The organism is Rhodoferax sp. OV413 (assembly GCF_900104385.1).
Classification (GTDB): Bacteria; Pseudomonadota; Gammaproteobacteria; order Burkholderiales; family Burkholderiaceae_C; genus Rhodoferax_B.
Genome location: NZ_FNJA01000008.1, coordinates 115,344 through 228,650 on the forward strand (window position 1 = coordinate 115,344; position 113,307 = coordinate 228,650).

A 113,307-nucleotide genomic window follows, 5' to 3' on the forward strand; every position below is an offset into this window, starting at 1 on the left:
AGCAGGGCCATCAGCATGGCCATGGCGTCGCGGCCCAGGCCCACGGTGTCGGTGCGCACGGTGGTCAGCGCTGGACTGGCAAATTCGGCCATCGGGATGTCGTCGTAGCCGACCAGGGCCACGTCCTGCGGCACGCGCAGCCCGGCTTCGTTCAATGCGCGGATGGCGCCGAAGGCGATGGTGTCGTTGCCCGCAAACAGCGCAGTGAACGGCACTTTGCGTGCCAGCAGCTCCTGCGTGGCGCGGTAGCCGCTGGCGGCGCTGATGTCGGCATAGGCCACCCAGGCCGGGTCTATGGCAAAACCGTGCTCGGCCATGGCTTCACGCCAACCACGCTCGCGCTCGTTCACCGCCAGGTATTCGGGCTGGGCAAAGTTGACGAAGGCAATGCGGGAGTGGCCCAGGCCGATCAGATGGTTGACCGCCATCTTGGAGGACAAAGAGGTGTCGTTGCCGGTGGTGTGGAAGCGGTCCATATCGGGCAGGCCCGCACCAAATACCACCATGGGAATACCGGCCTCCAGTACCCGCTCCAGGTACTCGCGTCCCGGCATGCTGGGGTTGACCACGATCAGGCCGTCGATGCGGCGGCTGCGCACCAGGTCGACAAAGCCACCGGGCTCACGGCCCTCGTCGTCGCTGGATTCGATCAGCATCTTCAGGCCGTAGCGGTGGCATTCCTGGTTGATGCTGGCCACCAGCTGGGCCAGGAACACGTCCACATACAGGTGCTCGGCCTTGGGAATGACCAGGGCCACGGTGCCGGTGGTGCCGCCGGCCAGGGTGCGCGCGGCGGCGTTGGGCTCGTAGCCGATCTCGCGGGCCGCGGTCAGCACTTTTTCGCGTGTGGCTTCGCTGATGCCCTGGTCGCGCACATTGTTCAGCACAAAGGACACGGTGGTGCGCGACACGCCGGCGCGGCGCGCGACCTCGCTGCTGGTGGGGGGAGATTTCAAAGAACTGGGCATGTCGCCCTATCGTAGCCGAAACCTGCAATCTCGCGTTTTCCCTAGTACTAACGCGCGTTAATTAACTTAGCATCCGCCAACTAACTCGCGTTAGCAATAAAAAGGAGACACGATGCAAGCCAAATTTCCGCACGCACTCAGCGCCACGCGGCGCGCCGAAACCCTGACCGCTTGGGTGTTGGTGCTGCCGGCCTTTATCGGTTTCGCGGTGTTCTATGCCTGGCCCACGCTGCGCGCCATCGAAATCAGCCTGACCGACTGGAACATGCTGCGCAGCCCGAAGTTCGTCGGCCTGGCCAACTACGCCGCCATGCTGCAAGACGGCAAGTTCTGGCAGGGCATGAAGCTGTCGGCCATCTATGTGGTGCTGAACATCCCGCTGCAAATCGTGCTGGGCCTGTTCCTGGCCGTGGCGATGGACCGGCTGACCAAGTCGCTGTTCGTCAAGTCGCTGGTGCTGCTGCCCTACCTGCTGTCCAACGTGCTGGTGGCGATGATGTGGCTGTGGATGCTGGACCCGTTGCTCGGCCTGGTGAACTCCATGATCGACGGCCTGGGTTTTGACCGCCAACCCTTCTTTGGCGGCGCAGACCAGGCGCTGCTGACGGTGGCGGCCGTGAACATCTGGCGCCACATGGGGCTGGTGTCCATGCTGTTTTTGGCCGGTCTGCAAAACATCCCGCGCCACCTGTACGAAGCCGCGTCGCTGGAGGGTGCGAGCGAATGGCAGATGTTCTGGCGCGTCACCCTGCCGCTGCTGCGCCCGGTGATGGTATTTGTGCTGGTGACCAGCGTCACCGGCTCGTTCCAGATCTTCGACACCATCGCCGTGACCACCAACGGCGGCCCGCTGGATTCCACCCGCGTCATCGTTCACTACATCGTGCAGAACGCCTTCAGCTTCTACAAGATGGGCTACGCCTCGGCCATGTCGATGGCGCTGTGCGTGGTGATGGTGCTCTACACCGTGTTCCAGATGCGGGTGATGAACGCCTCGCAAAACGACTTGGCTTGAAGGAGCCCCACCATGACCACCCACCGTTTGTTTTCCCCCGGCCGCATCCTGGCCTGGGCCGCGCTGCTCACCATGCTGGCCATCACCCTCGCCCCACTGTGGATGGTGGTGAAAACCGCGCTGATGCAGCCAACCAACGTCTACACCGAATCCACACAACTGCTGCCCAGCGACCCGACGCTGGGCAACTTCCAACGGGTGCTGGGCTTTATGACGCAAGCGGAAAGCGAGGCCATGGGCGGCTCGGGGGCCGACATCAACTTCATGCGGGCCCTGGGCAATTCGCTGGTGTTTACCGCCACCATCGTGGTGCTGCAGGTGACTTGCGCGTCGATGGCGGCGTATGCGTTTGCCCGGCTGCGCTTTCCAGGGCGCAACACATTGTTTGCACTGTTTGTGGGCTCGATGATGGTGCCCAGCGTGGTGACCTTCATTCCCAACTTCATCCTCATCAAGGACCTGGGCCTACTCAACACCATGACCGGCATGGTCGCGCCGTTCTGCCTGATGCAGGGGTTCTCGGTGTTCTTCTTGCGCCAGTTCTTTCTGTCGATTCCACGCGATCTGGAAGAGGCCGCATTGCTGGACGGCGCCTCGTTTCTGTACATCTTTGCCCGCGTGGTGATGCCGCTGAGCATCACGCCGCTGGCCACGATTGCCATGCTCACCGGCATCAATATGTGGAACGAATTCTTCTGGCCCTTCCTGGTGGCCAAGGACGAAATGCGGCAAGTCTTGCCGGTGGCACTGCAATCTTTCAAATCCCAGACACCCCAAGGCCAGCCCGACTGGACCGGACTGATGGCGGCCACGGCCATCACGGTGATGCCAACCATTTTGCTGCTGGTGGTCTTTGGCCGCCGGGTAGTCGAGTCGGTGCAGTTCAGTGGCGGCAAGTAAGTTTTTCCAACCAACCATAACGGAGACAAGCATGAAATTCCCATTCACCACCCTGGCCGCTGCAGCACTCGCCTGCGTCGGCACCGCCCACGCGGCAGAAGTCAAATACCTGCTGTGGGACGCGATGCAACTGCCTGCCTACAAGCAGTGCGCCGCCGATTTCGAGAAAAAGAACCCGGGCACCACCATCAAGATCAGCCAGTCCGGCTGGGACGACTACTGGGCCACCGTCTCCACCGGTTTTGTCTCGGGCACGGCACCCGATGTGTTCACCAACCACCTGGCCAAGTACCCTGAATTTGCCAAGAACGGCCAGCTCGTGGACCTGACCCCGCTGATCCAGCGCGACAAGGTGGACACTGCGGCTTACGCCCCCGGCCTGTTCGAGATTTGGGGTCGCGACGGCAAGCAGTACGGCCTGCCCAAGGACTGGGACACCATCGGCTTCGTGGTCAACATGGAGATGGCCAAGAAAGCCGGTGTGACGCTTGCCGACCTGCAGAGCATGACCTGGAACCCCAAGGACGGCGGCAGCTTTGAGCAGATCGTGCGCAAGCTCAGCGTGGATGCGGCCGGCAACAACGCCACCAGCCCAAGCTTCGACAAAAAGAAAGTCAGCGTCTACGGCTACCAAACCCCACGCGGCGCGCCCGGCATGATGGGCCAGACCGAGTGGAGCCACTTTGCACAATCCAATGGCTTCAAGTTCCAGGACAAGCCCTGGGACGCCAAGTTCTACTACGACGACCCCAAGCTGGTCGAGACCATTGCCTACATCGCCGGCCTGCCGGGCAAGGGCTTGTCGGCCAGCTTTGAAAACGCCAAGTCGCTGGGTTCGGACGCGATGTTCGTCGGCAAGAAGGTTGCCATGGTGCCGCAGGGCTCGTGGATGATCACCTACTTCAAGAGCAACGCCAAGTTCGAGAACGCCTGGGTACCGCTGCCCACCGGCCCTACCGGCACGCGCGCCACCATGTTCAACGGCCTGGCCGATTCAATCTGGGCCGGCTCCAAGGTCAAGGACGACGCCTGGAAGTGGGTCAAGTACCTGGGCTCGGCCGACTGCCAGAGCGTGGTGGCCAACACCGGCGTGGTGTTCCCTGCCATCAAGGGCCAGGCGGAACGGGCCATGGAAGTCCAAAAAACCAAGGGCATCGATTCCAGCGCCTTCCTCACCATGGCCAAGTCTAAGACCTTCCTGATGCCGATTGCCGATGGCGGCTCCGAGATCGACGAAGTCATGAAATCCGCGCTGGAAGGCGTGCTGATGGGCAAGACCGATGCGGCCACCGCATTGAAAGCCGCAAATATCAAAGTCAATGAATTAGCCAAGAAGTAAAAGGTCCACCACCATGCAAAGCCGTATCAAGATCACCCTCATCGGGGCGGGCAGCATCGTCTTCACCCGCAATCTGCTGGGCGATATTTTTTCCTACCCGGAACTCGCAGGCTGCGAAATCGCGCTGCACGACATCGACGAGCACCGCCTGCGCCTAGCCGAAATGGTGGCGCAGCGTCTGGCCGGCACGCTGGGCGTGTCGCCGACCATCACCGCCAGCTCCGACCGGCGCCGCGCGCTGGCCGATGCCCGCTTTGTCATCAGCACCATCCAGGTCGGCGGCTACAAGCCAGCCACCGTGACCGACTTCGAAATCCCGAAGAAGTTTGGCCTGGAGCAAACCATAGGCGACACCCTGGGCATAGGCGGCATCATGCGCGGCCTGCGCACGATTCCCGTGCAGCTGGCGATGCTGAAAGACATGGAAGATGTCTGCGCACCCGGCGCCATCCACCTGAACTACGTGAACCCGATGGCCATGATCACCTGGGCGCTGAACCAGGCCAGCACGCGCATCCCCACCGTCGGCCTGTGCCACAGCGTGCAGCACACTGCGCACGAGCTGGCGCACGACCTGGGTATTCCGGTGGAAGAGATCGACTACCACTGCGCCGGCATCAACCACATGGCGTTCTATACCAAGTTCGAGCACCAGGGTGTCGACCTGTACCCGCGCCTGCGCCAGATCTACGCCGAAGGCAAAGCCCCGGGCTGGAACAAGGTGCGCTACGAAATGCTGCACCAGCTGGGCCACTTCCCTACCGAGTCCAGCGAACACTTTGCCGAGTACGTGCCCTGGTTCATCAAGAAAGGCCGTGAGGATTTGCTGGCGAAGTACAACATCCCGCTCGACGAATACCCGGGCCGCTGCCAGATATTCGAGCACGCCTGGCCGTACATCGAGCGCGAACTGCAAGCCCCGGGCACGCAGGATGCGCAGGCACTGCTGGCCGAACTACAGGCCGCCGACATCCATGTGCTGCCGCGCGAAATCGGCGCGGCCGCGCGCCTGCTCGAAGGCCTGAACACGGTGACCCGCTCGGTCGAATACGGCGGGCAGATCATCCACTCCATGGTCAGCGGTACACCGCGCGTGGTCTACGGCAATGTGCTCAACCACCAGCTGATCGACAACCTGCCCCAGAGCTGCGCCGTCGAAGTGCCGTGTCTGGTGGATGCCAACGGCGTGCAGCCCACGCGGGTTGGCAAGCTGCCGATCCAGCTGGCTGCGCTGATGCGTACCAACGTGAACGTGCAAGAGCTGGTGGTCGCTGCGATCACCCAGCAGAAGCGCGAGCACGTCTACCACGCCGCCATGCTGGACCCGCACACCGCCGCCGTACTCGACCTGGAGCAGATCCGCGCCATGGTCGACGAGCTGCTGCTGGCCCACCGCGCCTTCCTGCCCGAATACCTGCACGCCTGAAAGAGAGCACCACCATGGCCAGCATCGAACTCCGCTCCGTCCACAAAACCTATATGGACGACGTGGCGGTCATCCGCGACGTGGACCTGCACGTCAAACAAGGCGAGTTTTGCGTCTTCGTCGGGCCTTCGGGCTGCGGCAAGTCCACGCTGCTGCGCATGGTGGCCGGGCTGGAAGACATCAGCAGCGGCGAGCTGCTGATCGACGGCCAGCGCATGAACGACACCCAGCCCGCCAAACGCGGCGTGGCCATGGTGTTCCAAAGCTATGCACTGTTTCCGCACATCAGCGTCTACGACAACCTGGCCTTCGGCATGACCCTGGCCAAGATGGACAAGGCGCTGATACGCAAGAAGGTCACCGCGGCGGCCCAGGTGCTGCAGCTTGAGCACCTGCTGGACCGCAAACCCAAGGCCTTGTCCGGCGGCCAGCGCCAGCGCGTGGCAATTGGCCGCGCCATCGTGCGCGAGCCCGGCGTGTTCTTGTTCGACGAACCGCTGTCGAACCTGGACGCATCCCTGCGCGTGCAGACCCGCTTCGAGATCGCCAAGATCCACCGCGACTTCGGCAAGGCCAGCACCATTTACGTGACGCACGACCAGGTCGAAGCCATGACCCTGGCCGACCGCATCCTGCTGCTGAATTCCGGCCCTGCGGTGCTCAAGGAAGGCAGCGTGGCCCAGTGCGGCTCGCCGCTGGAGCTGTACCACCGGCCGCGCAACCTGTTCGTGGCCGGCTTCATCGGCTCGCCGAAAATGAACTTCCTGTCCGCCCTGCTGCTGGAGGGCCATGCCGACCACGCCCGGGTGCAGCTGCCCAGCGGCGAGGTGCTGGACGCCCTGGTCGATGCCAGCGCGCTGCGCCCCGGCCAGCCCGTGACACTGGGCATACGCCCCGAACACGCGCTGCTCGGCACCGCCACCCAGCCCATCGTACGCGAGGTGCAGTGGCAAGAGCGCCTGGGCGAATCCACCTACCTGTTCCTGGCCAGCGGCGTGGCCAACCAGCCGCTGGTGGTCAAAGCCCCGGGCCAGGCCCATGCCGACACCGGCCAGCGCGTCGCCATCTCCCTGCCCACCGCCTCCTTGCATGTCTTCGACGAGAACGGCCACGCACTGGAGCGGCGCATTCCTATTGCCGACCTGCTAATCCCCCATGCCGCCTGATTACTCCATGTCCCCTGAATTTCTGATCCTGCACAGCCAGCACAGCACGCTGGTACTCGAATGCCCACCCGATGAAGCCCCGCTGTGGCGCTACTGGGGGCCGCGCCTGCCCGACGGCAGCACGCCCGGACCAGCCTTACGCGGCACCCGCCCCCTACCCTCGTTCATGCTCGACTTCGACCAGCCGCTGACGGTGCTTCCCACCTTCGGCGTCGGCTGGTTCGGCCAGAGCGCCTTACTCGCGCACCGGGTCGGCCTAGACTTCGCCCAGGCCATTACCGAGTGCCAGGTGGAATGGTCGGTGCCCGGCAGCGCCGTGGTGCTGCACCTGCTGGACGCCGTGGCCCAGCTGCGCTTCGATGTATCGCTGGCGCTGGACGTGGCCAGCGACGTGCTCACTATGCACACCCGTCTGACCAACCTGGGCGATGCCAGCATCGACGTGCAGTGGCTGGCCGCCGGCACCCTGCCCTTGCCCGGCGATGCGGCCACCGTGCGCTCCTATGCGGGCCAGCACAACCATGAATTCCTGCTGCAAACCGACACATTGAGTCGCAGCCAGTGGCGGCGCGAGAACCGGCGCGGCCGCACCTCGCACGACTGCTTCCCCGGCGCCGTGGTCACCACGCCCGGCAGCACAGCAGACAGCGGCCTGGTGTTCGGCGCGCACCTGGCCTGGTCGGGCAACCACCAGCAAACGATTGAGTGGCTGCACGACGGCCAGTACCAGTGGCAAATGGGCGAATGGCTGGCCCCCGGCGAAGGCCGGCTCGCACCCGGCGCCAGCCTGCAGACACCCGAGATCGTCGCCAGCTGCTCCACCCAGGGCCTGAACGGCCTGGCGGCCAACTTCCACGCAGCCCTGCGCGCACGCATGGCCTGGCCCGGTGGCAGCATGCGGCCGCGCCCGGTGCACCTGAACACCTGGGAGGCCTTCTACTTCGACCTGGTGCCGGCCGATGTGATGGCGCTGGCCGATGCCGCCGCCAGCGTGGGCGTGGAGCGCTTTGTGCTCGACGACGGCTGGTTCCACCGCCGCCACCACGACCGCGCCGGCCTCGGCGACTGGTGGCCCGACAGCGACAAATTTCCCCAGGGCCTGGGCCCGCTGGTGCAGCACGTCAATAGCCTGGGCATGGAATTCGGCCTCTGGGTCGAGCCCGAGATGCTCAACCCCGACAGCGATCTGCACCGCCAACACCCCGACTGGGCACTGCAGATCGCCGGCCGCCCGTTGATCACCGCGCGCAACCAGCTGGTGCTGGATATTTCGCGCCCCGAGGCCGCCGACTACCTGTTCGAGAAGATCGATGCGCTGCTGGCCGCCCATCCCATCCGCTACCTGAAGTGGGACCTGAACCGCGACCTGACCACCGCCGCCCTGGCCGGCGGTCTGGGCAGTGCCGGCTACCGCGCGCAGGTGCTGGCGATCTACGCTTTGCTGGCGCGGCTGCGTGCAGCCCATCCCGAGGTAGAGATCGAAAGTTGCTCGGGCGGCGGCGGCCGCATCGACTTCGGCGTGCTGCGCCACACCCACCGCGTCTGGGCCAGCGACTGCATCGACGCCTTGTCGCGGGTGCAGATACAGCAGGGCTTCGGCCAGTTCTTCCCGCCGGAAATCCTGGGTTCGCACATAGGCACCGCACCCGCCCACACCACCGGCCGCAGCCAGTCGTTGGCCTTCCGCGCAGCGGTGGCGATGACCGGCCATCTGGGCGTCGAGCTGGACGTACGGCATCTAGACGAATCGACCCGTAGCGCGCTGACTGCCTGGATCTCCCGCTATAAAAACTGGAGAAATCAGCTGCACCACGGCCGCGTCTGGCGCGGCGAGGCGGCCGACGGCCTGGTCTGGCAGGCACATGGCGATAGCGATGATCTGCTGCTCTTCGTCTACCGCTGCCAACCCACCAGCCACCGCTACACGCCGCCGCTGCGTTTGCCGATGCTGGACCCGCAGGCCCGCTACCAGGTGGAGCAGTTGGTGCCCATCGCAGCAGACGGCGCCGTGCAGTCCCCTGCACCCTTCTTCGACCAGCTGCAGGCCGGCGGCGTGGAGCTGCACGGTGCCTGGCTGGCCCAGGCCGGCCTGCCGATGCCGCGTGCTACAGCGGAGACCTGTTTTATTGTGCGGCTGCTGCGGGTGGGGTGATGGTCGGCTTGCTATTCAAATAGTAGCTGCTGGCGCATGTTCTTTGTGCGCTAGCAGTCGATTTGGCTTTAACCGCTTGAAGAAAGCGGATCTTCTCCAGCGACAGGCCCAACTCCACCGGTGCGGCAGTACTGGCCGCCCGGGCCTGGCGCTGCAGGGTCAGCATCTTGTCCTTTGGGCTGGGACCACGCCTCAATCCTGGAGACGCACACCCAAGGCATCCAGCTTCTTTGCGTACGAGTCCCTGCGTTTTGCCGCCTTTGCAGCTGCGTCAACGGCTGCTTGGATGGCCTTGGGCCCCTTTTTCGCAGCAGCTTTGATCAATTCGAACTTGTGAGCGGCATCTGACTCCGCCCGCTTGAAAGTGGCGATGATTTCGACATGGGCAACAGATGGCTTCACAGGTGCCCTTAAAGCTTTATGTTGGTGCGAAGCAACGCTGTTCTCAATTCGCGGTTAGCTGGTTTTGAAACATCTACGCCTTGAACCGCCAGGTCGAACTGTGAACCCGGCCTGATGCTGGTTGGGAGTATTTTTTTTACGGGATTCGTGGTGGGGTACTTGCCATCGGCAGGACACATGCGAACGGAAAACCCGAATTCGTCGAGTACACCTTTCGCGTACAACTCCGCCAAATGCTGAAACGACACGAATGTCGAGCATTTCACTTCTTTAACCCCTGGCTCGCGGATGCTGCGAACGATCTCAAATTTACCAAGGGTATCTCGTTGTGTATTCGTAAAGGGATGTACAAAAAACGTCCCACGCAGTCCTCCCTTTGGAGACGCCAGCGTGTGCTCGACGGCGATATCAGTTAACAGCATGTTGTTTTCCTTGTGATTCAATAAGCCACAGCGGGTCCAGCCACATTGGCCTCCATCACACCCCAAAGTTACCGCTAGCGATTCTCAAACCAGGCCGCAGGAGAGTCGATGCCTCTTGAGATACGAAGCGTTCGACATTGGCAACGCTCACCTTACCGGACGGGACCGTATGGTTCGCATACTAGGAATTGTGGCAACGAAACGAAGGGCTGCTTGTGGCCGGTAGCCGCCCCTCATTGAAAGAAGCGCCCCTCCGCCTCACCCCTCGATCCGCAACCCCTTTGGCAGCGGAAACTTGACCGTCTCCTCGATCCCATCCATCTTGCGCACCGACACCGCGCCCAGCGCGCGGATGCGGTCGATGACTTGCTGCACCAACAGCTCAGGCGCCGAGGCACCGGCGGTCAGGCCGACGCGGGACTTGCCTTCGAACCAGGCGGGGTTCAGCTCTTCGGCGCTGTCGACCATATAGGCTTCGGTGCCCAGCTTCTCGGCCAGCTCGCGCAGGCGGTTGCTGTTGGAGCTGGTGGGGCTGCCGACCACGATCACGATGTCCACCTGCGGGCTCATGATCTTGATCGCGTCCTGGCGGTTCTGCGTGGCGTAGCAAATGTCTTGCTGCTTGGGCTCGCGGATCAGCGGGAAACGGGCCTTGACGGCGGCGGCAATCTCGGCGGCGTCGTCCACGCTCAGGGTGGTCTGCGTGACCACCGCCAACTTGGTGGTCTGGCTGGGCTGCACCGTGGCTACATCGGCCACGTCTTCCACCAGATGGATGCCGCTGTCGAGCTGGCCCATCGTGCCCTCGACCTCGGGGTGGCCCTTGTGGCCGATCATGATGAACTCATAGCCCTCTTTGTGCAGCTTGGCCACTTCGACGTGGACCTTGGTGACCAGCGGGCAGGTGGCGTCAAAGATCTGGAAACCGCGCGCCTCGGCTTCGCGCTGCACCGCCTGGCTCACGCCATGGGCCGAGAACACCAGGGTCGCGCCGGGCGGCACGTCGTCCAGCTCTTCGATGAAGATGGCTCCGCGCGATTTCAAATCATTCACCACATAGGTGTTGTGCACGATCTCGTGGCGCACATAAATCGGGCTGCCGAACTTCTTCAACGCGCGCTCGACGATCTCGATGGCCCGGTCCACACCGGCGCAGAAGCCGCGCGGTTCGGCCAGGATGATCTCTTGGGCGGCGCTCATAGCACGCCTATCAGTTGCACTTCAAAGGTCACCGGCTGGCCGGCCAGCGGGTGGTTGAAGTCGAACAGCACAGCGTCGGGGCTGTCGGCATTGCCGACCTGCTGTACCGCGCCGGCGTAATGCCCCAAGCCATCCGGCGTGGGGAACTGCACTACATCGCCCACGTGGTACTGCTCCAGCGGGTCGCCCATCTGGTTGAGCAGCTTGCGCGCTACCCATTGCTGCATATCGGCCTTGCGTTCGCCGAAAGCCTCGCCTGCGGGGATGCTGAAGGAGGTGCGCGTGCCCTCGGGCAGGCCCAGCAGCCGCTGCTCGACCGCGGGCGACAGCTGGCCGGTGCCCAGCGACAAGGTGGCAGGCTTGTCGTTGAAGGTATTGATGATGTCGCCCGTGGGGCCGCCCAGGCGGTAATGCAGGGTCAGGAAAGAACCCGGCTGCACCAGGGGAAGGGAATTAGATGGCATAGGAGTCTCGGTAAACTGGGCTCTATTGTAAAAGTCTGCCATGCCGCTCAAAGATCTACCCCCCGATGCCCGTCCGAGAGAGAAGCTTTTGGCACGCGGGCCGTCCGCCCTGAGCGACGCCGAGCTGCTGGCCCTGCTGCTGCGCACCGGCATCCAGGGCAAGGGGGTTTTGCAGATGGCGCACGAGCTGCTGCAGATCGTCCACCCGGATACCGACGGCTTTGGCGGGATTGCCGGCCTGCTCAACGCCACCGCCGACGACCTGAAGCGCGTCAAAGGCCTGGGTCCGGCCAAGCGCGCCGAAATCATCGCCGTGCTGGAGCTGGCGCGCCGCGCCATGGCCCAGCGGCTGCAGGAGCGGCCGGCGTTCAGCGACCCGGATGCGGTCAAGCACTATCTGCAGCTGCATTTGTCGGCCAAGCCGCACGAGGTGTTTGCCGTGCTGTTTCTGGACGCGCAAAACCGCCTGCTGGCCATGGAAGAGCTGTTCCGCGGCAGCCTGACCCAAACCAGCGTCTATCCGCGCGAAGTGGTGCTGCGCGCCCTGCACCACCAGGCTGCCGCCGTGGTGCTGGCGCACAACCACCCGAGCGGCTCGGTCGAGCCGTCGCGCGCCGACGAAGCCTTGACGCAAACCCTAAAAGCCGCTCTGGCCCTGGTCGACGTGCGGGTGCTGGACCACATCGTCGTGGCCGCGGGCCAGGCCTGCTCGATGGCCGAGAAAGGCCTGGTCTGAAGCATGAAAATCAATTCCCTGCAGGATCTGAAGAAGATCCAGAAAACCATTGCCGACGCCGCTGCGCTGAAGGCCGCGCAACAGGCGGCCGAGCTGGAAAAACAGCGCCGCCTGGCAGCCCAGAAGAACCTCTTCATCAATGCTGCAGGAGCCGTGCACCGCATACCGGATAAGCGTAAGGCGCTATTGAAAAAAGAGCAACCGGCGCCGATTGCGACCCAGCTGAAACTGGACGAACAGGCGGTGCTGGTGGAAGCCATCAGCGACGGCTTCGACGCCAGCAGCCTGCTGGAAACCGACGAAACCCTGAGCTACCGCCGCCCCGGCATCGGCATCGACGTGCTGCAGCGGCTGCGCAAGGGCGAATGGACCATCCAGCGCCAGCTGGACCTGCACGGCCTGCGCAGCGACGCGGCGCGCGACGCGCTGTCGGGCTTCATCCGCGAAGCCCACAAGCACGGCATACGCTGCGTGCGCGTGGTGCACGGCAAGGGCCTGAGCTCGCCCGGCAAGACCCCGGTGCTCAAGGCCAAGGTGCGCAACTGGCTGGTGCAGAAGAACGAGGTGCTGGCCTTTGTGCAGGCCCGGCCCATGGAAGGTGGCGCAGGCGCGCTGGTGGTACTGCTGCGGCCCAGCTGAAATTTAGTAACTGCTCACACCCCCAGGCTGCAGTGCTTCGCATCTTTCGCCACCCCCCTTGCAGGGGGCAACACCAGCAGCCTGGCTAAGCCAGTTCTGCGGTGTTTCTGGACGGCGTACGTTCCGTCTGCACGAGGGAATGAGTAGTTACGAATTTATAAAAATGTGCTGCTAGCGCTTATGTCATCTGCGCCAGCAGCTACTGAATGCATAGCAAACCAGCTCAGGCCGAGATACCCACCGTCAAGCTTGCCGCATAGCCGGCGCTGGTGCTGCCGGTCACCGTGGCCATCTCGGTGCTGGTGCCGTCGCTGAACACGTTATCGGTGGCAAACGTGATGGCGGCCAGATTCGCCACGCTGGCCGAGTAGCCGGTGGTCGCGTAGACCGCGCTGCACACATCGCGCGGCAAGGCGATTTGCGAGGTGCGCACCTGGTCGCCAGCCGGCGTGGTGGTGGCTGCGGTTTGGCTAGCGTACACCTCGAAATGGATGTGCGGCATGCGGCCGCTGTAGCAGCCGGGGAAGATGGTGGTGAAGGTCACGCTGCCGTTGCTGTCGGTGACCTGCACACCACGCAGGTAGTTCTCGCCGGTCACGCCGCTGGAGTACATGGAGTACAGGCCGTCGCGGGTGCAGTGCCACAGATACACCGCATAGCCCGACAGCGCGGCGCAGCTGGAATTGGTGTTGACCAGCGTCAGGGTCACCGTCAGCACCACGCCGGCCGCGGTAGTGGTGGAGCTGACGATGCTGGAGCGGATGTCGCTGCGCACGATGCCGCTGAGGGTCAGGGCATTGACGGTGCTGCCATTCAGCGAGTTGGTGCCATCGGCCGGATACGGGCCATTGGTTTCGCTGGCGATGGTGGTGATGTTGCCGCAGCTGCCGGTGGTGGTGGTGGTGGACGTGCCGGTGCTGGAGGTATCGGTCGTCGTGGTGCTGCCCGTGGCCGTGCTGGTGCTGGTCGTGCTGGCCGAATCACCACCTCCGCAGGCCAGCAGGCCCAGCGGCGCCAGGCTGCCCACGCCCAGCCAGCGCAGGGCACGGCGGCGTTCGGCGACCATCTGGCCCAGGACTTCCAGGTCGTGGGCCAGACCGTGGTGGTGGTTGTCATCGTGCATGCTTTTCTCCATTGAAGTGAACGTCAAGAAATGGGTGGGTTTGCTAGGTAGCCGGGGAACACTGGACCCGCGTCGCGGTCACCGGCTGGCCGGGGGTCTGCACGCCGCCTTCTACCCGCACCGATATCTGGGCCGTCAGCGACACCGCTTTGCAGCTGTTGTCGATCACCGCGGCGGCAGCCTGCACCTGCACGCCGCGCAGGCTGAACTGCACGCTGCTGGTGTTCCAGTTGATGCCGCTGGTGTTGCCTATCAGCAGCGTCTTGCCGCCCAGGTCGTCATTGGGGGCCGAGCCGCTGCGCACATCGACGCTGCTGGCGACCAGCTTGTCGCCCACCCGCTGCACCTGCAGGCTGATGAATTCGCCACGCGCCAGCGCGGCCTCGTCTAGTACCAACCCGGCGGCCAGCTGCACCGTCATGCCCTGCACGACCACGGTGCGGGCGCTCGCATCGAACTGGCTGGCCAGCCCGCCCAGGCGCAGGGCCTGGCCGGTCGCCAGATCGGCCGCACTGGTTTCGGAACGCAGCACCAAGGTGGCCTGCAGCGGCACGCTGCTGGAAGCCGCGGCCCAGGCGCTTTGCGTGGCCCATACCTGTACCACCGCGCCATCGGCCAGATCGGTGGGCAAACTGCTGGCCTGCACCAGCGTGCCGTTGCTGGCGTTCAGGCGGAAGCTGGTACCCGACAAGCCCTGCACCACCCCACCCAGCTGCACCAGCGCCGGGGCAACGGCCAGGCGTTCCATGCGGGTGGCGACCAGTACCGTGGCCGATTTGCTGGCGTCCCAGACCCAGGAGCCGAACACCTCCATGGTGTCGCCGCTGGCGATGGCCGCCACGCCGCTGCAGCCATCCAGTACCGTGGGCGAGCTGCGCGTGGGGTCGCTGTTGTTGTTAACCACCCGCACCCACTGGCCCAGCACCTGCATCCAGCCGTTGTAGTCCGGCAGCGCCGTTACCGGGCCGACCAGCTGCGACAGCACCTCGATGCTTTGCGCGTTGTTGCTGCTGTCAAACACCAACCGGACCCGCTGGCCCAGCTTGACAGAACTGCTCTGCAGCGCGCCGGCGCCATCGGGCCTTTGCACCGAAGCGCGGGTGTCCGCATATTCCACGCCGTCGACGATCACGCTGCCAAAGCCGCTGACCGTGCCGCTGGCTGTGCCGGAGCCGCCACTGCCCACGCCGGCCACATCGCCGCCGCCGCAACCATCCAGAATCAGCGACAGGATGAGCACCAGCATGCCCATGGAAATGGCGGCCATCCAGCCGCGCCAGCCGCGGCGGCGCTCGTAGGCCCCTGGGCTAGCGTGTATTTTCTGCATGCGGGGCATCTCCATCTCCATCGGGTGGGTTGTTATCGGGTGCGCTGGGCTCCATCGGCGCGCTCAGGCAGAACATGCCCAGGCGGATGCGCTGGTTGCCGCCGGCGGGTTCGTCTTGTTCGCACAAGGGCACGGCGGCTTGCACCATGGCCGCCAGCACGTCGCGCCACAGGCTGTTGGCCAGCTGCTCCAGCTGCTGCACCGAGGCCGGGCTCAGGCCGTCGGCAAACACGCTTTGTTCCAGATAGGTTTTGCCGTCGCTGGCGCTCAGGTTGTGCACCCCGGCTTCAATGTGGTCGGCCACGCTGCCGGCCAGCAGGCGGCGCGACTCTTCCAGCGACGGGTTCGGCACAAAGGCCTGGCGGCACAGGCGCACCTGGCCGTCCTCTTCGATCACCACGCCCAGGCGCACCAGCTCCAGCAGCAGCGCGCGCGGATGCATGTCTTTGGACACCGCGCGGGCCAGTGCTTCAAACGAGCGTTCCAGGCCGGTGAACGGCAGGCTGTCCGGCCAGTCGGAGGCCAGCCAACGGGTCATCACCTGGCTGGCGGGTGTGGGTTTGCCCAGCTGGGCACGTACATCCACGGCGCGGGCGGTTTGGCCGAAAGCACGCACGTCTTTGCGGTGCACACCGGACAGCAGACTGACGGCCGAATCGGTCTGCTTGCCGCCGATGCGCGCCAGCTCGGCGCGCGCCGCCTCCAGGAACACAGGCTTCAGCGCCGCCGTCAGCTCGGTATAGCCGACACCCGAGCGCAGCAGCCAGACCACCAGGGGCTGCAGCATGGCCAGCACCTGGGCCAACACGGCCTGACCAGGAGACGGAGTGGGTGTTTGCATGGCGCGATTATATATGGGAATTTTTCCCATAAAAAGAAAAATACGCTATATTCGGCCCCATCGCAGCCGCGCCCCACCCCGTATTCCCAAGGAAATCCGATGACTCCCAGCGCCTCCGCTGCCGCCCTTCTGCCGCTGCGCCCGCCCGTGCACAGCCCACTCGCCAGTGCCGGCATGGACGAGGACAGCTGCGTGCTCAGCAGCATGGAGGTTGCCGGCCCAGCGCTGTTCAGCGTGGGCGGTGCGCCGCTACTGCGCCGCGACATCACCGAGGGCCGGCCCGGTATTCCGCTGAGCCTGACGCTGCAGCTGCGGGATTGCGATAACCAGGGCGAAGCCATCTGCGGGGCCGAGGTCTATGTATGGCATTGCGACGCCGAGGGCCGGTATTCGGGCGGCCACAGCGGCCCGGAGATCACCGCCATCGGCGAAACCTATCTGCGCGGCGTGCAGTTCAGCAACCAGGCGGGCAGCGTGGTGTTCCACACCATCCTGCCGGGCTGCCACCAGTGCCAGCTGGAGCACATCCATCTGCTGGTGCTGCTGCCCAGCACGGTGCCGTCTTCGCGCACCGTGTCCACCGCCAGTGCGCAGCTGCTTTTTCCGTATGCGGTAACCACTGCAGCCTATAGCTGCTCCACGCTGTACCGCCCCTCGCTGGACATGCAGCCGCCCGCCCACGCAGCCGAGCCGGCCGACAGCCCCAGCCAGCACACACTGCAGGTCAGCGGCAACGCCAGCACCGGCTATGCCGCCAGCCTGGTAATCGGCATCACCAGCGTCTAATAATCTGTTGTAAGCCACGCGCCCCGCCTGTAGGACGACGCCGCAAATTGCCTGGCCTCGGCGCCAGACCGCCTACGATGGAATATCTCCCAGGCCGCGGGCGCGGCCTTATTCCTATAACGAGACGAGGTGCCCTATGTTGATCCAAAAAACCACGCTTGCCGCGCTGACGGCCGGCGCATTGCTATTAGGCAGCGGAATACAGGTCGCCCACGCAGCAACCGGTACCAGCAGCACCGCGGCTGGCAAGCTGACCTCCAGCTACGCCAGCTTTGCCGGCTCTCCCGAAAATGCGCAGTCGCTGGTCGACGGTCTGCGCACCGGCAGCCTGATCACGCTGCAGCCCAACCCTCACGGCCCGTATGCGTCGGAGCCCGCAGCCAGCCTGGCACCCAGCACCGGCAAGCTGGGCTACGGCAATATCAACATCGCCCTTGGGCTAGCCAAAACCTCGCTGGCCCAGCAGGGCATCACCAACCCGACGCCCACCCAGCTCGCAGCCGCACTTGGCGGTGTGCTGGGGCAGCGCAGCGAGGGCATGGGCTGGGGCCAGATCGCCAAGAGCATGGGCGTCAGCCTGGGCTCGGTGGTCAGCGCTTCGCACACTGAAAAAAGTGGCAAGAAAACTGCACACACGAACCAGGTGGCCAGCCTGGCCAAAGCCGACAACGCCGCCGGCAAAAGCAATGCGGGTGGCAACAGCCGCAATGGCGGGGGCAAAGCTGGTGGGAACGGCGGCGGCAATGGTGGTGGCAATGGCGGCGGCAAGAAGTAAAGCCTGCTCCGCCTAGCCCCGCGCAACCAGCACCGTCAGCGCAGGTCGCCGGTTGGCACGAAGGCGGCTTGCTTCACGCTCTGCTCGCCCCGGCCCAGCAGGGCCATCACCTGGTAGACCTGCTGCGGCGTCACCGGTGCAGCCGTGGCCTTACCCTGCAGATAGTCCCGCAGACCGGCGTAGTACTGCAGGTAGTTGCCCGCCACATCGGGCGTGGCCTCGGTCACCGGCCCGGCGGCGGCGTGGTGCACCAGTTGGCCGGTCAAGGGGTCGGCACCCCAGTCGCCCAGCGCATCCAGCTGCGGACGGCCACCCGCCTTGAGCGCGTCTTCTTGCGTATCGAGCCCAAACTTGGTGAACGAGCCGCCCGTGCCATGCACTGCAAAGCGCGGTCCGGAGCTGGTTACGCAGGAGCTGGCGTGCAGCACCACGCGCAGGCCCGGATGGCTGGAGCCGTAGCGCAGCTGAGCGTGGAAATAGTCGTTGGTCTGGGTGTTCTCGCGCTGGCGGGCCACGTCCAGCGACAGGTCGTCGGGTACGCCAAACAGCTGCAAGGCCTGGTCGACCAGATGCGCGCCCAGGTCCAGCCAGAGGTCGGAGCCAGGAATGTCCTGCTCGCGCCACTTGCCGGGCACCACATGGCGGAAGCGGTCGAAGTGCGATTCAAAATGCGTGATGCGTCCGAGCTTGCCGCTGGCCAGTACCTGCTGCAGCAGCAGGAAGTCGCCATCAAATCGGCGGTTCTGGTAGACCGTCAACACGCGGTTCTGCTGCCGCGCCACGGCCAGCAGATCCTCGGTCTCGGCCAGGGTCACGGTGCAGGGCTTGTCCACCACCACATGCTTGCCCGCCAGCAGGGCCGCGCGCGCCAAGGCGTGGTGGCTGGCGTTGCTGGTAGCGATGACGACCAGGTCGATCGTCGGGTCGGCAAACGCCGCCTCGGGCGTGGGCACCACGCGCACCTGGGGCCAGTCCTTCTGCACCGCCTCGGGTTTGCTGGAGCAGATGCAGGCCAGCTCCAGGCCGGGCACGCCGGCCACCAGCGGCGCATGGAAGACCCGGCCGGCCAGGCCGTAGCCGATGACGGCTACGCGGATCGGGGCGGTGAAAGGGGTGAATTGGATGTGTGTCATGGTGTGGTTTCTCGTGTGGTCAAACGCCGTGGTTGCGCATCCAATCGGCGGTCTGGAAGAAGCTGTCGCGCAGGCGGGCGCGCAGGCCCTCGTCCACGCCGGTCTCGCCCATCGCCTGGTCCATGCAGGCCAGCCACTGGTCCCGCTCCAGGATGCCGATCTTGAACGGCATATGCCGCGCGCGCAGCCGCGGGTGGCCAAACTGCTCGGTGTAGTACTGCGGCCCGCCGAGCCAGCCGCACAAAAACATGAACAGGCGCTGGCGCGCGTTCTCCAGCCCCGGGCCGTGGGCGGCGCGCAGGGCGGCGTAGCCGGGCTCCAGGTCCATCAGGTCGTAGAAGCGGTCCACCAGCGCACGCACCGGCGCTTCGCCCCCTATCCATTCAAACGGGGTGGCGGCGGGTGGTTTTTCTTGGATCTGCATGGCAAAACGGTGAGGGAAGAAATTGATAAGAAATACGGCTCTGGCGCTTATTCAAGCTGCGGCGTCTGCTATCCAAATCGCAGCACACAGCCGACTTGGCTAGGAGGCAGTGTACGGTTTCATCGGTTATTCAGTAAAAACTATCAATGAAATAAATTCGATTGTCTTTACGCATGATTGGTGTTTCCCTACCATTTGCGCTGTAGTCAAACACTAACCTGGATTGGAGTGCAAAGCATGAAAGAACTGAGAACCACCGCCGGCCTGTTGATCAACGCATCGGGGCTGGTGATTCTGCTGTCCAACCTGGCGCAATGGCACGCGGGGTGAAGCCAGCTTGCCAGCCGCCACGGCCGATAAAAGCCCGCCTCTGAAAACCAGGGCGGGCTTTTTACTTTCAAGCCGAACCAGGCTGTAACGCTGTAGGGGGTTATCCCAGCAGCTATGAAAGCGATAGTCCTGAAGCTGCTTCAGACGGCCCAGGCTATCCAGCGGCCGCGCCACCAGGGTTATTTGTGTGCACCACCCTCTGATCCCAGCGGCCGGAGTGCCTTACTATGCCGCGGACATGGCGATTGCCGGCCCTCTGATCAGCCGGGGCGCCGGGTAGCGGCGCGACAACGAGACATCCATAACCCAAGGAATCGGCGATGACGGAATCCACCACGGTGCAGACAGGCCCAAGCACCCACGAACTGGAAAAATCGGCCGAATCCGGCCAGGCGCGTCGGGTGGTGCTGCACATGCCGGTGGATGTACGCAGCGTGTCCCTGGGGCTGCTGGCCGTGCTGGCCAGCATCTACACCCTGCGCTGGGCCGGTGCGGTGTTCATTCCGGTCATGGTGGGCATTCTTTCCAGCTATGCCTTGTCACCCGTGGTGGACTGGTTCCACGCGCGCAGGGTGCCACGGGCATTGAGCGCCGCCGTGCTGCTGATGGGCATCCTGGGCGGAGTGGGTGCCACGGCCTACTCGCTCAGTGACGACGCCAGCAAGCTGGTCGAACAGCTCCCCGCCGCCACCCAGAAGCTGCGCAGCGCGCTGCGCGTACTGCCCGGATCGCCGCGCAACACGCTGACCACGGTGCAGCAGGCGGCCTCGCAACTCGAGCAGGCCGCGGAAGAAACGGGCCGCTCCGTTCCCGCAGGCCCGGGCGTGCAACGGGTGCAGATCGTCAAGCCGCGGTTCGACATCCGCGACCATTTGTGGAACGGCAGCTTGGGCATTGTGGGCATGCTGGGCCAGATCGGCACGGTGGCGCTGATCACCTTCTTCCTGATGGCTTCAGGCGACAGCTTTCGGCGCAAAGTCGTGAAGTTGGCGGGCCCGACACTCAGCCGCAAAAAGATCACCTTGCAGGCGCTGAACCAGATCAACGACCAGATCCAACGCTACATGCTGGTGCAGCTGTTCACCAGCGCTTTGGTGGGCGTGGCAACCTGGTTGTGCTTTGTGGCGCTGGGCCTGGAGCATGCAGCGGTATGGGGGATTGCCGCCGGGGTGCTGAACCTGGTGCCCTACATTGGCAGCGTGGTGATTGCGGCGGGGTCTGCGCTGGTCGCCTTTCTGCAGTTCGGCTCGCTGGAAATGGTGCTGCTGGTGAGCGGCAGCTCCTTGCTCATCCACGCGGTCGCAGGATTTTTGTTGACGCCCTGGCTCACCAGCCGCGCCAACCAGATGAACCCCGTGGCCGTCTTCGTCAGCATGCTGGCCTGGGGCTGGCTCTGGGGTTTGTGGGGCCTGCTGTTGGGCGTGCCCATCATGGTTGCCATCAAGTCGGTGTGCGACCGCATCGACGACCTGAAACCGGTGGGGGAATTCCTGGGAACCTAGGTGCTGTCTGCCGCACACCAGCAGGCACAAAATAAATATAAAAAGTGCTTCTAGCGCATATTGGGTATGCGCTAGAAGCTATCAATAACGCAGCAACTTCACGGCAACTAGGCCGCAGCCCGGCGGAGCGTATCCACCACCGGTCTACGCAGCACATCGCGCAGGCCCCACCAGCCCGCCGCCAGCGCCAGCACCGCGCCGGCCAGGGCGCCCAGCACGGGCACCCACAGCGAGCCGTTCCAAGCGAACTCGAACACATAGCGGGTCAGCGCCCAGCCCACGGCCATGGCGACGATGCTGGCCAAAAAACCGGCCAGTAGGCCCACGCCGGCCAGCTCGGCGCGCTGCACCTGGCGCAGCAGGCTGCCGGGCGCGCCCAGGGCCCGCATGATGGCGAACTCGCGGGCCCGCTCTTCGCGGGTGGCGGTGATGGCGGCAAACAGCACTACCAGGCCGGCCGCCAGGGTGAAGCCGAACAAGAACTCGACCGCGCGGATCACCTGGTCCAGCACCCGCTGGATCTGGCCCAGGGTGATGCCCAGGTCCACCGCCGTGATGTTGGGAAACTGGCGCACCAGCTGGTTGTCAAAGCCCTTGGTGGCCGGCGCCTTGAACGCGCCCAGGTAGGTCACCGGCACATCGCCCATCTGGCTTACGGGATAGATGACGAAGAAATTGGCCCGCATCGAACCCCAGTCCACCTTGCGCAGCGAGGTGATCTTGGCCTCGCTCTGCTGGCCGCCGATGTCGAAGCGCAGGGTATCGCCCATGTGCAGGTTCAGGGTCTTGGCGATACCTTCCTCGACGCTGATCGCGCCCTTCTCTTCGGCCGTCCAGGTGCCGGCGACCAGCGGGTTGTGGCCCGGCCGCTCGGCGCTGTTGGACAGGTTGAACTCGCGGTCCAGCAGGCGCTTGGCGCGGTCGTCCGTGTAGTTCTCGGGCAGGGTGGGCTGGCCGTTGATGGCCACCAGGCGGCCGCGGAACATCGGGTACCAGTCGTAGTTCTTGACCCCGGCGTCGGCCAGGTTCTTCTGGAAATCGGCGGCCTGGTCGGGCATGACGTTGATGACAAAGCGGTTCGGCGCGTCCGGCGGCGTGGCCTGACGCCAGCTGTGGATCAGGTCGGTGCGCAGCAGCACCAGCAGGATCAAGGCCAGCAGGCCCACGGCCAATGCGCTGACCTGCACTACCGCGTACGCAGGCCGGGCCGACATCTGGCGCGTGGCCAGCACCAGCCAGCGCGGCGCGGTGGCCTCGTTGACGCTGCGGCGCAGCAGCTTCACCGCCACCCAGCCCAGGCCGGCAAACACCAGCACCGCGCCGGCAAAGCCGCCCACCGCAATCAGGCCCAGAGTGATGTCGCTGCTGGCCGCCAGCAGCAGTGCGGCAAAGCCCAGTACGCCCAGGCCCAGCACGCCGATGGAGGTGGGCTTGAGCCCGCCCACATCGCGGCGGATCACCCGCAGCGGCGGCACCGAGGCTAGCTGCAGCACCGGCGGCAGGCCGAAGGCGAACAGCAAAGTCATACCCATGCCCATGCCCAAGGCTGCCGGCCACCAGGTGGCGGCGGGCAGGCTGGAATCCACCAGGCCGGCCAGCAGCAGCACGAACAGGTAGTGCACGCCAAAGCCTATGGCCAGGCCCAGTGCGCTGGCGAAGATGCCGACCAGCGCGAACTCAAACGCGTAGCTCAGCGCAATCGTGCGCTGGCTCTGGCCCAGCACGCGCAGCATCGCGCAGTCGTCCAGATGGTTGGCCGCAAAGCCGCGCGCGGCCAGGGCCACGGCAACCGCGCTGAGCAGCGCCGACAGCAGCGCCACCAGGTTCAGGAACTTATTGGCGCGGTCCAAGGTTTGGCGCATCTCGGGGCGGCCGCTTTCCAGCGACTCGATGCGCACGCCGCGGCTGTCGGGCTTTTTGACCTCGGCATCGGCCCACTGCACATAGCGCTGCACCGCCAGGTCGGCCCCGGCCACGGCGAAACGGTAGGTCACGCGGCTGGCCGGCTGGATCAGCCCGGTGGCGGCCATATCGCTTTGGTTCACCATCGCGCGGGGCGAGAAATTCATGAAGCCGCCGCCGCGGTCGGGCTCGACGGCAATCGTCTTGCTGATGCGCAGGCGGCTGTCGCCCAGCAGCAGGCTGTCGCCCAGCTTCAGCTCCAGCGCCTCCAGCAGCGACGGGTCCACCCAGACCTCGCCGGGCGCGGGGATGTCGCGCGTGGCTTTGCCGGGCGCATCGGCGCTGTCCGACACCTGCAGATTGCCGCGCAGCGGGTAGCCGGGCACCACGGCCTTCAGCGCCACCAGTTTACTGGCGCCGCCCTGCGCATCCTCGGCCCGGCCCATGGTGGCCAGGGTTAGGGTGGTGACGGTCTGCAGGCCCTGGGCCTGGGCTTGCGCCAGAAAAGCCGGCGGCGTGGGGTTGTCGCTGGACACCACGGCGTCGCCACCCAACAGCTGGCGCGCATCGCGCTGCAGCCCGCCTTGCAGGCGGTCGGCAAAGAAGCCGACGGCGCTCAGCGCGGCCACCGCCAGGGTCACCGCGACCATCAGCAGGCGCAGCTCGCCCGAGCGCACATCGCGCCACAGCGTGCGCCAACCTAAGGCGATAAAAGGGGATTTCAATGCAAGCTCCTGGACAGTGCGCAAGCGGCGATTATTCCCCTAGGCCGCTACCCCACGCCAACCAAAGGACATGCATACTGCGCGCTTCGAATAAAAAGAGACTTCCATGTGGCAAGCCTGTGAACGTTACCCCGACCCGGCCATCACCGCGCTGGACCCGCGTTTCAACAAATACTGTCTGCACGCCGCCGCCGTGGAGCGCCTGGCCACCGGCATGCGCTGGGCCGAGGGGCCGGTGTGGTTTGGCGATGGCCGCTACCTGCTGTGGAGCGACATCCCGAACAACCGCACCATGAAGTGGGAGGAGCAAACCGGCGCAGTCAGCGTGTTCCGCCAGCCGTCCAACTTTGCCAACGGCCATACCCGCGACCGGCAAGGTCGCCTGGTGGGCTGCGAGCACGGCGGGCGCCGCGTGGCGCGCACCGAATACGACGGCAGCATTACCGTGCTGGTCGACCAATACAAGGGCAAGCCGCTGAATTCACCGAACGACGTGGTGGTCAAGTCGGACGGCACGGTCTGGTTCAGCGATCCGCCGTTCGGCATCCTCGGCCATTACGAAGGCCACCAGGCGACGCCCGAGCAGCCCACCTGCGTCTACCGCTTCGACCCGGCCAGCGGCGAGTGCACGGTGGTGACGGATGCGGTGAACCGGCCCAACGGCCTGTGCTTCTCGCCCGACGAACGCCTGCTGTATGTGGTCGAGTCCGGCACCCTGCCCCGGCGCATCCGGGTGTTCGAAGTAGATGGCAGCCATCTGCGCAACGACCAGGTGTTCCACACCTGTGCCGACGGCGTGCACCCCGACGGCTTTCGCTGCGATGTGGACGGCAACCTGTGGGCCGGCTGGGGCGGCGGCCCGGACCACCCCGAGCTGGACGGCGTGAGGGTGTTCGCCCCTGACGCCACACCCATAGGCCATATCGCCCTGCCCGAGCGCTGCGCCAACCTGTGCTTCGGCGGCCCGGCGCGGAACCGTTTGTTCATGGCGGCCAGCCAGTCGGTGTACGCGCTGTATGTGGATACCCAGGGCGTGGCCGGCGGGTAATTTATAGAAAACATGCCTGTAGCGCATGTAATACCTGCGCCAGCAGCTACTTTTTTAATAGCAAGCAGACACCAGCAGCCAGTTGACTTTCATCCGGGTCAACAGTGAAATGCGCTGCCGGCCCGGTTTGCCTGGTCACGCGCCGGCAGCGCAATGCTCAACCGCCAGGTGCTACTAGGAGATACCTCGATGGCCGCAACAGCCCCCACGCAGACGATCCAACCCAGCCTTGCATCCCTGTTCGACAACCGCAGCCAGTCCGACCTGGCGCTGATCGGCAGCGCCTACCTGGCGGGGCTGAAAACCGGGCTGGAGCAGGCCGCCAGCCGCACCGGCGATGACCGCAGCGAGCCGACCTCGCCCACCTGCATCCACAAGATTCCGCTTTTGCCGGTGGCCATAGACGGTAAACGCGCCGCGGTGGAATCGGTGAAAGATTTCGACGGCAAACCGCTGATCTACCTGCTGGACGAAGCCGCCCGCGACGGCGAGCTGCTGCGGGTGTTTTCGCAGGCCAGCAAAGCCCTGCGCCACCTGGAGGACAACCCCACCAGCCCCAAGTCGGCGAAGAAATCCAAAGCGCCGCCGGTGACGCTGGACACGTCATCGTCACCGCAGCAAATCGCCAATGCCATCGGCGGCTCGGTGTTCCTGTGGGAGAACAGCAACTTCTCGGGCTGGCTGTGGCGCTTTGGCGCCGGTACCACCAGCAGCTCCGGCGGGCGCCAGGCGGGCAACGGCAATATCAACGACTTTCGCACCGCGGTGTTTTTGCAGAACATCAACGACAAGGTGTCGTCGGTGTCGAACCAGAGCGAGGTCTGGGCCAATCTGCGGCCGCAGCGCTCGTTTGTGGTGCTGCACCAGCACATCAACTTCGCCGGCGCCCAGCTGTGGGTGCCCGAGCGGCAGGGCTTTAGCGACCTGCGCCAGTTCGGCTGGAACGACGTGGCCTCGTCGCTGTCGTACACGCTGACGCCGAACTGAAACCGTTCAGGCCGGCGCCAGCGTAATTTATAAGAATCAGGCCCCTAGCGCAGGTACTGCTTGCGCCAGCAGCTATTGATTACATAGCAACATCAATCTGACTCCAGTCCTCAGTGGTTATGCCCGTCGCCATGCGGGCTGCCCTTGACCACGGCGTGGCCGGTGGAACCGCGCGGACTCAGCACGTCACTGACGCTGAGCTTGCGGGCGCTGGCCTCCAGGGCGCTGCTGAAGCCATCCAGCGCCAGCACGATCCTCCCGCCCACCATGGTGAGCAAGACCTTGTTGCGGCCCAGCTCTTCTTCGGGAACGGTCAGAAAGTTCTTATCCAGCACGATCAGGTCGGCCAGTTTGCCGGCCTCCAGCGAGCCCACCGCCTTGTCCAGCCGCAGCTGGTAGGCCGCATCCAGGGTGATGGCGCGCAGCACCTCGGTGCGTGTCAGGCCCGGGTCGTTGTTGATCTTGCCCTGGTAGATCGGCGAGCTGCTGGCGGGGCTGTTGGGGTTAGTGGGATCGCCCGAGCGCGTCACGCCGACCTTCAGCGCCAGAAAGGTGTCAAACGGGTCGATCGGCCAGTCGCTGCCGTGCACCACGCGCGCGCCGGCATTGCGCAGGCTGCCAGAGGGCTCCATGCGCGCAAAGCGGTCCGGGCCCAGGTGGTTCTCGGTTTCACCGATCGAATAGTTCGCGCGTTGCGCCCACTGGAAGGACATGGTGGCCATCACATCCAGCGCGGCGAAGCGCGGGTAGTCGGCTACCGCCACGGTCTCGTCGTGCGCAATCGCCGGGCGGAAGTCGGCGTTGGCGCGCAGGCTGCGCAGGTTTTGCACGGCATCCAGGGTCTGGCGCACGGCGCGCTCGCCGGTGGCGTGCACATGTACATCCATGCCCGCATCGTTGGCGGCCAGCAGCAGCGGCTTGAGCACTTCCGGCGGGTAGTAGACCGAGCCCAGGTTCGTTCCGGGCTGCCAGTTGGGAGCGGCATCGGTGCCGGTGTTGGTGTAGTACGGCGTGAGCATGGCGCCCGTGTCACCCGGCGCATTCACCACCCCGTCCATGAAGATCTTCACGATGCGCGACTGCACGCCCGGCGCTGCCACCGGCGTGTCCTGGTCGACACTGCTGGCCAAGGCGCGTGCGGTGGCGATGGTGTTGGTCGCGCTGGCGGCGGCATCGCCGGGCTGCACGGTGATGGCCAGGTTGGCACGCGCTGTCAGCTCGCCCAGCTGGTGCAGCGACTTGAAGGTCTTGGCCTGCGCCTCGCCCGACGCAGCATCCATGAACGCGGTAATGCCCTGGGCCCGCAGGGCCGCCAGTGCGGCACGCCCTTGCTTGAGCAGGTCGGCATCGGAATCCGCGGGAATCGCGGCTTTGAGCTGCCAGCCCCCGTTGTCTTCACAAATGCCCGTGGGCGTGCCGTCTGCGCCGCGCAGAAAGCTGCCGCCACTCGGGTCGGGCGTGGCGGCGGTAATGCCGGCCAAAGCCAAGGCGCGGGAATTGGCCAGCACGGTGTGGAAATCGCTGGAGGTCACCGCAATCGGGCGCTGGGTGTTCAAGCCGTCCAGCAGGGCTTTGGTGGGGTCGCCGCTGAGGGCCGAGGTGGACTGCCGGTCCCAGTTGACGGCCTCCAGCCAGCCGCCCGGCTCCTTGTCGGTAGAGGCATCCAGGCAGGCTTGCAGCTTGCCGAGCAGCTGGGCATGCGACAGCGGCGCATAGGCCAGATCGCATTGCAGCAAGGCACGCCCGCCGGCCAGCGCATGCAGATGGGCGTCGATGAAGCCGGGCATCAGCATGCGCCCGCCCAGGTCCACCACCTTGGTTTTGCTGCCGATCAAGGCGCCGGTGCCGGCGTCGCTGCCGACATAGACGATTTTTCCGTCGCGCACCGCGATGGCTTGCTGGATGGAATTGCTTGCATCCATGGTCACGACCTGCCCGTTGCGTAGCACGGTGTCGGCCGGCCCGTCGTCGGAGCCGTTGCAGCCGCCCACCATCGCCACCACGGCGGCCGCCAGCACAAGCAGCAGCACGCCTCCTGAATTCCTGATTCCAGCCATTTGTCTTCTCCTGTGGGAGCTGTCCCTTATGTTTTTAGAAACGGCACCGGAGTCGAGGTCACAGTGCCAAATGGACTGTAGGCAGGCAAAGGCTGGCGCGGCCCTCTGCAGATGCGGAGGGTGCGGCTTGAAAAGATTTAGGCGCCGAGGGCGTTGCCCAGTTCGATCTTGTTGCGCACGCCCAGTTGCAGGTAGGCGTTGCGCAAGTAGGTGCGCACGGTGGCCGGGCTCAGGTCCAGCAAGCGGGCAATTTCCTTGTAGGAATGGCCACGTGAATACAGCATGGCCACGGTGCGCTCTCGGGGAGGCAACCCGGCGGGCCGGTGCCCCCGGTCCAGAGACAGAATGGTCAATTGCCCACAGGCTTGCAGCGTCAGCCCGCGCGCGCCCAAGGCCAGGCTGCACGGCAGCTGGCGCTGGGCCTCTGCCAATGCACGCGGCAGCCGCGACCCGGACCAGTCGGGGTATTGCTTGTGGATGGCAGCCCCCAGACTCTCCCCCAGGTACAACAGATCACCGCAGCCATCGGCCAGACCAAACCCGTTTGCCGTCAGCGCAGCGCGCGCGCCCAGCAAGTCTTGCACCCGGGTACGCCAGTGCAGCAACAGGTGGGCGCAGAACTCCGCAAACAATGCGCTGTCCATATCGCTGAATGCCGGTGATGTTTCGCTTCGGTACAAGGACACGAAGAACAAGGTGCCGCTGCCCGGTAGCTCGCAGGTCAAGGCCATGGCATGGAAGAGATCATGCCGCCGGGAAAATTCCGTGATCTCGGGCACGGGGTCTTCATGGCCGCTCACGCGTACCACGGTGCCACAGCTGCGCATGGAGCTGCTGGCGAACACATCTTTGACCGACAGATCGTTCCACTCCTGCGCGAAGCCGGCTTGCAGGTTGATGCGCCCATGCAGCCAGTTGCGCGGGGGTACGCCGCCCTGGCCCTCCGAACACTCGCCCCACCAGGCAGAGCGAAACGGCACGACCGATCGCAGCAGCTGCAATGCGTCGTGCAGCAAACACTCGGGGCTGGCATTCCGCGCGGCGCCGGCCATAGCCAGCAAAGCGCCGCTGAATGACTGCAAGGTTTCCAAACTGAACGCGACCGGCCCCTGCACTCCCAAAGTGGCCGAAGCATACGCAGCACTCTGCGCCAGCGGCAGCCCCGGACGGATAGGGTCAAAAACGGATTTCATGGAACAGGCTCTATTGCGGTCCGCGGACTCGATGCCGACTTTACATGAGCCAAGCAGCTTCGCCGGGCTATGGCGCTGAAGCAGCGGTCACAGGCCAAAGGCCTAGGTGTAGCGCACCGCGCGCGGATCGCGGCACAGGCCCCAGAGCTGCAGCCCTGCCGTATTGGCAATGCGGATGGCCAGTGCCGTGGGGGCGGAAATCGTTGCCAGCGCCGCCACGTTCAGCCGCGCGCATTTGCGTACCAGCTCGTAGCTGGCGCGGCTGGACATCACCACGAAACCCGGCTCGCCCAGGCGCCCGGCCTGCGCCAGCTGGCCCAGCAGCTTGTCCAGCGCGTTGTGCCGGCCCACGTCTTCCAGCACGTCGGTCAGCACGCCTTCAGGTGTAGCCCAGCCGGCGGCATGCAGCGAGCCACAGGCAGCGTTCAAGACCTGCAGCGGCGGCATGGCCTGCAGCGCCTGCAGCACGGTCGTGGCCTGCAGCTGGGCGGCCCAGGCTTGCGGCGGCATGGGCGTGGGCTCCAGGTCCAGTGCGCTCAGGCTGTCGATGCCGCAGACACCGCAGCCGGTGCGGCCGGCCAGGCTGCGGCGGCGCTCCTTCAGACGCTGGAAGCAGCGCGAGGACACGTCGAGCTGCACTTCACAGGCATCGCCGCTGGATTGCACTTCGATGCCATAGCAGTCGGCCACGCTGTCCAGAATGCCCTCGCTCAGCGCAAAACCCAGGGCAAAGGCTTCCAGGTCTTGCGGCGTGGCCATCATCACCGCGTGCGAGATGCCGTTGAACACCAGGGCCACCGGCACCTCGGCGGCGATCTGGTCGGTTTCAGCGATGTCGGCGGGAAAGCGCCGAACCGTGTGCGGCAGCAGCGGTGGCGGCAGCTCAGCCATGGGCCTGCTCCGCGCAAAAGCGCCGGCCGGCATCGGTCAGGCTGACGGTCCAGCGTTCGTCTTGCAAGACCACCTGGACCCAGCCCGGGCCGGGCTGGCCGCCCAGGCTAGCGTCGCCCATCAGGGTCAGGGCGCGCATCAGCACGCTCACACCCAGGCCCAGGCGCTTGCCCAGGCGCGGCAGCGACATGGGCTCGGTCTCTTGCTGCAGTACCTCCAGAATCGCCTGGTTCAGCGCGGAGTCCACGCTCACACCACGGCTTGGCTGGCACCAGCCCGGTGGGCCGCCACGGTCTGGGGCTTTTTGTGCGGCAGCATCAGCACCGGTATGCATTTGGAGGTGGGCGTGCCCGCATTGGCAGCCACCGACGACAGCGGCACCAGCGGATTGGTCTCGGGGTAGTAGGCCGCCACGCAGCCACGCGGGATGTTGTAGGCCACCAGCTTGAAGCCGTCGGCACGGCGCTCCTCGCCGTCGTCCCAGACGGTGTGGAAGTCGATCCAGTCACCGTCCTTCATGCCCAGGTCGCGGATGTCGTCCGCATGCGCAAACACCACGCGGCGCTGGCCGTAGACACCGCGGTAGCGATCGTCGGCACCGTAGATGGTGGTGTTGTACTGGTCGTGCGAGCGGGTGGTCATCAGCGCGAAAACGATGGCGTCGCCCTTGCGTTCGCGGGCCCGCTGCAGCGGGGTGCCGGTGGGCACCTGGTGGGTTTTGAACACGGCCTTCTTGCTCGCGGTGTTCCACACGCGCTCGCTGGCGGTGTTGCGCAGGCGGAAGCCGCCAGGCACTTTGACGCGCTGGTTGAAGTCCTTGAAGTCGGGGAACACGGCCTCGATCTTGTCGCGGATGCGGCTGTAGTCTTCCAGCAGCCAAAGCCAAGGCGTCTGGCTGCGGCCCGCCAAGGTCGCGGCGGCCAGGCGGGCCACGATGGCCGGCTCGGACAGCAATTGCTCAGAAGCCGGCGGGTTGATGCCCACCGACATGTGGACCATGCTCATCGAGTCTTCCACCGTCACGCCCTGCACGCCACCAGCCTGCATGTCGATCTCGGTGCGGCCCAGGCAAGGCAGGATCAGCGCGGCCTTGCCGTGCACGATGTGGCTGCGATTCAGCTTGGTGGTGACGTGGACCGTCAGGTCGCAATTGCGCAGCGCCTTCCAGGTCTGCACGGTGTCGGGGGTGGCGGCGGCGAAATTGCCGCCGAGTGCAAAAAACACCTTGCCGCGCCCATCGAGCATGGCCTGGATGGATTCGACGGTGTCGAAGCCATGCGCCTGCGGTGGCGTGAAGCCGAAGACTTTCTCCAGGTTCTGCAGCAGCGCCACGGGCGGCTTTTCCCAGATGCCCATGGTGCGGTCGCCCTGCACATTGCTGTGGCCACGCACCGGGCAGGGGCCGGCGCCGGGCCGACCGATGTTGCCACGCATCAGCAACAGGTTGGTGATCATCTGGATGGTGGCCACCGAGTTCTGGTGCTGGGTGATGCCCATGCCCCAGCAGGCGATCACGCTCTTGGCTTGGCGGTAGACCTCGGCGGCCGCGCGGATGTGCTCGGCGCTGAGGCCGCACTCGGACTCCAGCAGCGCCCAGGACTCGGTGCGCAGGTCGGCCAGCATGGCGTCGAAGCCTATGGTGTGCTCGGCGATGAAGGCATGGTCAAGCACGTCTTCACCCGCATCCTGCAGCTCGACCAGGTGCTTCATCATGCCTTTGACGAACGCAAAATCGCCGCCGATGCGCAGCTGGAAATAGTGGGTGCTGATGGGCGTATCGCCCATGGTGGCCATCTGCAGTTTGTCCTGCGGGTCGGCAAAGCGCTCGAGGCCGCGCTCGCGCAGCGGGTTGATACTGACGATGCGGGCGCCGCGCTTGGCTGCCTGGCGCAACTCGCCCAGCATGCGCGGGTGGTTGGTGCCGGGGTTCTGGCCGAAGATGAAGATGGCTTCGGCCTGCTCAAAGTCGTCCAAAGTCACCGTGCCCTTGCCTATGCCCACGCTTTCGCGCATGCCGCTGCCGCTGGGCTCGTGGCACATGTTAGAGCAATCGGGGAAGTTATTGGTGCCGTATTCGCGCACGAACAGCTGGTACAGAAAGGCGGCTTCGTTGCTGGCCCGGCCCGAGGTGTAGAAGATGGCCTGGTTCGGGTCGGGCAAGGCGTTCAGCTGCTGGGCGATCAGCGCAAACGCGTCGTCCCAGGCGATGGGGTGGTATTTGTCATCGGCCGCCTGGTAGACCATGGGCTCGGTCAGCCGGCCCTGGTCTTCCAGGTAAAAGTCGCTTTGGGTGGCCAGATCGGCGACGGTGTGCTGGGCGAAGAACTCAGCGGTCACGCGGCGCGAGGTGGCTTCTGCAGCGACGGCCTTGGCGCCGTTTTCACAGAACTCGAAGGTGGACGCGTGGTTGCGGTCGGGCCAGGCGCAGCCCGGGCAATCGAAGCCATCGGGCTGGTTAGCCGACAGCAGGGTCTTGGCGCCTTTGAGCGCGGTGTCTTGCTGCATCAAGGCCTTACCTACGCTCTTCAACGCGCCCCAACCGCCGGCGGGGCCGGTATAAAACTCAATTTTTTGTTGGCTCATGGGAGTTCCTTGGTTCCTTCACGCTCTGTAACGCCTTATACGGCGTGGCGTGCTACCCCGCTCAGACAGGGGTTTTAAAGCTGTTTACAGCGGCACCCAGCAGCGCGGCCTGCTCACGCATTTTCATGGCGGCAGCGGCCGACTCTTCTACCAATGCGGCGTTTTGTTGCGTCATTTCGTCAATCTCGCCCACGCTGCGGTTCACATCGGCAATTCCGACCCGCTGCTCGTTGCTGGCCAGCGCAATCTCGTCGATATAGCCGACCACCTGCTGGATGGAGCTGGTGATGTCGGTCATAGATTGCTGGGCCCGAGCCACCAGTTCACCGCCCGCATTGGCGGTGTCCACCGACGCGGCGATCAGGATGCGGATTTCTTTGGCCGCCGTGGCCGATCGTTGCGCCAGGCTGCGCACTTCGGAGGCGACCACCGCAAAACCACGGCCCTGCTCACCGGCACGGGCGGCTTCCACCGCGGCGTTCAAAGCCAGGATATTGGTTTGGAAGGCGATACCGTCGATCAGGCCCACGATGTCGTTGATGCGGTGCGCACTGGTCTTGATCTGGCCCATGGTGTCCACCACCTGGCCCACGATACCGCCGCTGGTGTGCGCGAGTTTGGCCACCGAACCCACCAGGCCATTCACCTGGTTGGCTTTGTCGGCGTTCTGGCTGACCGTGGATGTCAGCTGCTCCATGGCGGACGCCGCGGAGTTGAGTTCGCCGGCCTGCTTTTCGGTGCGCATGGCCAGGTCGTTGTTGCCATCGGCGATTTCACCGCTCCCATTGGCCATCTGCACTGCAGCCTGGCGCACATTGCCCACTAGACCGGTCAAGCCAATGCTGATGCCGTTGATGGCCAGTAGCAATTTACCCACGTCATCGCGGTCCTTCACGTCCACCTGGTTCGTCAAATCGCCGCTGGCCAGGCGCAAGGCAGCTTCGCGGCCCTGGTTCATGGGCAGCGTGACATGGTTGTGGACCAGGAAATAGGTCAGTCCCCAGATCAGCAGGACGGAGAAAACGGTAAAGCCCAGCTGCCGTGGGTCGGTCAAACTACCCATGGCAGCATGGAAGGCCAGGGCCACTGCGGCATAGGTCAATGCCAAGGTCCAGGCCATGCGCGGCGCCACATGCACGGGCGCCATCTCGCTGACATCCAGACCTACATACAAAATGCCCACCACCTGGCCGGTGGCATCGCGCACCGGGTCATAGCGGGTCATGCACTGCTTGCCAAAAATCGTTGCGTAGCCCACATAGGACTGGCCGGTCAAGGCGCTGCGGTAGGCGGGCTGGGAGCGGTCCAGGGGCGTGCCCACGGCACGCTCGCCGTCTTGCTTGCGTACCGAGGTGGTGATGCGGATGAAGTCGTCTCCGACACGCGCAAAAATCGTGGCCCGCATCCCAGTCTGCTGGGTGAAGCCATCGGGAATGGAGAAGTCCAGATTCAGCACCCGGTTGCCGCAGCGCAGCACCGGGGTGTTCTTACCTTGAATGTCCACCTGCTGCGACAGGTCCAGCACGAAGCGCTCGGGCAGGATCGCGGCAAATGTTTTGGCGGCAGACTCGATTCGCTGCTTCAAGGTTTTGAATATTTGCATCGCATAAAGCCCTGGAATCTTTTATAGGTAAAAAGCCTACCAGACACTGGTTGCTACAACACAGTGGCTGGCAGGCTTTGAACAGCGTGGGGTCAGTTAAAGAACTTGGCTACGCTGAGCAAAGTGCGGTAAATCCCCCAGGCCAGCGGCAGGCCGACAGCCACCCAGGCCAAACCGACCAGCACCGGGCTGACCGCATGGTCATCCACCACGCCGCTGGAACCGACTTCGGAAGCCGCAGCTTTTTCATGGGCCAAGCGCTTTTCATGGGCCAGTTCGTCAGGGGTCATGAAATGCTTGTCGGCCAAGGGGCGCACCATCAGATTGCACAGCAGCCCGATCACCAGCATGCCCACCAGGATGTACATGGTCTGGTTGTAGACCTGCTCGCGCGGAATGCCCAGGCCCAGTTGGTATTCGCGCATGTAGTTCACGATCACCGGGCCCAGAATGCCGGCGGTAGCCCAGGCGGTCAGCAGCCGGCCATGGATGGCGCCGACCATTTGCGTACCGAACAGGTCGGCCAGATAGGCCGGCACGGTGGCAAAACCACCGCCGTACATACTCAAAATCACGCAGAACGCACCGACGAACAGCACGATGTTGCCAGCTGCCGCGCTGCCTGGCACGCTGAAATACATCACGCCACCCAGCACAAAGAACACCACATAGGTCAGCTTGCGGCCCAGCTTGTCGGACAGGCTGGCCCAGAAGAAACGGCCACCGATATTGAACAGGCTCAGCAGCGCGGTAAAGCCCGCAGCCACCGAGGCAATCGCGGCCAGCTGGGTCTTGTCGAGCTCACCAAACTTCTGCGCGACGCCGATCAACGAACCACCGAAAACTTCTTGCAGCATGGGCGACGCCATGCCGATCACGCCGATACCGGCACTCACGTTCATACACAGCACCATCCAGATCAGCCAGAACTGGGGAATGCCCCAGACCTTCTTCACATGCACATGGCGCTGCGTGATCATGGCGTTGTTGACCTGTGCGGGGGGTGGAGTCCAGCCCGCAGGCTTCCAACCGGTTTCAGGCACACGGTAGGTCAGGGCGCCGGCCATCATGAACACAAAATAGACCAGGGCCATGACCACAAAGGTCTGGGCCACGCCTACGTCGGTGGGGGTGGCAAAGTACTTCATCAGGTCGGCTGCCAGCGGCGAGCCGATCATGGCGCCGCCACCGAAGCCCATGATGGCCATGCCGGTGGCCATACCGCGGCGGTCCGGAAACCACTTGATCAAGGTCGACACCGGCGAGATGTAGCCCAGCCCCAGGCCGATGCCGCCAATGATGCCCGAGCCAACGATCATCAGCCAGAACTGGTGCATGTAGACGCCCAGCGCCGACAGCAGCATGCCGCCGCACCAGCACACTGCCGACACCACACCGGCCTTGCGCGGGCCAGCCCGCTCTAGCCAGCCGCCCCAGAGTGCGGCCGAAGAGCCCAGCAACACAAAGAACAGGGTATACATCCACCCCAGGGTGGATATCTTCCAGTCACAACTGGTGGTGAAAAGCTCAGCCCAGAAGCCCACATCGGGGCCGCATTTCACAGCTTCCTTGATGCCCAAGGCTTTGGAAAGCGGAAGCCAGAAAACCGAAAACCCATAGGCCATGCCAATGCACAGATGGATTGCGAGTGCGGCCGGGGGAACCAGCCAGCGGTTAAATCCAGGACCCGCAATAGTGCGTTCCTTGTCCAGAAATCCTGCCATTCATTACTCCTACGCGTTGGAAAACCCAAAATAAACAGTTGCAGTCTACACAATTGTTTACAAGTTTGCATTCTACGAAGGAGAACAGGAATTATTTAACCCACTTACATCCGGTGTTGCTTTGGTGCTTAGACACGCTTTAAAGGTCAGGTGGTCTTGGAAATCGTGATGGACGGAAACTTGGCCGAGAAGTCTTTGTTCTTGGCCGCAATCGCCACTGCCACCTGGCGCGCCACCGTCTTGTAAATGGCCGCAATATCGCCCTCCGGCTCGGCCACTACGGTCGGCTGGCCACCATCGGCCTGCACCCGGATCTGCATGTTCAAAGGCAGCGAACCCAGGTAAGCCATACCGAACTCGGCGGCCATCTTCTTACCGCCATCGGCGCCGAAGATATGTTCGGCATGGCCGCACTGGCTACACACATGCACGGCCATGTTTTCCACGATGCCCAGGATGGGCACGCCCACCTTTTCGAACATCTTGATGCCCTTGCGCGCATCTAGCAGCGCTATGTCTTGCGGCGTGGTAACAATGACCGCACCCGTCATGGGTACGCGCTGGCTCAGGGTGAGCTGGATGTCGCCGGTGCCGGGCGGCATGTCGACGACCAGATAGTCCAGATCCTTCCAGTTGGTCTGGCGCAGCAACTGCTCCAGCGCCTGGGTGGCCATGGGGCCGCGCCAGACCATGGCCTGGTCCTGGTCGACCAGAAAACCGATAGACATGACCTGCACGCCGTGGTTTTCCAGCGGCTCCATGGTCTTGCCGTCGGCACTTTCGGGCTTGCCCTGGATACCCATCATCATGGGCAGGCTGGGGCCGTAGATGTCCGCATCCAGCAGGCCTACACGCGCGCCTTCGGCCGCCAGGGCCAGGGCGATGTTGACGGCCGTGGTGCTCTTGCCCACGCCGCCTTTGCCCGATGCCACGGCCACAATATTCTTCACGCCCGGCAGCAATTGCACGCCGCGCTGTACCGCATGGGCCGCCACCTTGGTGCTGATGCCGACCTGCACGTTGGCCACGCCCGGCAAGCCTTGCACTGCAGCGGTCAGGGCCGCCTGCAAAGCTGGCTCCTGGCTCTTGGCGGGGTAACCCAGCTCCACGGAAAACGCAACATCGCCGTTGCGCACGCTCAGGTTGCGGATAGCTTTGGTGGATACAAAATCATGGCCGGTGTTGGGATCGATCACGCTTTTGAGAGCGTCCAGCACCTGCTGTTCGGAAAGGGACATGCATAACTCCTATGGGGCGCGTAGTCTATTCTCAAACCTACGCGCCCACCCCTGGTGGGGGCATGCGGAGTTAGTCGTCGCTGCCGCCGATCCCAAACAGGCTCAGCAGGCTGCTGAACAAATTAAAGATCGACAGGTACAGGCCCACCGTGGCCATCACGTAGTTGGTCTCGCCACCGTTCACGATGCGGCTGGTGTCCATCAGGATCAGGCCGGCCGACAACAAGGCCACCATGGCCGACACCGCCAGACTCAGCGCCGGGATCTCCAGAAACACCGCCGCCAGGCCGGCCAGAATAGCGATCACCATGCCGGCAAACAGAAAGCCGGACATGAAGCTGAAGTCACGCTTGGACGTCACCGCCCAGGCCGACAGCGCCAGAAAGGTTGCGCCGGTGGCCGCCAAGGCCATGGTGACGACCTGCGCGCCGCCAGGCATGGCCAGTGAACGGGCCACCACCGGGCCGAGCGCATAGCCCATGAAGCCGGTAAAGGCGAACACGGCGGGCAAGGCCCAGCCGCTGTTCTTCAGCTTGTGCACTGCGAACAGCAGGCCAAAGCTGCCGACCAGCATGACGATCAGGCCAGGCGCCGGCGCCTGGAACACGATGCCCAGGGTAGCGACTGCGGCGCTGAACAGCAGCGTCATGGCTAGCAACGCGTAGGTATTGCGCAGCACGCGATGGGCGGCGGTGGGCAGGGTTGACGGGGTTTGCACCCCAAGCGCGTTGTCCGACCGGACAGGGCGGGAAATATGTTCCATGGATAGCTCCAAAGTGAAAGATGGGCTTACCTTACGCGCGTATTGATTTCCAAAAAAGCAGATAATTAAGAAACAACACTTCGTAAAAAACTGCTTATGGACACGTCTTTTAGCTACCGGCACTTGCACTATTTCTGGGTGGTGGCCCGCGAAGGCGGCATGGCCCGCGCCGCCGACCGCCTGGGCATGGCAGTGCAAACCGTCAGCACCCAGGTGCGCGAACTGGAGCGCTCGTTGGGCGTCACCCTGCTCAAGCCTGTAGGCCGCGGCTTGGTGCTGACCGAGGCCGGTGTCGCCGCCATGCGCCAGGCCGACCTGATTTTCCAGCTGGGCGAAGAGCTGCCCGCCATGGTCCACGATGCCGTGAGCGCGCCCTCGGTGCGGCTGGCGGTGGGCATTTCCGAGGGGCTGCCCAAGCTGGTGGTGCGCCGCCTGCTGCAGCCGGTGATGCAAGAACCGCATCTGCGCCTGCTCTGCCATGAAGACGAGTTCGATGATCTGCTGGGCGATCTGGCGCTGCACCGCCTGGACGTGGTGCTGGCCGACCGCCCGGCCGCCGCCAACCCCAACCTCAAGGTCTATAGCCACGCGCTGGGCACCTCGCCTATGGCCTGGTATGCGCCGCCGGGTTTGGCCGAGGCCGCACAGCAGGACTTTCCGCGCTCGCTGGCCAAGGTGCCGGTGCTGCTGCCCACCACCCATGCCGCGGTGCGGCCGCGGCTCGACCACTGGTTTGAACGCCTGGGCATCAAACCGCATACCGTGGGCGAATTTGAAGACAGTGCCTTGCTGGTGACCTTCGGCTCCAGTGGCATGGGTGTGTTCGCCGCCGCCGAATGGGTGCACGACGAGCTGACCACACGCTTTGGCGTGCAGCGCATCGGTGCCTGCGAGGGGGTGGAAGAGCGCTTCTACGCGATTGGCACCGAGAAAAAGGTCCAGCACCCGCTGGTCCAGCGGCTGCTGCCCGGTAAGACGTAATCAGGCGCCGCCGACGGCCCCGGCCATGCCCAGCCCAGTCCTGGCGATCCGCATGCGCGGAGCCCGGCGTACCGCCGCAGGCTGCGCAATCTGAAAATCCACCGACGGCTCGGCGCTGAGCCGCACGCTGACCGCCTGCGGCGCGGTCCAGCTACCATGGGCCTGCAGCCACACGTCTTCGCTGCGACCGTCCTGCGTCAACCACAGGCAGCCGGTGCTGACGCGGACCACCGCACCGGCAGGCAAACGCAGAGCCACCACGTCCGGTGTGCGCAATTCGAAATGTTCAATTCTGACCATCGCCGTCTCCTGAAAACCCCCACCACGGCTTGCGGTGGAATGGCATTCACTGTAATCTTGCAACCTATACAGTACCAGTACAGTTAAGCGAATAGCTTCAGCCACTGGCCTGCTGAAGCCACCAATACAGTCCATACCCACCACCGCCATCCCGCCTACCGAACACAGTTCCACCCTGGGCGCGCAGACCACCCTGGTCGACCAACTGGTGCAGTGGGCCGAGCAGCGCATCCAGCAGCAGGTGTTTCGCCCCGGCATGCGCATGCCCTCGGTGCGCGAACTGGCACAAGAGCGCGGCGTGTCGCGCTTTACTGTGGTGGCCGCCTACGAGCGGCTGGTGGCGCGCGGGCACCTGCTGGCGCGGCGCGGCGCGGGTTTTTTTGTGCGCGAGGCTACGCCCCCGGCCGGCACGCGCGCCAAGTCGGCCCCGGCGCGCAGCAAACCGCAGCAAGCCATCAACATGGGCTGGATGGTGCGCAATATGACCAGCGGCATTCCGGCCCACCTGTCGCCAGGCTCGGGCTATCTGCCGCCCGACATGAGCGGCGGCGACCTGCTCAAAATGGGCCTGCGCACATTGGCCAACCACAGCACCAGCCTGCAACTGGCGCAGGGGGCATCCGCACAGGGCTACGCCCCGCTACGCACGCAAATCCAGCGCACGCTGGCCGAACGCGAGATCCAGGCCCATCCGGCGCAAATACTCACCACCACCGGCGCAGCCCAGGCCATCGACCTGATTTTTCGCATGCTGCTGCGCCCTGGCGATACCGTGCTGGTGGGTGAGCCGGGCTGGTGCAATCCGTTGCTGTGGCTGCAGGGGGTGGAGGTAGTAGGCGTGCCCTACACCCCGCAAGGGCTGGACGTGCAGGCCCTCACCGCGCTGGTCGAGAAGCACAAGCCCAAGCTGATGTTCCTCAACCCGGTGCTGCACAACCCCACCGGAACCCTGCTGAGTGCGGCCACGGCCTACCAGATTCTGCGGCTGGCCGAAGCCCACAACATCCTGGTCATCGAAGACGATATCTATTCCGACTTTCTGCCCCAGGGCATGGCCGTGACCCGGCTGGCCAGCCTGGACCAGCTGCGCCGGGTGGTGTACGTAAACAGCTACTCCAAAATGCTCGCGCCCAACATCCGCGTGGGCTATCTGGCCGGCCCGGCCGAGCTGATCGATACCCTGACCACGCACAAGCTGTTGACCGCCCTGACAACCCCCGAGATCAACGAACGCATCGTCTACAAGGCGCTGACTGAAGGCAGCTACCGCAAGCACTGCCAGCGGGTCCACGCGGCCCTGGACAGCCTGCGCGAGCCCGCCTTCAAGCGCATGCAAGACCTGGGACTGCAGGCTTTTTGCCAGCCGCAGGCCGGCTTTCTGGGCTGGTTCGACACCGGGGTGGACACCAACCATCTGGCCGCCCTGGGCCTGGACGCTGGCTACCTGCTGCGTCCGGGCGCGCTGTTCTCGCTGCGGCAAACACCTAGCACGTGGATGGGCATCAACATCGCCACCAGCCACGACCCCGGCATGCTCGCTTGGTTGGCCAAAACCCTGGAGCAGCTGCGCCAGCGTAGCGAAAAACCCTGAGAAATCTGCCGCCCCATTCCCGGCCCCGCCTTCCATAATCAGCTATGCCAAACACGCAATATGCACCGCACGCCGAGGCCCCCGCCCCCCTCCCCGCGACCGGCCTGCTGCTCACCGGCGGCGGCGCGCGCGCGGCCTACCAGGTAGGCGTGCTGGAAGCCATTTCCGATCTACGGCTGGCCAGCGGCGCCGGCCAGCAGGGCAACCCCTTCCCCATCATCACCGGCACCTCGGCCGGGGCCTTGAACGCCGCAGCACTGGCCTGCGGGGCCGACGACTTTGACACCGCGGTGCGGCGCATCGTCAACGTCTGGGAGAACATGGAAGCCGGCCAGGTCTACCGCACCGACCCGATCGGCGTGATGCGCAGCGGCGCGCGCTGGCTGACCCTGCTGTCGGTCGGCTGGATGCTGGCCAAATGGCGCAAGGTACAGCCGCGCTCGCTGCTGGACAACCGCCCGCTGCGCGAGTTGCTGGGCAGCATGGTGCCGCTGGAGCGCCTGCCCAGCCTGGTCCAGCAAGGCCATGTGCAGGCCCTGGCCGTCACCGCGTCCAGCTACAGCTCGGGCGAGCACATGACCTTCTTCGAAGGCATCGCCACGCTGCAGCCCTGGACCCGCTCGCAACGCCAAGGCCAGCGCAATCGGCTGACCTTGGACCACCTGCTGGCCTCGTCTGCCATCCCTTTCGTCTTTCCGGCCATGCCGCTACCTGTCAACGGCCACCAGGAATACTTTGGTGATGGCTCAATGCGGCAATCTGCGCCTGTGGCAGCAGCTATTCATTTAGGAGCAGAGAAGGTGCTGGTAATCGGCGCCGGCCGCATGCACGAACCCAAGGGCGAGGCGCCGACCCTGGCCAACGACAGCTACCCCTCGCTAGCCCAGATCGCCGGGCATGCGCTGTCGAACATCTTTCTGGACGCGCTGGCGGTGGATGTAGAGCGGGCCCGGCGCATCAACCAGACCCTGGGCCTGATCCCGGCCGAGCTGCGCCACAACAGCCAGCTGCGGCCCATCGAGCTGCTGCTGATCGCCCCGTCGCAGCGCATTGACGCGATTGCCGCGCGCCACGTGCACAACCTGCCGCCCACCATCCGCACCATGCTTGGCGGCATGGGCATGTCGTCGCGGGCCGACGACGCCAAGGGCGCGGCCCTGGCCAGCTACCTGCTGTTCGAGTCCGGCTTCACCCGCGAGCTGATGGCGCTGGGCTATGCCGACGCCCGGGCCCAGAGCGCCGAGGTGTGTCGATTCTTCGACTGGCCCGAGGCCTCGCTGCCCGTCTAAAATCGTGGGCTGTTCTGAAAGCCCGTTCTCCATGCCACGCCAACTCTTCGTCACCACCGCCCTGCCCTACGCCAACGGCAACTTCCACATCGGCCACATCATGGAATACATCCAGGCCGACATCTGGGTGCGGTTCCAGCGCATGCAGGGCAATGCAGTGAACTTCGTCGGCGCCGACGACACCCATGGCGCGCCGATCATGATCGCCGCCGAAAAGGCCGGCAAGACGCCGCAGCAATTCGTCGCCGACATCGCCGCCGGCCGCAAGCCCTATCTGGACGGTTTCCACATCGCCTTCGACAACTGGCACAGCACCGACGCGCCGGAAAACCACGCCATGGCGCAGCAGATCTACCGCGAGCTGAAGGCCAACGGCCTGATTTCCAGCAAGGTGATCGAACAGTTCTTCGACCCGGAGAAGAACATGTTCCTGCCCGACCGCTTCATCAAAGGCGAATGCCCCAAGTGCCACGCCAAGGACCAGTACGGCGACAACTGCGAAGTCTGCGGCTCGGTCTACGCGCCCACCGACCTGATCAACCCCTACTCGGCCTTGTCCGGTGCCACGCCCGAGCTGAAAAGCTCGGAGCACTTGTTCTTCCAACTGTCCGACCCGCGCTGCGTGGCGTTTCTGGAACAGTGGACCCAGGACGGCCGGCTGCAGCCCGAAGTGGCCAACAAGGTCAAGGAATGGTTCACCGTGCGCACCAACCCGGATGGCACGACCAGCGAAGGCCTGGGCGACTGGGACATCAGCCGCGACGCACCTTACTTCGGCATCGAGATCCCAGACTCTCCGGGCAAGTACTTCTATGTGTGGCTGGACGCCCCGGTCGGCTACCTGGCCTCGCTGAAAAACCTGCTCGACAAGCGCGGCGAGAACTACGACGCCTACATGGCCAACCCCGCGCTGGAGCAGTACCACTTCATCGGCAAGGACATCGTCACCTTCCACACCCTGTTCTGGCCGGCGATGCTGAAGTTCAGCGGACGCAAGACGCCGGACTCGGTGTTCGTCCACGGCTTTTTGACCGTGAACAACGGCGAGAAGATGAGCAAGAGCCGCGGCACCGGCCTGGACCCGTTGAAGTACCTGGGCCTGGGCATGAACCCCGAATGGCTGCGCTACTACATCGCGGCCAAGCTGAGCGCCCGCAACGAAGACATCGACTTCAACGCCGACGACTTCATGGCCCGCGTCAACAGCGATTTGATCGGCAAGTACGTGAACATCGCGTCGCGCGCCGCTGGATTCCTAGCCAAGCGCTTCGCGGGCCAATTAAGTGCCTTATCGGCCGATGGCGAAGCATTGACCAGCGCCATCAGCTCTCAAAAAGAGAGCATCACGGCGATGTATGAGCAACGCGAATACGCCAAGGCGCTGCGCGAAACCATGCTGCTGACGGACCGCGTGAACTCCTTCGTGGACGCCAACAAGCCCTGGGAACTGGCCAAGCAGGAAGGCGCTGACGCGCGCCTGCAAGACGTCTGCAGCACCTGCATCGAAGCCTTCCGCCTGCTCAGCATCTACCTGAAACCCGTGCTGCCCGCGCTGGTGGCCCAGGTCGAAGCCTTCTTGAACGTCAGCCCGCTGGGCTTTGCCGATGCTGACCGCCTGCTGGGCGCAGGCCACACGATCGGCGACTACAAGCATCTGATGCAGCGCGTCGACATCAAGCAGTTGGATGCACTGTTTGAGCCTCCAGCGCAGGCAGAACCTGCGCAAGCAGCTACAGAAACTGTAGTACCTGGCGGTGAGGAGATTGCACCCACCATCACCATCGACGACTTTGCCAAGGTCGACCTGCGCATCGCAAGAATAGTCAACTGCGAACCGGTCGAAGGCTCGACCAAGCTGCTGCGCCTGACCTTGGACGCGGGTGAAGGCCGCATGCGCAATGTGTTCAGCGGCATCGCCGCCAACTACACGCCAGAGCAACTGATCGGCAAGCTCACCGTGCTGGTGGCGAATCTGGCGCCGCGCAAGATGAAGTTCGGCATCAGCGAAGGCATGGTGCTGGCCGCCAGCCACGCCGACGAAAAAGCCCAGCCCGGCGTCTATGTGCTGGAGCCCTTCCCAGGCGCGCAACCCGGTATGCGCATCGGCTAACAGCCTGCTTCCATGACCTCGCCCCTCGCCCGCTTCCACCCCCGCTTGCTCGACGCGCTGCGGGGCTACAACCGGGAGCGGCTGGCCAAGGATGTGGGCTCGGGGCTGACGGTGGGCATCGTGGCCCTGCCACTGGCCATGGCGTTTGCGATTGCCAGCGGGCTCAAGCCCGAAGCCGGGCTGTGGACGGCCATCATCGCCGGCTTCATCATCTCAGCCCTGGGCGGCACCACGGCGCAGATCGGCGGGCCGGCCGGTGCCTTCATCGTCATCGTCTACGGCATCGTCGAGCGCTACGGCGTGGCCAATCTGCTGATCGCCACCGCCTGCGCCGGCGTGCTGCTGTTCGCGCTGGGTCTGTTCAAGCTGGGGACGCTGGTGCGCTATGTGCCGGTCAGCATCGTCATCGGTTTCACCAACGGCATCGCGGTGCTGATCGCGTTGTCGCAGGTCAAAGACTGGCTGGGCCTGGAAATCATCCACATGCCGGGCGACTTTTTCTCGCAGATCAAAACCATTGCCACGCACATCGACACTATCAACGTCTACGCGCTGGCGCTGGGCTCGGTCTGCGTGCTGGGGCTGTATATCTGGCCCCGGGTGTTTGTACAGGGCTCGCCCATCATCCGCCTGCTGGAAGGCCGCACGGTGCAGACCTTTGCCCGCGTGCCTGGCCCCATCATGGCGCTGACCACGCTGTCCATGCTGGCCTGGGCGCTGGACATGCCGGTGGAAACGCTGGGCAGCCGGTTTGGCAGCATCCCCGACGGCCTGCCGGCCTTCGCCCTGCCCGACTTCAGCTGGGAAACCGTGCGCCTGCTGGTCACCCCGACCCTGACCATCGCCCTGCTGGGTGCCATCGAATCGCTGCTGTGCGCGCGCGTGGCCGACCAGTTGGCCAGCGACCCGCACTACGTCAAGCACGACCCGAACCAGGAGCTGATGGCCCAGGGCATCGCCAATATGGTGGTGCCGTTCTTTGGCGGTATGCCGGCCACCGGCACGATTGCCCGCACGGTGACAAATATCCGCTCGGGCGCCACCTCGCCGGTGGCCGGCATGGTGCATGCGCTGGTGCTGGCCGCGGTGGTGCTGGTGGCCGCCCCGCTGGCCTTGTACATCCCGCTGGCCGTGCTGTCGGGCATCTTGCTGTTTGTGGCCTGGAACATGGGTGAATGGCACGAGTTCGTGCGTCTGCGCCAGTTCAGCGGTCACTACCGCATGCTGTTGCTCGGCACCTTTTTCCTGACCGTGGTATTTGACCTGACGGTGGCGGTGGAAGTGGGCATGGTGCTGGCCTGCGTGCTGTTCATCCGGCGCATGAGCTCGCTGTTCCGCGTGGCGCCGGTAGCGCTGGGCGAGGACGCGCTGGTCTACAAGCTCTACGGCGCGCTGTTTTTTGGCGCGGTGGCCAAGATCGACCCCATCGTGCAGGCGGTGGAAAACCATCCACGTGGCGTGCGCGTGGTGCTCGACGCCTCGCAGCTGATCTCGCTGGATGCGAGCGGCCTGGACGCGCTGGAGCAGTTGCTCAAAGCCATCGTCCACCGCGGCGGCCTGCTGTACATCAACGATGTGAACGAGCAGCCGCGTGGACTGATGGAGCGCTCGGGGTTTGCGGCCCGTTTGCAGGGCTTCCAGGCCGCTGCGGCAGCGGCCGCATGAAAACCACCCTGGACGAATTGCAGGCCTTCGCCTGCGTCATCGATGCAGGCTCGATCACCGCGGCCGCCGAACAGCTGGAACAGACGGTATCGGCGATCAGCCGCTCGCTGGGCCGGCTGGAGAAAAAGCTCGACGTCACCCTGCTGCGCCGCACCACCCGCCGGCTGGAGCTGACCGAGGAAGGCGCGGTGTTTCTGGCCCAGGCACGCAAGATACTGGACGCGGTAGAGCAGGCCGAGGAGCAGATGGCGCTGCGCCGCAAGCAGCCGGCCGGGCGGCTGCGGGTGAACGCCGCCTCGCCCTTCATACTGCATGTGCTGGTGCCGCTGGTGGCGGGCTTTCGCGCCACCTACCCGGACATCGAACTGGAGCTGAACAGCAGCGACCAGATCATCGACCTGATCGAGCACCGCACCGATGTGGCCATCCGCATCGGCCCGCTGGTCGATTCCAGCCTGCATGCGCGGCCGCTGGGTAGCTGCCTGCTGCGGGTGCTGGCCAGCCCGGCCTATCTGCAGGCCGCAGGCAAGCCGCGCAACGTGGCCGATCTGGCCCGGCACAGCCTGCTGGGCTTTACCCAGCCCGAATCCCTGAACGCCTGGCCGCTGCGCAATCCTTCGGGCGAGCGCTACAACATCACGCCCGCATTGCGCGCCTCCAGCGGCGAAAGCCTGCGCCAGCTGGCGCTAGCGGGCGCGGGCCTGGTCTGCCTGTCGGACTTCATGACCGGCGGCGATCGCGCGCGCGGCGATCTGTTGCAGGTACTGCCCAGCGCCACCGTGGAGGTGCGCCAGCCTATCCACGCGGTGTACTACCGCAACACCGCGCTGGTGTCGCGCATCGCCTGCTTTCTGGACTACGTGGCAGCCCATTTCGCGCCGCGCTGATCGCACGAAAACCGTCAACGACTGCGCTCGGCGTCCGGGTCGGTCACCGACAGGGTGCGCAGCACGCGATAGTCCATATCGAACACCACGGTGAAGACCATGGACTTGTTCGGTGGCTCCAGGTAGCGCCAGTCGTATTCAACCTCGTTCTTCAGCTTGAAAGGCGTGGTCTTCATCGGCTTGCCTAGCAGCTTGCGCACGTCTTCCATCATCATGCCGGGCTGTACCTTGGCAAAGTTCAGCGGCGTCAGCACCTGGCGCAGCGCGCTCATCTTGCCGTCCGTGCCGATGGTGATCATGTAGTTCTGGTGGCCCTGGGGCTGGCGGCTGTACTCAAAGGTGCGGCCGCCATCCGGCGCATCCCAGATCTTCTCGGGCTCGCCAAAGCGGGCACGCACATCGGCCTCGGTGGACACGCCCTCTTCCAGCTCGCTGATGCGCTGCGGATCGCAGCCGCCCAGGGCCAGCGCCGCCGACACACAAGCCAGCCACAGCATTCTTTTCAACAGGTACATAAGGGATCTTTCCATCAAGGCCGCTCAATGCTGCCGGCCAAACATCCGGTGGTGCAGGCGCCGCAGCGACCACCACACTCCGCCCGCCACCAACGGGATCGCCACCGCGGCCGTGCTCTCGGGGCTCCAGGGCCAGCCGATGGCGTGCGCGCCTTTGGCCAGATAACTCACCAGGCCGACAATGTAGTAGGTGATCGCCGCTACCGACAGGCCTTCGACCGTGGCTTGCATCTGCAGTTGCAGGCCCTGGCGGGTGTTCATGGTGGTCAACAGCGCCTGGCTGCTCTGCTGCTGCTCGATCTCGACCCGCGTGCGCAGCAGATTGCTCATGCGAGACACCCGTTGCGACAAGGCGTCCTGCCGGCGCGTGGCCCATTCGCAAGTGCTGCGCGCTGGCGTCAGGCGGCGGTCCATGAATTCGCGGATGGTCTGCATGCCGGCCAGCCGCGACTCGTTGATGTCGGTGATGCGTTTGTCTACCAGTTCGAAATACGCCGCGCTGGCGGAGAAGCGCGAATGGGTCGCCGCGTACTGGCTTTCCACCTGGCCCGCCAGCCGGGTCAGGCGGTCCAGCAATTGGGGTTCGTCGTCGCGGTTGGCACTACGGATGGCTTCGGCCAGCGAGGCCAGCTCAAGCTCGGCAAAGGCCAGCACATCGGCGGCATCGCGGGCCACGGGCAAACCCAGCAGCGCGGCCATGCGGTAGGTTTCGATCTCCAGCAGACGCTGCACCAGACGGCCAAGACGGCGCGGCGACAAGGTTTCCACATTCTCAACGGCCGTTTTGGCCATGCCTCCGGCCAGCAAGACGATGCGCGAAAAGCCATCCGCATGGATGGCGAAGTCGGTATACACCTCACCATGGCCACCCGCCACGCTGGAGGCTACCAGTGAATCCTCGAACAACACCTGCCGCACCAGTGCATCGCCACCCTGCACCGCGGCCGAGGGCAGAGCCCACAAATGCAGGCTCACCAGGCACTGGCCGGGCAAGGCGGCAAACCAGTCCTGAGGCACAGCCTGCGCGGCTGTCACAGGGTCGCGCTCGAACACTTGCGCACCGGCCAGCGCGGGCTCCAAGGCCCGCATGAAGGTGTAGGTGACGAACTCGGTATGCATTTCCCAGCGCAGCCGAAATGGCCCCACGTCCATACGGATATGCGTGGAATGGGCATCGGGCTGCGCCAGGTGGTGGTCGCGCAGCAGCGCCGCCACATGGGATCGGCTGGCCTCACGCCCAGCGGCGTCGCAGACCATCACCACGTGGGAGATGGCCAGCGGCGCGGTCATGGCCTCGGGCGGCCGGGCGTGGATTTCGTTGTGCAGCGCCGTGCGTTGCGGGTGTTGCAAGGGGTTGGTGGGAGTTGCCATAGTTGGCCGAGATTGTGACGCAGGCACAGCTCACTCCGACCAAAGCGGCTTCTATCAACAGGTCAAAATTGGCTCTGCCGGCCAATGTGCACTGGCCGGCCGGGAGCCTTGGTGGATCAATCCCGCAGTTCAGCAGGAACCTTGCCGCCGTTTTCGGCAAGCTTGGTCATCACCTGCTTATGGAGCCAAATATTCATTTCAGCTGAACCGTCTTTCGCTCCTGCATACCCCAGCTCGGTCGCCAATTCCTTGCGGGCGTTCAGGCTGCTGTCCAGGCCGAGCAGCTTCATCAAATCGACAATCGAGGTCTGCCAGTTCAACTTTTCGGTGCTCTTTTTGGCGAGGTCATTCATCACAGCCTCGACATCCACGGACTGAGCCGCCACGGCCGTGGCTGTCGCCGCGTTTTGCGCCGCGGCGCCGGCCGCTGCAGCTGCGTCACCGCTGGGCATGGCTGGCGAGTCGGTGGGTGCCTGCCCGTGGTGAAAAATCTTGTTGAGAATGTTGCTGAAAATGCCCATGAGAACTCCTTGTTGGTAAATGCCATGTTCCGCCAGAAACGGGGGCATGGCTGTCAGACGTTGCCCCGATGTACCGATTATTTAAAAAACGTACGTGTCTGCGGCCCACCCAATGTCCCCCGTAAAATCAGGCTAACAAAAGGTTATGTCTATGTCCATCTTTCGCCGCCCCGATTACACATCCGAAGCCACCCAGTTCATCGAACAACTGAAGCAACAAAAGCCCAGCCTGGAAGCCGAGCAGCTCGCTGGCCGCGCCCTGCTGTGGGACAAAAGCGTGGACCGCAGCGCCCAGGCCGAATTCCGCGAAGGCCGGGTCGCGCAGAAGCCCTACGTCTACCAGACTGGCAACAAATAAGTAATCAAATAAGCCTCTGGCGCACACTCCACCTGCGCCAGCAGCTACTATTTAAATAGCAAGCACAGTGGTTGAAGCGCTCGCCTCGCCCGAGACCCCAGAAGCCCTGGACCCGGTGGCCCGGGCCCGCCTGTACGGCGAGCCGATGTTCGCCATGCCGCTGGACTTGTACATCCCGCCCGACGCGCTGGAAGTGTTTCTGGACGCTTTCGAAGGCCCGCTGGACCTACTGCTGTACCTGATCCGTAAGCAGAACTTCAACATCCTCGACATCCCGATGGCGGCGCTGACGCGCCAGTACCTGGTCTACGTGGACGAAATCCGCAGCCGCAATCTGGAGCTGGCGGCCGACTACCTGCTGATGGCCGCGATGCTGATCGAGATCAAGTCGCGCATGCTGCTGCCGCCCAAGAAGGCGGCGGAAGGCGAGGAAGCCGAAGACCCACGCGCCGCCCTGGTGCGGCGGTTGCTGGAATACGAGCAGATCAAGCTGGCTGCGGCCCGACTCAACGCCCTGCCGCAGTTCGGCCGCGACTTCCTCAAGGCCCAGGTGTATATCGAGCAGGCCTTGCAGCCGCGCCTGCCCGAGGTGCATTTGGCCGATCTGCAGGAAGCCTGGCGCGACATCCTGCGCCGCGCCAAGCTGATCCAGCACCACAAGATCAGCCGCGAAGAGCTGTCGGTGCGCGAGCACATGAGTTTTCTGCTGAAGACGCTGCAAGGCCGCAAGTTCGTCGAGTTCGAAGAACTGTTCGACCCGGACAAGGGCATGTCGGTGCTGGTGGTGACCTTCATCGCCCTGCTGGAGCTGGCCAAGGAAACCCTGGTCGAGATCGTGCAGGCAGAAGCCTTTGCGCCGATCTACGTGCGGCTGGCCTACGCTCCTGTCACGGTAGCCTAACTGCCGAAGTGCTTGCGGTAGCGCGACGGTAAATCAGCGATGCGCAGCAGCATGGGCAGGTCGGCGGTATTGAAATCCGGGTCCCAGGCCGGCGCGCCCAGCACCTTGGCACCCAGGCGCAAATAGCCTTTGATCAACGCCGGTGGCTCGATCGCCAGCGTGCTGTCGAACTGCTCGATTGGCAGTGGCAGGCGCGGCTGCACGTGGTATTCGATCGGTGCCATATGGGTCTGCTGCAGCTGCTGCCAGATGCTGGCCGCCGCATCGCCACTGACCACGCCGTTGTGCAGCATCGGAATGCTGGCGCAGCCAACCATGGTGTCGAGCTGGTTGCGCTGCATGAATTCGGCCAAAGCCCCCCACAGCGCCAGGATCACGCCACCGTGGCGGTGATCGGCATGCACGCAGCTGCGGCCCAGCTCCACCATGCGGCTGCGCAGATTGCGCAAGCGCACCAGGTCGAATTCGGTATCGCTATAGGTGCTGCCGACCCGCTTGGCCTGTACCGGTGTGAGGACACGGTAGGTACCGATAACTTCGCGCGTCACGGCGTCGCGCACCAGCAGGTGTTCACAGAAGTCGTCAAACAGGTCCACGTCATGCCCCGGCAAACGGGTTGCCAAGCGAGCCCCCATCTCCACCGCGAACACCTGGTATCTCAGGCGCTGGGCTTCACGGACTTCATCCTGCTGCCGCGCCCAGGAGACCACGATACCGGCCGCAGGCCGCGCATCCTTGCCAACGCTCGGCGCTTCCACCCGTTCTTCGCGTCGATGAAGTGACCCCCGAAGCATGGACGCCGGCGTGAACGGCGACAGTGGCGACAGCGCAAAGGTAGGGGTTGGCAGTTCTTTCATGGACTTCTCCTGTGTGTTGCAGGGAGTCTGAAAGCCGGGCATGACAGGCGTGTGTAGGCTGAATGGCATTTCCATGACATCTGGCCCAGCAGACCTATCGACAAGAAGCCCTTATTTGCGGGGAATGGGCTGGGGCCAATCTGGCTTGGCAAGTCACGCACTGACCAAATGCCACTACGTTGGGCCGAAAATTTGGGTGGACTTCGTTCCGCGCTTGGATGCACCCAAGATCCCGGCCGAGTCAGGAGGAAACGCCGAGAGTGCAGCCGTCAAGCCAGCACGGCGTGCGTAGGGTACGAAGTATCAGACTTGGGCGTGCCGCTTTGTATTCCGAATCAGCGTGCATTCCCGCTCGCGATCGGCCACAGTGGCTGGAGAAGATGCGCGCGGCTCGGTAGTTTGGTTGGCGGTCACACAGCTGGCGGGAACCGTATTGTTTTTAGCCAGGTCGCCGTCATCGTCGGCGTAATAGGCCACGACACATGCAATCGTGATGACGGTGAGACGCCATTTTGTAGTTTTCATTCCGCAACCCAATCTGCTTGTTTCCGGTCGCGTTCCTGTAACGAACCGTAAGCAAATTGTGACTCCGCTGGCTGGATTGCATACTATCGCTTGTGCTTACGTAGTACTACGCGGTTTTCGCAACTGCGGACTCGGGTGGGCACCCAAGAAATGCAGCACCAATAAATGCTACGTGCCGATCCTCTGGGCCAAGAATGCAAAAAGCCTGCTATCCATAAGATAGCAGGCTTTTTATTTACCTGGGGTGGCTGAAGGGGCTCGAACCCTCGACAACAGGAATCACAATCCTGGACTCTACCAACTGAGCTACAGCCACCGTAGACTCAAATTATACCCTGAATTATGGGCCGGGTTTGATCAACCTGCATCACCACCGATTTTGGTAAGCGGTTTCGCCACATTGATCTTCACCTTGAAGCGCTCCTTGAGCAACTGGTAGTAGGCGCGGCTCTCGGCACCGGCCCAGCCCTGAACGTATTGGTCGCGGCCCTGCTTCAGTGCAGCCTCAACAGGCGCATCGCGCGGCACCAGCTTGTTGATCTTGACGACGGCGTAGCCTTGCTCGCCCAGATCCGCTGCGGTCCACGCAGGCAGGCTGGACGCATCGGCGCGCAATGCAGCATCCACCACCTTCACAGGCTGTTGCTGGGTGTTCTCGCGCGAGACCAGCACAGCAGCAGGCAAGGTGGCCGCGCCAGGGTTGGCCTTCCACGCGGTCAGTTTTTCCAGGCCTTCTTTCTTTGCCATTTCGGTCGCACGCGCGCCCACCAGCTGGATGCGCACCTGCTCTTTCACTTCCGCAAACGGACGGGTGTGGGCGGCGGTGTACTGGGTAATGCGCCCGGACGCCAGCTGGTTGGCAGCGATCTCGATGGCTTCGGTATTGCGCTTCTTCTCGATGGAGTCGGAGGAGAAGATCGCATTCAGGAACTTGGCATTGGCCAGCACACCCTTGGCACCCGGCACCGGTGTACGGGACAGCGGCGCGGTTTGGACCTGCAGCTTCAGGCGTTCGGCAATCGGCTTGAGGCTGTCCGCCTGCTCGTACACGCCATTGGTGAAGGCTTCGGCCACTTCGGCAAACTTGCTCTGGGCTTGCTGGTTCTTCAGCTCGGCTTCCAGCTCGGGGCGCATTTCCTCAAAGCTGCGTTGCTTGGGGGCCCGGATATCGGTCAGCTGGATGATATGGAAGCCGAAGTCCGATTCCACGACGTCGCTGATGTCGCCTTTCTTCAAGGCAAACGCAGCATCTTCAAAAGGCTTGACCATGGCACCGCGGCCAAAGTAGTCAAGGTCGCCGCCATTGGCTGCAGAGCCGGTATCTTGCGAATTCTTCTTGGCGACTTCGGCAAAGCTGGCGGGAGTCTTCTTCACCTGGGCTAGCAATTCCTCGGCTTTGGCGCGGGCCTTCTTGCGCTCATCCGACGATGCATCCTTGGCTGCATTGATCAGGATGTGGCTGGCGCGGCGCTCTTCCTTGCCAGCCAGGCGGTCGGCATTTTCTTTGTAGTAGGTACGCAGATCCTGCTCATTCGGCACGATGCTTTTCTTCACCGCATCCAGGTCCAGCACCACATACTCGATGGTGGCCTGCTCAGGCGCCTGGAACAACGCAGCGTGGTCTTTGTACCAGGCTTCCAGGTCTGCATCGCTGGGGCTGACCTTGGCGGCAAAATCAGCCGACCGGAACAGGCTGACCTGTACTTCGCGTTTTTCAAACAAGGCATTCAATGCCAGATCGGCTTCGGCCGCCGAGCTGAAAGACGTGCCGGCCACGCCGCTCACTACCTGGCGCTGCGAGAGGTCGGAACGTACCCGGGCTTCAAACATTTCCGGCGTCATGCCCTGGGCAGCCAGCAGTTGGCGGTAGCGCTCGATGTCCAGGGAGCCGTCGGGCTTGCGCAGCGAGGCAATCGATGGATCGTCTTGCAGATTGCGCGCCAACCGGCTGTCGCTGGTCACCAAACGGGACTTGTCGGCCGCGGCCGCCAGCACCCGTTCCTGCACCAGGTTTTCCAGCGTGGCGTAACGCGCTTCGGCGGAATCCAGCACCTTGGGGTCAATACCCGGCTGTGACGCCATCACGCGCTGCACCTGGGTGCGGTGGGCCGCGTCCCAGTCGGTTTGCTTGATGTCCTTACCCGCAACGGTTGCGACCGTATCGCCGCCTTCATTGAAACGCCGAAAACCCTCGCTGCCACCGACGACGATGAAGGCGGGAATGATCAGCAAGAACATCAAGCCCATCATGATCTTGCTGTGCTTGCGGACGAAATCAAACATGGAAGAACTCTTTTAAAACACGACCGGTGCAGACCCCGCCACCCGGGTGCTGCATCGAATCCACAAAAACAAAAAGGCGAACAATCTGTTCGCCTTTGCTGGGTGGGGTTGGTGGGTGCTGACGGGCTCGAACCGCCGACCTACGCCGTGTAAGGGCGCTGCTCTACCAACTGAGCTAAGCACCCCCACCTGAAACAGAAAACTCAGTTCAAGGCATCTTTCAATGCCTTGCCCGGACGAAACTTTGGAACCTTTGCCGCCTTGATTTTAATCGCAGCGCCGGTGCGCGGATTGCGCCCAGCACGTGCAGCGCGTTTGCCCACTGCAAAGGTACCGAATCCTACCAGCGAAACGGTGCCGCCTTTTTTCAAGGTGGTTTTTACCGCCCCGATGGTGGACTCCAGAGCGCGCGTCGCAGCGGCTTTGGAAATATCAGCATGCTTTGCGATGTGTTCAATCAATTCGGTTTTGTTCACAAGGAGCCCCTCGCTCAAATTTATTCAGACAAGCAATGTTCGAAAATTTTTCCCTGCCTTGTCGCTCTGCGGCGCGCAAAAAACAAGCCTTGGAAAAACATAACTGTGTAGCAACCGCTACGCGACCGATTAAAACCAGGGTCTTCCAAGGTGTCAATCGGACCAAGCGCTTTCAAGCGGCGCGGAGGCGGATTCTAGACCGTTTTCGGCCAACTCCTGAAGCCTGCCTCTACTTTTTAAATCACAATAAAAACGGTGCAGCATCTGCACCGTTTTGGGGCCAGCTTGGCCCACCCCATTCAACCCGTTATCAACCCGCTATTTCGTCCGCGCCCGAATTTCCGGCAGGGCTTTCTGTAGATAGTAGACCATAGACCAGATCGTCAAAATTGCTGAAATCCAAATCAGCCACACGCCCCATTGGTGGGTATCGATGATGCCCAGCAGCTGGCCGTCATACAGCAGGAACGGGATCGCCACCATCTGCGACACGGTCTTCAGCTTGCCGATCATGTGCACCGCCACGCTCTTGGAAGCGCCTATTTGCGCCATCCATTCGCGCAAGGCCGAGATCGCGATCTCGCGGCCAATGATGATCAAGGCGACGAACACATCAGCGCGCCCCAGATGCACCAGCACCAGCACGCAGGCGCAGACCAGGAACTTGTCGGCCACCGGGTCCAGAAAGGCCCCGAAGGACGAGGTCTGGTTCAGCCTGCGCGCCAGGAAGCCATCCAACCAGTCGGTGGCAGCAAACACCACGAACATGACGGTGGCCACCAGGTTGCGGTGGGGCTCGCTGATCGGCAGGTAAAACACCCCGATGATCAGCGGTATCGCGACAATGCGCGTCCAGGTCATGATGGTGGGTATGGTCCAAAACATAGCTGGATTGTGTCATGCCGTTACAGGACCGGGATCAGCGCAGGGCGCGGTAGATTTCTTCCGCCAACTCGCGTGAAATACCGTCAACTTTGGCGATGTCGTCCACACCGGCTGCAGCCACGCCACGGATGCCACCAAAACGCTGCAGCAGGCTCGCCCGTTTCTTCGGTCCGATGCCTGCAATATCTTCCAGCTTGCTGCCGCCGACGCGGACCTTGGCGCGCTGGGCACGCATGCCGGTTATGGCGAAACGGTGCGCCTCGTCGCGTATCTGCGCGACCAGCATCAGCGCCGCCGAATCGCGTGCCAATGTGGCCTTGGTACGGCCATCGGCAAACACCAGTTCTTCGAGCCCGACCTTGCGGCCCTCGCCTTTTTCAACCCCCACGATCAGCCCCAGGTCCAGGCCCAAAGCCTCGAACACCGACTTCGCCATTGATACCTGGCCCTTGCCACCGTCGACCAGCACCAGGTCCGGCATGCGGCCCGAAACGGTGGCCAGCGGCTCGGCACTCGGCTCGGCCTGCACGCCAAACTTGCTGTAGCGGCGGGTCAGCACCTGGCGCATGGCCGCGTAATCGTCGCCCGGCGTGATGCCCTCGATCTTGTAGCGCCGGTATTCCGAGTTCTGCATCTTGTGCTGCTGGAACACCACGCAGGAGGCCTGGGTCGCCTCGCCCGCTGTATGTGAAATATCGAAACACTCGATACGCAAGGTATCCAGGTCGTCGGGCGCCAGGTCCAGCGCGTCGACCAGGGCCCGGGTGCGCGCCTGTTGCGAACCTTCTTCAGCCAGCAGGCGCGCGAGCTGCAGGCCTGCATTCTTCTGCGCCATCTCCAGCCAGACACGGCGCTGTTCACGCGGGTTGTGCACCGCCGTCACCTTGGTGCCGCTTTGCGACGACAAGGCATCCAGCAAGGCCTTGCCCACCGGCGCACTGGTGATCAACGCCGGCGGGATCGCCACGTCGATGTAATGCTGGGCGATGAAGGCCTCCAGCACCTGCACTTCCACCGCCTGGGCGACCTCCTCTCCTTCCACCTCGACCGCGCTCATGAACACCGCGTCTTCCACATGCGTGGGGTAGTAGGCCCTGTCGCCAAGGTGACGCCCTCCGCGCACCATGGCCAGATTCACACACGCCCGGCCGCCCTGCACCTTCACCGCCAGGATGTCCACGTCCTTGTCGGACACGTTGTCTACCGACTGCTGGTGCAGCACGGTGGACAAGGCGCTCATCTGGTTCCGCAGCTCGGCGGCTTGCTCGAACTCCAGCTTGTCGGCGTGGGCCATCATGCGGACCTCCAGCGCCTTCAGCACCTGCTGGGTTTCGCCGTCCAGAAACTTCTCGGCATTCAGCACGTCCTGCGCGTAGTCTTGCGGCGAGACGAAGTTCACGCACGGGCCCGAGCAGCGTTTGATCTGGTACAGCAGGCAGGGCCGGGTGCGGTTGTTGAACACCGTGTCCTCGCAGGTGCGCAGGCGGAACACTTTCTGCAGCAGCTGGATCGATTCCTTCACCGCCCAGGCACTGGGGAAGGGGCCGAAGTAGCGGTGCTTTTTCTCCACCGCGCCACGGTAGTAGGCAACGCGCGGAAAGCTCACGGAGCTAGGCTCTGCCGCCACGGTCGGCAAGGCCGTGATCTTCAGGTACGGATAGCTTTTGTCGTCGCGGAACAAGATGTTGTACTTGGGGTGCAAGGTCTTGATCAGGTTGTTTTCCAGCAGCAGCGCCTCGGCCTCGGAGCGCACCACTGTCGTCTGCATGCGCGCGATCTTGCTGACCATGTGGCCGATGCGGGTGCCGCCGTGGTCGCGTTGGAAGTAGGTGGTGACGCGCTTCTTCAGGTTCTTGGCCTTGCCCACGTACAGCACCGTGCCGTCGGCATCGAAATAGCGGTAGACGCCGGGCAAGGCGGGCAAGGCGGCGACTTCGCTCAGCAGTTGCTCGGAATGCACGGGCTCGGTAACAGGCGCTTCGGCTGGGACGGCAGCAACCGCCAGCGGTTCAACAGGATTAATCTCGGACATACGCGTATTGTGGACAATCGGAGCTTGCGTCCGCAGCCTCCCCCATGATCCCCCTGAAATATCTTTCGGCCTACCCGGCCCACGTCACCGCCCAGGTGCAGCAGCTGCTGGCCGACGACAAGCTTGGCCCCCTGCTGCTGAAAAAGTACCCGAGCGCCCACGGCGTGCGCACCGACAAAGCCTTGTACGACTACGTGATGGACCTGAAAACCCAGCACCTGCGCAACGCCGCGCAGATCAACAAGGTCGGCTTTGACGCCAAGCTGCACGTCTACCACCATGCGCTCGGCACCCACACCACGGTGTCGCGGGTGCAGGGCAACAAGCTCAAGGCCAAGCACGAGATCCGTATCGCCACCTTGTTCAAGGACGTGCCCGACGCCTTCCTGAAAATGATCGCGGTGCACGAACTTGCCCACTTGAAGGAGCGCAACCACGACAAGGCCTTCTACCAGCTGTGTACCTACATGGAGCCCGACTACCACCAGCTGGAGTTCGACGTGCGCCTGTACCTGACCCACATCGACGTGGCCGGCAAACTCAACTGGCCGAGCTAATGCGCTGGGACATCTTCTGCCAGGTGATCGACAACTTCGGCGACATCGGCGTCTGCTGGCGGCTCAGCTGCGACCTGGCCGCCCGCGGCGTGCAGGTGCGGCTGTGGGTGGACGATGCTTCGGCCCTGGCCTGGATGGCGCCCGACGGCTGCCCCGGCGTGGAAGTGCGGCCCTGGACCCAGCCGCTGGACCTGCAAAACCTGGAACCGAGCGATGTCTGGGTCGAAGCCTTCGGCTGCGAGATTGCTCCTGAATTCGTAGCTGCCTGTGCAGACCATACCTGCGCTGATGGCACAAAACCCTTGTGGATCAACCTCGAATACCTGTCGGCCGAGCGCTATGTCGAACGCAGCCACGCCCTGCCCTCGCTGCTGCGCGACGGCCCGGCTGCGGGCCGCCAGAAATGGTTCTTCTACCCCGGCTTCAACGACAAAACCGGAGGCCTGCTGCGCGAGGCCGATCTGGCCCAGCGCCAGGCCGACTTTGACCGCAGCGCCTGGCTACACGACCTGTGGCCCCGGCTGCAGCACGGCTTCGGTGCGCCACAGGCCGCGGCTGGCGAACAACTGGTCAGCCTGTTCTGCTACGAGCCCCCGGCCCTGCAGGCCTGGCTGGAACAGCTGGCCAGCACGCCCCGGCCAACCCGGCTGCTGGTGACAGCCGGCCGAGCGACGCGCGCCGTACAGGCCTTGCTTTCAGATGAAAATGGCCTGCAGCGCTTATCCCACCTGCAGGGGCAGCTATCTATTTCATACCTGCCCGCATTGACGCAGCGCGACTTCGACCACCTGCTGTGGGCCGCAGATTGCAATCTGGTGCGCGGTGAAGACTCGCTGGTGCGGGCCGTCTGGGCCGGAAAACCCTTCGTCTGGCAGATCTACCCGCAGCACGACGCCGCGCACCACGTGAAACTGGAAGCCTTTCTCGACATGGCCCAGGCGCCGGCATCGCTGCGGCAATTCCACAGCGTCTGGAACGGGCTGGAGGCCGCTGCGCTGCCTGCGCTGGACCTGGAAACCTGGGGCCAGAATGCGCGGGATTTGCGGGCCAGGCTGCTGCAGCAAGCCGATCTGGTCAGCCAGCTGCTGACCTTTCAGCCGGAAACACGCTAAAATTCAGGGCTTTGCCCAACAGGGCACTTTGGCATACGCACATGCGTAGCCCTAACTGCCGCAGTCATGCTGTCTCAAGCGTTGCGCGGCCCTCACTCCAGAGAATGCTATGAAAATCGCCCAAGAAATCCGCGCTGGCAACGTCATCATGCACGGCAAAGACCCGATGGTCGTCCTGAAAACCGAATACAGCCGCGGCGGCCGCAACTCCGCCACCGTGCGCATGAAGCTGAAGAGCCTGATCGCCAACTTCAACACCGAAGTGGTGTTCAAGGCCGACGACAAGATCGACCAGATCGTGCTGGACAAGAAGGAGTGCACCTACTCCTACTTCGCCGAACCCATGTACATCTGCATGGACACCGAGTACAACCAGTACGAAGTCGAAGCCGAAAACATGGGCGACGCACTGAACTACCTGGAAGACGGCATGGAACTGGAAGTCGTGTTCTACGACGGCAAGGCCATCTCGGTCGAACTGCCCACCAGCGTGCAGCGCGAAATCACCTGGACCGAACCCGCCGTCAAGGGCGACACGTCCGGCAAGGTGCTGAAGCCCGCCAAGATCGCCACCGGCTTTGAGTTCGGCGTGCCGATCTTCGTGGCCCAGGGCGACAAGGTCGAAATCGACACCCGCACCGGCGAATACCGCAAGCGCGTCTAATCCACGCCCTGGCACACAAAAATGGCTCCTTCGGGAGCCTTTTTTTATGCCCGGCTCAAGTCCGGCCGGCAAACCGCCGATAACAACCTGTTAACCCAGGAGCGCCGTATGAACATTGCCAGCACCGCCGCCGTGCAGACCGCCACCGCGGCCGCCCAAACTCCGACATCCGACAGCCTGCACATCGCGGTGCTGAAGAAAGCCCTGGACGTACAGGCCGTGGCCGCGCTGGGGCTGATCCAGGCTCTGCCGCAGCCGCCCGCGCTGGCCACCGACGGCAGCCTGGGCACCCAGGTCAACACCTACGCCTGAACCTCAAAATTTATAAAAAATAGGCCTCTGGCGCAATCTGTACCTACGCCAGCAGCTACGCTATTTATAGCGAATCCGCACCATCCAGCAGCTCCGGGTAGCAGACCTGGTTGCGGCCCCGCTGCTTGGCCTCGTAGAGCATGGCGTCGGCGCGCGACAGCAGCTCGTCCAACGAAGTGTCCAGGTCCGACAAAGCCAGGCCAAAGCTGGAACTGATGGGCACGCGCTGCCCGCTACCCACCGAGATCACCGCGTTGAACACGCCCAGCCGCATGCGCTCGGCCGCCGCCACCGCACCCGCCAGGTCGGTATCCACAGCCACCACCACAAACTCGTCGCCGCCGATGCGGCCAAACAGGTCGGTGCCGCGCAGGCCTTGCTTGCAGGCCTCGACCACCGAGATGATGGCGCGATCGCCCACCGCGTGGCCATAGCCGTCGTTGACCAGCTTGAATTTGTCGATGTCGAAGGCAATGATGGCGACCTGCGCGCCGGCGCGGCGGGCCCGCTTCAGCTCGTGCTCGGCCCGTTCCAGCAGGCAGCGCCGGCTCAGGATGCCGGTCAGCGCGTCGGTATTCGCCAGGTCGCGGAACTTCTCTTTCAGCTGCACCACTTCGGTGATGTCGGTGGAGATACCCACGTAAGCGTCCACATGGCCGTCGCTTTCTATCGGCACCTTGATCGACCAGTAGTGCCGGTCCACGCCGTTCACGTCGACAAAGGTTTCCTCGCCTATCGATTTCTCGCCGCTGCCCAGCACCCGCTGGTCCATGATGCCGAAGCGGTCGGCCTCGGTCTGAGGGATCATTTCGGCGTCCGACTTGCCCACGATGCTGGCCTGGGTCTGGCCGAACAACTGGGCCGCATTGGCGTTGGCGTACAGGTAGCGGCGCTGGTGGTCCTTCATGTAGACCAGGGCGTCCAGGCTGTTCAGCACCGTGTCCAGCAGGCGCTTTTGTTCGCGCAGCCGGGTCTCCAGCCGCCGCCGCTCGGTGATGTCGGTGGACACGCCGCACATGCCGACCACCGCACCTGCGGCATCGAACAGCGGCTGCTTGACCGACCAATAGACCCGCTCTTCGCCGCTGTGGCTGAAGACGTTGACCTCTTCCATCTCGACCCGCTGGCCTTGCTGCAGCACGCGCTGGTCGCTGAGCTGGATCTGTATGCTGGCCGACAGGTCAAAGAAATCGGCCGCCGAGCGGCCTACCAGCTCCTGCAAACTGCAGGCAAACAGCTCGCACACCATCTGGTTGCCATAGGTGTAGCGGCCCTGCAGGTCCTTGGTGAAAACATAGGCCCCCACCTGGTTCAGCGTGCTATGCAGCTGGGTGACCTGGGCGATCAACGCTTCGGCAGAAGAGTCCAAGCGCATCTCCATCGTTCGAAATGACAAATAACTGGAATCCAGTTTAAGGCCGGATCGGCGTTTCTCCAGGCCGGCGCCGGTACCAGCGCGTCAATTCGATGCTGGCAATGCACACCGCCAGCCAGGCCGTGCCAGACGCCAAGCCGGCCAGCACATCGCTGGCAAAGTGCACGCGCAAGAAAATCCGGCTCACGCCGATGGAAAACGCCAACGCCGCCGCGCCCAACACCAAGGGCAAGTGCCACCGCCCCGGTAAAAAGCGGGTCAGCACATAGGCCAGCATGCCGTAGGCCACCACCGAACCCGAGGTGTGCCCGCTGGGGAAGCTAAAGCCGCTGGCCATCACCGGCCCGTCGTCGTGCAGCGGCCGCACCCGCGCGAAAACCGCCTTCAGCGTGGTGTTCAGTACGCCGTTGCCGGCCACGGCCAGCACCCAGCCCAGGGCCAGCCAGCGCCGACCGCGCAATGCCAGGGCCAGCGCCACCAGGATGCACAGGCCCGTCAGGGTGGCGGTGTCGGCCAGCCGCGTCAGCAAGGCAAACGCCTGCAGCGCCGCGGGCGGCAGGCTGGTGCGCACCGCATCGGCCAAAGCCTGGTCGGCCTGCCCCATGGAGGCCCCTGTCGTGCCCAGTTCTTCGGCGATCTCGGCAAACACCCAGGCCGCAGACACGATCAGCCCAAAGCCCGCGGCCAGGCGCACGGCCAGATAGGCCAGCGGCGGCAGCGCGCTCTGGTCGTGCGGCACGTGGTAGCGCCGCACCAGCCACCAGCAGGCGGCAGACGACGCCAGCAGCAGCGCCAGTAATACCCCGTACACCGCCAGCGGATGCTGGCCCGCAAATTGGGCCCAGTGCATGAGCACATCGGATTCAGTCGCCATGGCTTTCTCTTGAAGGTTGGATTTGGGTCCTACGCACACACACAAAAGCTCCCGAAGCGGAGGCGAAATCCCATTGTTCGACCAGGCATTGGCCGTCCTCGGCCGGCCAGCGCAGCAGGTTGACCGAATTCGGCACACCGGAGCGCACCCGCGACGACACCGCCGTGCCCGCCTGCACCGCCCACATGGGCCGGGCCAGGCCGGGCAACGCCGCAACATACGGCAGGTGGATATGGCCGCCCAACACCAGGTCGGCGCCGGCCGCAGCCCAGGCGCGCTGGGCCTGGGCGTGGCCGTGCAAACGGTTCGGTTCATCGACGGTGCGGACCACGGCAATCGGCTGGTGCACCACCACCACCCGCAGCTGGGCAGGACTGGCCTGGGCCAGCAAGCCGGCCACCCGGTCCGTCTGGGCGGCAGAAATCTCGCCATCCTGGTGCCGGTAGGCGCGCGTGGTGTTGACACCGATCACCAGCAGCTCGGGTGAGCGGAACACCGGCTCCAGCTCCGGCCCAAAGGCCGCGCAATACCGCGCATACGGGTGGCGCAGCCGGGCCCATAGGTCGAACAGCGGAATATCGTGGTTGCCGGGAATCGCCAGCAGCGGCGCACCCAGCTGGTCCATCAGCGCCCGCGCCGTACGGAACTGGGCCGGGTGCGCGCGCTGGGTGATGTCGCCCGACAGCACCAGCAGATCGGGCCGCTGGGCGGCCACCAGCGCCTGCAGCGCCGCCACTACCGGCGCCTGCTCGGTGCCGAAATGCAGGTCGGAGATTTGCAGCAAGACGCTCATGCCGGGGCCGCCTGCGCAGCGGCGACAACGGAGGCGGGGGCGGGCTTCAGCAGGTACAGCGGCCGGGCCGCCACCCGGAACTCCAGCGGGGTGCGCATGCGCGTGACCTCGCCGTCGAAGGCCACCTTGATCGTGCGCCGGCCATAGGCCAGCCGAGGTTTGACCCGCATGCGCTGGAAGGCAAAGCTCTCCACGCTGTCGGCTTCGCCCAGCGTGCCGACGGCGCCGCGCAGCATCAGCCAGGCCATGGTCAAAGTGCCTATGGGTTTGAGCATGACGGCGGCGATGCGGCCGTCGTCCAAGGCCCGGGCTGGATGGTCGCTCAGGTTCAGGCCGACCTGCTCCAGCTGCAGCCGGTTGTTGCCAACGAACAGCGTGGGCGTACGCACCTCGCGCAGCACGCCGCCCTCGTCAATCTGCAACCGCAGCTGGCGGTGCGCGCGCAGCAAGGTCATGCAGGCCGCGCCCAGCGCCACCCAGCGGCTGCGGCCAAAGCGGGACTTGTAGGTTTCGCGGTCTTCCAGCAGGTCGGGGTACAGGCCCAGGCTGGCGTTGACCAGGAACACGTGGTCGTTCACCGTGCCCACCTGTACCGGCACCGGCTGGGCCTGCATCAGCATCTGCGCAGCCTCGGCCGGCTCGGTGGAGATGCCATGGGTGCGGGCGAAATAGTTGAAGGTGCCCAGCGGCACCACGCCCATGGGGCAGCCGGCACCGTGCGCGGCCTGGGCCACGGCGTTGATGGTGCCGTCGCCGCCCACTGCCACCACCGCCGAACGCCTGGCCAGGGCATCTGCCGCCGCCTGCTGCGCCACCCGGTCCAGTTCGTCCGGCTTGGCAAAGCGCAGCTCGCCCTGGCGGCCGGCGGCCTGCAGCGCGTCTTCGATCACCGCCCGCTTGGCTTCGCCAGCACTGCTGCCCGAGGCCGCGTTGATGATGAAGATCAGGGCCGCAGCGGGGTCGATGCGGGGCGTGTCGGTGGGGCTATAGGGCATACCCGCATGCTAGCAGCCAGGCCTATAACCCCACATCGGGCCCCGGCCTGTAGGATTTAGGCCCAAACCGGCTCCCGCGCAGCTACCATCGGCGCAACCAGCTATAAAACCAGTAGCAAACCACACCCCTACCCTGGAACACCCGCTTATGTACGACCTTGCCAAACTGCTCCATCTGGTGTCCGCCATCGTCTGGATGGGCGGCATGACCTTCATGCTGTTCGCGCTGCGGCCCGCGGCCCTGGCGCTGCTGGAGCCACAGCCCCGCGCGCGGCTGATGGGCGCGGTGTGGCAGCGCTTCTTCCGGCTGGTGCTGGTGGCGGTGGTGGTTCTGTTCGCCACCGGCAGCCACCTGTACACCACGGCGTTCAAAGCCGCCAAGGCCGCCACCGGCGCGGGCAGCGTGCCGCTGGGCTGGAACCTGATGCTGGGCCTGGGGCTGGTGATGATGCTGGCCTTTGGCCACATCTACTTTGCAGGCTTCGCCAAGTTCCGGCGCGCGGTGGCCGCCGCCGAATGGCCGCAAGCCGCCCAGGCCGCAGGCCAGATCCACAAGCTGGTGGTGCTGAACTTCGTGCTCGGCTGGCTGGCCATCGCCTCAGTGCGGCTGGTGCACTGAGGCGCCAAGCCATCAGGTCGCTTGCAGGAAAGCCAGCAGGTCGGCGTTGAGCCGGTCCTTGCTGGTGGCGGGCAAGGCATGGGAGCCGTCTTTGTAGACCTCCAGCCGGGCGTTCTTCAGCAGCTTCATGGCGGCCATGGCCGAGGCGCCGATAGGCACGATCTGATCGTCGCCGCCGTGGACCACCAGGGTGGGGATGGTCATCTTCTTCAGGTCTTCCGTGAAGTCGGTTTCCGAGAACTGCTTGATGCACTCGTAGGCGCCGCGCAGGCCGGTCTGCATGCCGATCATCACAAAGGTATCGCGCAGGCCTTGCGAGTCCTTGGCACCCGGGCGGTTGAAGCCGAAGAAAGGCGTGGTGAAGTCCCGGAAGAACTGCGCGCGGTCGGCCTGCACGCCGGCGCGGATGCCGTCGAACACGCTCAGTGGCAGGCCGCCGGGGTTGGCCGGGGTCTGCAGCATCAGCGGCGTGACCGCACCGACCAGCACCGCCTTGGCGACCCGGGCCGTGCCATGCCGGCCGATATAGCGGGCGACCTCGCCGCCGCCGGTGGAGTGGCCCACGAAGGTGGCGCCCTTGAGGTTCAGCGCATTCACCAGCTCGGCCAGGTCGTCGGCATAGGTGTCCATGGTGTTGCCGTCCCAGGGCTGGCTGGAGCGGCCATGGCCACGCCGGTCATGGGCGATCACGCGGTAGCCCCGGTTGGCCAGGAACAACATCTGGTCTTCCCAGGCATCCGCGCTCAGCGGCCAGCCGTGGCTGAACACCACGGCCGGGCCGCTGCCCCGGTCCTTGTAGTACAGCTGTGTGCCGTCCTTGGTGGTGAACATATTGCTGCGCAGAAAGCCGGACGCGCCTGCATGCACCTTGGACGGTACCGCTTGGCCCGCGGCTCGGGCGCTGACCGCCCCTGCGCTGGCCACCGCTGCGGCACTGCCGATGAGCAGCGTGCGACGCGAGGAAGAGGCTGCGGAATGTGCGTTGACTGAGGACATGGAATGGTCTTTCAAGAACAGGGTTGGGGGCAAAAACATGGATGCACAAAATCAAAATCTCGCAATTTAATTTGGCACAATTGAATTTTACACAATTTAATTAAACCCCGTGCTGCCGCGTGCCGACATCAGGGCATTCCATGGCAACGCACGGGCTGCAGAACCCCCACAAGCCCGCAGTCAGCATCTATCATGGCCACACCCGGTTACACATCCCACGCCACACTCCCCCGCCGCTGATACATGCCCGACCACACTCCCGCCGACTGTGATCTCCCCAGCCTGCAACGCTGGCTGCAGCACCTGCCCGTACCGGTGCGCGTCAAAGACGGCCAAGGCCGTTGCCTGTTCAGCAACCAGGCGTTCGAGGCATTGTTCGGCAGCGCCGGGCCGGACAGCCTGGCCCACGACGCCCAGGTATTTGCCCACGGCCACAGCATGGAAACCGAGACCACGCTGTGGAGCACCCAGCACGGCGGGCCGCGCCAGGTGCACAACCTGAAGACCCCGCTGTACGACGCCGCCGGCCAACCGCAATTCCTGCTCGAGGTGCTGCAGGACACCACCGAGCGCAAGCAGGAACAGGCGGACTTGCAGGCCAACGACCAGCGCTTCCGCGACCTGGTGGACTTCACCGACGGGATCGTCTGGGAGGCCGATGCCACCACCTTCAACAACAGCTTCATCAGCAAGAGCGCCGAGCGCCTGCTCGGCTACCCGCTGGCCGACTGGCTGACGCCGGACTTCTGGGCCAACCACATCTACCCCGAAGACCGCACGCAGGCCATGCAGTATTCGACCGACTGCATTGCCCGCGGCGAAGACCACGAGTTCGAATACCGCTTCGTCACCCAGGACGGCCGGGTGATCTGGATCCACGACAGCACAAAGATCGTCATGCAGGACGGCAAGCCCAAATGGCTGCGCGGCCTGATGGTGGACATCACCGCGCGCCACCAGGAGCAACAGCTGCTGCGCGTCAGCCACCAGTCGCTGAAGGCAATCTCGCAAGGCGTGGTGATCGCCGACCCGCAGCAGCGCATCGTGTCGGTCAACGACGCCTTCACCACCATCACCGGCTACCAGCCGGACGAGGCGCTGGGCCAGACCTGGAACCTGCTGCAAGGCCCGGATACGTCGCTGCAGGCGGTCGACGCCATGCGCATGAACATGGCCTACGGCTCGCACTACTACGGCGACATCCTGCACTACCGCAAGGACGGCAGCAGCTTCTGGAACGAACTCACGGTGTCGCCGGTGCGCGATGCGCAGGGTGCGCTGACGCACTTCATCGGCGTGATCCGCGACAACACCAAGCGCCACCAGAACGAAGAAGAAATCCGCCGCCTGGCTTTCTTCGACGCCCTCACCGGCCTGCCGAACCGGCGCCTGCTGCTGGACCGGCTGCGCCATGCCCAGCTCAACACCACCCGCACGCGGCAGCATGCGGCCGTGCTGTTCCTGGACCTGGACAACTTCAAACAGCTCAACGACACCCTGGGCCACGATGTGGGCGACGAGCTGCTGCAGCAGGTGGCGCTGCGGCTCACCTCCTGCGTGCGCGAAGGCGACAGCGTGGCCCGACTCGGGGGCGATGAATTCGTGCTGCTGCTGGAAGCCCTGAGCCCGCACAGCCTGGAGGCTGCGGCCCAGGCCGAGATGGTGGCCAGCAAAATCCTGCAGACCCTGGGCCAACCCTACACCCTGGGTACGCACAGCCACCACAGCACGCCCAGCATCGGCATCGTGGTGTTCGTCAAAGAGCTGGAATCCATCGACGAACTGCTCAAGAAAGCCGACATCGCCATGTACCAGGCCAAGGCCGCGGGCCGCAACGTGGCGCGCTTCTACGAGCCCGCCATGCAGGCCGCCGCCGCCGCCCATGTGCAGCTGGAAAAAGACCTGCGCCTGGCCCTGGCCCGCGGCGAGTTCGTGCTGCACTACCAGATCCAGGTGGAAACCAATCTGCGCGGCGATGTGCGCACCATCGGCACCGAAGCCCTGGTGCGCTGGCAGCACCCGACGCGCGGCCTGGTGCCGCCGGCCGCCTTCATCCCCGCGGCCGAAGAATCCGGCCTGATCCTGCCGCTGGGCCAGTGGGTACTGGAAACCGCCTGCATCCAGCTGGTGGCCTGGGCCCGCAACCCGGAGACCGCGCACTGGATCGTGGCCGTCAACGTCAGCGCCGCGCAGTTCTCCAAGGCCAACTTTGCCTCCACCGTGCGCACCGCGCTGGACAGCACCGGCGCCAACCCCTCGCTGCTGAAGCTGGAGCTCACCGAGAGCATGTTGATGCACGACGTGGAGGAAGTCATCGCCAAGATGAACGAGATCAAGGCCTATGGCGTACGGCTGGCGCTGGACGACTTTGGCACCGGCTACTCCTCGCTCAGCTACCTCAAGCGCCTGCCGCTAAGCCAGCTGAAGATCGACAAGTCCTTTGTGCGCGACCTGCTGACCGATACTAGCGACGCCATCATCGCCCGAACCATCGTCGCCCTGGGCCACAGCCTGGGGCTGCGGGTGGTGGCCGAGGGGGTGGAGAACATCGGCCAGCACGACTTCCTGGCCGACATCGGCTGCGATGCCTACCAGGGCTACTACTTCGGTCGGCCCGTGCCCGCCAGCCAGCTGGCGGTGCAGCTCGACAGCCTGCCCAGCCCCTTGTAGATTTACAAGAAATACGGCTCTGGCGCTGATTTAACCAGCGCCAGCAGCTATGCATTCCATAGCATGCAGTACCCACAGCCAGGGGCATGCACACGGGCCATACGCCAGACCGCAAAAAGGCCTAACATCCGCGCTTTGCCACCCGCACGGAGACACCCATGACCCAAGCCCAAGGCTACGCCGCCACCTCCCCCAGCAGCCCGCTGGCACCGTTCAGCTTTGAGCGGCGCGCGCCGAATCCACAGGACGTGGCGCTTGACGTGCTGTACTGCGGCGTCTGCCATTCCGACCTGCACACCGCCCGCAACGAGTGGAAGAACACCGTCTACCCCTCCGTGCCCGGCCACGAGATCGTCGGCCGCGTGACGGCAGTGGGCGATCTGGTCAGCAAGTTCAAGGTCGGCGACGTGGTCGGCGTGGGCTGCATGGTCGACAGCTGCCAGCACTGCAGTGCCTGCGCCGAAGACCTGGAGCAGTACTGCGAAAACATCTTCACCGGCACCTACAACGGCCCCGAGCAAGGCACGGGCGCCAACACCTACGGCGGTTACTCCAGCCACATGGTGGTGCGCGAATCCTTTGTACTGAAGATCACCCACAGCGACGCCGACCTGGCGGCCGTGGCACCGCTGCTGTGCGCGGGCATCACCACCTATTCGCCGCTGCGCCAGTGGAAGGTTGGCCCCGGCCAGAAGGTCGGCATCGTCGGCCTGGGCGGGCTCGGCCACATGGGCGTGAAGATCGCCGCCGCCATGGGCGCGCATGTGGTGCTGTTCACCACCTCCGAGAGCAAGCGCGCCGACGCGCTGCGTCTGGGCGCCAAGGAAGTGGTGGTGTCCAAGAACGACGCCGAGATGGCGGCCCACACCAATAGCTTCGACTTCATCCTGAACACCGTGGCCGCGGCGCACAACCTGGATGCGTTCCTGGCGCTGCTGAAGCGCGATGGCACCATGACCCTGGTAGGCGCGCCCGACAGCCCGCACCCGTCGCCCAATGTGTTCGGCCTGATCATGAAGCGCCGCCGCCTGGCCGGCTCGCTGATCGGCGGCATCAAGGAAACCCAGGAGATGCTGGACTTCTGCGCCCAGCACGGCATCGTCTCGGACATCGAATCCATCCGCATGGACCAGATCGAAACTGCCTACAGCCGCATGCTGAAGAGCGACGTGAAATACCGCTTCGTGGTGGACATGGCGACGCTCTGAATTCGAGCGCTGGCTTGCTATTTATTCAATAGCTGCCTGCGCTGATTCAATAAGTGCTAGCGGCCTGAAAGGCTTGCAATCAGGCCTACTTGCGTCCAACCAGATATTCGACGCCCTGCGGGCCGTACTGTTCGGCGTGCGGCACCTGGGCCCGCAGATGGAATACCTGGCCGGCTTCGTACAGGTTCTCCACCCCGTCGACGGTGATGCTGAGTTCACCGCTCAACACCAGGGCCTTGGCCTCGAACGCGTGGGTATGGGTGCCCATGTGGCCGTTGGGCTCGCGGGTGATGGTCAGCGGCGGCTGGAATCCTTCTTGGGCCAGGGTCACGGCAAAGTCTTCAGGTTGCATGGCAGCTCCTTGCACAGCGGCAGATAGTGGGAATTGTGGGCGCGGTACAGTCAAGCAATGAGCTTGCCAACCTATTCCCCTGCCGTTCGTACCTCCGTTCCACTCGACAAAGCCTACCGCCTGCTGAACCACGGCCCGGTGGTGCTGGTGTCGTCCGCCCACCAGGGCCGCTCCAATGTGATGGCCGCCGCCTGGTCGATGGCGCTGGACTTTGCGCCGCCCAAGATCAGTGTGGTCATCGACAAAGCCACGCTGACCCGGCAGCTAGTCGAGGCCAGCGGCGTGTTCGCGCTGAACATCCCCTGCCAGGCCATGGCCGCGCAAACCCTGGCCGTGGGCACCGACAGCGCGCTCAGCATGCCCGACAAACTGGCGCAGCACGGCATCAGCACCTTCGCCGCCCAGAAGATCGAGGCACCGCTGGTGCAGGGCTGCGTGGCCTGGCTGGAATGCCGACTCATCCCCGAGCCGCACAACCAGACGACCTACGACCTGTTCATCGCCGAAGTGGTGGCCGCCTGGGCCGACCCGCGGGTGTTCAGCGATGGCCGCTGGCACTTCGACGCCGCACCCGACGATTTGCGCACCCTGCACTATGTGGCGGGCGGCCAGTTCTATGCGACCGGGGCCTCGGTGCTGGTGCAGAAGTAGTTAGGCCGGCGCCAGCAGCGCCTGGAACTTGCGCGCCAGAAACTCCACCAGCGCCCTCACCCGCTGCGGCACAAAGCGCCCGCTGGGCAGCAGCGCGTGCAGCGGGTAGGGCTCGGTATCCCAGCCCGGCAGCAGACGCAGCAGGCTGCCGTTGGCCAACTCCTGGCGCACGTCCAGCTCCGACTTGAGCACGATGCCCACACCAGCGACCGCCCACTCGCGCGCCAGCGAGGCGTCGTCCACCCCGCGATCGCCCTTGACCCGCACTTCCGTCCACTGGCCGTGCTGGGCAAAGCGCCAGAGCCGGTGCTGGCGGCCAGCGCGGTCGAAGATGATGCAGTTGTGCTGCAGCAAATCCTGCGGCGTAACCGGTGTGCCGCAGCGTGCCAGGTAGGCGGGTGCGGCGCACAACACCGGCCGGGTCTGAGCTAGCGGGCGGGCGATCAGGCGGGAATCGGCCAGCGTGCCGTAGCGCAGCGCCACATCGACCTCATCGCGCGTCACGTCCAGCGGCCGGTCGCCCACCGACAGCGCCAGCTGCAGCCCGGGATGGGCGGCCAGGAATTCGCTGAACCAGGGCAGCAAGGTGTTACGCGCCAGGTCGGACGGCGCAGCGACCCGCAGCGTGCCGATCAACGCGCCGTGGTCGGCGGCCACCATGGACTCTCCCTCGGCCAGCAGCTCGAACGCGCGGTTCGCGTAGTCCAGCAGGATCTGGCCCTGGGTGGTCAGCCGCATGGCCCGGGTTGAACGTTCAAACAGACGCGAACCGAGCTGGGTTTCCAGCCGCTTCAAGGTAGCGCTGGCCGCAGCCGGGGTCATGCCCAGCGCCCGCGCCGCAGCCGTCAAAGTGCCGCCGCGGGCGGTGTGGATCAATACCTGCAGGTCTGCGACATTTTCAATTTTCATTTGAAACTGATTGTGGTTTAAGCCATCTTATCAATTCAACTTTGGCGTTCTACAGTAGCCCTCCATTAGCCCCCTCTTCTCAAGGAACCCGTATGAAAGCCATTGGATACCACCAGAATCTGCCGATCGACCACCCTGAAGCGCTGCTAGATCTGGAACTGCCGGCCCCCGTGCCCGGTGAGCGCGACCTGCTGGTGCGGGTCAGCGCGGTGTCGGTCAACCCGGTGGACACCAAGATCCGCAAGGGCACGGCGCCGGCCGCCGGCCAGGCCAAGGTGGTGGGTTGGGATGCGGTCGGCACGGTGGAGGCCATCGGCAGCGGCGTCAGCCTGTTCCGGCCGGGCGACCGGGTCTATTACGCGGGCTCGATCGCCCGGCCGGGCGCCAACAGCGAGCTGCATGCGGTGGACGAACGCATCGTGGCGCAGGCACCCCGCAGTCTGGGCGACGAACAGGCCGCAGCCCTGCCGCTGACCAGCATCACCGCCTATGAACTGCTGTTTGACCGGCTGGGCGTGCCTCAGGGCGGCGGCGCCGGGCAGACGCTGCTGGTGGTCGGGGGCGCCGGCGGCGTGGGTTCTATCCTGGTCCAGCTGGCGCGCCAGCTAACCCAGCTGAAGGTGATTGCCACCGCTTCTCGCCCCGAAACCCGGCAGTGGTGCCTGGACCTCGGCGCGCATGCCGTGATTGACCATTCCAAGCCGCTGGCCACCGAGTTGATCGCCGGCGGCCATGGCACGGTAGACCTGGTGGCCTGCCTGACCCAGACCGCACAACACTACGCGCAGATCATCGACAGCCTGAAGCCGCAAGGCCGGCTCGGCGTGATCGACGATATGCAGGGGCTGGACGTAATGCAGCTCAAGTCGAAATCGATTTCGCTGCACTGGGAGCTGATGTTCACCCGCTCGCTGTACGAGACGCCCGATATGGGCGAGCAAGGCAGGCTGCTGGCAGAGGTGGCCGCGCTGGTCGATGCGGGCCGCATCCGCTCTACCGCCAACACCAGCTTCGGCCGCATCAACGCGGCAAATCTGCGCCAGGCGCATGCGCTGGTCGAAAGCGGCAAGGCGCAGGGCAAGGTGGTGCTGGCCGGCTTCTGAGCCGGTTCAGCAGCAGGCCGGGCCGGGGCCGGCCTTCAGAAGATCAGTCTTCGAACTTGCGGTTGCCGTGGCCACGGCCTTTACCATGGTCATCGCGGCCATGGTCGTCATTGCGCATATCGTTGCGGCCGTGCTTGTCGTGTTTATCGTACTTGTCACGACCGCGGTGGTCGTCGTGCCGGCCATCCCACCAGCGGTTCTGCTCGTTGACCTGTACAAAATAGACCGGGCGGCCGCAGGCGTTGTAGTGCTTGCAATGCTTGCCCCAGTTCTTGGAATGGCCGGGCGGCACGTACAGGTACAGCGGCGGGCCTTGCACCACCTGGCGCTGGATGATCACCGGCTGGGCGTACAGCACCGGCGGTGGCGGCTGCGATCCAAAGTTGATTTGTCCGTAGACCCCCGGTGCGATCGCGCCGCCCACGGTGGCGTTGATGTACAGGTCTTGGGCCTGGGCCGCGCCAGCACTGAGGCCAGCGGCCAAGGCCAGCAACGCGGCCGCCTTACGGACACGGGCGCCCTGGAAGACGCGAGAAAACAAAGCCAGAGAAGTGGTCATGCGGGTGTACTCGTTGGTATCAATGAAAGCCAGCTTACAACGCCTGGGCAGTGCCATGCGCCGACACGGGTTTCAAATGGGTAAAAATTTGCTACAGAATCAGTAGCTTCTCACGCATACTCTATATGCGTGAGCTGCCAATTTGATGCCATATTTTAAATCGACACGTTTGGCACCCCACCGGACTAGACCAGGAACATCACCGCGGCCACCACGGTAGGCGCGGCCGCACCGGCCAGCAGGCCCAGTGCACTGATCGACTCGTCGTTGAAACCGCGCCGTAGCAAGGCCACACCGGCCGGGTTGGGCGCATTGGCAATCACCGTCAGGCCGCCACCGGCTACCGCGCCGGCCACTAGCATGTACTGCGACTGGGGCGAAATGCCCTGGATCAGCGAACCCAGGTAGGTCAAAGCCGCGTTGTCGGTAATCGCCGTTAGCCCCAGCGCGCCGAAGAACAGCGCGGTCGGCGCCAGGCTGGAGACGATGGGCTGCAGCCACCACTGCTGCATACCGCCCAGCACCACCAGTCCGGCCAGGAAGAAGCCGACCAGCAGGCCCTCCTTGAGGATCAGCGGATTCTGGAAGCGCTCATAGGCTTGGGTGTAGCCGATGAAGAACAGGAACAGGCCGATGAACACCACAGGGTGGTGGGCGAACACCACCACCGCGGCCAGAAAGCCCAGGTGGATCAGGCTGACCACCAGCGGCACGGCATGGGCCGGGCGGCGGCTGGGCGCCTGCGCCGCCAACAAATGCTTGCGCAGGCAGAACACCATCACCGTGGCATTCACCAGCACCGCCACCGCGGCGCGCCAACCGAAGGTAGAGGCCATGAAGCTGCTGTCCCACTGCCAGGCCGCGGCCACCATTAGCACCGGCGGCGCCGCATACGAGGTCAGCGTGCCTCCTATCGACACGTTGACGAACAGCACGCCCAGCGCCGCGTACTTCAGCCATTCGGGCGGGCCCTGGCGGAACACCAGCGGCGCCAGGATCAGCGCCGCCAGCGTCATGGCCGCGGGCTCGGTGATCAGCGAACCCAGCAGCGGCACCAGCGCCAGACCAAGCCAGGTCAGCACCAGTGGCGTGGGCAAAGGCAGCGCACGGGCGATGGCCGACAACAGGCCCTGCACCAGCTCCAGTACCGGGCGCGACGCGGCCACCACCATCACCACAAAGACGAACAGCGGCTCGGTGTAATGCCGCGACTCCGCGTAGTCCAGCGCTTCCTTGCCACTGCCCAGCAGCGCCATCGCCACCACCAGCACAAACGCCCAAAGGCCGAACACCACCTCTACCTCGCCCAGGATGTGGAACAGCCCCGCATGCCGCGGATGGCGGTGGGCCAGGGTTTCAAACCACTTGGCGGCGAAAGTATGGATAAGCGCCAGCGCAAACAGGATGGCAGCAGTGGTTTGGATGGCGGTGGCTTGCATGGGTAGACAGGTGGAGGTTTGGCGCAAGGATACGGGACGCGGGCCGGGCGGCCGAGCGCATCGCTCAATCTGATGAAGTCTGCGGGCTAGCCCTATTTTCTCTTCCGTTACAGCGCGTTACCATGCCGCACCAAAAGTGCGCCCTGTACACAAGTACATTGAGCCGCCAAAAAATAATGAGGCAACAGGGTACTTCCCTTGAAAAGATCAAGAACGCTGGACATCTGCCGTGGGCTGCTGTTTGCCATGATGGCCAACACCCATGCGCTTTCCCTCGCGGGCGTTCCGCATACGCACTGGTTATTTGCAGACTACTGGCTACCGAACGGATGGGCAACAGCTGCTTTCGTCGTGCTGTCCGGCTACGGCATTGGCTGGATTTTCTCCATCGCACACGACGAGCCCGAACGCAGCCGCTTGCTGCGCCGCCGCAGCGCCATCGTCTTAGCGGTGATGTTCGTATCCAACGCTTTTTTTGCCGCCGTCAAATCGATGTTGCTAGGCCACGGCGATCAAACATTGACGGGCCAGTGGTGGCTGGGATTTTTAACCTTGGACACCGAGTGGACCATCTCGGGCGTGCTGCTGCCCACCGCGCTGGTGCTGCTGTGCGGCTCCACGGTGATTCGATGGGTCACAGATGCGCCATGGCAAACGCTGCTGGCAATCGTGCTGGGTCATCTCGCAGCCTCGATGTTTGCGGAACAGCTTGCAGTTTCAGACTTTGCGCATAGCTGGCCGGTGAGGTTCTTCTTGCTGGAGGGCTTTGGCGGCTACCCGGTGCTGCCGTTCATGGCCAACGGCTTCATGGGTATCTGGCTGGGCGTGCAGCGCCACCGTGACAAAAACCTCTGGCTCAACATGGTGCTCGCACTCATGGGCTTGCAGCTAGCCGCCTACTTGTCGACCTTGGAGCCACATGGCCCGGCATGGTCTCTTTTTCGAGCGAATGTAGGCGCGGTTGGCAAGTTTGCATGGGTGTTTTTTTGCGCTAGCCTTCTATCGCGCCTGCCATTGACCCCGCTGACGCTGCCGGTGGCATTGATTGGCAAATATGCGCTTGCTTCTTTTATGCTGCACCGCGTGGTGATGCAAGCACTGAGCTTGGGAATCAACGATCTGGGTTTTGTCCAGCTGCCGATTGAACTGCACTTTGCCACTTTGTGGTTGGGCACCTTGGTCGCGACCTGGGTAGCCTGCATCTTCTGGCAGCGTCGGAAGTTGCCCATGCTGCCCAAGTTGCACAGGGAACAGCTGTTCCCGCGCGACGACTACCGCACCCGCCAAGCATCGCTGCAAGATCTACAGCCCTTTGCGCCCCCAAAAATGCATTGCATTGCGCGGTTCCGCCGGTTCATGGCACTACGCTAGCCCAGCCCGACTGAGGGCGCTGCAAAAAACAGCAGCCATTTCTTCGTAAAGCTATACACAAGCCACACATTGCCGCGACACAGGCTGCGCAGAATGCAGCAGCCTACCGCCCTGCAAGGCTCGGACTGCGCCCATCCTCCCCGCTCCGACCGACGCCCTGAGCGGCCTCTCTGCTCCAGACTCATCTAGATGAAATTTCTCCCCAGCTTCCACCATTTTTGGGTTCTTACGATGCTGTGCAGCCTGGGCATCCAGACCCCGGCCTCGGCCGCCGGCAAACCACTATCCAACACCGTCACCCTGAACTTCGCCAATGCCGACATTGAAGGCGTTGCGCGCACCTTGAGCGTGATCACGCGGCGCAACATCGTGGTGGACGCGCGGGTCAAAGGGACGCTGTCGCTGAGCACAGAAAACCCCGTCACGCCGGCGCAGGCCTGGGAGCAGTTTCTGGCCGCCCTGCGCCTGCAGGGCTACACCGTGGTGGAAGCGGGTGGCCTGTACAAGATCCTTCCCGAGGCCGATGGCAAACTGCAGTCCGCTTCGGTGCAGGTGGATACGGGCAGGCTGCGCGGCGAGCAGATCGTGACCGAGATCTTCCGGCTCAGCCATGAAAACGCCAACAATCTGGTCCCCATCCTGCGACCGCTGATCAGCCCGAACAATGTGCTCAACGTCAACACCGGCAACAACTCGCTGGTGATTACCGACTACGCCAACAACCTGGGCCGCTTGCGCACCATCATTGCCGCGCTGGACACACCCAGCGCCACCGACGTGGAAGTCATGCCTTTGCAATATGCCATCGCGGCCGATATGGCGGTGACGGTCCAGCGCCTGGCCGAAACGGCCAACGCTACAGCGAGTCCAGCCGCCGGCACGGCTGCAGCTACGCCCGCCAGCACGGGCGGATCGGCAGCCAGCGCCACCGGCGCCTCTATCGTGGCCGACACCCAGAGCAACAGCCTGCTGGTGCGGGCGCCCAACACCGTGCAGTTGGCCTTCATCCGTTCGCTGGTGGCGCGGCTCGACCACCCGCGCAAGAACGCCAACGTCCACGTGGTCTACCTGAAGAACACCGATGCCACCCGCCTGGCCCAGGTGCTGCGGGCTGCGTTCCCCACCGAGACCGCCAGCAGCAGCCCCGCCAGCGCATCGGCGGGTGCTGTGGCGTCCAGGACCACCGCCAGTAGTTCTACCAGCAGTACCGATAGCAGCACCAGCACATCGCAGGCCACGGCCGCGGTATCTGCCACCGCGCAGCCATCCACCGGTGGCGGCATCCAGGCCGACCCGGCCAGCAACGCACTGATCATCAACGCGCCCGAGCCCAAGTTCCAGGAGATGCGCCAGATCATCGAACAGCTGGATTCACGCCGCGCCCAGCTGTATGTGGAGTCGCTGGTGGTCGAGGTGGACGCCAGCAAGAGCGTGGACCTGGGCGTGCAGTGGACCAAGATATTCGACATCAGCAGCAGCACCTCGCTGACCCTGGGCACGGTGGCCACGGCGCTGGAGGCGATGTCGGGCACCAATATCCTGTCCACAGCCAATCTGGTGACGCTGGACAACGAAGAGGCGAAGATCGTGGTCGGGCAGAACGTGCCCTTCATCACCGGCTCGTACACCAGCACCAGCAGTAGCAGCCCGTTCCAGACGGTGGAGCGCAAAGACGTGGGCATCACGCTGCGCATCAAGCCGCAGATCGGCCAGAACGGCAATATCCGCATGACCATCTACCAGGAGTCGTCGTCGGTGGCGTCCACCAGCAGCACCCTCGGGCCGACCACCAACAAGCGGTCGATCGAATCCAACGTGATGGTCAACAACGGCAAGATCATCGTGCTGGGCGGGCTGATCGAAGACAGCTACACCGACAGTGCCGCCCAGGTGCCGGCGGTGGCCGATATCCCGGTGCTCGGCGCCCTGTTCCGCAGCATCAGCCGCTCGCGCAAGAAGACCAATCTGATCGTCTTTCTGCGGCCGCTGGTAATGGCCGACGAGAACGCCAGCAGCGCACTGTCGCTGGACCGCTACGACTACATGCGCGCCCAGCAGCAAGCGCTGCCGGCCGACATCCACAACTTACCCAAGGACGCCAGCCCGCCGCTGCTGCCGCGCAACCCCAGCTTTCAGAATCAGGTGCTGCTGCCATAACAGTCGGGCCGGCATTTCGCGCGCAGTACCGGCGTTTCACGCTCGTGCAGCTGCAGCCCGTCGCACAGCGCTGGCGCCAGGGGTAATGGGCCGTCACAGTACGGACCCACAGCATGCAAAATCAACCCTGGAGCACCCCATGACACCCGAACTGAACCATGACGCAATCGACCGCCTGGCCCGCCACCGTGCAGGCCGCAAGATGGGCTGGTACATCCACGCCCTGGTGTTCGTGCTGGTCAACTCCGGGCTGGCGCTGTTGTCGCTGGCCAATGGCCGGTATTGGGTACTCAGCTCGGCCCTGGGCTGGGGTCTGGGGCTGCTGGTGCACGGCGTGATCGTGTTTGCCGTGCCACCCGGCAGCGGCTGGCGCGAACGCCTGGTGCAGCAGGAGCGCGAGCGCCTGCTCAAGGAACGGGCTATCCGCTAGCACGCATGGCGGCTCCGGCACTGCACAAATTTCTGGCCCACCTGCTGCCGGTAGCGGCTTTGAACACGCTGGTGGCCCTGGGCATTACGCTCAACGGCAGCTACAGCCTGGGCAGCAACCTGGTGTTCTCGCACTGCATAGGCCTGGCCATCTGGGCGCTGGTGCAGCTCGGCTGCTACGCCTGGGTGCAGGACCTGGAGCGGCAATGGCAGCGCCTGTTGCTGCTGGTGCCGCTGGCCGTGCTGCTCGGCTACGCGGGTGGCACGCTGCTGGCCAGCCTGCTGCTAGGCCTGCCATCGGCCGGCGTGTGGGGCAATCTGCAGGTGAACCTGCGCTATCTGCTGCTCAGCCTGCTGGTGGGAGCCGGCTGCAGCTATTACTTCGTCAGCCAGCAGCTGCTGCAGCGGGCCAAGGAGCGCAGCGCGGCGCTGCAGCTGCATGCTGCCGAGTCCCGGCTCAAGCTGCTGCAGACCCAGCTGGCGCCGCACATGCTGTTCAACACCCTGGCCAATCTGCAGGCGCTGATCGCCACCGACCCGGCCCGCGCCAGCCAGATGCTGGACCACCTGATCGCCTACCTGCGCGCCACCCTGGGCGCCTCGCGCAACACCGAGCACAGCCTGCGCGCCGAGTTCACTCGGCTGCACGACTACCTGGCGCTGATGGCCGTACGCATGGGCCCGCGCCTGCAGTACACGCTGGACCTGCCCGCCGAGCTGGCGGAGCACATGGTGCCGACTCTGCTGCTACAGCCGCTGGTGGAAAACAGCGTGCAGCATGGCCTGGAGCCCCAAGTCGCCGGCGGCCAGATCAGCGTGCAGGCCCGCCGCAGCGGCGGCATGCTGGTGTTGGCGGTGACCGACACCGGCGTCGGCCTGAGCGCCAACGCAGACATGGGCAAAGGCTTCGGCCTGGCCCAGGTGCGCGAGCGCCTGGCTACCGCCTATGGCGACCTGGGTACTATTGAATTAATAGCGCCTCCCGCAGGCGGTAGCTGCGCCAGCATCACATTTCCCTTATAAAACCATGCACCCAACCGCCCTGATCGCCGAAGACGAACCGCTGCTGGCCCAGGCGCTACAGGCGGCGTTGGCCCAGGCCTGGCCGGAGCTGCAGATCGTGGCCAGCGTTGGCGATGGCGCATCGGCGGTGGCACAGGCCCTGCGGCTGCAGCCGGATGTGCTGTTCTTCGACATCCGCATGCCCGGCCTGGACGGACTGGAGGCCGCAGCCGCACTGGCCGAGCAATGGCCCGACACAAAGCGCTTCCCGGCCCTGGTGTTTGTGACGGCCTACGACCAGTACGCGGTGCAGGCCTTCGAGGCACAGGCGGTGGACTATCTGCTCAAGCCGGTGCAAGCCGCGCGTTTGCAGAAAACAGTGGCCAAACTGCAGCTGGCACAGAGCAGCCGGGCGCAAGACGCTACACATTTGGAAGCAACCCTGGGCCAACTACGCGCCCTGCTGGCCGGCACAGCACCTACACCAGCCGCACCGCTGCACACCATCCAGGCCAGCCTGGGCAGCAGCATCCGCATGGTGCCTATCGACGAGGTGCTGTACTTTGAGGCCGCCGACAAATACCTGCGGGTGCTCACGGCAGGGCATGAATACGTCATCCGCACACCGCTCAAAGAGCTGTTACCCCAGTTGGATGCGCAGAGCTTCTGGCAGATCCACCGTGGCACGGTGGTACGGACCCAAGCGATTGCCAGCGTGCTGCGCGACGCTGCCGGCAAGCTGCATGTCACGCTGCACCAACGGCCCGAGAAGCTGGCCGTCAGCCGGCTTTACGCCCACCAGTTCAAGGCGATGTAGTCACCGCCGGTGCGCGCAGAAACTTCTGCTCAAACACCTCGGCAGGCACCGGTCGGCTGAACAGATAGCCCTGCATCTCGTTGCAGTTCAGCAGGCGCAGCAGGCGCGCCTGCTCCTCGGTTTCCACACCCTCGGCCACCACCTTGAGCTTGAACGCATGGGCCAGGTTGATGATGGTGCTGACCAGCGCCAGCCCTTGCGAGCCCGACACCATCTCGACCACAAACGCGCGGTCGATCTTCAGCGTGTCCACCGGCAGCCGCGACAAATGGGCCAGCGAGGAATAGCCGGTGCCGAAGTCGTCGATCGCCACCGTCACTCCCATGGCGCGAATTTCCAGCAGGCTGGCGCTGCTGCGCTGCACGTCCTCCATGATCAGGCTCTCGGTAACCTCCAGCTCCAGCCCCTGTGCAGCCTGCGGGTCGCTGCCGATGACCTGCGCAATCGCCCCAATAAAGTTGCGGTGCCGCAGCTGCAGCGGCGATACGTTGACGGCGATGCGCACAGGCTCCAGGCCCGCAGCACGCCAGCGCTGGTAGTCCTCTAACGCCTTGCGCAGCGCCCACAGGCCGACTTCGTAGATCAGGCCAGTCTCTTCCAGGATCGGAATGAACTGGCCGGGCGGCACCAAGCCGGTTTGCGGATCGTTCCAACGGATCAGGGCCTCGGCGCTGGTGATCTTGCCGGTGACCAGGTTCACCTTGGGCTGGTAGTGCAGCACGAATTGGTCCATATCCAGCGCGGTGCGCAAACGGCTTTCCAGGTCCAGCGCCGCTGCGACCCGGGTGTCCATTTCCGGCGCGTAGAACAGCATGTTCTCGGCCGAGCCCTTGGCCCGCTTCAGCGCGGCCTCGGCGTTGCGCAGCAGGGTCTCGGCATCTTCACCGTCCAGCGGGTAGAGCACCACGCCGATCTTGCCGGCAATGCGCAGGTCCGACCCCTGCAGCCGGAACGACTGGGCAAAGCAATCGCGCAGCAGCTGCTCCAGCTCCAGCGCCACCCGGCCCACATCGCGCGGCCCCTGCAGGATCACGCCAAAGCAGTTGACGCCGACCCGCGCCGCCGCATCCAGCCCGACGCCGCTGGACTGGATGCGCTTGGCCACCAGCTGCAGCAGCTCGTCGCCGGTGGCGCGGCCCAGGGTGTCGTTGATGACGCGAAAGCGCTCGATGTCGACCAGGGCCAGGGCCAGGCTGCTGCGGCCCCCTTCGTAACGCCGTACATGCTGGCCCACGTGCTCCAGGAACAGCGTGCGGTTCGGCAGGCCGGTGATCTCGTCGTAGTAGGCCAGGTAGTTGAGCTTCTCGGCCTTCTCCAGATGGTCGAGCGCAAAGCCGATGTCACCCGCCAGCTCGGTCAGCAGCTTCATTTCTTCGTCGTCGAAAAACCGGGCCTCGTTGGTGTACAGGGCCAGCAAGCCCACCACCCGGTCAGCCACCAACAAGGGCAGTACCGCAATCGAGCTGATGTCCGGGTCCATCAGAGACCGCAGCTGCGCTCCGCCGGTGAATTCCCGCATGTCGTTCAGTACGATCGTCTTTTTGCCGAGCACGGCACGCACGCACATGGCGTTCATCATCGGCGAGCCCTCGACCAGCGAGAAACGGTCTTTGATGAAGGCCAGAAACTCGGGCGTTGCGCCCGACGCGGCAATCGGCACGATCTGCATCGCGTTCCAGTCGGCCACCCCGATCCAGGCCGTGCGGAACTGGCCTTGTTCCACCGCAATCCGGCAGGCTTCCTGGAACAGCTCGGCGCGGTTGCTCACCCGCACGATCAGTGTGTTGATGCCGCTGAGCACCGCGTACACGCGGTTCAGCCGCTTGATGCGGGTTTCGGCTTCTTTCTGCACGGTGATGTCTTCGCCGATGCTGGCCGTACCGATCACCTCGCCCGACAAGGAACGCAGCAAAGTGTGGTTCCAGCGGATCAGCCGGCGACCGCTGTGGCGGGTGAGGATTTCGCTTTCGAAATGCTGGGCGCCTGGCTGGCTGGTCAGCATGGCCTTGAAGCGGGCCCGGCCGATCTCGGGCGGCGAGCCGATGAAACTGGCAAACCAGTCGCGGCCCAGCGCTTCCTCGCGAGCCCAGCCAGTAAGCCGCAGCAGGTAGTCGTTGCAGTAGGTCAAATGGCCGTTGCTGTCCAGCATCATCGAGACCATTTCCATATGGCCGAGCATGTCGCTGAAGCGCCGGTTGCTCTCGTGCAAAGCCTCCTCCGCCCGCCGCTGCTCGCTCACGTCCTGGATGGTGTGGAACCAGCGGCCACGCCCCTGATGGGCCGCCAGGTCGAACAAGGGCTCAACCACCTGCTGCACATGCAGCCAGACGCCATCGCTGCGCCGCAAACGGTAGGCCAGCTCGACCCGCACGCCTTTATCGCCAGCCTCCAGCGCGGTGCTGCGGAACACGGCGCGGTCTTCGGGATGGATCAATTGCATCCACTCGTGCAAGTTCTTGACCATATGGTCCGGGTCCACGCCAATCATCTGCGGCATGGTTTCGGGCCAACTCTCGAAGCCCCCGTCCGGCCCGCTGACCACGTGGGTCAGCTTGGCCAGCACCTGGGCCCGGTACAGCCCGGCCTCGCTGGCCCGCAGCTCCTCGGCCGCGCGCTGGCGCTCGGCTACCTCCACCTGCAGTTGCTCAGCGTGTTGGCGTACCTCGGCGTACAGGCTGCCGTTCTCGTAGATGCGGCCAACCTGGGCCGCCAGCACCGACATGATCTGCTCGTCCTCGTCGCTGAAGCCGTCAGCCCCGAGCTTGTCGACCAGGCAGATCCAGCCGTAGCCGTAGGACAAGGACATCACCGGCGCAACCAGGCAGGCATGCAGCGGCGGGTAATTGGCCGGCAAGCCCACTACGCCAGGGTTGCCGTTCTGCCCGCGTATGCGGCGCGACTGGCGCTCGGCCCGCACCTGCCCTACCAGGCCTGCATCGATCTGCGGGCGCTCCAATGACTCCATCAGCATCGTATCGATGCCGCTGGAGAACAGCAGCACATCGCCATTCAACTTGCCCTTGACGCACAGCACGGCGTACTTGGCGCCCATCAGCTCACGGGCGCCACGGCATACCTTGTGCAGCAACAGCTGCGGGTCGCGCTCAGAAGCCAGGTGCAGGTTCAGATCGGTCAACGCAGCCATGCGCTGGTTGGTGGCACGCAGTGCGTCCATTTTTTCCGACAGCTTGTCGGTCATCACGCGCAAATGCTCGCGGTCAAACTCTTCCAGGTTTGGCGCCGGCGAAGGCTGTGGCACGTGGGCCAGAGCCTGGTCGATGGCCTGCAGAATCGCCTCGGGCTCGCAGGGCTTGACCAGCACCCGCGACACGCCGCAGGTCTGGGCCAGGTTGCGCGCCTCGCGTTCGCGGTAATGCGCGCTGTAGAAGATCACCTCGGTGCTAGCGATTGCCGGGTCAGCGCGCAGCTGGCGCACAAACTCGTAGCCGTCCATGGTGGGCATCAGGATGTCGGAAATCACCAGGGCAGGATGCTCCTGCCGCACCAGGGTCAAGGCCTCTGCGCCATCGGCCGCCTCGAACGGTTGGTGCCCCCGGTGGCGGATCAGTGTGACCAGCAACTCGCGGTTGTCTGCCACATCGTCAACGACCAGTATTTTTGCCATAAACCGCGTGTGATCCTTATAGTGCCAGCTTGCGCGGAGCTCTGAGTTCGGCAGGCAAAAACGACTCCATGTCCGGGATGAAGGTCTCGGGGGTGATCGGCTTGGTGACATGGGCGTCAAAGCCGGCGGCCAACGCGGCCTCGCGGTCGCCAGCCATGGAAAACGCGGTGACCGCCAGCACCGGCACACGGTGCCAGTCGGGGCTGGCATGCAGGCGCCGCACCACTTCCTTGCCATTCAACACCGGCATCTGCAGGTCACACAGCACCAGGTCGGGCCGCTCCTGCAAGGCCATGTCGACGCCGGTGCGGCCGTCTTCCGCGCCCAACACGGTATAGCCGGCAGTCTGCAGCAAATACATGGCCAATTCGCGGCTGAAATAATCGTCTTCAATGATCAATATCCGGGCTGCCATGGCTTATGTCCCTGGTAGTTCAAGCGTAAAAATAGAACCGCGGCCGTATTCGGTAGTGAAGACGATACGCCCTCCCAAAGCGTCTGCCAATTTGCGGCTGAGGTGCAGCCCCAGCCCGGCGCCCTCCGACTTGCGCCGATTGGCGGCTTCCGCTCTGGAAAACGCCTCGAACAGGCGCGCCTGGTCTTCTTGGGCAATACCGGGTCCGGTGTCCTCGATGTGGATCAGCACTTGCGGATGGCCATTGATAGCGCGCTGTTGCAGCTGCAGGCGTACGCTGCCACGCTCGGTAAATTTGATGGCATTGCCCACCAGGTTGAGGATGATCTGGCTCAAGGCCCGGCGGTCGGTTTGCAGCATGGCCGCGTTATCGGTCAGATTGACGGTGAAATGAAGCCCCTTTTTCTCGGCCTCGGGCCGCATGGTGGCCGCGACTTCTTCCAGCACGCCATTGCAGTCCATGGGCTCCAGCTTCAGGTCCAGCTTGTTGGCGCCGACCTTGGCCAGGTCCAGCAAGTCATTGATCAGCGACAGCAGATGCCGGGCACTGGTCTGCACAATGCGCAGCTGTTTGTCCTGCTCGTCGTTCAAAGGGCCGGGCAGCTTCATGCGCAGGGTGCCGGTGAATCCGATGATGGAGTTCAGCGGGGTGCGCAGCTCGTGAGACATGCTGGCAAAAAACCGGTCCTTGACCAAGGCCGCGTTCTCCAGCTCCTGGTTTTTATCCCACAGGGCCTGCTCAAACTGCTTGCGCTCGGTCACGTCGCGGATCGCGCTGGACACAAACAGCCCCTCCTCAGTCTCCAGCGGGCTGAGGCTGATTTCCACCGGGAACTCCGAGCCGTCCTTGCGCCGGCCAAACAGATCCAGCCCCGCCCCCATGGAGCGCGCGCGCGGGCTCGAAAAGAACGCCCCCCGGTTACCCGGGTGTTTGCCACGAAAGCGCTCGGGCACCAGGATTTCAATCTTCTCGCCCAGCAGCTCCTCGCGGGTCCAGCCGAACAGCTGCACGGCCTGCGAATTCACCAGCACCATCACACCTTCGCGGTTCACGATCACCATCGCATCGGGCGCGGATTCGAGCAGGTCCCTGAACTTCTGGTCGGCCTTCTTGCGGGCGGATGTGTCGCGGATGGCGCTCATCACCATCGTGCCTTCTTCGGTGGTAATCGGGCTCAGGCTGATCTCTACCGGAAACTCCACGCCACCATTGCGCAGACCGTACAGATCCAGCCCTGCACCCATGGTGCGGGTACGTGGCTGTTCGAAATAGCCACCCCGGCGTGCCAGGTGGGCGGTGCGGAAGCGCGGGGGCAGCAGCACTTCAATCGGCTTGCCCAACAGCTCGGTGCGCAGGTAGCCGAACATCTTCTCCGCCTGCCCGTTCACCAGCACGATGCGCCCGGTCACGTTGACCATCACGATGGCATCCGGGGTGGACTCCAGCAAATCGCGGAAGCGGGCCTCGACCAATTTTGCATCGCGCAGCACCTTCAGGTGGGTCACATCCTTTTTGTTCGACAAAAAATAGGCCAGCTGGCCATCGGCGTCATAGACCGCCTTGGTCGATACGCTGACATGCACCAGTGTGCCGTCCTTGCGCCGGCGCACCGATTCACCCACCGACAGCCCGCCACGCAAGGCCTCGTTTTGCATGCGCCTGGCATCTTCCAGTTGGTCCGGGGGCACGATAAGTTGGAACAGGGACTGGCCCAGCACTTCGGCTTCGGTGTAGCCAAAAATCGATTCGGCTGCGGGGTTCCAGTGCAGCACCAGGCCGTCGGGCGCCATCGCCACCAAGGCATCAGGATTTTGGGCCCACAGGACTTCAGAGGAAGCGACCATCATGCGGCGCTCCCGCCTCGTGCAACGCCGGGCTGCGGCGGCACACATGCATTTGCTGTTAGCACTGGCGCTGGGACCATCAACGATGCCTCCTGGTTGCGTGTCACGGGCTTGCCTTCAGCATGGTGGTAGACCCAGTCGCACCGGATTGAAACCACATGTAACACCATCGTACGGCAGCTTTCCAGCCCCTGCAGCGCAAAAGATCATCCAATTGAATGAAGATTCGTACGAAATTTGAAATGCCGCAACATCCACCACCCCGACAATCCAGCCCCCACGCCCCAAAAATACAAGCTATTTAGGGCTTTAGCGCATATCTAATCAGCGCTACCAGCTACCATCTTGATAGCAAACTACAGATAGGGTGGCGTGCAGGCCGAAACGATCTCGGCAGGCTCGCTGCCGGTGTTGCGAAAGCGGTGCGGCAGGCTGCTGTCGAACAGATAGGCGTCGCCCGCCTTCAGCACCCGCACCTGCTCCCCCACGGTCAGCTCGATCTCGCCAGACAGCACGATGCCGCCCTCGTGCGAAGCGTGCTCCAGCATGTCCACACCGGTATCGGCACCCGGCGCGTAACGCTCTTGCAGGATCTGCAGGTTGTGCGCGCGCGCATTGCCGACCTGGCGCAGCGTCAAGGTGCGGTCGCCGCTGGCGCCGGGCGCATGCTGGGTCAGGCGCGATGTCAGATCCACCAGGTCGGCCGGGCTGTGGAACACGCTGTCGGCCGGCGTCTGGTCGGGCTCAAAGAATTCGGCCATGGTCAGCGGAATGCCGTTCAGTATCTTGCGCAGCGAGGCCACCGAGGGGCTGCTTTTGTTCTGCTCGATGGTGGATATCTGGCTGGACGGCACGCCGGCACGCTCGGCCAGCTGGCGCTGCGACCAGCCCGCCAGGCTGCGCACTTGCCGCAAGCGGCTTCCCACATCAAACTGGGCATCTGCCATAAATATTTCTCCGCAATGCTCAATATTATGAGCAAAATATACGCTTATACCGATCACTTGAGCATTGCCATGCCACTAGACCACACCACCGCCCCGTCCGACAAGCCGCCTGTCACCATCTTTGGCCCAGATTTTCCCTTTCCTTTCGACGACTGGATCCGCCATCCCGCCGGCCTGGGCAGCCTGCCCGCCCAGCACCTGGGTGCCGAAGTGGCCATCGTCGGCGCCGGCATGGCCGGCATGGTGGCCGCCTACGAGCTGATGAAGCTGGGCCTGAAGCCCGTGATCTACGAAGCCTCCAAGATGGGCGGCCGCCTGCGCTCGCAGCCCTTCGAGGGCGGCCAGGGCGTGATCGCCGAGCTGGGCGGTATGCGCTTCCCGGTGTCCAGCACCGCGTTCTACCACTATGTAGACCAGCTGGGGCTGGAGTCGCAGCCCTTCCCGAATCCCCTGACCCCGGCCTCGGGCAGCACCGTGGTCGACCTCGAAGGCCAGACCTACTACGCCGAAAAGCTGGCCGACCTGCCGCCCATGTTCAAGGAAGTGGCCGACGCCTGGGCCCGCGCGCTGGAAGACGGCGCGCAGTTCTCCGCCGTGCAGGACGCCATCCGCAACCGCGACGTGCCCGCGCTCAAGGCGCTGTGGAACAAACTGGTGCCGCTGTGGGACGACCGCACTTTCTATGATTTTGTGGCCACCTCCAAGGCCTTCGCCGGCCTGTCGTTCCAACACCGCGAGGTGTTCGGCCAGGTGGGCTTTGGCACCGGCGGCTGGGATTCGGACTTCCCGAATTCCATGCTGGAAATCCTGCGCGTGGTGATGACCAACTGCGACGACGAGCAGCGCCTCATCAAGGGCGGCGTCGACCAGGTACCGCTGGGGCTGTGGCAGCACGCACCGGACAAGATGGCGCATTGGCCCGCCGGCACCAGCCTGGCCAGCCTGCATGGCGGCGCCCCGCGTGCCGGCGTCGCCGCCATCCACCGCCAAACCGACGGCAATCTGGCCGTGACCGACCGCTGGGGCGACACCCGTAGCTATGCCGCCGTGCTGACCACCTGCCAGAGCTGGCTGCTGACCACCCAGATCGCCTGCGAGGAATCGCTGTTCTCGCACAAGATGTGGATGGCGCTGGACCGCACGCGCTATATGCAGTCCAGCAAAACCTTCGTCATGGTGGACCGGCCGTTCTGGAAGGACAAAGACCCCGTCACTGGCCGCGACACGATGAGCATGACGCTGACAGATCGCCTGACGCGCGGCACTTATTTGTTCGACAACGGGCCGGACAAACCGGGCGTGATCTGCCTGTCCTACGCCTGGATGGGCGACGCGCTGAAGATGCTGCCCCAGCCGCCCGAAAAGCGCGTCAAACTGGCCCTGGATGCGCTGAAGAAGATCTACCCGAACGTCGACATCGCGAGCCACATCATCGGCGACCCGATCACCATCTCCTGGGAGGCCGACCCGCATTTCCTGGGCGCGTTCAAAGGCGCCCTGCCCGGCCACTACCGCTACAACCAGCGCATGTTCGCCCACTTCATGCAAGACGACATGCCCGCCGCCCAGCGCGGCATCTTCATCGCCGGCGACGATGTGTCGTGGACACCCGCCTGGGTGGAGGGCGCGGTGCAGACATCGCTGAACGCGGTATGGGGCATCCTGCACCACTTTGGCGGCCAGACCCATGCAGAGAACCCCGGCCCGGGTGATGTGTTCAAGGACATCGGCCCCATGGAGCTACCCGAATGACCGATCTGAAACTGGCGCTGCTGCAGTGCGCATCCCAGCCCGGCGACGTGCTGGGCAACCTGCAGCGCCTGGACCACGCCGCCGCCGATGCCGCCGCGGCCGGCGCCCACCTGCTGGTCACGCCCGAGATGTTCCTGACCGGCTACAACATCGGCGCCACCCAAGCCAGGGTGCTGGCCGAAGCGGCAGACGGCCCGCGCGCCCAGGCCGTTGCCGCCATCGCCCGCCAGCACCAGATCGCCATCGTCTTCGGCCACCCCGAACACGACGCCACCGGCCACATATTCAACACCGCCCAGTGCGTCGATGCCCAAGGCCACACGCTGGGCACCTACCGCAAGACCCATTTGTTTGGTGAGCTGGACCGCAGCATGTTCAGCCCCGGCGCGGGTGACGAGCCGCTGTTCGAACTCCAAGGCTGGCAGCTCGGCTTGCTGGTCTGTTATGACGTCGAATTCCCCGAAAACACCCGCCGCCTGGCCCTGCAAGGCACCGACCTGATCATCGTGCCCACCGCAAACATGGCCGACTTCGACTTCGTCGCCCAGCACCTGGTGCCGACGCGGGCCTACGAGAACCAGTTGTTTGTGGCCTATGCCAACTTCTGCGGCCGTGAGGGTGATCTGGCCTATGGCGGACTCAGCTGCGTGGCCTCGCCGGAAGGGGCTGGGCTGGTGCAAGCCGGGCGCGAGACCGAGCTGTTGCTGGCAGATGTAACGCGGGCCGGCTTGGCGGCTGGGCGGGCTTTGAATGGGCATTTGGCGCTGTGCCGGGCAAATGCAGATTTGCTATAAAGTAAATATCTGCTAGCGCAATAAAAATAAGCGCTAACGGCTCTTTTTACCTAGAACAAACGAACCCAGACGGGTACACCCGCAGCAGCACTACATGGAAAAATCCCACCCGCACGCCCACAGCAAAGCCTTTGTTTTTGTCTTGATTGCGGTGGTGAGCGGAACCTTGATGGACGCCTTGCTCAAGGTAGCCGGCGCCCATGTCGGCACCTGGCAACTGCTGGTGTTGCGCTGGTCGTTTGCCTTGCTGGTGCTGTTGCCCCTCATCCTCACGGGCGCCGCGGGCAGCATGCACATCCAGTCGTGGCGCGTGCACATCGCGCGGGGTCTGCTGAATTGCCTGGGCTCCTACGCCCTGTTCTACGCATTGGCCACGCTGCCACTCTCGGTGGTGATCACCATTCTGTTTGCCGAGCCACTGTTTGTGATTCCGTTCGCGGTGCTGATCCTGCATGAACGGGTCAGCACCAAGGATGTGCTGGCCGCCCTGCTGGGTTTGGTGGGTGTGGTGGTGATGAGCCAACCCGATGTCAGCCAGGGCGATTGGAAGATGCTGCTGCCCCTGGTCGCTGCCAGCAGTTTTGCGCTGCTGAATGTGCTCACCAAAAAATGGGGCGCCCAGGAAAGCCCGATCAGCTTGATGCTCTGGATGGCGGTATCCACCTTGTTGATCACCATCCCTTTTGCGGCCAGCCAATGGCTTGCACTGCGTTGGCAGGACTACGGCATGGCCCTGGCGATTGCGGTGCTCGGTTCCGTCTACAGCTACTTCTGGATTGTGGGTCTGCGGCTGGGCAATGTGGCCAAACTGACGCAGTTGAGCTTTCTGTCGTTACCCCTGGCCTTCGGTTTGGGCTGGGCGTTCTTCCATGAAACGCCGGGCGCCGCCACCGTGTGGGGCGGCTTGATCATCGCTGCGGCAGTCATGCTGCTGTCGATGAATATGACCCGGGTCAAAGCCGCCCATCTGTTCTTGAGCGGCCTGTTCAAACCCGCTAAATCGTAGCTATTCGAGCGTCACGCCCCGCTCCTTCACCACCCGGGCCCACAGCGCGATTTGCTGGCGCACGAATTTTTGCGCGGCGTCGGGGCCGCCGGGGGGGATCTCGCCGCCCAGCTGGGCGATGCGGGCTTTCACGTCTGGCGCTTCCAGGGTTTTTTGCAGCGCGGCGGAGAGCTTGGCCAGCACCGGCTCGGGTATGCCGGTGGGGGCAAACAGCACGTTCCATTCATAGACTTCGGCGCCGGGAACCTGGGCCTGGGCCAGGGTCGGCACGTTGGGCAGAATCGCCGCGCGCTGCGCACTGGTCACGGCCAGCGCCCGCAGCTTGCCCGACTGGATGTGCGGCAGGGTCGAAGCCAGGTTGCCGAAGAACACCGGCACCTGCCCGCCCAGCACGTCGTTGAGCGCTGGGCCGCCGCCTTTGTAGGGGATGTGCACCATCTCCACCTTGGCGGCGGATTCGAACAGCACACCGGCCAGGTGCTGGGCCGAGCCGTTGCCCGACGAGGCGAACGACACCGCGTCTTTGCTTGCGCGGGCGGCGCTGATCAGCTCGGCAACCGATTGGGCGGGGAACTTGGCGTTGACCAGCACCACGTTCGGGAACAACGCCACCACGCCCACCGGGCGGAAGGCCTTGTCGGCGTCGTACGGCAGGCGCGGGTACAGGGCTGGGTTCACCGCGAACGAGGAGGCATCGAACATCAGCGTGTGGCCGTCGGGCACGGCCTTGGCCACGGCGGCGGCGCCGATCTGTCCGCTGGCGCCGGGCTTGTTGTCGATCACCACCGGCTGACCCAGCGCCTCGCCCAGCTTGGGCGCGATGAGGCGGGCCATGGCGTCAGCCCCGCCGCCGGGCGGATAGGTGACGACGATGGTAATCGGCTTACTCGGCCAGGCGGCCGTTTCCGCCAGGCTGGCGACTGGTGAGGCCAGGGCAGCACTTGCTATGACAAACATAGCTGCTCGCGCAATCGAAATCTGCGCTACAGGCACTTTTTGCATAAATCTATCCTCGGTGAAAAACGGAATGGAAAGGGGTAACGGCTCAGCGCACATGGGCTGTGTAGCGGAAGGCGAATGCATCACCCAGCGTGGTGCGCAGCTCCACACAGCGGCCCGCTAAATCAAAGGCCCGCCGGTCGACCTGGGCGCAGGGGTGGCCCGCGTCCAGCCGCAGCAGGCCGGCCTGCTCGGCGGTCAGCAGGCCGAAGCTCAGGCAGTCTTCGGCGCGGTGGATGGTGGCGCTGCAAACGCGCTGGTACATGGGGTACAGCAGGTCGTCCCAGGCGGCCAGGTCCGACTGCGCCAGGGCCTCGAACAGCGGCAGCGGCAGCACGATGTGCTCCAGCAAACAGGGCTGGCCCTGCAGGCTGCGTAGGCGCTGCAGCTGCAGCACGCTGGCCCCGGCAGGCAGGCCCAGGCCATCGGCCTCGTCGGTGCTGGCCAGCCGGACCTGGCGGCCCAGGATGCGCGACTGCGGCGTGCCGGGCGCGCCGTCTTCCGTGGCAAACCGGAAGAAGCGCAGCATCGACGCGCCGCCCAGCCCCTCGCGCACAAAGGTGCCACGCCCGTGCTGGCGCACCAGCAGCCCCTGGGCGACCAGCAATGCCAGCGCCTGGCGCAGCGTGCCCAGGGCTACGCCATGCTCCTTGGCCAACGCTGCCTCGGCCGGCAAGGCGGTGCCGGGCACCCATTCGCCCTGGGTGATGCGGGCCCGCAGGCTGGCCGCCAGCCAGCCGTAGCGGCTTTGGCCGGGGCTGGGCTGGCCTGCGGGTAATTCCGGATCGGAGAATATGGCTTCGCTCATTGATTTAGTCCTCTAGATGACTAGAATGTACGCCATGCCTACCCCAACGCCACAAAGTGTTTTCCCTAGGTCTGCCGCCCTGCCGCCGGTAGACACCCACTTCCACGTGTTCCCGGCCCACCAGTCCACGCCCGGCGCGCGCTACATCCCGGCCTACGCCGCGCCACTGCAGGCCTGGCAGACGGCCGCAGCAGCAGTCGGCCTGCGCCACGGCGTGCTGGTGCAAACCAGCTTCATGGGCACCGACAACCGGCTGCTGCTGGCGCAACTAGCGCAGCACCCCGACAGCTTGCGCGGCGTGGCCGTGGTCTCGCCCGATGCCAGCCTGCCCGCACTACAAGCCCTGCATGCGCAAGGCGTGCGCGGCATCCGCCTGAACCTGGCCGGCCAAAGCCACGACATGGCGCCCTGGGCCGGCGCCAGCCCGCTATGGGACGCGCTGCTGGCCCTGGGCTGGCATGTGGAATTGCACACCGACCGCGGCGCGCTCGACCCGGTACTGGCCGCCCTGCCCTTGGCCGTGCCGGTGGTAGTTGACCATTTCGGCAAGCCGGAGCGCGCCTCGCTGCACGACGCCAGCATTGCCGCCGTGCTGCAGCGTAGCCGCCAGGCCGGGGCCGCCACGGCCCACGTCAAACTCAGCGCCGCCTACCGGCTGGCGCCGGGCATAGATGCCGCGGCTTTGGCCCGGCTCTGGCTGCAGGAGCTGGGACCGCAGGCCTTGTTGTGGGGCAGCGACTGGCCTTGCACCAACCATGAAGACAGCGCCGACTACCCCGCGCTGTACGCCGCCCTGGCCGGCTGGCTAGGGCCGGAAAACACGGAGGCGCTGGAAGCGATACGCTGTACTACGCCGTGGCGCCTGTACTGGGGGACTCCGCAGCCTGCCTGAGCAGCCAGTCCTCAAACGCCGCCAGCGCGGGCGGCGCATCATCCGCTGCGGTGACGGCGGGCACCACCAGGTAGTAGCCGCGCTCGCCGCGCAGCGCCCGGTCGCAGGCGACCACCAGGCTGCCGCGCTGCAGCTCGTCTTCGACCAGGATGCGCGGCACCAGGGCCACGCCCAGGCCGACGACAGCGGCAGTGGCCGTCATGGAAAACAGCTCGTAGCGCGGGCCACTCAGCGGCTGGGCAGCGGCCACGCCCATGGCGTCGAACCACTGGCGCCAGCCCTCAGGCCGGGTGCTTTGCTGCAGCAGCGGCAGCGCGGCGATGGCCTGCGGCTCCAGCTGGGTCTGGCCGTGCAAAAGACGCGGGCTACAGACCGGCACCACCTCTTCGGCCATCAGCATCACGGCGCGGGTGCCGGGCCAGTTCGCCACCTGCTCGGCGGTGCCGGCAAACAAGGCGGCGTCGAAACCCTGGTCGGCAAACAAAAAGGGCCGGGTGCGGGTCTCGATATGCACCACGATGTCGGGGTGCAGCGCGGCCAGGTCGGGCAGGCGCGGCATCAGCCAGCGGGTGGCAAATGTGGGCACGGCCGCCAGTGCCAGCGCGCCGCCAGTGCCCTGGCTGGCCATGGCGTTCAAGGTGTCCAGCTCCAGCCCGTCGAGGCGCCGCGCCACCTGGCGCGCATAGTCGCGGCCCTGCGCGGTCAGCGCCACGCCATGCCGGGTGCGGCGGAACAGCACCAGGCCCAGAAACGCCTCCAGCGCCGCGATCTGGCGGGATACCGCGCCCTGGGTCAAGGACAGCTCTTGCGCGGCCCGGGTATAGCTCTCGTGGCGGGCCGCGGTATCAAAACAAACCAGGGCTTGGGTGGAGGGAATTTTGCGTCGCATAGTATGCGCAATGTACACACACAGCAGATCAAAAAGCGCTTAATCGGCTGAAATTTCTCACCAGATATGCACCACCCTCATACCATTGTGAAAAACTGTGGTTTGCCGCGGCGCCCATCCAGGGCTACGATCTGCCCACTTATCCGCATTCATTTGCCACCTACCGACTGGAGACCCGCATGGCCCACGCCCGCTTTCAATGGGAAGACCCTTTTCTGCTCGACCTGCAACTGACCGAGGACGAGCGCATGGTGCGCGACGCGGCCAACGCCTATTGCCAGGGCCAGCTGGCGCCGCGCGTGCTCAACGCCTTCCGCACCGAGACCACCGACCCGGCGATCTTCCGCGAGATGGGCGCCTTAGGCCTGCTGGGCCCGACCATCCCCGAGCAGTACGGCGGCCCGGGCCTGAACTACGTGGCCTACGGCCTGATCGCCCGCGAAGTCGAGCGTGTGGACTCGGGCTACCGCTCGATGGCCAGCGTGCAGAGTTCGCTGGTGATGGTGCCGATTTTCGAATTCGGCACCGAAGCACAGAAACAGAAATACCTGCCCAAGCTGGCTACCGGCGAATGGATTGGCTGCTTTGGCCTGACCGAGCCGGACCACGGCTCTGACCCCGGATCGATGGCCACGCGCGCCATCAAAACCGCCGGCGGCTACACGCTGCGCGGCAACAAGACCTGGATTTCCAACAGCCCGATTGCCGACGTGTTCGTGGTCTGGGCCAAGGAAGTGGATACGGCCGGCAACGTCGGCCCGATCCGCGGTTTTGTGCTGGAAAAAGGCATGGCCGGGCTGACGGCGCCCGCCATCCACGGCAAGGTCGGCCTGCGCGCCAGCATCACCGGCGAGATCGTCATGGACGGCGTGTTCTGCCCCGAAGAAAACGCCTTCCCCGAGGTGCAGGGCTTGAAAGGCCCGTTCACCTGCCTGAACTCGGCGCGCTACGGCATCGCCTGGGGCGCACTGGGCGCGGCCGAGGCCTGCTGGCACACCGCGCGCCAATACACGCTGGACCGCAAGCAGTTCGGCCGGCCGCTGGCCGCAAACCAGCTGATCCAGAAGAAGCTGGCCGACATGCAAACCGAGATCGCGCTGGGCCTGCAGGGCTGCCTGCGCCTGGGCCGGATGAAGGACGAAGGCACTGCTGCCGTCGAAACCACCTCGTTGATCAAACGCAACTCGTGTGGCAAGGCGCTGGACATCGCCCGCATGGCGCGCGACATGCTGGGCGGCAACGGCATCAGCGACGAGTTCGGCGTGGCCCGGCATCTGGTGAACCTGGAGGTGGTGAACACCTACGAGGGCACGCACGACATCCATGCGCTGATCCTGGGCCGGGCGCAGACCGGCATTGCGGCCTTCTCCAACTGAAGTCATTTGCTATATATTTAATAGCTACTTGCGCAGCTAGTACCTGCGCCAGAGCACTAAAAAGCTTAAACCATGGCATCAGGCAATCCACCCACCTCTTTGCACGGCCTGCGCGTACTCGACCTGTCGCGCGTGCTGGCCGGCCCCTGGTGCACGCAGATCCTGGCCGACCTGGGCGCCGACGTGGTGAAGGTGGAGCGCCCGGTGGTGGGCGACGACACACGCCACTGGGGCCCACCGTTCCTGCAGGATGCGGACGGGAATGACACCGACCAGGCCACCTATTTCACCGCCTGCAACCGCAACAAGCGCTCTGTCACCATCGACATGGCCACCGCAGAAGGCCAGGCGCTGATCCGCCAGATGGCGGCGGACAGCGATGTGCTGGTGGAGAACTTCAAGGTCGGTGGCCTGCAGCAGTACGGGCTGGACTACGCCAGCTTGAAAGAGCTGAACCCGCGGCTGATCTACTGCTCGATCACCGGCTTCGGCCAGGACGGGCCGTACGCCGAGCGCGCTGGCTACGACCTGCTGATCCAGGCCAGCAGCGGCATGATGAGCATCACCGGCCGGGCCGACAGCGAGCCCGGTGGCGGCGGTATGCGCGTGGGCGTGGCACTGACGGATCTGTTTACAGGGGTTTACGCCAGCACGGCCATCCTGGCAGCGCTGAACATGCGCCACAGCACCGGCCACGGCCAGTACATCGACATGGCGCTGCTGGACGTGGGCATGGCGATCCTGGCCAACCAGGGCGCCGGTTTCTTGAACACCGGCAAGGTACCGCAGCGCCAGGGCAACAGCCACCCCAGCCTGGCGCCCTACCAGGACTTCCCTACCGCCGACGGCGCCATGCTGCTGGCCGTGGGCAACGACGGCCAGTTCGCCCGCTTCTGCCAAGCAGCCGGCCAAGCCGGCTGGGCCAGCGACCCGCGCTTCGCCACCAATACCCAGCGGGTGCTGAACCGCACGGCCCTGGTCACCGCGATGGAGGCTGTCACCCGCACCCGCAGCACGGCCGAATGGACCACGCTGCTGGAAGACAAGGCTGTACCCTGCGGCCCGATCAACAACCTGGCGCAGGCCTTTGCCGACCCGCAGGTGCAAGCACGCAATCTGCGCGTGGAACTGCCACGCGATGCGGGCGATGGGATTACGCAGATCGCCAGCGTTGCCAGCCCGCTGCGCTTGGCCGATGCGCCGCCGGTGCTGCGCCATGCGCCACCTGCGCTGGGCCAGCATACGGACGAGGTGCTGCGTGGGCTGGGCATGGACGCCGAGCGGATTGCGGCGCTGCGCAAAGCCGGCGTAATTTAGGTAGGCTAGCCGGCGTCGGTTTTCAGCACCGTTGCGCCGGCGCGGTCGAAGCGCAGCGATACCTCGTGCAGGGTGCTGCGCAGCTCGGCGCTGGCATTGGGCGGCAGGATCACGAAGCCCTCTTGCTGTTCGCTGCGCGCCAGGCCCAGCTTGAGCTTGAGTTCGCCTTCGGCCAGCCGCAGGGTCGGCATGCCGGTTTCCAGCTGCTGCAAGAAGCCGCCCATCAAATGGCCCACCTGGTCGGGCGCCAACACTTCGAGCTTGCCGCTGCCCCCCAGCTGGGCCGACAAGGCCGCGATGCGCGCAGTGCCCAGGCGCAGCTTTTCCTCCACCGCCTTGAGCTTGCTTTCTTGGGCTGCGGTAGTGGCCTGGACAGCGGCCGTCACCGCTTCCTTCTCGCGCGCAGCGCTTTGGTCGAGGCGCTGGAACAAAGTGCTGTTGTCGGTCTGCGCGGTGTCGCGCTGCTGCGCCAGGCGCTGGTTCTCGGCCAGCAGGCCGTCGATCTGGCTCTTTAGCTGTTTGATCTGGGCAGGAAAATCCTCGGTTTCCGGCTCGGGTGCGCGCAGCTGGGCTTGCAGGGCCAGGTTTTGCTGGCGCAGCGCGTCGGCCTCGCGGCTGGCCTTGATCTCGCGGTCGCTGGCAGCCGCTGCGGCCAGCTTGAGGCGCGACAAGGCATCGGCCGCGTCGGCCAGGCTTTTGCGGGCCATGGCCTCGGTCTCGGCCGTCTGGCTGCGCGACACCGCCAAGGCTTCCTGGGCGGCTTTCAACGCCGCCTGCAGCTGTGCCGTGGTCTGTGGTTTGCTTACCATGTCATGCCTCTTGGTCAGCTAATCCGATAACAGTTGCTCGCGCACCAGGCGGCCATCGGCGTCCACGGCATTTACCAGCCAGCGCTGGCTGCCGGCCAGAAAGCTCGCATTGACCTGCAGCGGCCCGAGCACACGCTCCAGCGCCAGCAGGTCGTCGCGCTGGCGGAAGTTCTTGATGATCTCGTCCCGGTTCTTGACCGGCGTGGTCGTGCCGTCGCTGCCGCTGGCAGCATTCGGCGTAGCGGCCGTGGCCACGAAGTTGACGCGGATGGTCGATACCGCCGAGGCGTTCAAGGCGCCGGCCAAATGGGCCGACGACAGCGGCTCGATCTCCAGCTCGCCGGTGCTGTTGCGCGACACCGCGGCCTTGATCTCGAGTGTGGCTTCCGACATCACCATCCCGCTGGCCAGGCCCACGCCCAGGCCCAAATCGGTTTGGGCGCTGGTCAGCGAGGCACCCGCTTTGCCAAGCAAGGCACCCAGCGGCGCACGTTTGGGGTCGGTAGCTAAAGCCATGGTGGTAGGGAACGGTAGCGGCTAGCCCGTGACTGTACGGCGGGGAATCTCCAGACGCAACGGTGCGGGCACAGGCACCAGGGTGGCCGTGATCTTGGAATGCACCGACACATCGCGGTTGAGCTTGCGCTCGAAGCGGATATTCGAGGTTTCGGCAAACAGGCCCAGGCCGCCCTTCTTGCGCGTGCCGTCTTCGTTGAGTTGCTCGACCAGCTTCAAGTCCATGCTGACCTCGACCGTGGCCTGCGAGAACTGGTAGAAGGTGGGCTTGACGCCCAGCTCCAGCAGCGAGACGCTTTGCGGCTTGCCCTGCTCGAAGGTGACTGTGCCATCGGCCGCCACCTGCTCGGTGATGCTGGGGATGATGTCCACCCGGGTCTCGGCCAGCTCGGTCACCATGGCGGCGGCGCTGCGGTCCAGGGCCAACTGGGCATCGGCAATGCCTTCGGCCATCAGGCGCACCAGATCGGCGAACGAGGTGGACGCCGTCTCTTGTACCGCGGTCTCGGGCGCGTACAAAGGCGCGCGAAAAACCTTGGTTTTATCCAGCGTGGCCATGGTCAGGCGGGTACCTTGGGTGGGCGGTTGTCCACGATATTCAGCTGCGGCGCCAGGCGCGGTGGGGGCGGCACCGGCACCATGCGCGTCAGCAGGCGGCTGGTGCCATGCACTTCCTTGCCAAACTTGCGGTTATGCGACACATCGACCGACACCGAGGCGCTCCAGCAGGCAAAACCGGCCTTGGCCTTGACGCCGACCTTGAGGCTGGTTTCAACCGAGGTGGAGGTTTTGATGTCCATCGTGACCTCGATGGTGGCCTCGGCAAACTGGTAGAAGGTGGGCATCAGGCCGATCTGTATCAAGGACACATTCACCGGCGCCGCATTCACGTAGGTCACATCGCCGTTGGCGGCAATGGTCTGGGTGACCCCCATGACCAAGGGCAGCTCGGTTTCGGCCAGGGCTTTGGCGGTTTCCACCGAGTTTTCGTCGAGCGCTTTTTGCGCCTCCGCAATGCCGAGCGCCAGCTTCAGCACCATATCGGGAAGGGGTACGTCGAGTAATTCCTGTCCAACACTACCGGCCATGGCCATCTCCTTGAAGTAGGCTGCAGCCCCGCTGGGCCGCAGCAGTTACGAAACCAAGGGCGGCGGTGCTTGGTACGCCGCCATTACCGTCGAAAACCGCTGCTGGTCGATGCTGACCGGGCCAATGAACCGCAATGTCCTAGCCCCCCGCAGCCCCATATAGGACGCCAAGCCCATGACCACCAAGGCACGGCATGGGTCCAGCCGGGCAACGATGCGGCCGCCCACGCCTTGCACCAAGGCGTCCAGGCTGCCAGGCTCCACGGCCACCAGCAAAAACAGGCCGCGCCCTGGCAGGGCGACGGAGACTTTGGCACCAAAGCGTTCAGCGACTTGCATGGCTCAGCCCGGTGGTTTCATGCTTTCATCTTGGTTGATGGCACACCAAACTGCATCATCAAGTTTGATGATGCGTTTACACAGGGATGACGGAACTTCCTGCGCACGTGTTGGGTGGCATTGCTGCGGCTGGACAACGCCGTATCAGCGCCCCATAACCGCTGCAAGAAGCCCATAAAAAATCAACGTTTGGTCAAAAACAAAAAAGGCATCGAAACGATGCCTTTTAAGAGGTGGCTGCAAGCAGCCTGTCAGCGGGATTAAGCGGCCGAAGCCTTGCGGCGGCGGGAGGTGCCCAACAGTCCCAGCAAGCCCAAGCCCATCAAAGCCAAGGAGCCTGGCTCAGGAACTTTGCCGTCCGATGGAGGGCGGGTGTTACCAGCCACCGACATCAGCTTCACGTAATCCGCGATGCTGTCCATCGCGCCACCACCATAACCCGAGTTATAGGCGCTGATCAGCCACCAGCTGGAGTACGTGGTGGAATCAGATGTCGAGAAAGCCTTATCGGTACCGTCACCATTTGGTATGTTGTTGGCTGCCACAGCGGTACCAGAAGAGCCGTAATTCTTGATCGAAGTCCAGCCATTAGCAGCTGTAAACCAGGACAAAGCCTTACCTGCGATGACAGGAATACCTCCACCGGTGTATGCCAACACAGTGATGTCGTAATCACTAGCCCACCAGCCAACAGTCACTTTGCTCAAATTCACATCTGCGCCGAACTTCAATGCGATCAAATCAGTGCCGTTACTGTTGTCCATCGCATGGTTAGGGCTACCGGAAGTTTCACCTGAATACTGCACGCCCAGACCAGAGCCCGAACCCCAATTGGCAACAGGGGCAGTGGCAAAGGTGGAACCCGTACCGGTGGAGTAAGCCTGGGCAGAAACGGTAGTACCAGCGTTGGTGCCAGAACCGCAGCTTGTAGTTGCACCGGCAACGGCCGATCCGCAGTTCGCGCTGAGATCCCAGGTGCTTTCGGCCCAGCTAGCGGAGCCCATACCCAGCAATGCACAAGCAGCTACTGCTTGGAGGGCGCGTTTCAAAGATGTGTTTTTCATGTTCTTGGTCCAGTTCAACGTAGCGTTATAGGATGCGACTACTTTTTACAAATCATTACTAGCTAAATCCATGCCAGCAATTTTTCTTTTTATGAATCAACAACTTAACCAACCAAGAGGGTGTTACTGATACATACATGTAAGAAAAATCGACATTCCAGACACACGATTTAACGCAAGGTTTTCAACAACGTCTCGGCGGCTGCACTGCTCTCAAATGGACGACCGATCTTCAAGGCGGCCTCCACCTCGTCCCGTGCTTCGGTTTTTCGACCGCTCTGGGCCAGCACGGCGGCGAGGTGGTAGCGGATGCTGGGGTTGGCCGGCTCACGCAAGCGGGCATCTCGCAGAAGCTGCAAGGCACGGTCGGCCTGCTCGGCTTGCCCTCCGCGGAACAGCGCCCAGCCCAAGGTGTCAATCGCGTTGGCATTGCTTGGATCTTTTGCCAAGGCCCGTTCTGCCATGGCTACCGCAGACGGGTCTTTGAGACGCAGCAATACGTTGGCCAAATTGTTCAATACCTCGGCGTCATCAGGAAGCGCTTGCACCAAGCTTTCGTAATTGACCCGGGCCGCCGCATAGTTGCCGTTGCGGGCGTAGCCATCTGCGAGCGCCCGGCGTACCAACAGGTCTTGCGGGCGCGATTTCATCCATTGCTCTCCCAGCTGCAGCGCCGGCTTGCCGCCATCCTGGCTGGACAAGGCGCGGAACAAACGCAGCAAGGTCTCGGAACTGGGTTCGGCCTGGTGGGCCTTGCGGTAGGCATCGATCGCCGCCGCGGTCTGGCCACGGGCTTGGGCTACATCGCCCAGCAAGCTATAGCCGATGGCGCGTTTGGGGGCCAGTGCCAGTATTTGACGGGCGCGTTGCTCGGCTTTGGCAGGTGTACCCTGGCGTAACTCCACGTCGGTCATCAAAGCCAGTGCAGGCAAAAACTCAGGACGGCTGGAAAGGGCTTTTTCCAGGCTGTAGGCCGCACCAGCCACATTGTTGGCAGCCATTTGCAGCGCAGCGATCTCGGTTTGCTGGGGCGCGTTGAAATCGGCAAAACGGGTTGCACCGGAGAAAGTGGATTTGGCACCTTCCACGTCACCATTGGCCAATTGGGCTCTGCCGTACATCAGCAAGGCAGGAAGATTGTCCGGCGCCTTGGCGTATAGCCGTTTGGCGGCGTCCAAAGCCAGTGTGGGGGCACGGTTGCGCAAGTGCAGTTCAACCAGCGATATCCCTGGCCGCAGTTCGCGTGGGCCCGAAATATCGTTGGCCTTTTCCAGCCAGCGCAAGGTTTCAGCGGCCTGACCACGGCGGTCGGCAAGATTGGCCATCTCGTAAGTGGCGTCCACATTCTTGTCGTCGGCCTTGAGCACTTCGGCCAGGCGGGCCGCTGCAGCGTCATAGTTTTTGCTGGCCATGTCCACGCGGGCGAGGTTGAGCTTGGCCTGCAACAAGCTTGCATCGATCTGCAGCGCGCGTTCAAAGGCTGTTTTGGCGGCCGCCAGATTGCCGGACTGCGCCTGCGCCATACCCAACAAGTTGTTGAAGCCGGCATTCGCAGGTTGCAGCTTGAGCAGCTTGTTGACCACCGCGATGGCTTTGGCGGACTGCCGATCGCGCAGATACAGACCGGCGAGGGCCGCGCCGGCCTGGATCTGGTTAGGGTCTTTGAAAGCCGCTTCAAGCTGCGCCACGCCCTCCCCGATTTGGCCGCCCCCCACCAGGCTCATACCCAGGGTGGCGCGGAATTCTGGCGCCTCTTTCAAGGCCAGGGCTTGCTGCATCAAAGCCGTGGCTTTGGCGTTGCGGCCCTGGGCCATGTGCGCCCCCGCCAGCAGTGTCATGGCTTGGCCGTCGCCGGGCTGCGCCTTGATGTACTCCTCCAGCACCTCAATGGCCCGGCCAAAGTTCTCTTCCGACAGGAAGATTTGCGCCAGCAGCTTGGACACCGGGCTATTGCCTTGCACCCGCTGAAAGGACTCAAGATAGGGCTTGGCCTTCTCACGCTCGTTCAAGCCCAGATGTGCCAATCCATTGAGCATCAGCAACTGCGGACGGTACTGGATGAAGCCGACGGGTACGGGGTCGAGGAAACCCGTCACTTCCGCCAGCGCAGTACGCGTGGCAGCGGCGTTGCCATCGCGCTCGGCCAACAGGGCTTTCAGGTAGGCCGCACGTGGTTCGCGCGGCGACAAACGCTGCACCTCGGCCACATCCTTGGCCGCATCGGCATACTTGGCTAAATCGATAGCAATACCTGCACGCGCCACGCGCGCTTCGATGTGTTTTGCATCCAATTGCAGGGCTGCATCGTAGGCAGCCAGTGCACCGCGTATGTCGCCCTGCACATGCAACAGCGAGCCCTTTTGGTACTGCACCTCAGCAGAACTGGGCGCCAGACTGACGGCACGCTCGACGGCAGTTTTAGCCTCGGCAAACTGGCGCGCCCGGATCCGCACCGGCACTTCGGCGAGCCATACATCGGGCGACCGGCCATCGATCACCCGGGCTTCTTCAATCATTTTCAAAGCACCACGCACGTCGCCCAGGTCGGCACTGGCAGACGCGCGCAGCAGCAAGAGTTGCACCTGGACTGCCGGCGGCAGTCCGGCCGGATTGAACTGCGCCTGCTCCAGTACCAGCTTGTGTTTACCCTGGCCGATGAAAGCCTGGGCCAGCGGAACCACCACCTCGGCACGGTTTACCCCCAAACGCAGGGCCTCCAGCAAAGCAACTTCGGCCGTGGCGGCCTCGCCGTTGGCCAACAGTGCCTTGCCGAGCAAGACCTGCACCGGCAACATGTTCTTGTCGATCTGCAAAGCATTTTTCAGCTGGATGATGGCGCCCGGCATGTCGTGGCGCTCGTAGCGGCCCAGGGCATCTTCGTAATAGCGGGCAGCCTTGCTGTCGGTCACAGCATGGCTGGCCAGGCTGGTGGCGCACGCCAGAGCCAACAGGCCCACGCGCCCCACATGGGCGGCATGGCGGGAGAGAGGAAATAGCTTCATGGGGAGGTCCGGCGGCTGAAAGGACGTGCAAGGACTGCACATATCCCAAGAATGTTAGCGCACGCCTCCCCAGCGCCCTAGGCCCAAAGCGACGCTGCGCATAAGGAAAACCAGTAAGGGTGAAATTCTTCACAGACCCGTGTATACAACGGGCCAACTTGGTCGTGAGCCGGCTTCAGGTCTGCGCGATAAAGCGCTCAAAACCACGTGCCCGCAGCTCGCAGGCCGGGCATTGGCCGCAGCCGTAACCCCAGGCGTGGCGGTGCACGCGGTCACCCAGATAGCAGGTGTGGGTGTCTTCGACGATCAAGTCCACCAGGGCCTGGCCGCCCAGCTGGTGCGCAAGCTGCCAGGTCTGGGCTTTGTCGATCCACATCAGCGGGGTTTCGATCAGATAGCGCTTGTCCATGCCCAGGGACAAGGCCAACTGCATGGCTTTCATGGTGTCGTCGCGGCAATCGGGGTAGCCCGAGAAATCGGTCTCACACACGCCGGTAACGATGACTTCCAGATTGCGCCGGTAGGCCAGCGCAGCCGCCAGCGTCAAGAACAGCAGGTTGCGGCCCGGCACAAAGGTATTGGGCAAGCCACTCTCTTCCATCTTGAAAACCATGTCGCGCGTCAGCGAGGTTTCGCTGACCTGGCCCAGCACGGATAAATCCAGCAAATGGTCTTCACCCATCTTGCCTGCCCACTGCGGAAACTGCGCCTTGATATGGGCCAGCACTTGGAGCCGGGCCTGCAGCTCCACATGGTGGCGCTGGCCGTAGTCGAAGGCCACGGTTTCCACGTGGTCGTATTTAGACAAGGCCAGGGCCAGACAGGTGGTGGAGTCTTGGCCACCAGAAAACAGAACGAGAGCGCGGGAATGCATGGTTTAAGAACAGATTCAGACGAAAGGGTAACAATCGGGCCCGCCGGTGCAGCACCGGGACCCACAGCGCAATTTACCATCGAACGCCGACCCCGCCTACCGGCCCGGTGCCCATTCCCAACCGGCCAACCACGGCCCCGCACATGCACTTCTTGAAGCGCTTTCTGAAGACCCTGCTCCACACCACGCTGGCGCTGCTGCTCATCTTTGAAGAATGGGGTTGGGAGCCGCTGGCCCGTGCCATGGACCGGCTGGCGCGGCTGCCGCTGTGGTCGCATCTAGAAAAGCTGGTGCGACGGCTACCGCCTTATGCGGCCCTACTGGCGTTCTTTGTGCCCATGCTGGCCTTGCTGCCCATCAAGCTGCTGGCCGTCTACTGGATCACCCAAGGCCATACCGTGCTGGGCCTATTCGTGGTGCTGGCGGCCAAGGTTCTGGGCACAGCCATCGTGGCGCGGCTGTTCCAGCTGACCCAGCCCGCGCTGATGCGGCTAGCGTGGTTCAGCCATTGGTATGGACGCTGGCTGGTGTGGAAGAACGGAATCATCGCGCAGGTGCGAGCAGCACGCCCCTGGCGGCTGGGCCAGGCCATCGCCCGCCGGGGCCGCCGCGCAGCCCAACGCGCTTTGCAGGCGCTACGCCAGGCCTTTCGGCCTTAGCGTGTATTTTTCAAGCTTTTTAAGGCCCTAGCGCAATATCTACCAGCACTACCAGCTATCAAATCGATAGTATTACGCCCAACGCAAGACCAAGGGGTCCAAGCGTTTGGCGGTCTCGATCAGACCCGCACGCACCTCGGGGTGCATCGCCGGCCAGGGATGGCGCGGCGCTTCGCAGGCAATCACGCCGCCCTCGGCCATCAGCGACTTGGCGGTGAGGATGCCGCCCTGGCGGTTCTCGTAGTTGATCAGTGGCAACCATTGCTGGTACAGCGCATAAGCCTTGTCGCGGTCGCCCGCACGGTGGGCTTCGATGATGGGGCGGATGCCGTCGGGAAAGCCGCCGCCGGTCATGGCACCGGTCGCGCCCGCGTCCAGGTCTGGGAACAGAGTGATGGCTTCCTCCCCATCCCACGGGCCTTCAATCGCATGGCCGCCCAAGCGGATCAGTTCGCGCAGCTTGCTGGCAGCACCGGCGGTTTCAATCTTGAAATAAGCCACATGCTCGATCTCCTTGGCCATGCGGGCCAGAAAGGCAGCCGACAGCGGCGTACCGGCAGCAGGCGCGTCCTGGATCATGATGGGGATGTTCACCGCATCCGACAGCTTGGCGTAGAACTCGTAGATCTGCGGCTCGCCAACACGGAAGGTGGCGCCATGGTAGGGCGGCATCACCATCAGCATGGCGGCTCCCATGTCTTGCGCGCTGCGGCTGCGCTGGGCGCAGACCGTGGTGCCGAAATGGGTGGTGGTGACAATCACCGGCACCCGGCCCGCCACATGTTCCAGAATGGTCTTGGTCAAGACCTCGCGCTCTTCATCGGACAGCAGGAACTGCTCGGAGAAGTTGGCCAGGATGCACAGGCCGTCGGAGCCAGCGTCGATCATGAAGTCGACACAACGCTTCTGGCTGGTCAGGTCGAGCTCGCCACTGGCAGTGAAGGTGGTGGGGACGACCGGGAAGATGCCGCGGTAGCGGGCGTTGGATGCGTTGTACATGGCAGTAGGCAAAAGATTAGTGGGAATGGCGGGGCACGGTGGAGCCGCGGCAGCCGACCAAGAAGTCGAAATCGCAGCCGTCGTCGGCCTGCAGCACATGGTCTACGTACAGGCGCGCGTAGCCGCCCGACAGAGGCTTGGGCACATTGCCAGCCAGAGCCGCCAAGCGCTCGGCCAGCTCGGCATCGCTGATGTCCAGATGCAGGCGGCCCTGCTCGCAATCGAGCTCGATGAAGTCGCCATCGCGCACAGCAGCCAGCGGTCCGCCGGCAGCGGCTTCTGGCGCCACGTGCAGCACGACTGTGCCGTAAGCCGTTCCGCTCATGCGGGCGTCAGAGATGCGCACCATGTCCTTCACACCCTGGCGCAGCAGCTTGGGCGGCAAGCCCATATTGCCGACCTCAGCCATGCCGGGATAGCCTTTGGGGCCGCAGTTCTTCATCACCATCACACAGCTGGCGTCGATGTCCAGGTCTTCGTCGACGATGCGTTCCTTGTAGTGTTCGAGGTTCTCGAACACCACGGCACGGCCGCGGTGCTTGAGCAGCGCAGGCGTGGCGGCGGACGGCTTGAGCACCGCGCCGCGTGGCGACAAGTTGCCGCGCAGGATACAGATGCCGCCATCGGCAATCAGCGGGTTGTCGATGGGGCGAATCACTTCGTCGTTGTACTGCGGGGCTTCGCGCACGTTGTCCCACATGGACTTGCCGTTGACCGTCAGTGCGTCGGGGTGTGGCAGCAAGCCGTTTTCGCCCAGGCGGCGCAGCACGGCGGGCAGGCCGCCGGCATAGTAGAACTCTTCCATCAGGAAACGGCCCGAAGGCTGCAAGTCCACGATGGTCGGCGTGCCGCGGCCGATGCGGGTCCAGTCTTCCAGGTCCAGCTGCACACCGATGCGGCCGGCAATGGCTTTCAAGTGGATGACGGCATTGGTCGAGCCGCCGATGGCGGCGTTGGTGCGAATGGCGTTCTCAAACGCTTCGCGGGTCAGGATCTTGGACAAGGTCAGGCCTTCGCGCGCCATCTCCACCGCGCGCGAACCCGACATATGGGCCAGCACGTAGCGGCGGGAATCGACCGCAGGAATGGCGGCGTTGTGCGGCAGCGATGTACCCAGCGCCTCGGCCATGCAAGCCATGGTGGAGGCCGTGCCCATGGTGTTGCAGGTGCCGGCCGAGCGCGACATGCCGGCCTCGGCAGCAAAGAATTGGTGTTCGTTGATCTCGCCAGCTTTCAGCGATTCATGCAGCTGCCAGACGGCGGTGCCGGAGCCGATGTTCTTACCATCCAGCTTGCCGTTCAGCATGGGGCCGCCGGTGACGACGATGGCCGGGATGTCGCAGCTGGCCGCGCCCATCAGCAGGGCTGGCGTAGTCTTGTCGCAGCCGGTGAGCAGCACCACCGCGTCGATAGGGTTGCCGCGGATCGCTTCTTCCACATCCATGCTGGCCAGGTTGCGGGTCAACATGGCCGTGGGGCGCAGATTCGATTCGCCGTTGGAGAACACCGGGAACTCGACCGGGAAGCCGCCAGCCTCAAAGATGCCGCGCTTCACATGCTCGGCGATCTTGCGGAAGTGGGCGTTGCAGGGGGTCAGCTCGCTCCAGGTATTGCAGATGCCGATGATGGGGCGGCCGTCGAACTCATGGTCGGGAATGCCCTGGTTCTTCATCCAGCTGCGGTACATGAAACCGTTTTTATCGGCCGAGCCAAACCACTCCGCAGAGCGCATTTTTTTAGGTTTATCAGTCATAGTAGGTTTTCAGAAAATCAAGCGTGGGTGGATTTACGCGCGGCGAATACGCGCTGGAGCAGGCAGAACAGGAACAGCAGCGCACCAACAACGATGCGGGTCCACCAGGAGCTCAAAGAGCCATCAAAAGAAATCAGGGTCTGGATGATGCCCAGCATCAGCACGCCAAACAGCGTGCCCAGCATGTAGCCTGAGCCACCGGTGAGCAGCGTGCCGCCGATCACCACCGCGGCAATCGCGTCCAGCTCCATGCCTACCGCATGCAAGCCGTAGCCCGACAGCATGTAGAAGGTGAACACCACCCCGGCCAGTGCCGAGCAAAAACCCGACAGCGTGTACACGCCAATCAAGGTGGAGCGCACCGGCAAGCCCATGAGCAACGCCGAACTTTCGCTGCCGCCTACCGCATACACGGTGCGGCCGAAGGGCGTGCAATGCGCCACAAATACCGCCACCAGCAGCACCACCAGAGCGATCAGCGCGCCAATCGACAGCGAGGCATCGCCCCATACCGGAATTCGCATTTGCGAAACTTCGGAATAGAAAGCATTGGTCATGCTGATCGAGTCGATGCTGATCAGGTAGCACAGACCGCGCGCCAGGAACATGCCGGCCAGCGTGACGATGAAGGGCTGCAGGCGGAAGCGTTCGATCAGAAAGCCCATGAAGGCGCCAAATGCCGTGCCCATCAGCAGCACCAGCGGAATCACGACCGCCGGGCTCCAGCCGTGGTTTTCTACCAGCGAGGCAGAGACCATGGTGGTGAAGGCAATCACCGAGCCGACCGACAGATCGATGCCGCCGGACAGCACCACAAAGGTCATGCCCACCGCCACGATCACCAGAAAGGCGTTGTCGATCAGCAGGTTCAGGAACACCTGCAGCGAGAAGAAGCCGTCGTAAAACACCGACCCCAGGGTCGCCATGGCCAGGAACAACGAGATCGTCGCCACCAGCGGCAGGAACTTAGGATTGATGCGGGCCACTGGACGTGGAGCCGATACGGGCGAGGGTGCTGGCATATTGCCAGGTAGAACGGTGCTCATGCGCGGCTCCCGGTAGCGGCTGGGCGGTGGACCCACGTGCCGACAGTGGCGCGGAACTCGGCCGATTGCAGCAGCATCACGGCGAACACCACCACGGCTTTCACCACCAGGTTGATCTCGGGCGGTACGCCCAGCGAATAAATGGCATAGGTCAGGGTCTGGATGATCAGCGCGCCGATCACGCTGCCGACCAGGCTGAAGCGCCCGCCGGTCAGCGCCGTGCCGCCAAGCGTGACGGCCAAAATCGCATCCAGCTCCAGCAGCTGGCCGGCGTTGTTGCCATCGGCACTCTTGACGTTGGAGCTGATCAACAGACCCGCTACACCAGCGCAGAAACCGCAGAACGCATAGACCCATACCGTCAGGCTGCGCGCCTGTATGCCGACGCCGCGCGCCGCTACCGGGTTGATGCCGACAGACTGGATGAACAGGCCCAGCGCGGTGCGCGTCATCGCTGCATGCAGCACGCCGAACACCAGGGCGACGATGAACAGCGAGAACGGCAGGCCCAGCCAGTAGCCGCTACCCAGGAAGAAGAACGGCGCGTAGTAGATGGTGATGATCTGCCCGCCGGTGATGAGCTGGGCAATGCCGCGCCCGGCCACCATCAGGATCAGCGTGGCAATGATGGGCTGCATGCCGATGCGGGCCACCAGTACCCCATTCCACAGCCCGCAGACCACCGCCACGCCCAGGGCAGCCAGGATCGCCAGCGGCATGGGGAAACGGCTGGCATGCACAGCGACACCGTCCTGTACCACCAGCGATCCGCCGATCATCCAGGCGGCCAGGGCCGCCGCAATCGCCACCACCGCACCGACCGAGATGTCGATGCCACGGGTAGCGATCACTAGCGTCATACCCAAGGACACCAGCACCAAAGGAGCGGCGCGGTTCAGGATGTCGATCAGGCTGCCGTACAGATGGCCATCGCGCCATTCAATATGCAGGAAGCCCGGATTGAAAACCACGTTGACTATCAAAAGTAATAGCAGCGTCAGCAATGGCCACGCCAGGCGGTGCCGCATTAGGTTATTAAGCATGCCCGGCCGCAATCATTTCGTAAACTTCGTCTTCGGTACTGCCACCGGGTAGTTCGCCCGCCTTGCTGCGATCCCGCAGCACGGCGATGCGGTCGGATACGCGCACCACTTCACTCATCTCGCTGGAGATAAACAGCACGGCCATACCGCCACGCGCCAGCCGCAATATCTCTTCCATGATTTCCTGCTTGGCCGCCACGTCGATGCCGCGGGTCGGCTCGTCCAGAATCAGCAGGCGCGGGTCGGTGGCCAGCCAGCGTGCAATCACGGCTTTTTGCTGGTTGCCGCCGGACAGCAGGCCGATGGGGGTCTCGATGCTGGCGGTCTTGATACCCAGCGTCTTGACGAAATGCTCGGCCAGCGTGGTCTGCTCGGCCAGCGACAGAAACTTGCGCAAACCCAGCCGGGCCTGCAGTGCCAAGGCAATGTTTTCGCGCACCGACAATTCGGCAACGATGCCGTCGGTCTTGCGCTCTTCCGGGCAGAGCGCGATGCCATGCTGCACCGCATCGGCCGGGTTCGAGAACTGCACTGTCTGGCCGTCGATCTGCAAGCTGCCACGGTCGGCCGTATCCAGACCAAACAACAAGCGCGCCAGCTCGGTGCGCCCCGCGCCCAGCAGGCCGGCCAGCCCTAGCACCTCGCCCGCATGCACGCGCAGGTCCACTGGCTGCAAGCGCCCGGCCTGGCCCAGGCCTTGGGCATCCAGCAACACTACGGCGTCTTCAACACCCTCGCGCTGCTGCGCAGAACGCGCCGCCTGGGCCGCAAATTCGCGCCCCAGCATGGCGGAGATCAAGGCCTGCGGCTCCAGCGCGCTGGCCATCCATTCACCGACCCAAGAACCATTGCGCAGCACCGTGATGCGGTCGGAAATGGCATACACCTGGTTCAGGAAATGCGAAACAAACAGAATAGCCAAGCCCTCAGCGCGCAGCCGGCGCAGCACCGCAAACAGCTTTTGTACTTCGTCCTCATCGAGGCTGGAAGTCGGCTCGTCAAGAATCAAAACTTTGGACTCCACGCCCAGCGCACGCGCAATCGCCACCAGTTGCTGCACCGCCACCGGGTAGCTAGACAGCAGTTGCGTCACATCGATATCCAGCCCGATGCGCGCCAGCAGTTCACGCGCTCGGCGGTGCACTGCGGCCCAGTCGATGCGGTAGCCCTGGGACATGCCGCAACGCGGATAACGTCCGGCAAACACGTTCTCGGCCACTGACAGATTGGGGCAGAGATTCACCTCCTGGTAGACGGTGCTGATACCCAGCTTTTGCGCCGCCAGCGGAGAGTCGGGGCGGATGGACTGGCCTTGCATGAGCATCTGCCCACCGTTCGACTCCAGCACGCCGGTCAGCACCTTGATCAGCGTGGACTTGCCCGCGCCGTTCTGCCCCATCAGCGAATGGATTTCGCCGGGGTACAGGCGCAGCTGCACATCCCGCAGCACCTGGTTCCCCGAGAAGGATTTATCGATGCCCGTGAGCTCCAACACGGGCAGAGCGCCGGCGCTGGTCATCCCTTGTTCTTGTTGTAGACGTCGACGAACACGGCGGCCAGCAACACCAGGCCCTTGATGATCTGCTGGTAGTCGATGCCGATGCCCATGATGGACATGCCGTTGTTCATGACACCCATGATGAAGGCGCCGATCACAGCGCCCATGACCTTGCCGACACCACCCGAAGCCGAGGCACCGCCGATGAAGCAAGCGGCAATCACGTCAAGCTCGAAGCCCAGGCCCGCCTTGGGCGTAGCTGTGTTCAACCGTGCAGCAAACACCAGGCCAGCCAGCGCCGCCAGCACGCCCATGTTGATGAAGGTATAGAACGCCAGGCGTTCGGTCTTGATACCCGACAGCTTGGCAGCCTTTTCGTTACCGCCCAAGGCATAGATGCGCCGGCCGATGGTGGTGCGGCTGGTGACAAAGTCAAACACTGCGATCAGCAACGCCATCACGATCAGCACGTTCGGCAGACCTTTGTAGGACGCCAGCAGGTAGCTGAAGGTGACCAGGATCGCCGAGAAGATGGCCATCTTGGCCAGGAAAAAGGCCAGGGGTTCCGACGCGATGCCGTGTTGCAACTGGTTGGAGCGCGCACGCACGCCGCCCACCACCAACGCCAACGCTACTCCAATGCCCAACAGCAAGGAGGTCAAGCGCAACGATTCGCTGCTGAACAGATCGGGAATGAAGCCCGAGCTGAGCATCTGGAAGGTTTCAGGGAACGGGCCTACCGACTGCCCTTGCAGCAGTGCCAGCGCCAAACCTTTGAACACCAGCATGCCCGCCAGCGTGACGATGAATGAAGGTATGCGGAAGAAGGCCACGAAGTAGCCTTGCGCCGCGCCGATGATGCCGCCTACCAATAGGCACACCAAGGCAGTGGGCAGGTAATGCCATTCGTAGTTGACCATCAGCACGGCAGCCAGCGCGCCGACGAAACCAACCACCGAGCCCACCGACAGGTCGATATGGCCCGCCACGATCACCAGCAGCATGCCCAGCGCCATGATGACGATATAGCTGTTTTGCAATACCAGATTGGTCAGATTCAGCGGCTGCATCAGCGTGCCGTCTGTCATGACCTGGAAGAAAGCCATGATGGCCACCAGAGAGATCAACATGCCGTATTCGCGCAGGTTGTTCTTCAGGAAGCTGAGACCGGATTTAGCGGCCGGTGCGGCAGGTACAGCGGGGACAGGGGTGGTGTTTTCCATGATTCAAAGCTCTAGTTCGCGCTCACAATGGCGCGCATTATTTTTTCTTGGCTGGCATCGGCCGTGGGCATTTCAGCCACGAAGCGGCCTTCGTTCATCACATAAATACGGTCCGACAGGCCCAGTAGTTCGGGCATTTCCGACGAGATCACGATCACGCATTTGCCTTCGGCGGCCAGTTGCGCAATCAAGGTGTAGATCTCAAACTTGGCCCCTACGTCGATGCCACGTGTGGGTTCGTCGAGGATCAGCACTTCGGGGTTGGTGAACAGCCATTTGCTGAGCACCACTTTTTGCTGGTTGCCGCCCGACAGGTTGACCACCTTCTGGTCTACGCCCGAGCAGCGGGTGCGCATTTTTTCGCGGTAGCTCTGCGCCACCGCAAACTCGCGCCCGTCGTCAATCACTCCTGCCTTGGACACGCCGTCCAGGTT

General features: G+C 64.0%; 103 protein-coding genes, 2 tRNA genes and 1 pseudogene (2 of these 106 running past the window's edge). 42 read left to right on the forward strand and 64 right to left on the reverse strand.

All coding sequences use genetic code 11. The annotated features are described in order from the left end of the window. Positions 1–968, reverse strand: partial view of a LacI family DNA-binding transcriptional regulator gene (locus tag BLT66_RS22810; protein ID WP_092761552.1) — the 5' portion only. It extends 103 nt beyond the left edge of the window; only the first 968 of its 1,071 coding nucleotides appear in the window; it begins with the start codon at positions 966–968; the stop codon falls past the left edge of the window. A gap of 112 nt (positions 969–1,080) precedes the next feature. On the opposite strand from BLT66_RS22810, the gene BLT66_RS22815 reads away from it, so the two are divergent. From BLT66_RS22815 to BLT66_RS22840, 6 genes are read left to right on the forward strand one after another with little or no spacing between them, the layout of a single operon-like run. After that, positions 1,081–1,983: a carbohydrate ABC transporter permease gene (locus tag BLT66_RS22815; RefSeq protein ID WP_092761554.1), complete on the forward strand. Its 903-nt coding sequence runs from the start codon at positions 1,081–1,083 to the stop codon at positions 1,981–1,983. 12 nt (positions 1,984–1,995) lie between these two features. Further along, a complete protein-coding gene (locus BLT66_RS22820; protein ID WP_092761556.1) occupies positions 1,996–2,883 on the forward strand; it encodes a carbohydrate ABC transporter permease in 888 nt (295 codons plus the stop codon). Positions 2,884–2,914: 31 nt separating this feature from the next. Further along, the gene (locus BLT66_RS22825) at positions 2,915–4,222 is read left to right on the forward strand and encodes an ABC transporter substrate-binding protein (protein WP_092761558.1); all 1,308 of its coding nucleotides are present in this window, start codon (positions 2,915–2,917) and stop codon (positions 4,220–4,222) included. A 13-nt stretch (positions 4,223–4,235) separates the two neighbouring features. Beyond that, complete coding sequence (locus tag BLT66_RS22830; protein WP_092761560.1) at positions 4,236–5,648, forward strand: alpha-glucosidase/alpha-galactosidase; 1,413 nt, start codon at positions 4,236–4,238, stop codon at positions 5,646–5,648. Between the two features lie 14 nt (positions 5,649–5,662). Next, positions 5,663–6,814, forward strand: a complete 1,152-nt coding sequence (locus BLT66_RS22835; protein ID WP_092761562.1) for an ABC transporter ATP-binding protein — start codon at positions 5,663–5,665, stop codon at positions 6,812–6,814. A 7-nt stretch (positions 6,815–6,821) separates the two neighbouring features. After that, complete coding sequence (locus BLT66_RS22840; protein ID WP_255407049.1) at positions 6,822–8,966, forward strand: alpha-galactosidase; 2,145 nt, start codon at positions 6,822–6,824, stop codon at positions 8,964–8,966. 58 nt (positions 8,967–9,024) lie between these two features. Here the strand turns inward: BLT66_RS22840 and BLT66_RS27480 are convergent. The 5 genes and pseudogenes from BLT66_RS27480 to BLT66_RS22865 all read right to left on the reverse strand — a co-directional run. Then, a pseudogene (locus BLT66_RS27480) lies at positions 9,025–9,208 on the reverse strand (P-type conjugative transfer protein TrbG); the annotation flags it as partial. Continuing rightward, positions 9,159–9,368, reverse strand: coding sequence for a hypothetical protein (locus BLT66_RS22850; protein WP_092761568.1), 210 nt, complete (start codon positions 9,366–9,368; stop codon positions 9,159–9,161). The pseudogene BLT66_RS27480 and the gene BLT66_RS22850, both read right to left, overlap by 50 nt. Before the next feature lie 8 nt (positions 9,369–9,376). Further along, complete coding sequence (locus BLT66_RS22855) at positions 9,377–9,790, reverse strand: hypothetical protein (RefSeq protein WP_092761571.1); 414 nt, start codon at positions 9,788–9,790, stop codon at positions 9,377–9,379. A 258-nt stretch (positions 9,791–10,048) separates the two neighbouring features. Then, complete coding sequence (ispH, locus tag BLT66_RS22860) at positions 10,049–10,990, reverse strand: 4-hydroxy-3-methylbut-2-enyl diphosphate reductase (protein ID WP_092761573.1); 942 nt, start codon at positions 10,988–10,990, stop codon at positions 10,049–10,051. Beyond that, positions 10,987–11,454 (reverse strand): FKBP-type peptidyl-prolyl cis-trans isomerase, encoded by a 468-nt coding sequence (locus tag BLT66_RS22865; RefSeq protein WP_092761575.1) that lies wholly within the window; start codon positions 11,452–11,454, stop codon positions 10,987–10,989. The genes ispH and BLT66_RS22865 overlap by 4 nt, the downstream gene beginning before the upstream one ends. 40 nt (positions 11,455–11,494) lie before the next feature. Between BLT66_RS22865 and radC the strand changes: the two genes are divergently transcribed. Together radC and BLT66_RS22875 are read left to right on the forward strand one after the other, a co-directional pair. Then, entirely contained in the window at positions 11,495–12,190 is a 696-nt protein-coding gene (gene radC / locus BLT66_RS22870; protein WP_092761577.1) for a RadC family protein, read from the forward strand. A gap of 3 nt (positions 12,191–12,193) precedes the next feature. Continuing rightward, entirely contained in the window at positions 12,194–12,829 is a 636-nt protein-coding gene (locus tag BLT66_RS22875) for a Smr/MutS family protein (RefSeq protein WP_092761579.1), read from the forward strand. Between the two features lie 223 nt (positions 12,830–13,052). On the opposite strand, the gene BLT66_RS22880 is transcribed toward BLT66_RS22875, so the two are convergent. The 3 genes from BLT66_RS22880 to BLT66_RS26865 are packed head-to-tail and all read right to left on the reverse strand — an operon-like array spanning position 13,053 to position 16,120. Then, positions 13,053–13,952, reverse strand: a complete 900-nt coding sequence (locus tag BLT66_RS22880) for a dioxygenase family protein (RefSeq protein WP_255407050.1) — start codon at positions 13,950–13,952, stop codon at positions 13,053–13,055. A 43-nt stretch (positions 13,953–13,995) separates the two neighbouring features. Continuing rightward, complete coding sequence (locus BLT66_RS22885; RefSeq protein ID WP_143029271.1) at positions 13,996–15,279, reverse strand: hypothetical protein; 1,284 nt, start codon at positions 15,277–15,279, stop codon at positions 13,996–13,998. After that, positions 15,260–16,120 carry a DUF6502 family protein gene (locus tag BLT66_RS26865; protein WP_176955144.1) on the reverse strand — a complete coding sequence of 287 codons (861 nt, stop codon included), beginning with the start codon at positions 16,118–16,120 and terminating at the stop codon, positions 15,260–15,262. The genes BLT66_RS22885 and BLT66_RS26865 overlap by 20 nt, the downstream gene beginning before the upstream one ends. A 99-nt stretch (positions 16,121–16,219) precedes the next feature. Between BLT66_RS26865 and BLT66_RS26870 the strand changes: the two genes are divergently transcribed. Next, on the forward strand, positions 16,220–16,906 hold the full coding sequence (locus BLT66_RS26870) for a dioxygenase family protein (protein WP_176955145.1): 687 nt from the start codon (positions 16,220–16,222) through the stop codon (positions 16,904–16,906). A 136-nt stretch (positions 16,907–17,042) separates the two neighbouring features. After that, positions 17,043–17,681, forward strand: a complete 639-nt coding sequence (locus tag BLT66_RS22895; RefSeq protein ID WP_092761588.1) for a hypothetical protein — start codon at positions 17,043–17,045, stop codon at positions 17,679–17,681. A 35-nt stretch (positions 17,682–17,716) separates the two neighbouring features. Here the strand turns inward: BLT66_RS22895 and BLT66_RS22900 are convergent, their stop codons facing one another. Continuing rightward, the gene (locus tag BLT66_RS22900; protein WP_092761590.1) at positions 17,717–18,814 is read right to left on the reverse strand and encodes an oxidoreductase; all 1,098 of its coding nucleotides are present in this window, start codon (positions 18,812–18,814) and stop codon (positions 17,717–17,719) included. Positions 18,815–18,833: 19 nt separating this feature from the next. Then, positions 18,834–19,238, reverse strand: a complete 405-nt coding sequence (locus BLT66_RS22905) for a group II truncated hemoglobin (RefSeq protein WP_092761592.1) — start codon at positions 19,236–19,238, stop codon at positions 18,834–18,836. A gap of 650 nt (positions 19,239–19,888) precedes the next feature. On the opposite strand from BLT66_RS22905, the gene BLT66_RS22910 reads away from it, so the two are divergent. Further along, the gene (locus BLT66_RS22910) at positions 19,889–21,070 is read left to right on the forward strand and encodes an AI-2E family transporter (protein WP_092761594.1); all 1,182 of its coding nucleotides are present in this window, start codon (positions 19,889–19,891) and stop codon (positions 21,068–21,070) included. A 107-nt stretch (positions 21,071–21,177) separates the two neighbouring features. Here BLT66_RS22910 and BLT66_RS22915 read toward each other — a convergent pair whose 3' ends face one another. Next, positions 21,178–23,697 (reverse strand): ABC transporter permease, encoded by a 2,520-nt coding sequence (locus BLT66_RS22915; protein ID WP_255407051.1) that lies wholly within the window; start codon positions 23,695–23,697, stop codon positions 21,178–21,180. 106 nt (positions 23,698–23,803) lie between these two features. Between BLT66_RS22915 and BLT66_RS22920 the strand changes: the two genes are divergently transcribed. Both BLT66_RS22920 and BLT66_RS22925 read left to right on the forward strand, forming a co-directional pair. Beyond that, positions 23,804–24,745, forward strand: coding sequence for an SMP-30/gluconolactonase/LRE family protein (locus BLT66_RS22920; protein ID WP_092761596.1), 942 nt, complete (start codon positions 23,804–23,806; stop codon positions 24,743–24,745). A gap of 189 nt (positions 24,746–24,934) precedes the next feature. Further along, a complete protein-coding gene (locus BLT66_RS22925; protein ID WP_092761598.1) occupies positions 24,935–25,732 on the forward strand; it encodes a hypothetical protein in 798 nt (265 codons plus the stop codon). Positions 25,733–25,842: 110 nt separating this feature from the next. On the opposite strand, the gene BLT66_RS22930 is transcribed toward BLT66_RS22925, so the two are convergent. From BLT66_RS22930 to BLT66_RS22970, 9 genes are all read right to left on the reverse strand, one after another. Continuing rightward, positions 25,843–27,789: an amidohydrolase gene (locus BLT66_RS22930; RefSeq protein WP_218922649.1), complete on the reverse strand. Its 1,947-nt coding sequence runs from the start codon at positions 27,787–27,789 to the stop codon at positions 25,843–25,845. 137 nt (positions 27,790–27,926) lie between these two features. Continuing rightward, positions 27,927–28,982, reverse strand: a complete 1,056-nt coding sequence (locus BLT66_RS22935; protein ID WP_092761600.1) for a helix-turn-helix transcriptional regulator — start codon at positions 28,980–28,982, stop codon at positions 27,927–27,929. 102 nt (positions 28,983–29,084) lie between these two features. Next, positions 29,085–29,873: a formate dehydrogenase accessory sulfurtransferase FdhD gene (gene fdhD, locus BLT66_RS22940; protein ID WP_176955146.1), complete on the reverse strand. Its 789-nt coding sequence runs from the start codon at positions 29,871–29,873 to the stop codon at positions 29,085–29,087. Then, positions 29,866–30,126 (reverse strand): hypothetical protein, encoded by a 261-nt coding sequence (locus BLT66_RS22945; protein WP_369821629.1) that lies wholly within the window; start codon positions 30,124–30,126, stop codon positions 29,866–29,868. Before BLT66_RS22945 ends, fdhD begins: the two co-directional genes overlap by 8 nt. Then, the gene (locus BLT66_RS22950; protein ID WP_092761604.1) at positions 30,123–32,456 is read right to left on the reverse strand and encodes an FdhF/YdeP family oxidoreductase; all 2,334 of its coding nucleotides are present in this window, start codon (positions 32,454–32,456) and stop codon (positions 30,123–30,125) included. The genes BLT66_RS22945 and BLT66_RS22950 overlap by 4 nt, the downstream gene beginning before the upstream one ends. Before the next feature lie 61 nt (positions 32,457–32,517). Next, positions 32,518–34,059: a Cache 3/Cache 2 fusion domain-containing protein gene (locus BLT66_RS22955; RefSeq protein ID WP_092761606.1), complete on the reverse strand. Its 1,542-nt coding sequence runs from the start codon at positions 34,057–34,059 to the stop codon at positions 32,518–32,520. A 92-nt stretch (positions 34,060–34,151) separates the two neighbouring features. Beyond that, positions 34,152–35,783: an OFA family MFS transporter gene (locus BLT66_RS22960; RefSeq protein ID WP_092761608.1), complete on the reverse strand. Its 1,632-nt coding sequence runs from the start codon at positions 35,781–35,783 to the stop codon at positions 34,152–34,154. 146 nt (positions 35,784–35,929) lie between these two features. Further along, a complete protein-coding gene (gene apbC / locus BLT66_RS22965; RefSeq protein WP_092761610.1) occupies positions 35,930–37,021 on the reverse strand; it encodes an iron-sulfur cluster carrier protein ApbC in 1,092 nt (363 codons plus the stop codon). A gap of 70 nt (positions 37,022–37,091) precedes the next feature. After that, positions 37,092–37,784, reverse strand: a complete 693-nt coding sequence (locus BLT66_RS22970) for a Bax inhibitor-1/YccA family protein (protein ID WP_092761612.1) — start codon at positions 37,782–37,784, stop codon at positions 37,092–37,094. A gap of 96 nt (positions 37,785–37,880) precedes the next feature. Here BLT66_RS22970 and BLT66_RS22975 point away from each other — a divergent pair, with 96 nt between their 5' ends. Further along, positions 37,881–38,765: a LysR family transcriptional regulator gene (locus BLT66_RS22975; RefSeq protein WP_092761614.1), complete on the forward strand. Its 885-nt coding sequence runs from the start codon at positions 37,881–37,883 to the stop codon at positions 38,763–38,765. Here the strand turns inward: BLT66_RS22975 and BLT66_RS26875 are convergent, their stop codons facing one another. After that, positions 38,766–39,065 carry a DUF2917 domain-containing protein gene (locus tag BLT66_RS26875; RefSeq protein WP_176955147.1) on the reverse strand — a complete coding sequence of 100 codons (300 nt, stop codon included), beginning with the start codon at positions 39,063–39,065 and terminating at the stop codon, positions 38,766–38,768. Between the two features lie 124 nt (positions 39,066–39,189). On the opposite strand from BLT66_RS26875, the gene BLT66_RS22985 reads away from it, so the two are divergent. From BLT66_RS22985 to BLT66_RS23005, 5 genes are read left to right on the forward strand one after another with little or no spacing between them, the layout of a single operon-like run. Beyond that, complete coding sequence (locus BLT66_RS22985; protein WP_092761618.1) at positions 39,190–40,656, forward strand: aminotransferase-like domain-containing protein; 1,467 nt, start codon at positions 39,190–39,192, stop codon at positions 40,654–40,656. 44 nt (positions 40,657–40,700) lie between these two features. Beyond that, a complete protein-coding gene (locus BLT66_RS22990) occupies positions 40,701–41,945 on the forward strand; it encodes a patatin-like phospholipase family protein (RefSeq protein WP_092761620.1) in 1,245 nt (414 codons plus the stop codon). A gap of 31 nt (positions 41,946–41,976) precedes the next feature. Continuing rightward, complete coding sequence (gene metG / locus BLT66_RS22995; protein WP_092761622.1) at positions 41,977–44,055, forward strand: methionine--tRNA ligase; 2,079 nt, start codon at positions 41,977–41,979, stop codon at positions 44,053–44,055. Positions 44,056–44,067: 12 nt separating this feature from the next. Beyond that, a complete protein-coding gene (locus BLT66_RS23000; RefSeq protein WP_092761624.1) occupies positions 44,068–45,720 on the forward strand; it encodes a SulP family inorganic anion transporter in 1,653 nt (550 codons plus the stop codon). Then, positions 45,717–46,607, forward strand: a complete 891-nt coding sequence (locus tag BLT66_RS23005; RefSeq protein ID WP_092761626.1) for a LysR substrate-binding domain-containing protein — start codon at positions 45,717–45,719, stop codon at positions 46,605–46,607. The genes BLT66_RS23000 and BLT66_RS23005 overlap by 4 nt, the downstream gene beginning before the upstream one ends. Positions 46,608–46,621: 14 nt before the next feature. On the opposite strand, the gene bamE is transcribed toward BLT66_RS23005, so the two are convergent. The 3 genes from bamE to BLT66_RS23020 all read right to left on the reverse strand — a co-directional run bounded on the left by bamE (position 46,622) and on the right by BLT66_RS23020 (position 49,014). Next, positions 46,622–47,122, reverse strand: a complete 501-nt coding sequence (bamE, locus tag BLT66_RS23010; protein WP_092761628.1) for an outer membrane protein assembly factor BamE domain-containing protein — start codon at positions 47,120–47,122, stop codon at positions 46,622–46,624. A 24-nt stretch (positions 47,123–47,146) separates the two neighbouring features. Further along, the gene (locus BLT66_RS23015) at positions 47,147–48,493 is read right to left on the reverse strand and encodes a DUF3422 family protein (RefSeq protein WP_092761630.1); all 1,347 of its coding nucleotides are present in this window, start codon (positions 48,491–48,493) and stop codon (positions 47,147–47,149) included. Positions 48,494–48,609: 116 nt separating this feature from the next. Then, complete coding sequence (locus tag BLT66_RS23020; protein ID WP_092761632.1) at positions 48,610–49,014, reverse strand: DUF3597 domain-containing protein; 405 nt, start codon at positions 49,012–49,014, stop codon at positions 48,610–48,612. 151 nt (positions 49,015–49,165) lie between these two features. Here BLT66_RS23020 and BLT66_RS23025 point away from each other — a divergent pair, with 151 nt between their 5' ends. Both BLT66_RS23025 and BLT66_RS23030 read left to right on the forward strand, forming a co-directional pair. Beyond that, positions 49,166–49,372: a DUF3460 family protein gene (locus BLT66_RS23025; protein ID WP_092761934.1), complete on the forward strand. Its 207-nt coding sequence runs from the start codon at positions 49,166–49,168 to the stop codon at positions 49,370–49,372. Positions 49,373–49,439: 67 nt separating this feature from the next. After that, the gene (locus BLT66_RS23030) at positions 49,440–50,273 is read left to right on the forward strand and encodes a segregation and condensation protein A (protein ID WP_255407053.1); all 834 of its coding nucleotides are present in this window, start codon (positions 49,440–49,442) and stop codon (positions 50,271–50,273) included. Here BLT66_RS23030 and BLT66_RS23035 read toward each other — a convergent pair. From BLT66_RS23035 to uvrC, 8 genes are all read right to left on the reverse strand, one after another. Then, a complete protein-coding gene (locus BLT66_RS23035) occupies positions 50,270–51,130 on the reverse strand; it encodes a GNAT family N-acetyltransferase (RefSeq protein ID WP_092761634.1) in 861 nt (286 codons plus the stop codon). The two genes, BLT66_RS23030 and BLT66_RS23035, sit on opposite strands and share 4 nt — an antisense overlap. Positions 51,131–51,433: 303 nt before the next feature. Then, the gene (locus BLT66_RS26585) at positions 51,434–51,655 is read right to left on the reverse strand and encodes a hypothetical protein (RefSeq protein ID WP_143029274.1); all 222 of its coding nucleotides are present in this window, start codon (positions 51,653–51,655) and stop codon (positions 51,434–51,436) included. Between the two features lie 240 nt (positions 51,656–51,895). Next, positions 51,896–51,971, reverse strand: a tRNA-His gene (locus BLT66_RS23040). Positions 51,972–52,012: 41 nt separating this feature from the next. Further along, entirely contained in the window at positions 52,013–53,938 is a 1,926-nt protein-coding gene (locus tag BLT66_RS23045; protein ID WP_092761636.1) for a SurA N-terminal domain-containing protein, read from the reverse strand. Positions 53,939–54,047: 109 nt separating this feature from the next. Continuing rightward, positions 54,048–54,123, reverse strand: a tRNA-Val gene (locus tag BLT66_RS23050). A gap of 18 nt (positions 54,124–54,141) precedes the next feature. Beyond that, positions 54,142–54,414: an HU family DNA-binding protein gene (locus BLT66_RS23055; protein WP_076201061.1), complete on the reverse strand. Its 273-nt coding sequence runs from the start codon at positions 54,412–54,414 to the stop codon at positions 54,142–54,144. 318 nt (positions 54,415–54,732) lie between these two features. Then, on the reverse strand, positions 54,733–55,299 hold the full coding sequence (gene pgsA, locus BLT66_RS23060) for a CDP-diacylglycerol--glycerol-3-phosphate 3-phosphatidyltransferase (protein WP_092761638.1): 567 nt from the start codon (positions 55,297–55,299) through the stop codon (positions 54,733–54,735). Positions 55,300–55,333: 34 nt separating this feature from the next. Beyond that, the gene (uvrC, locus tag BLT66_RS23065) at positions 55,334–57,331 is read right to left on the reverse strand and encodes an excinuclease ABC subunit UvrC (RefSeq protein ID WP_092761640.1); all 1,998 of its coding nucleotides are present in this window, start codon (positions 57,329–57,331) and stop codon (positions 55,334–55,336) included. A 44-nt stretch (positions 57,332–57,375) separates the two neighbouring features. On the opposite strand from uvrC, the gene BLT66_RS23070 reads away from it, so the two are divergent. The 4 genes from BLT66_RS23070 to BLT66_RS23085 all read left to right on the forward strand — a co-directional run bounded on the left by BLT66_RS23070 (position 57,376) and on the right by BLT66_RS23085 (position 59,976). Further along, positions 57,376–57,888, forward strand: a complete 513-nt coding sequence (locus BLT66_RS23070; protein ID WP_092761642.1) for a M48 metallopeptidase family protein — start codon at positions 57,376–57,378, stop codon at positions 57,886–57,888. Beyond that, entirely contained in the window at positions 57,888–59,000 is a 1,113-nt protein-coding gene (earP, locus tag BLT66_RS23075; RefSeq protein WP_092761644.1) for an elongation factor P maturation arginine rhamnosyltransferase EarP, read from the forward strand. Before BLT66_RS23070 ends, earP begins: the two co-directional genes overlap by 1 nt. Before the next feature lie 109 nt (positions 59,001–59,109). Then, complete coding sequence (efp, locus tag BLT66_RS23080; RefSeq protein ID WP_092761646.1) at positions 59,110–59,664, forward strand: elongation factor P; 555 nt, start codon at positions 59,110–59,112, stop codon at positions 59,662–59,664. A 108-nt stretch (positions 59,665–59,772) separates the two neighbouring features. Next, complete coding sequence (locus BLT66_RS23085) at positions 59,773–59,976, forward strand: YjfB family protein (RefSeq protein ID WP_092761938.1); 204 nt, start codon at positions 59,773–59,775, stop codon at positions 59,974–59,976. A gap of 64 nt (positions 59,977–60,040) precedes the next feature. Here the strand turns inward: BLT66_RS23085 and BLT66_RS23090 are convergent, their stop codons facing one another. From BLT66_RS23090 to BLT66_RS23105, 4 genes are read right to left on the reverse strand one after another with little or no spacing between them, the layout of a single operon-like run. Then, a complete protein-coding gene (locus BLT66_RS23090; protein ID WP_176955148.1) occupies positions 60,041–61,345 on the reverse strand; it encodes a sensor domain-containing diguanylate cyclase in 1,305 nt (434 codons plus the stop codon). A gap of 43 nt (positions 61,346–61,388) precedes the next feature. Further along, the gene (locus tag BLT66_RS23095; protein WP_092761650.1) at positions 61,389–62,225 is read right to left on the reverse strand and encodes a phosphatase PAP2 family protein; all 837 of its coding nucleotides are present in this window, start codon (positions 62,223–62,225) and stop codon (positions 61,389–61,391) included. Further along, on the reverse strand, positions 62,215–63,018 hold the full coding sequence (locus BLT66_RS23100) for a metallophosphoesterase family protein (protein ID WP_092761652.1): 804 nt from the start codon (positions 63,016–63,018) through the stop codon (positions 62,215–62,217). The genes BLT66_RS23095 and BLT66_RS23100 overlap by 11 nt, the downstream gene beginning before the upstream one ends. Further along, positions 63,015–64,013: a diacylglycerol/lipid kinase family protein gene (locus tag BLT66_RS23105; RefSeq protein ID WP_092761654.1), complete on the reverse strand. Its 999-nt coding sequence runs from the start codon at positions 64,011–64,013 to the stop codon at positions 63,015–63,017. Before BLT66_RS23105 ends, BLT66_RS23100 begins: the two co-directional genes overlap by 4 nt. A gap of 148 nt (positions 64,014–64,161) precedes the next feature. Here BLT66_RS23105 and BLT66_RS23110 point away from each other — a divergent pair, with 148 nt between their 5' ends. After that, positions 64,162–64,632 carry a CopD family protein gene (locus BLT66_RS23110; protein ID WP_092761656.1) on the forward strand — a complete coding sequence of 157 codons (471 nt, stop codon included), beginning with the start codon at positions 64,162–64,164 and terminating at the stop codon, positions 64,630–64,632. Positions 64,633–64,644: 12 nt separating this feature from the next. On the opposite strand, the gene BLT66_RS23115 is transcribed toward BLT66_RS23110, so the two are convergent. After that, positions 64,645–65,628: an alpha/beta fold hydrolase gene (locus tag BLT66_RS23115; RefSeq protein WP_092761940.1), complete on the reverse strand. Its 984-nt coding sequence runs from the start codon at positions 65,626–65,628 to the stop codon at positions 64,645–64,647. Between the two features lie 243 nt (positions 65,629–65,871). Between BLT66_RS23115 and BLT66_RS23120 the strand changes: the two genes are divergently transcribed. Next, positions 65,872–68,298, forward strand: coding sequence for a sensor domain-containing protein (locus tag BLT66_RS23120; protein ID WP_092761659.1), 2,427 nt, complete (start codon positions 65,872–65,874; stop codon positions 68,296–68,298). Between the two features lie 158 nt (positions 68,299–68,456). Further along, positions 68,457–69,506: an NAD(P)-dependent alcohol dehydrogenase gene (locus BLT66_RS23125; protein WP_092761661.1), complete on the forward strand. Its 1,050-nt coding sequence runs from the start codon at positions 68,457–68,459 to the stop codon at positions 69,504–69,506. Between the two features lie 85 nt (positions 69,507–69,591). On the opposite strand, the gene BLT66_RS23130 is transcribed toward BLT66_RS23125, so the two are convergent. Beyond that, on the reverse strand, positions 69,592–69,858 hold the full coding sequence (locus BLT66_RS23130; protein ID WP_092761663.1) for a cupin domain-containing protein: 267 nt from the start codon (positions 69,856–69,858) through the stop codon (positions 69,592–69,594). A gap of 57 nt (positions 69,859–69,915) precedes the next feature. On the opposite strand from BLT66_RS23130, the gene BLT66_RS23135 reads away from it, so the two are divergent. Then, positions 69,916–70,509, forward strand: coding sequence for a flavin reductase family protein (locus BLT66_RS23135; RefSeq protein WP_092761666.1), 594 nt, complete (start codon positions 69,916–69,918; stop codon positions 70,507–70,509). Here the strand turns inward: BLT66_RS23135 and BLT66_RS23140 are convergent, their stop codons facing one another. Beyond that, positions 70,510–71,418 carry a LysR family transcriptional regulator gene (locus BLT66_RS23140; protein WP_092761668.1) on the reverse strand — a complete coding sequence of 303 codons (909 nt, stop codon included), beginning with the start codon at positions 71,416–71,418 and terminating at the stop codon, positions 70,510–70,512. It abuts the gene before it with no gap. A gap of 92 nt (positions 71,419–71,510) precedes the next feature. On the opposite strand from BLT66_RS23140, the gene BLT66_RS23145 reads away from it, so the two are divergent. Beyond that, on the forward strand, positions 71,511–72,521 hold the full coding sequence (locus BLT66_RS23145; protein WP_092761670.1) for a zinc-binding alcohol dehydrogenase family protein: 1,011 nt from the start codon (positions 71,511–71,513) through the stop codon (positions 72,519–72,521). Between the two features lie 43 nt (positions 72,522–72,564). On the opposite strand, the gene BLT66_RS23150 is transcribed toward BLT66_RS23145, so the two are convergent. Both BLT66_RS23150 and BLT66_RS23155 read right to left on the reverse strand, forming a co-directional pair. Beyond that, entirely contained in the window at positions 72,565–73,080 is a 516-nt protein-coding gene (locus BLT66_RS23150; protein WP_092761942.1) for a hypothetical protein, read from the reverse strand. Between the two features lie 185 nt (positions 73,081–73,265). Further along, positions 73,266–74,519 carry a putative Na+/H+ antiporter gene (locus BLT66_RS23155; protein ID WP_092761672.1) on the reverse strand — a complete coding sequence of 418 codons (1,254 nt, stop codon included), beginning with the start codon at positions 74,517–74,519 and terminating at the stop codon, positions 73,266–73,268. Positions 74,520–74,717: 198 nt separating this feature from the next. On the opposite strand from BLT66_RS23155, the gene BLT66_RS23160 reads away from it, so the two are divergent. The 5 genes from BLT66_RS23160 (at position 74,718) to BLT66_RS23180 (ending at position 80,295) form a co-directional block, all read left to right on the forward strand. Then, complete coding sequence (locus BLT66_RS23160) at positions 74,718–75,890, forward strand: acyltransferase family protein (RefSeq protein ID WP_369821630.1); 1,173 nt, start codon at positions 74,718–74,720, stop codon at positions 75,888–75,890. Positions 75,891–76,079: 189 nt separating this feature from the next. Continuing rightward, positions 76,080–78,047, forward strand: a complete 1,968-nt coding sequence (locus tag BLT66_RS23165) for a secretin N-terminal domain-containing protein (protein WP_092761678.1) — start codon at positions 76,080–76,082, stop codon at positions 78,045–78,047. 139 nt (positions 78,048–78,186) lie between these two features. Further along, positions 78,187–78,477 (forward strand): 2TM domain-containing protein, encoded by a 291-nt coding sequence (locus BLT66_RS23170; protein WP_092761680.1) that lies wholly within the window; start codon positions 78,187–78,189, stop codon positions 78,475–78,477. A gap of 5 nt (positions 78,478–78,482) precedes the next feature. Next, a complete protein-coding gene (locus BLT66_RS23175) occupies positions 78,483–79,499 on the forward strand; it encodes a sensor histidine kinase (protein WP_092761682.1) in 1,017 nt (338 codons plus the stop codon). Positions 79,500–79,503: 4 nt separating this feature from the next. Beyond that, entirely contained in the window at positions 79,504–80,295 is a 792-nt protein-coding gene (locus BLT66_RS23180) for a LytR/AlgR family response regulator transcription factor (protein WP_092761684.1), read from the forward strand. Here the strand turns inward: BLT66_RS23180 and BLT66_RS23185 are convergent. The 4 genes from BLT66_RS23185 to BLT66_RS23200 all read right to left on the reverse strand — a co-directional run bounded on the left by BLT66_RS23185 (position 80,282) and on the right by BLT66_RS23200 (position 87,127). Then, positions 80,282–83,920, reverse strand: coding sequence for an EAL domain-containing protein (locus BLT66_RS23185; protein ID WP_092761686.1), 3,639 nt, complete (start codon positions 83,918–83,920; stop codon positions 80,282–80,284). The genes BLT66_RS23180 and BLT66_RS23185 overlap by 14 nt on opposite strands. Before the next feature lie 16 nt (positions 83,921–83,936). Beyond that, the gene (locus tag BLT66_RS23190) at positions 83,937–84,335 is read right to left on the reverse strand and encodes a response regulator (RefSeq protein ID WP_092761688.1); all 399 of its coding nucleotides are present in this window, start codon (positions 84,333–84,335) and stop codon (positions 83,937–83,939) included. 3 nt (positions 84,336–84,338) lie between these two features. Further along, complete coding sequence (locus BLT66_RS23195; protein ID WP_092761690.1) at positions 84,339–86,183, reverse strand: PAS domain S-box protein; 1,845 nt, start codon at positions 86,181–86,183, stop codon at positions 84,339–84,341. A 353-nt stretch (positions 86,184–86,536) separates the two neighbouring features. Then, positions 86,537–87,127, reverse strand: coding sequence for a cupin domain-containing protein (locus tag BLT66_RS23200; protein ID WP_092761692.1), 591 nt, complete (start codon positions 87,125–87,127; stop codon positions 86,537–86,539). A 69-nt stretch (positions 87,128–87,196) separates the two neighbouring features. Between BLT66_RS23200 and BLT66_RS23205 the strand changes: the two genes are divergently transcribed. From BLT66_RS23205 to BLT66_RS23215, 3 genes are all read left to right on the forward strand, one after another. Next, a complete protein-coding gene (locus BLT66_RS23205; protein WP_092761944.1) occupies positions 87,197–88,879 on the forward strand; it encodes a flavin monoamine oxidase family protein in 1,683 nt (560 codons plus the stop codon). Then, the gene (locus tag BLT66_RS23210; protein ID WP_218922650.1) at positions 88,876–89,673 is read left to right on the forward strand and encodes a carbon-nitrogen hydrolase family protein; all 798 of its coding nucleotides are present in this window, start codon (positions 88,876–88,878) and stop codon (positions 89,671–89,673) included. Before BLT66_RS23205 ends, BLT66_RS23210 begins: the two co-directional genes overlap by 4 nt. 94 nt (positions 89,674–89,767) lie before the next feature. Then, a complete protein-coding gene (locus BLT66_RS23215) occupies positions 89,768–90,679 on the forward strand; it encodes a DMT family transporter (protein WP_092761694.1) in 912 nt (303 codons plus the stop codon). Here the strand turns inward: BLT66_RS23215 and BLT66_RS23220 are convergent, their stop codons facing one another. After that, the gene (locus tag BLT66_RS23220; RefSeq protein ID WP_092761696.1) at positions 90,680–91,681 is read right to left on the reverse strand and encodes a tripartite tricarboxylate transporter substrate binding protein; all 1,002 of its coding nucleotides are present in this window, start codon (positions 91,679–91,681) and stop codon (positions 90,680–90,682) included. 43 nt (positions 91,682–91,724) lie between these two features. Continuing rightward, a complete protein-coding gene (locus BLT66_RS23225) occupies positions 91,725–92,486 on the reverse strand; it encodes a GntR family transcriptional regulator (RefSeq protein ID WP_092761698.1) in 762 nt (253 codons plus the stop codon). Positions 92,487–92,520: 34 nt separating this feature from the next. On the opposite strand from BLT66_RS23225, the gene BLT66_RS23230 reads away from it, so the two are divergent. After that, positions 92,521–93,378, forward strand: coding sequence for an amidohydrolase family protein (locus tag BLT66_RS23230; protein WP_092761948.1), 858 nt, complete (start codon positions 92,521–92,523; stop codon positions 93,376–93,378). Here BLT66_RS23230 and BLT66_RS23235 read toward each other — a convergent pair. Continuing rightward, positions 93,335–94,267: a LysR family transcriptional regulator gene (locus BLT66_RS23235; RefSeq protein ID WP_092761700.1), complete on the reverse strand. Its 933-nt coding sequence runs from the start codon at positions 94,265–94,267 to the stop codon at positions 93,335–93,337. The two genes, BLT66_RS23230 and BLT66_RS23235, sit on opposite strands and share 44 nt — an antisense overlap. Positions 94,268–94,446: 179 nt before the next feature. On the opposite strand from BLT66_RS23235, the gene BLT66_RS23240 reads away from it, so the two are divergent. Together BLT66_RS23240 and BLT66_RS23245 are read left to right on the forward strand one after the other, a co-directional pair. Next, a complete protein-coding gene (locus tag BLT66_RS23240; RefSeq protein ID WP_092761702.1) occupies positions 94,447–95,643 on the forward strand; it encodes an acyl-CoA dehydrogenase in 1,197 nt (398 codons plus the stop codon). 72 nt (positions 95,644–95,715) lie between these two features. Then, complete coding sequence (locus BLT66_RS23245) at positions 95,716–96,960, forward strand: CaiB/BaiF CoA transferase family protein (protein WP_092761704.1); 1,245 nt, start codon at positions 95,716–95,718, stop codon at positions 96,958–96,960. 5 nt (positions 96,961–96,965) lie between these two features. Here the strand turns inward: BLT66_RS23245 and BLT66_RS23250 are convergent, their stop codons facing one another. The 8 genes from BLT66_RS23250 to queC form a co-directional block, all read right to left on the reverse strand. Further along, on the reverse strand, positions 96,966–97,769 hold the full coding sequence (locus BLT66_RS23250; protein ID WP_092761706.1) for a hypothetical protein: 804 nt from the start codon (positions 97,767–97,769) through the stop codon (positions 96,966–96,968). Between the two features lie 18 nt (positions 97,770–97,787). Further along, entirely contained in the window at positions 97,788–98,285 is a 498-nt protein-coding gene (locus tag BLT66_RS23255) for a hypothetical protein (protein ID WP_092761708.1), read from the reverse strand. 21 nt (positions 98,286–98,306) lie between these two features. Then, a complete protein-coding gene (locus BLT66_RS23260; protein WP_092761710.1) occupies positions 98,307–98,843 on the reverse strand; it encodes a hypothetical protein in 537 nt (178 codons plus the stop codon). A 2-nt stretch (positions 98,844–98,845) separates the two neighbouring features. Continuing rightward, complete coding sequence (locus tag BLT66_RS23265; RefSeq protein ID WP_218922651.1) at positions 98,846–99,373, reverse strand: hypothetical protein; 528 nt, start codon at positions 99,371–99,373, stop codon at positions 98,846–98,848. A gap of 45 nt (positions 99,374–99,418) precedes the next feature. Further along, positions 99,419–99,712, reverse strand: coding sequence for a hypothetical protein (locus tag BLT66_RS23270; protein WP_092761714.1), 294 nt, complete (start codon positions 99,710–99,712; stop codon positions 99,419–99,421). 260 nt (positions 99,713–99,972) lie between these two features. Further along, entirely contained in the window at positions 99,973–100,776 is an 804-nt protein-coding gene (xdp1, locus tag BLT66_RS23275) for an exosortase-dependent surface protein XDP1 (protein WP_092761716.1), read from the reverse strand. 170 nt (positions 100,777–100,946) lie between these two features. After that, on the reverse strand, positions 100,947–103,778 hold the full coding sequence (prsT, locus tag BLT66_RS23280; protein ID WP_176955149.1) for an XrtA/PEP-CTERM system TPR-repeat protein PrsT: 2,832 nt from the start codon (positions 103,776–103,778) through the stop codon (positions 100,947–100,949). Positions 103,779–103,953: 175 nt separating this feature from the next. After that, positions 103,954–104,652 (reverse strand): 7-cyano-7-deazaguanine synthase QueC, encoded by a 699-nt coding sequence (gene queC, locus BLT66_RS23285; protein WP_092761720.1) that lies wholly within the window; start codon positions 104,650–104,652, stop codon positions 103,954–103,956. A 143-nt stretch (positions 104,653–104,795) separates the two neighbouring features. Here queC and BLT66_RS23290 point away from each other — a divergent pair, with 143 nt between their 5' ends. Continuing rightward, positions 104,796–105,311 carry a hypothetical protein gene (locus BLT66_RS23290; protein WP_092761722.1) on the forward strand — a complete coding sequence of 172 codons (516 nt, stop codon included), beginning with the start codon at positions 104,796–104,798 and terminating at the stop codon, positions 105,309–105,311. Between the two features lie 72 nt (positions 105,312–105,383). On the opposite strand, the gene BLT66_RS23295 is transcribed toward BLT66_RS23290, so the two are convergent. The 7 genes in view from BLT66_RS23295 to mmsA are tightly spaced (at most 17 nt apart) and all read right to left on the reverse strand, a layout consistent with a single transcriptional unit that may run on beyond the window. Beyond that, complete coding sequence (locus BLT66_RS23295; protein ID WP_176955150.1) at positions 105,384–106,310, reverse strand: dihydrodipicolinate synthase family protein; 927 nt, start codon at positions 106,308–106,310, stop codon at positions 105,384–105,386. A gap of 16 nt (positions 106,311–106,326) precedes the next feature. Beyond that, positions 106,327–108,063, reverse strand: coding sequence for an IlvD/Edd family dehydratase (locus BLT66_RS23300; protein WP_092761726.1), 1,737 nt, complete (start codon positions 108,061–108,063; stop codon positions 106,327–106,329). A 17-nt stretch (positions 108,064–108,080) separates the two neighbouring features. Beyond that, entirely contained in the window at positions 108,081–109,109 is a 1,029-nt protein-coding gene (yjfF, locus tag BLT66_RS23305) for a galactofuranose ABC transporter, permease protein YjfF (RefSeq protein ID WP_092761950.1), read from the reverse strand. Further along, a complete protein-coding gene (locus BLT66_RS23310) occupies positions 109,106–110,137 on the reverse strand; it encodes an ABC transporter permease (protein WP_092761728.1) in 1,032 nt (343 codons plus the stop codon). Before BLT66_RS23310 ends, yjfF begins: the two co-directional genes overlap by 4 nt. Positions 110,138–110,144: 7 nt before the next feature. Beyond that, positions 110,145–111,671, reverse strand: coding sequence for a sugar ABC transporter ATP-binding protein (locus BLT66_RS23315; RefSeq protein ID WP_092761730.1), 1,527 nt, complete (start codon positions 111,669–111,671; stop codon positions 110,145–110,147). Next, positions 111,668–112,873, reverse strand: coding sequence for a multiple monosaccharide ABC transporter permease (gene mmsB, locus BLT66_RS23320; RefSeq protein WP_092761732.1), 1,206 nt, complete (start codon positions 112,871–112,873; stop codon positions 111,668–111,670). The genes BLT66_RS23315 and mmsB overlap by 4 nt, the downstream gene beginning before the upstream one ends. Positions 112,874–112,884: 11 nt before the next feature. Next, positions 112,885–113,307, reverse strand: partial view of a multiple monosaccharide ABC transporter ATP-binding protein gene (gene mmsA / locus BLT66_RS23325; protein ID WP_092761734.1) — the 3' end only. The gene runs 1,083 nt beyond the window's last position; the window shows 423 of its 1,506 coding nt (coding positions 1,084–1,506); its start codon lies beyond the right edge, outside the window; it ends in the stop codon at positions 112,885–112,887.

Excerpts from the sequence above, each read along its gene's own strand:
- BLT66_RS23155 (WP_092761672.1), bottom strand. The coding sequence starts at position 74,519 with ATGCAAGCCACCGCCATCCAAACCACTGCTGCCATCCTGTTTGCGCTG.
- BLT66_RS23315 (WP_092761730.1), bottom strand. The coding sequence starts at position 111,671 with ATGACCAGCGCCGGCGCTCTGCCCGTGTTGGAGCTCACGGGCATCGAT.
- BLT66_RS23165 (WP_092761678.1), top strand. The coding sequence starts at position 76,080 with ATGAAATTTCTCCCCAGCTTCCACCATTTTTGGGTTCTTACGATGCTG.
- prsT (WP_176955149.1), bottom strand. The coding sequence starts at position 103,778 with ATGAAGCTATTTCCTCTCTCCCGCCATGCCGCCCATGTGGGGCGCGTG.
- xdp1 (WP_092761716.1), bottom strand. The coding sequence starts at position 100,776 with ATGAAAAACACATCTTTGAAACGCGCCCTCCAAGCAGTAGCTGCTTGT.
- BLT66_RS23110 (WP_092761656.1), top strand. The coding sequence starts at position 64,162 with ATGTACGACCTTGCCAAACTGCTCCATCTGGTGTCCGCCATCGTCTGG.
- BLT66_RS23230 (WP_092761948.1), top strand. The coding sequence starts at position 92,521 with ATGCCTACCCCAACGCCACAAAGTGTTTTCCCTAGGTCTGCCGCCCTG.
- BLT66_RS23025 (WP_092761934.1), top strand. The coding sequence starts at position 49,166 with ATGTCCATCTTTCGCCGCCCCGATTACACATCCGAAGCCACCCAGTTC.
- uvrC (WP_092761640.1), bottom strand. The coding sequence starts at position 57,331 with ATGTCCGAGATTAATCCTGTTGAACCGCTGGCGGTTGCTGCCGTCCCA.
- bamE (WP_092761628.1), bottom strand. The coding sequence starts at position 47,122 with ATGTACCTGTTGAAAAGAATGCTGTGGCTGGCTTGTGTGTCGGCGGCG.
- BLT66_RS22895 (WP_092761588.1), top strand. The coding sequence starts at position 17,043 with ATGTTGATCCAAAAAACCACGCTTGCCGCGCTGACGGCCGGCGCATTG.
- BLT66_RS22825 (WP_092761558.1), top strand. The coding sequence starts at position 2,915 with ATGAAATTCCCATTCACCACCCTGGCCGCTGCAGCACTCGCCTGCGTC.
- BLT66_RS23235 (WP_092761700.1), bottom strand. The coding sequence starts at position 94,267 with ATGCGACGCAAAATTCCCTCCACCCAAGCCCTGGTTTGTTTTGATACC.
- BLT66_RS22875 (WP_092761579.1), top strand. The coding sequence starts at position 12,194 with ATGAAAATCAATTCCCTGCAGGATCTGAAGAAGATCCAGAAAACCATT.
- BLT66_RS23035 (WP_092761634.1), bottom strand. The coding sequence starts at position 51,130 with ATGAAAGAACTGCCAACCCCTACCTTTGCGCTGTCGCCACTGTCGCCG.
- BLT66_RS22990 (WP_092761620.1), top strand. The coding sequence starts at position 40,701 with ATGCCAAACACGCAATATGCACCGCACGCCGAGGCCCCCGCCCCCCTC.
- BLT66_RS26865 (WP_176955144.1), bottom strand. The coding sequence starts at position 16,120 with ATGCAAACACCCACTCCGTCTCCTGGTCAGGCCGTGTTGGCCCAGGTG.
- BLT66_RS23105 (WP_092761654.1), bottom strand. The coding sequence starts at position 64,013 with ATGCCCTATAGCCCCACCGACACGCCCCGCATCGACCCCGCTGCGGCC.
- radC (WP_092761577.1), top strand. The coding sequence starts at position 11,495 with ATGCCGCTCAAAGATCTACCCCCCGATGCCCGTCCGAGAGAGAAGCTT.
- BLT66_RS23295 (WP_176955150.1), bottom strand. The coding sequence starts at position 106,310 with ATGTACAACGCATCCAACGCCCGCTACCGCGGCATCTTCCCGGTCGTC.
- BLT66_RS22960 (WP_092761608.1), bottom strand. The coding sequence starts at position 35,783 with ATGGCAGGATTTCTGGACAAGGAACGCACTATTGCGGGTCCTGGATTT.
- BLT66_RS26585 (WP_143029274.1), bottom strand. The coding sequence starts at position 51,655 with ATGAAAACTACAAAATGGCGTCTCACCGTCATCACGATTGCATGTGTC.
- BLT66_RS23095 (WP_092761650.1), bottom strand. The coding sequence starts at position 62,225 with ATGGCGACTGAATCCGATGTGCTCATGCACTGGGCCCAATTTGCGGGC.
- BLT66_RS23210 (WP_218922650.1), top strand. The coding sequence starts at position 88,876 with ATGACCGATCTGAAACTGGCGCTGCTGCAGTGCGCATCCCAGCCCGGC.
- BLT66_RS23300 (WP_092761726.1), bottom strand. The coding sequence starts at position 108,063 with ATGACTGATAAACCTAAAAAAATGCGCTCTGCGGAGTGGTTTGGCTCG.
- BLT66_RS23205 (WP_092761944.1), top strand. The coding sequence starts at position 87,197 with ATGCCACTAGACCACACCACCGCCCCGTCCGACAAGCCGCCTGTCACC.
- BLT66_RS23130 (WP_092761663.1), bottom strand. The coding sequence starts at position 69,858 with ATGCAACCTGAAGACTTTGCCGTGACCCTGGCCCAAGAAGGATTCCAG.
- BLT66_RS22815 (WP_092761554.1), top strand. The coding sequence starts at position 1,081 with ATGCAAGCCAAATTTCCGCACGCACTCAGCGCCACGCGGCGCGCCGAA.
- BLT66_RS23115 (WP_092761940.1), bottom strand. The coding sequence starts at position 65,628 with ATGTCCTCAGTCAACGCACATTCCGCAGCCTCTTCCTCGCGTCGCACG.
- BLT66_RS23225 (WP_092761698.1), bottom strand. The coding sequence starts at position 92,486 with ATGAGCGAAGCCATATTCTCCGATCCGGAATTACCCGCAGGCCAGCCC.
- BLT66_RS23200 (WP_092761692.1), bottom strand. The coding sequence starts at position 87,127 with ATGGCAGATGCCCAGTTTGATGTGGGAAGCCGCTTGCGGCAAGTGCGC.
- BLT66_RS23145 (WP_092761670.1), top strand. The coding sequence starts at position 71,511 with ATGAAAGCCATTGGATACCACCAGAATCTGCCGATCGACCACCCTGAA.
- BLT66_RS23245 (WP_092761704.1), top strand. The coding sequence starts at position 95,716 with ATGGCATCAGGCAATCCACCCACCTCTTTGCACGGCCTGCGCGTACTC.
- BLT66_RS23125 (WP_092761661.1), top strand. The coding sequence starts at position 68,457 with ATGACCCAAGCCCAAGGCTACGCCGCCACCTCCCCCAGCAGCCCGCTG.
- BLT66_RS23045 (WP_092761636.1), bottom strand. The coding sequence starts at position 53,938 with ATGTTTGATTTCGTCCGCAAGCACAGCAAGATCATGATGGGCTTGATG.
- BLT66_RS23015 (WP_092761630.1), bottom strand. The coding sequence starts at position 48,493 with ATGGCAACTCCCACCAACCCCTTGCAACACCCGCAACGCACGGCGCTG.
- BLT66_RS23170 (WP_092761680.1), top strand. The coding sequence starts at position 78,187 with ATGACACCCGAACTGAACCATGACGCAATCGACCGCCTGGCCCGCCAC.
- BLT66_RS23140 (WP_092761668.1), bottom strand. The coding sequence starts at position 71,418 with ATGAAAATTGAAAATGTCGCAGACCTGCAGGTATTGATCCACACCGCC.
- BLT66_RS23215 (WP_092761694.1), top strand. The coding sequence starts at position 89,768 with ATGGAAAAATCCCACCCGCACGCCCACAGCAAAGCCTTTGTTTTTGTC.
- fdhD (WP_176955146.1), bottom strand. The coding sequence starts at position 29,873 with ATGGCTGAGCTGCCGCCACCGCTGCTGCCGCACACGGTTCGGCGCTTT.
- BLT66_RS22880 (WP_255407050.1), bottom strand. The coding sequence starts at position 13,952 with ATGCACGATGACAACCACCACCACGGTCTGGCCCACGACCTGGAAGTC.
- BLT66_RS23240 (WP_092761702.1), top strand. The coding sequence starts at position 94,447 with ATGGCCCACGCCCGCTTTCAATGGGAAGACCCTTTTCTGCTCGACCTG.
- BLT66_RS23265 (WP_218922651.1), bottom strand. The coding sequence starts at position 99,373 with ATGGCCGGTAGTGTTGGACAGGAATTACTCGACGTACCCCTTCCCGAT.
- BLT66_RS26870 (WP_176955145.1), top strand. The coding sequence starts at position 16,220 with ATGACTCCCAGCGCCTCCGCTGCCGCCCTTCTGCCGCTGCGCCCGCCC.
- BLT66_RS23085 (WP_092761938.1), top strand. The coding sequence starts at position 59,773 with ATGAACATTGCCAGCACCGCCGCCGTGCAGACCGCCACCGCGGCCGCC.
- BLT66_RS23000 (WP_092761624.1), top strand. The coding sequence starts at position 44,068 with ATGACCTCGCCCCTCGCCCGCTTCCACCCCCGCTTGCTCGACGCGCTG.
- efp (WP_092761646.1), top strand. The coding sequence starts at position 59,110 with ATGAAAATCGCCCAAGAAATCCGCGCTGGCAACGTCATCATGCACGGC.
- BLT66_RS23020 (WP_092761632.1), bottom strand. The coding sequence starts at position 49,014 with ATGGGCATTTTCAGCAACATTCTCAACAAGATTTTTCACCACGGGCAG.
- BLT66_RS23100 (WP_092761652.1), bottom strand. The coding sequence starts at position 63,018 with ATGAGCGTCTTGCTGCAAATCTCCGACCTGCATTTCGGCACCGAGCAG.
- BLT66_RS22900 (WP_092761590.1), bottom strand. The coding sequence starts at position 18,814 with ATGACACACATCCAATTCACCCCTTTCACCGCCCCGATCCGCGTAGCC.
- BLT66_RS22905 (WP_092761592.1), bottom strand. The coding sequence starts at position 19,238 with ATGCAGATCCAAGAAAAACCACCCGCCGCCACCCCGTTTGAATGGATA.
- BLT66_RS22970 (WP_092761612.1), bottom strand. The coding sequence starts at position 37,784 with ATGGAACATATTTCCCGCCCTGTCCGGTCGGACAACGCGCTTGGGGTG.
- BLT66_RS23005 (WP_092761626.1), top strand. The coding sequence starts at position 45,717 with ATGAAAACCACCCTGGACGAATTGCAGGCCTTCGCCTGCGTCATCGAT.
- BLT66_RS23150 (WP_092761942.1), bottom strand. The coding sequence starts at position 73,080 with ATGACCACTTCTCTGGCTTTGTTTTCTCGCGTCTTCCAGGGCGCCCGT.
- pgsA (WP_092761638.1), bottom strand. The coding sequence starts at position 55,299 with ATGTTTTGGACCATACCCACCATCATGACCTGGACGCGCATTGTCGCG.
- BLT66_RS23070 (WP_092761642.1), top strand. The coding sequence starts at position 57,376 with ATGATCCCCCTGAAATATCTTTCGGCCTACCCGGCCCACGTCACCGCC.
- BLT66_RS23260 (WP_092761710.1), bottom strand. The coding sequence starts at position 98,843 with ATGGCCACGCTGGATAAAACCAAGGTTTTTCGCGCGCCTTTGTACGCG.
- BLT66_RS22930 (WP_218922649.1), bottom strand. The coding sequence starts at position 27,789 with ATGGCTGGAATCAGGAATTCAGGAGGCGTGCTGCTGCTTGTGCTGGCG.
- BLT66_RS23270 (WP_092761714.1), bottom strand. The coding sequence starts at position 99,712 with ATGCAAGTCGCTGAACGCTTTGGTGCCAAAGTCTCCGTCGCCCTGCCA.
- BLT66_RS22885 (WP_143029271.1), bottom strand. The coding sequence starts at position 15,279 with ATGCAGAAAATACACGCTAGCCCAGGGGCCTACGAGCGCCGCCGCGGC.
- BLT66_RS23220 (WP_092761696.1), bottom strand. The coding sequence starts at position 91,681 with ATGCAAAAAGTGCCTGTAGCGCAGATTTCGATTGCGCGAGCAGCTATG.
- apbC (WP_092761610.1), bottom strand. The coding sequence starts at position 37,021 with ATGTCCCTTTCCGAACAGCAGGTGCTGGACGCTCTCAAAAGCGTGATC.
- BLT66_RS23120 (WP_092761659.1), top strand. The coding sequence starts at position 65,872 with ATGCCCGACCACACTCCCGCCGACTGTGATCTCCCCAGCCTGCAACGC.
- BLT66_RS23310 (WP_092761728.1), bottom strand. The coding sequence starts at position 110,137 with ATGCGGCACCGCCTGGCGTGGCCATTGCTGACGCTGCTATTACTTTTG.
- metG (WP_092761622.1), top strand. The coding sequence starts at position 41,977 with ATGCCACGCCAACTCTTCGTCACCACCGCCCTGCCCTACGCCAACGGC.
- BLT66_RS22955 (WP_092761606.1), bottom strand. The coding sequence starts at position 34,059 with ATGCAAATATTCAAAACCTTGAAGCAGCGAATCGAGTCTGCCGCCAAA.
- BLT66_RS23135 (WP_092761666.1), top strand. The coding sequence starts at position 69,916 with ATGAGCTTGCCAACCTATTCCCCTGCCGTTCGTACCTCCGTTCCACTC.
- BLT66_RS23175 (WP_092761682.1), top strand. The coding sequence starts at position 78,483 with ATGGCGGCTCCGGCACTGCACAAATTTCTGGCCCACCTGCTGCCGGTA.
- BLT66_RS23250 (WP_092761706.1), bottom strand. The coding sequence starts at position 97,769 with ATGGTAAGCAAACCACAGACCACGGCACAGCTGCAGGCGGCGTTGAAA.
- BLT66_RS23290 (WP_092761722.1), top strand. The coding sequence starts at position 104,796 with ATGCACTTCTTGAAGCGCTTTCTGAAGACCCTGCTCCACACCACGCTG.
- mmsB (WP_092761732.1), bottom strand. The coding sequence starts at position 112,873 with ATGGAAAACACCACCCCTGTCCCCGCTGTACCTGCCGCACCGGCCGCT.
- BLT66_RS22975 (WP_092761614.1), top strand. The coding sequence starts at position 37,881 with ATGGACACGTCTTTTAGCTACCGGCACTTGCACTATTTCTGGGTGGTG.
- BLT66_RS22920 (WP_092761596.1), top strand. The coding sequence starts at position 23,804 with ATGTGGCAAGCCTGTGAACGTTACCCCGACCCGGCCATCACCGCGCTG.
- BLT66_RS22950 (WP_092761604.1), bottom strand. The coding sequence starts at position 32,456 with ATGAGCCAACAAAAAATTGAGTTTTATACCGGCCCCGCCGGCGGTTGG.
- BLT66_RS22865 (WP_092761575.1), bottom strand. The coding sequence starts at position 11,454 with ATGCCATCTAATTCCCTTCCCCTGGTGCAGCCGGGTTCTTTCCTGACC.
- BLT66_RS22925 (WP_092761598.1), top strand. The coding sequence starts at position 24,935 with ATGGCCGCAACAGCCCCCACGCAGACGATCCAACCCAGCCTTGCATCC.
- ispH (WP_092761573.1), bottom strand. The coding sequence starts at position 10,990 with ATGAGCGCCGCCCAAGAGATCATCCTGGCCGAACCGCGCGGCTTCTGC.
- BLT66_RS22840 (WP_255407049.1), top strand. The coding sequence starts at position 6,822 with ATGTCCCCTGAATTTCTGATCCTGCACAGCCAGCACAGCACGCTGGTA.
- BLT66_RS22820 (WP_092761556.1), top strand. The coding sequence starts at position 1,996 with ATGACCACCCACCGTTTGTTTTCCCCCGGCCGCATCCTGGCCTGGGCC.
- BLT66_RS23190 (WP_092761688.1), bottom strand. The coding sequence starts at position 84,335 with ATGGCAGCCCGGATATTGATCATTGAAGACGATTATTTCAGCCGCGAA.
- BLT66_RS23185 (WP_092761686.1), bottom strand. The coding sequence starts at position 83,920 with ATGGCAAAAATACTGGTCGTTGACGATGTGGCAGACAACCGCGAGTTG.
- BLT66_RS22935 (WP_092761600.1), bottom strand. The coding sequence starts at position 28,982 with ATGAAATCCGTTTTTGACCCTATCCGTCCGGGGCTGCCGCTGGCGCAG.
- queC (WP_092761720.1), bottom strand. The coding sequence starts at position 104,652 with ATGCATTCCCGCGCTCTCGTTCTGTTTTCTGGTGGCCAAGACTCCACC.
- BLT66_RS22855 (WP_092761571.1), bottom strand. The coding sequence starts at position 9,790 with ATGCTGTTAACTGATATCGCCGTCGAGCACACGCTGGCGTCTCCAAAG.
- BLT66_RS22830 (WP_092761560.1), top strand. The coding sequence starts at position 4,236 with ATGCAAAGCCGTATCAAGATCACCCTCATCGGGGCGGGCAGCATCGTC.
- yjfF (WP_092761950.1), bottom strand. The coding sequence starts at position 109,109 with ATGAGCACCGTTCTACCTGGCAATATGCCAGCACCCTCGCCCGTATCG.
- BLT66_RS22910 (WP_092761594.1), top strand. The coding sequence starts at position 19,889 with ATGACGGAATCCACCACGGTGCAGACAGGCCCAAGCACCCACGAACTG.
- BLT66_RS23180 (WP_092761684.1), top strand. The coding sequence starts at position 79,504 with ATGCACCCAACCGCCCTGATCGCCGAAGACGAACCGCTGCTGGCCCAG.
- BLT66_RS26875 (WP_176955147.1), bottom strand. The coding sequence starts at position 39,065 with ATGGTCAGAATTGAACATTTCGAATTGCGCACACCGGACGTGGTGGCT.
- BLT66_RS22835 (WP_092761562.1), top strand. The coding sequence starts at position 5,663 with ATGGCCAGCATCGAACTCCGCTCCGTCCACAAAACCTATATGGACGAC.
- BLT66_RS23195 (WP_092761690.1), bottom strand. The coding sequence starts at position 86,183 with ATGATGGTCGCTTCCTCTGAAGTCCTGTGGGCCCAAAATCCTGATGCC.
- earP (WP_092761644.1), top strand. The coding sequence starts at position 57,888 with ATGCGCTGGGACATCTTCTGCCAGGTGATCGACAACTTCGGCGACATC.
- BLT66_RS23255 (WP_092761708.1), bottom strand. The coding sequence starts at position 98,285 with ATGGCTTTAGCTACCGACCCCAAACGTGCGCCGCTGGGTGCCTTGCTT.